Raw genomic sequence first — 83,393 nt, 5'->3', positions numbered from 1 at the left:
CTCCCGGCGGCCGCCGGCATCCGCGTCTTACCCGTGTGCCTGGGGTTCGGCCGTGTGCTCTCCCGCTCTCCCCCCGCGCTAGCGCTGGCGGAGCCGCCGCGCTTGCCCGCTGGCGCAGAGCCAGCGCCACCGCGGGAGCCGCCGCGTGCATCGCCGCGCCCTCCAGCGCTTGCTGCGCCGCGCGAACCGCTGCGCCCGCCGCCAGCTTTCGCGCCGCCGCGCCCACGGCCGGCGTTGCGCTCCTGCTCTGCCTTCGCGCCTTGGCGGTCCGGCTTGACACGTACCGGCACAGCGCCGCGCGCTACGTCGGAATCTTGGCGCAGCTCGATTTTGACGCCAAGCGTCTTCTGGATATTAGCGACTGCGCCAATATCATGCGAGGAAACGAGCGTCACCGCCATGCCCTCATTGCCTGCACGGCCTGTCCGGCCGATCCGGTGGACATACGTTTCAGGATCTTGCGGCACATCGTAGTTGAAGACATGGGAAACGCCCTCGACATCGAGCCCACGCGCGGCTACGTCTGTGGCGATTAGCACTTGCAGGCGGGCTTGGCGGAACCGCTTCATGACTTGCTCGCGCTTCGCCTGCGAGAGGTCGCCATGCAGCTCATCACTGGAGATGCCGCGCTCTTGCAGCGCTTCGTTAAGTTTCTTCGCCCGAACTTTCGTCCGGCAGAAGACGACCGCCAGGTAAGGCTGGTACTTCCCGATCAGCTCAACGAGCGTATCTTCCTTGCGGCGGTCGGTCGTTTCAATCGCTACCTGGCGAATCGTATCAACGGTTACCTTTTCAGGCGTAATGTTTACATCTGTTGGCCCATTCATATATTCCGCACCAAGCTTGCGTATCTGGGCAGGCATCGTAGCGGAGAATAGCATCGTTTGGCGATGCTGGCGCGGCATGGATGACACGATTGTTTCTACATCCGGCAAGAAGCCCATGTGCAGCATTTGATCCGCTTCATCTAATACGAGCATGCGGATTTTGCCAAGGCGAATCGTTTCACGGCGCAAATGGTCGAGCAGCCGTCCAGGCGTAGCAATAACGATATGCGGCCAGCTATTGCGCAGCTTGCGAATTTGCGATTCTACATCTTGTCCGCCGTAAGCGGCAAGAATATTAGCGCCAACTGTTTTGGCGAGCTTATTTAGCTCTGTCGTGATTTGGATCGCGAGCTCGCGCGTAGGTGTTAGAATAAGCGCTTGCGTATGGTTTTTCGCCGTATCAATGCGCTCTAGAATAGGCAGGGCAAACGCAAGCGTTTTGCCCGTACCGGTCTGTGCCTGTACGATAACGTCCGCACCATTCAGTACGAGCGGGATTGCTTTCTGCTGTACTGGCGTAGGCACGGAAATGCCGTATGATGTAAGAGCGCTTGCCAGTTCTTGCGATACGCCAAGCGCCGAAAATGTAGTTGCCATTTCAAAACTCCTCTTTGTTGTGACCCGTTCCGGTCGAATAATCCCATTAAGTATACCAGTTGCGGCGAAATAGCGCATCTTTCTGCTTTTTCCGCCTCTTTTTTCATCGTGGATGCCATATGCTATACTAGACTGCAAATGTTTGAACTTGAACAGGCAAGCTTGAATCAAATTGCGCATGAAGGAGAGGGCAGCATGGCATTCGGCGTTAAGAGGCATGAACTCCAGGAATGGAAAGAGCGCGTCGAGCGAGGCGAAATCGCGCTGCTGACTCATTATTGGCACGAAGAACGTTTTCCGGGCAACCGCACGATTACGAAAGTAGGCTGCAACGATCTTGATCGTTTGGCGGCTTGGTGCATCCAATTCGGTCTTGATCCGCAATACATTCATCATCGCGATCGTTTTCCCCATTTTGACCTTATTGGCCCTAAGCAGCGTTCCGTATTGGAGCAGATGGGGCGGCAAGACCTTATCGAACGGTTTCGCCTGTGAGAATGTGACAAAGGTTTATTCCATGAAATAGGAGGCTTCCATAGCGGAGGCCTATTTTTTTTGAACAAATTGATTCTCTTGATTGTGGTGGAAAAGCACGGAAAATGTGGTAACTTAATAGATATAGTATGCCCAGCGGTCCACCATTTATAGCTGCATAGTAAAGAGAATCTTGATTTGGAGAGGGAATGTGGACCATATGATCGACGAGCGTTATTTAACACCAGCACAAGTGATGGCTTATCGATTTAAGCAAGATCCGAAGCCGAATTGGAAGATTGCTATACTATGCTTCCGAGAATATATTGGCTGCGAGATGATAACGGATTTTTTCCAAGCAACGCCTATTTCAGGGTACAAAATGTTTTATGGCATTGATGCACATGAAACGCAGAGGCAAGTGTTCGAGGCGGAAGTAGATGGCCAGAAGATTGGCATCATTACAAGGCTGAGCTGGGGAGGGCCTCAAGCGGCAATCTTAGTTGAGGAATTAGCCTTCCTTGGGGTCGAAACGATCATCGGTTATGGGGCAGCGGGCTCCATCGATGCAACGATTCGGCAAGGCGATCTTGTAATTGGCATTGAATCGCTGAACAGTGATGGCACAAGCCGCTCATATTTGCCGGAGAAACGTATATTTACATGCGATCAGGAGTTGCTTCGAATTGTAAGGGAAGAAACTGAACTTTTGAAGCAACCGATGAAAGAAGTTATCGCAGCTAACGTCGACGGGCTGTATCGTGAAACGAAGGCGCTAGTGAAGCAATTTCAAGCCGAAGGGGGGCAGATGGTCAACATGGAAACATCAGCCCTCTATGCGTCTGCTGAAATTTGCCAAGTGAATAGCATCTGGCTCGGATATATAAGCGACTGTCTCGTTCAAGAAGAGTGGGCGAGTTGGGATATTGATTCGAGGGTTTTATCGGTCCAAATCTCGCAAGTATGCATGAACGTCGTGAAGCATTTGGTACGAACAACTGCTGGCAATACCACGCCCCTGAAGGGCTAGGAGGTTGGTCTCATGGCTAGGGATGCCGTAATCGAGCAATTAGTAGAGCGGTTGAGAGAGCCAGCGGCTTTCGTCGCCATGATGTGCGGCGTCGCGGGATCTGGCAAAACGACCTTCGCGCAGCAAATCGAGAAAGCGGGATACATCCGGCTTTCGATCGATGAAGAAATTTGGTCGGCTAATGGGCGGTATGGCATCGATTATTCCCCGGATGATTATGAGCAGTTGAAGTCAGCTGCGGAGGCGAAGCTGCGCAAAGAACTGATCACGCATGTTCGCAACCAGCGGTGCGTCGTCGTCGATTTTAGCTTCTGGGCACGCAAGCGAAGAGATGAATATAAGCGGATCATCGAAGAGGCTGGCGGACGATGGGCGCTCATCTATTTGAAGGTTCGGCCGGAGGAATTGCGGGAGCGGCTTCGTATTCGGAGCGAGCGATTCGATGCGAATGCTGCATTTCCGATTACAGAGGAAATTTTGTCGTCGTATCTAAGCGGATTCGAACAGCCAATAGGAGAAGGGGAGATTGTGATCGATGAGCCATAGCATTCGATTCCCAATCGGGTCTTTCACGCCGCTGCTGGAAGTCACAGACGAAGCAAGGGCGGGGTATATCCGGCAATTAAGCGAGGTTCATGTGTCACTGCAGAAGCTGGTCTCCCAGTTGCGAGAGGATCAGCTATCTGTGCCGTATCGCCCAGGCGGGTGGAACATCAAACAAATTATTCACCATATGGCGGACAACGATATGAATGCGTATCTGCGGTTCAAGCGAGGGCTTACCGAGGAAACGCCAATGGGCAGCTCCTACGAGCAAGACCGATTCGCTGAAATGGCTGATTACCGGGACATTCCCATCGCACATTCGATTCAATTGCTGGAGCTTCTGCATGCACGATTAGTTATTTTGCTGCAGAAGCTTGAACCTGAAACATTCGCTCGGAAAATAACGACCGCAGCACTGGGCGAAATTACGCTGGACATTGCGCTGCAACGATTCGTGTGGCATAACCAGCATCATATCGGGCATATAGCGTCACTTGTTAAGGATAAGGGGTGGTAATATGCAACAGCCTAATGTTCGAATGGCCCGAAAGGATGAGCTGCCAAAGCTGCTGCGTCTCTACAAACATTTGCATGAGGATGACATTGCGTTGCCTATCGACGATTCACTAGAAAAGTTGTGGGCTGAAATGATAAGCGATCCGAACATGCGAATCATCGTGGTTGAGCATGATGGCGAGCTGATCGCTTCTTGTGTTCTGAATTTATTGAAAAATTTGACCCGTGGCGCAAGGCCCTACGGCCTTATAGAAAATGTCGTAACGCATGCGGATTACAGAAGGCAAGGGCTTGGCAAAGCGGTGCTGCAGCATGCGATAACGGTCAGCCAGCAACATCATTGTTATAAAGTGATGCTGATGACAGGATCCAAGCGTGAAGAAGTGCTTCATTTTTATGAGAGTGTGGGCTTCAAGAAGGGATTAAAGACTGGGTTTATGATCAAGTTGGATGAATAGCAGCGTCCGCTCGATGAGGAGGATACATCCGTGCAGGTAACTTATAAAGACTACATCATTACAGATGATAAAAGAAAGCTGGACATCCAGGCCGTAACGGACTGCCTGTCCAGAACCTATTGGGCGCACAATCGGTCCCATGACCGCATTGTAAAGTCGATTGAAGGTTCGGTATGCTACAGTGTCCTTCATGAAAGCAAGCAGATCGGGTTCGCTAGAGTCGTGACGGACGGTGCAACGATGTATTATCTAGCCGATGTGTTCATTGTGGAGGAGTGCCGGGGCGAGGGGATCGGGAAGAAACTGGTAGAGGTTATCGTTAACCAACCGGAATACGAGGGGCTTACAGGCATTCTCGGGACGTTGGATGCTCACGCCTTATATGAGCAGTATGGGTTCGAGCGTGAGCCTGAACGGCTTATGCGCAGGGCTGCTCAGCCAATAATTAGCCAATGAGTCCCCGGTTGTTTACATGGATGGCTTCTATCGTTATGAGGCTGATCTTTTATTATCGTGCGGACCCGCCGTTCTCTGAGGAAGAGGCGTTGGAATTTGAACGGCTATATACAGCTGCGCTTTTTAACGGGAAAGCTGCAGAAGCAGTCTTTGCTTCTGCAGACGGCATATGGTCGATTTTTTATGCGGTGTTTGACCGCCGTAAAGTAGGAATGCATGCTTCAAATCAAAGAATCGCAACCGCTATTATTTTTTTTCATTAACGAAAGATACGATGGGCCAGGCTCCGTGGACGGCAGGCACCGTTTATTTTATCCCGTCGGATGGATTCGAGCAGGCCCATACGAACCAGATTTATTTTGACGAATGGATATGTAAGGAGCCCGTAAGCCCGAAGCTAATGCTGGCCGTGGATCGGCGTGACTTTGCGTATGTAAGGCAGGTATCCGTCCATAGTCCGAATGAGCCTAAGTTCAAGTCGTGGCTGTTATACAAATTTAGAACACGGACTGGGGCTGGACTGGCAAGTGAAAGAAGATTTTAATGAACAATGGGACAGCGAAGAGCTGTTGATGCAAGAAGAGAGAAAGAAAACAATTAAGGTGTTCGTGGTGTATATTTTGATCGTTGTTGTGATCGTGTTAGCTAGTGTCGCCTTACTATTTGATAAATGGATTTCACCGTTGCTGCACATCTGTGGCGCGACAAATTGTTAGAAGAATATACCCGTGCCGTACCTAACAGAAAGGAGCTAGACGTCAATGATTAAAGTAGTGACAGAAATCGAAATTGCTGCACCAATCGACGTCTGCTTTCGATTGGCACGTGACATAACCGTCCATACGGAGACGGTCTGGAAACATACGAAGGAGCGGGCAATCGCTGGCGTAACATCAGGTCCAATCGGCTTTGGAGAGACGGTGACATTTGAAGCGACCCATTTTCTAATCAGGCAGAAATTGACGTCCCGAATTGTGGCCTACGAAGAACCGACGTTATTTATCGACGAGATGCAGCAGGGCGCGTTCAAACAGTTAAAGCACATCCACGCGTTCAGGGCGGCAGGTGAAAAGACGGTAATGACGGACATCTTGCATCTGTCAGCCCCGCTTGGACCCTTCGGATGGATTGCTGAACGACTTGTCTTGCAGCATTATATGAAACGGTTTTTAATCGATCGCAACGAGCGATTGAAGCAGCTTGCAGAGCAGATGAGCGTTAATTAGAGTGAGCTTTAATAACGTTTGAATAGCACCGGCCACGCCGATACTGGGATAGGAAACGAAAGCCAGATACCAGATAGGACGTTGAATACATTCATGGCCATTTTGCTAAAAGGGATTATTATCGGCTTGTCCATCGCAGCCCCGGTTGGGCCGATCGGCATTCTCTGCATGAAGCGAACCTTGAACCAAGGGAGAACATTTGGGCTAATAACAGGGCTTGGGGCAGCGACAGCAGATGTGGCGTATGGGCTCATAGCTGCGGTAGGGTTCGCCTTTATTACAGAACAATTGCTTGCCTGGCAGATATGGATTCGCCTTATCGGCGGCTTGTTTTTATGCTATTTAGGCCTTCAATCACTCCGCTCCAAACCGCTGCAGCATGATGAAGAGGCGCTGCCTCGCGGCCATCTGTTCACAGCCTATCTAACCACTTTTTTCTTAACGGCAACGAATCCCATGACAATCCTCTCCTTCTTAGGCATATTTGCAGGCGTGAATGCAGCCGGTACTTCCCATGCAAGCTCAATTTATTTGGTATTCGGCATCTTTGTCGGTTCCATGCTATGGTGGCTGCTGCTCACGGCAATGGTGGGATGGATCCGGGATACGTTGACTAGTGGAGCGATGATGTGGATAAACCGTGTATCGGGCTGCTTGCTCATCGGTTTCGGATTATTTGCGATAAGCAAAATATTCATGGAACATTAGTGTCCAGAAAGTGACGAGGTGGCCATTCGATGATCGTAATCAAACTGCCCAAAGAAGATAGATCCGAAATTGTTAAGCAGGTACAATCGTTTTTCGAAGAGGAACGGTCGGAGACGATTGGGGAAATTGCGGCTGAGATGCTTATTGATCGCATGATTCAAGAGCTTGGCCCATATATTTATAATCGGGCTGTTGCAGATGCAAGGGCGATGTTCGCAGAGAAATTTAATCAAATCGATGATGAATTATACGCGCTAGAAAAGCCAATGAGCCGGAGATAGTTGGCGACGCCGAGCTTGCTCCATAGTTTTTCTTAGCTTAGAAAGGGGAGATGCAAATTTGTTTAATCTAGCTAGACGGCATCAAGCAATGCTCGGAGATCTCATTGTCATCTATCATGCCCTGTTTCAATGGGGCAAGGCCAAGTCAAGCGGTACTGCATCGGGCCAAACCTTTATGTGCTTCCAAGAAGATACCAATTGCCAGCTCACATTTGCAAACCCGGTGCGCGGGTGGGGGTTCCTCGGGATCGGGCGCATGATTACACACATGAATCTATCCGTGGATGATGTTGAGCAGTTTCAGCGGGCGATTGCACGGTGATCAATAGCTTAATTATCGTATTCGTCCTCACGCTAGTCATTCACACGGCGGAGACCTTGTCCTATGCGGTGCGATTTGCTGGGGTGAAGCTGAATAAAATTGCGGTCGCCTTGTCATTGACTGGCATAATCGTGCTTGTGTCGCGGACGGCGAATTTAATTCAAGCACCATTGACGGCGAAGTTTGTCGATTATGCAAGGCATCATGCTTCGTTCCCGTTAATCGACTATATGCGGTTTATCCTTATCGCTTCTTCGGCTGGGACGATTTTAGCGATTGCGTTGTTTCCGACGTTCGTTAGCTTGTTCGGCCGCGTTATAGCTAAACTGGAGGTAGCGGGGTCGATTCCGAAGCTTATTACGAGCGTCACTGTTGGGCAGTTAATTAACACGAAGCATTATTTGCGCAAGCCGGCCTTTTCTTTTTATTATTTTCGTTATTTAGGAATTCCCAAACGGCTTATTTTTCTAAACGTTGTCGTAACAGCGTTTTATACCGTTGGCGTTCTTGCCTCGTTGTATGCCGCACACTTGCTGCCAGCTTACAGCACGACAGCTTCCCAAGCCTCTGGCATGATTAACGGGATCGCGACGATTTTATTGACTATCTTTATTGACCCTCAGCTTGGAATCATTACAGATAAGGCGCTGCATCATGAAGAATACCGCAATCAGCTGGGCAAGATTTATATCGTTTTAATGACTTCCCGCTGCTTGGGGACGATGCTGGGGCAATTTTTGCTCATTCCGGCAGCTTATTTTATTGGAATGATTGTGAAGCTAATCTAGTGTGTCAATGAACAATGAACAGGGAAAGGAGAGCAAGTGGATTGAATGTAAAATCTATCATGCGAAATGTTAGTTTACGCTACGCACTTATTATTTTAGCCATTATGTTGCTCTTTCTGAATCATCATTTAGGCTATTCGATTGGGGACAGCCTTCTGCGCTCGATTGGCATCTCCCCTTGGACAGAGGGGGAAGGCGAAGGGATGCATTTGCCTGCTATGATTTGCACCTTGGCGCTCGTTATCGTCGTGCCGATGGCTTTGCGCCATTACCGCAAAAGGCATACGCGAGTGCTCCGAACGATGCTGATTTTATTTATCGTATTGCAAGGCGTCTATCCTATAGTTGCTAAAAATACGATGTTCGCCATTCGGCACAACACCTCAGGAGCTGCATCCGTAGACTATGACCGCAATAATATTTCCTGCCAATACCAGTCATCCGGCGTAGGCACCATCCCAACCACATGCACATTTAAAATATTCAATTATGGCAATGCGTCCTCTGTGGCCATTACGCCCAGCATTTTCGCTAGGATCGGTTATCCTCCTAAAAATATTGTGGTGCAACCGGCTATTGTGCCTGTCGTGCCGCATACTACCCGAACGATAACAGCCGTTTTCGAAAGCAGCCCTATTGAAGGTTTCGAACAAGCAACTTTCAATACGAACCGGGTTGCTCTTAAGATCAACATCCCCTAATAATGCCATTCAGACCGTGACCGGCTGCAATGAACATGATAGGATAGACGAGAGAATAGTGCAGTGGAAACAATCAGCATGAATTAGATGGAGGATTAACAATGAAATTCAGGCCTTGTATTGATATGCATGATGGCAAAGTAAAACAAATAGTAGGCGAAACGCTCACGGAGGACAAGCAGGCGGTCGTCGAAAATTTTGTATCCAGCTATAACTCGATCCATTATGCCCATATGTTCCAAAAAGACGAACTGACCGGTGGGCATGTTATTATGCTTGGCGGCGGGAATGAAGAAGAGGCTGTCCGTGCGCTCAACGCTTACCCAGGCGGGCTGCAGATCGGCGGAGGCATTAATGCGGGCAACGCGCGTTACTATCTTGAACAGGGCGCGTCGCATGTCATTGTAACTTCGTACATTTTTAGCGACGGACAGCTTAATATGGACAATCTGCAAGCGATTATTGCAGAGGTTGGCGTAGACAAGCTTGTTATTGACCTAAGCTGCAAGGAGCGGGACGGGCGCTGGTATGTCGTGACGAACCAATGGAAGCAATTTAGTGACTTCGAAGTCAATGAAGCGAACATTCGCTACTTAGAACAATATTGCGACGAGTTTCTCATTCATGCTGTTGATGTGGAAGGCAAGCAAAGCGGCATTCAACAAAGCCTCGTAAACGCACTGGCACAATGGGTAACCATCCCGTGCACGTATGCTGGCGGAGCCCGCTCGATGGAAGATTTGGAATTGTTCCGCCGCCTGACGGGCGGCAAGCTTGATATTACGGTTGGCAGTGCGCTTGATATTTATGGCGGCAAGCTGCCGTATGAGCAAGTTGTAGCTTACTGCCAAGCTTAGGCGGTTGCCTTGTCGGCATGAGCGCTTCGCAGGAGGAATATAAATGAAGGAATAGAGTTGTATTGCCCCATTCCTTCCCATTCCTTAAGCGAGGTGAGCCGAATGATGCTTTGGGGAACGTTGCTGGCAATCGGATTGATTGTCGTATTGTCTATATTGTTCGGGCCCTACGGTGCATTCATCGTCATCGTGCTGCTGTTCGGCTTCGTCTTCAGCAATTATTACAGCAATAAGCGAATTGAACATGATTTGCGGCAAATTAAACAGAAGCTCGGTGTTACGAATGACACAACACAAGAGTAGACAATTACACGGATGCACCCAGCTATTTTAGTTAGGAAGTAGGCAACTCATGCGTACGAGTATGATAGGAATAGGGCTTTTGGCATTAGGCGTTTTGCTCATAGCGTATGGCAAGTCGGCAGAGTTACATCTGTTTAACTCGGTAAACGATCAATGGGGGCCAGAAGCAGCCTTGTTTGCTACGCTAAATCCTCCATTTTTTTGGTGGACGAATTTAACAATCCTCGCGGGCATTATTGATGCATGCGTTGGAGTAGCTATTATACTTCGAAACCCTCTTCAATGGGCCTATAATAGTTGGAACATGAGGTATGAGAAATTTATTCAAGAACGCAGAGCTTAAGCGGCAATCCGCCGCCATGATTCCATTCAAGGACAACTTCCGCGCTTGCCTTCCCTGCATACTATAAATGCAGAAGCCCGCATTATGCGGTGGAAGGAGAGCGGTGTCATGAGCAGGCGCACGTTAATGATCCTATCGCTCGTGTTGTATGTGTTGCTGGCCATCTTTATTTTGATCGTATCGATATTCGATTAATACGAATGCCTTCCGCTTAGATCCGCCCTCGTGGCGGATTTTTTGCGTTTGCTGCCACACTCACGGCATGTAGCATAATGCTGTCGGGTTTTACAAATAATGATACCGACTTTTCGTACAAGGGAGATGACCACGTTGTCAACGAGTAGCGCGGGCGGACGCCCTTATAAAGAAATGAGCATGTCCCCTAAGGAATACCAGGCCTTCGCCAAGCAGCGGGAGCCTTCTCGATCGATTTTCAAAAATTGCATAAAAGCGTTCGTTGTCGGCGGATTAATTTGCGTTCTCGGCGAGTTTATCCAGCAGCTGTATATTCACCTTGCGGGCATGGAACCTAAGGCGGCAAGCAATCCGACCGTCGCAACGTTGATCTTCCTGTCCGTTATCCTCACGAGCCTAGGCGTCTATGACAAAATCGCCCAATGGGCGGGGGCGGGCACAGCAGTGCCTGTAACTGGGTTCGCCAACTCGATGTGCTCGGCAGCGCTGGAGCATCGGGCGGAGGGGCTTGTGCTCGGCGTTGGGGCCAACATGTTCAAGCTTGCCGGTTCCGTTATCGTTTACGGCACGGTTGCAGCTTTTTTCGTCGGGATCGGGCATTTGATCTTCGGTACAGGAGGGGCACACTAACATGCTGCGCGGCAAACAAACCTGGTGGTTCGACAGCAAGCCCGTCATTATAAGCTCCGCTACCGTTGTAGGTCCGGATGAGGGGGAAGGGCCGCTCGCAGCGGACTTTGATCTTGTCCATCCCGAACTTGATATGCAGCAGAAAAGCTGGGAGAAAGCTGAACGGCTATTGCTGGAGCAGGCTTCGGAATTTGCCGTGACAAAGGCAGGATTGAAGAAGGAAGACATTCAGTTCTACATCGGCGGCGACCTCATGAACCAGATTATTAGCAATAGCTTTGCCGCCCGTTCTCTGGGCGCTCCTTATATTGGCATGTTTGGGGCTTGTTCGACCTCCATGGAGACGTTAGCGTTGGCAGCGCAGTTGGTCGATTCCGGCAATGCGCAGCATGCGATGGCAGGAACCTGCAGCCATAACTGCACAGCGGAGAAGCAATTCCGCTATCCGACGGAGTATGGGTCCCAGAAGCCGCCAACCGCACAGTATACGGTGACCGGTGCGGGAGCGGCTATCGTCGCTGCAAGTGGCGAAGGGCCTGTCGTCGAATGCGCGACCATTGGCAAAATTATGGATTTGGGCATTACCGATCCGTTTAATATGGGCGCTGCAATGGCGCCTGCCGCCGTTGATACGCTGCAAGCGCATTTTAACGATACGGGGAGGAGCCCTTCTGATTACGATCTTATCGTAACAGGCGACCTAGCCTCTGTTGGCCACCCAATCGCTAAGGAGCTGCTGCTGCGCAACGGCGTGCCGATGGACGATACGATTTTTAACGATTGTGGGCTTATGGTTTTTGACATTAATAAGCAGAAGGTACAGGCAGGCGGGAGCGGGTGTGGCTGCTCAGCGGTCGTGACTTATGGGCATTTGCTTAATAAGTTGAAGAAAGGCGAGCTGAAGCGCATTCTCGTAGCGGCCACCGGCGCCCTGCTTTCCCCGCTTTCCTTCCAACAGGGCGAATCGATACCTTGTATTGCACATGCGGTAGCAATTGCAGCGAAAGGGGTGTAAGGGGGATGCAGTTTTTGTGGGCATTCTTAGTGGGTGGAGCGATCTGTGTCATAGGCCAGTTGATGTTTGATGTCGTCAAATTAACGCCAGCGCACACGATGGCAACATTAGTCGTTCTTGGTGCGTTATTTGATGGCATTGGGCTATATGACCCGTTGGTCGACTTTGCCGGCGCAGGAGCGACCGTTCCGATAACAAGCTTCGGCAATGCGCTCGTGCATGGCGCTTTAACCTCCCTTCATGAGGACGGGTGGATCGGCGTTATCACCGGGATATTCAAACTGACGAGCGCGGGCATATCAGCGGCGATCATTTTCTCGTTTCTAGCCGCCGTTGTTGTTCGCCCAAAGGGATAAGAATAGGCAATTTGGAGGGTTGGAGGATTCCGCTGTGGAATCCTCCAATTTTTTTTGGCATATTCACTTCTATACGCTTCACCCTATATTTAGTAAAATAGAAGAAGATTACCGAAATTACTACAAGATTTTCATAGAACCGGAGGGACTCATACATGGAAACTCGTCAGGAAGACCTACAATTGTGCACGGCTATTCGTACTAATCTAGAGAGTTGCATTCTGGGCAAACAAGAGGAAATTGATTTGCTGCTAACAGCTGTTCTGGCCGGTGGCCACGTTTTACTCGAGGATGTTCCGGGCACAGGCAAAACGCAACTTGTGAAAGCGCTTGCCCGTTCGATAGGCGGACAATTCCGCCGGATACAATGCAATCCGGACTTATTGCCGACTGATATAACCGGGGTTTCGATCTACCATCCGAAGCAGGAGGCGTTCTTGTTCCGGGCAGGTCCAATCATGTGCCACCTGTTGCTTGCAGATGAAATCAACCGGGCGACGACGAAGACGCAGTCCGCGCTGCTGGAAGCGATGGAAGAAGGGCATGTGACGGTCGATGGGGAGACGTATGAGCTGCCTCGCCCGTTTTTGCTGATCGCCACACAGAATCCAATCGAATTCGAGGGGACTTACGTGCTGCCTGAAGCACAGCTGGACCGGTTTATGATGAAGCTATCGCTTGGTTATCCAGCTGAAGCAGACGAGCATCGCATGATCATCTCCCGTGATGGCGGCCATCCGTCAGACCGGCTGGGACAGGTGGCGTCCATTGAAGATTTGCTTCGGCTGCAGCAGTGTGTTACTGAAGTGCATGTCGATGACAGCGTTGCTGAATATGCGGTCAAAATCGTGCGGGCCACGCGTGAGCATCAGGCTTCATTGCTTGGCGCAAGCCCACGTGCTGCGGTTGCACTTATGCGGGCAGCCCGTGCATCGGCGTTGCTTCGTGAACGGACATTCGTAACGCCTGATGATGTGAAGCGGTTGGCACGCAAGGTGCTGCCTCACCGGATTATCGTACAAGCTGAAGCACGCATGAATGGGCTTCGGGCCGAAGATGTCGTAGAAGCTGCTGTTCAGCAGACGAAGGTGCCGGTCCGGCTGGAGCGTTAAGGATGCAGCGGGATAACAACCGTTCGTTCATTCGCTGGCGTTGGCATATCGTCGCATCGCTTTATCTGGGAAGCATCTGTTATTTGTTATTTCAAGGCGGCAGGACGGCTGTCATGCTGCTGGTTATTTTAACGGCACTTATTTTATATTTAATTCTTGGCAAATGGTCGGGAATTCGCAGTGTACAAGGGGAGAGAAAACTGGGCCAATTTGGCAACGCGGATGGGCAAGCCATAAGCGGAACGAGCGCTGAGGTTTCGTTATCCGTTCATGTGCCAGGCTATTATCCATTGCCGTATATTCTGGTGCGTGACCGTTTGTTCCGCCATGATGGGCAGTCGATACCGTTCGAAACGTCATTCGTGCCCAACTGGAAACGGTTCGGTGAAGTGCGCTACACGACTCCGCCGCTTAAGCGCGGGTTGTACCGGTTCGGGCCAACGGAATGCTCCACGCGTGATGTGTTTGGCATGTTTGAGCATAGCGGAAGCTTCGAAACCGGAACATCATTTAGCGTCGTGCCCCAGACTGTGCCGTTAAGAGGCTGGCATCAGATCCGGCGCGGCATGCGCGGTCCGCATTCACATGCATCTGCGCCTCGGGCGGCCAAAGAAACGACGCAAATTAATGGCGTTCGTGAGTATTTGTATGGGGATAAGCTGTCTAGGGTGCATTGGAATGCAACGGCGAAAACAGGCGAATGGAAATCCAAAGCGTTCGAGCGTGAATCGCTGCCCCGCACGATTGTCGTTCTTGATCGGAGCACGGAGGCTTATGGGATTCGGCAAGAGCGGTTCGAGCTGGCTGTGTCCGTGGCCGCTTCGCTCATTGAACTTGGGATGCGTCGCGAGACCGCGATGGGGCTTGTATCTGCGGGAGAACACACCGCTGTTCTGGCGCCCCGTTCAGGTGCAGACCATCGTGCTGGCATGATACGGCACCTAACGGTCGTCGAGCCAGACGCTTCCCAGTCTTTATATGCATCCTTGCAAAGGCTGGAATCCGTATGGGAGCCAGGAACGTTGGTCGTATTCGTATCTGGCGCACAAGGTGATTCCGTTATGCGCGCGATGAGCTGGCTCTCGCGCAAAGGCGTCTCGCTATCGTATATCGGCATCGAAGATGCCGATCTCAGGGGCGGACGCATGATTAAGGCAGCATGGCTGCAGGCACTTAGAGCCAAAGGCTGGTCGGCTTATAGCGTACGCCAGCTCCAGGATCTGCCAGCTGTGCTGGAAGGAGGCGCAAGCTAATGGCCGTGCAATCATGGAAGAGAGCGGCAACGGCCAGCTTGCATGAGGGCTGGTATCGGCGGGTCGTTTCTGTCATTACTGCGTTGCTGGCATGGCAGCTGGCAGGCATTTTTGAAGGATACTGGTGGGAAGAGACGTTCCAATGCGTGAGCTGGGTGCTTATCACGTCTGTTGCTTTAGATTGGATTTTGCCATGGAGGGCGGTCTACCGCATTATAGCGCAAGGCGCGGTGCTCGTTTTGCTATCGGCTAGGGTGGCTCATTATTCCTATATCAACATTGACGGGGGTTCGGTCGAAGGGCTGCAAGCTTGGATCACCGATAATGCCACGCAGCTGCATCCTTTTGTTGGGATAGGAGCCCTAGTATGGGGTGTAGCCGTTGTATTCCAGTATTGGGCGACAACTCGCGTCCGGATTATGGCGACGTTGTCGGTTCTGCTGCTGACGCTGATGATAGCGGATTCGTTCACGCCTGTCTTTCTATGGGACCAGACGGCATGGGCTGTATTTGCAGGATTAGTGTGGCTTATTGCAGAGCATTATTACCGCTTCCAACGTGAGCATCCCCGCAGTTGGTCAGAGCTATTGGAATATCCTGTTAGTTTTTTCCTGCCCATCGTATCAATTCTAACGGCCATCATGTTTGTAGGTGTACTAGCTCCCAACATCGTGCCAAGCATTGCGCCGATCCTGAAGGATCCTTATACGATTTGGGTAGAAGCCCATGGCGGCACGGTAAGCGGCTCGTTTACGGATTCGAAGGAAGATCCAGAAGACGTTAGCGAACCAACAGGAGACCATAGCTCAGGTTACAGCCGGAATGATTCGGTGCTGGGGGGCGGATTCCAGTTTGATTATTCGCCTGTTATGTATGTAAGCACGACCCAGCGAAGCTACTGGCGCGGGGAAACGCGAGCCTATTATTCTGGCTCAGGCTGGGTGCATGACGAGAATGACACATCGGCTGAGGTATCCCATATTCAGAGCGGCGAGCAGCTTGCCTTGGAGCAAGACCGGGACCAGTTAAAGACGGTGGAGGTTGAGCAAGCGGTAACGATGATTCGGGAGGATTATTACCCGGTACTGTTTGCAGCATCTCCAGTTAAGTCGGTTTTATGGATCAACGATGAAAATAAAAGCCAAGTGATTCCCTCGAGCTTGCGGTGGGACCCAGTTGACTGGGAGCTTCGCTGGGGTGTGCCAAACAGTGATCAAACGCCAGCCTATCCTAGAACTTATTCCGTCGTGTCAGAGCTGCCCGTATTGAATGAAACGTCGCTTCGCCAAGCAAAAGCCGGTTGGCCCGGCGGGGAGTTTGCCTCCCAGCTTGAGCCATACATTCAACTTCCTGAAACAACGCCGCAGCGCGTCCAGAAATTAGCGGAGGATATTACGGCTGCTGCAGGCAACGATTATGACAAAGCGAAGCTTATCCAAATGTTCTTGCAGAAAAACTACCCTTATACCAACGAGCCGGATACTTCATTGAGGAAAAGCCCGGACTTCGTCGATTCCTTCCTGTTTGAAGTGAAGGAAGGATATTGTGACTATTTCTCGACTGCGATGGCTGTTCTCGGCCGCTCGGTCGGGCTGCCTGTACGTTGGGTCAAAGGATACGCGCCGGGCATCCTTCCTGTTGACCCGTCCCAATATATTAATCGGGGCGAAGGGTTTAACCCAGCAGATATTAATCCTACTGGCGCAGGAACGTATACCGTTCGCAATGCGGATGCCCATTCTTGGGTAGAAATTTATTTTGACGGGTATGGCTGGATTCCGTTCGAGCCGACGCCCGGGTTTGATTTCCCTTATCCGATAGAGGAAGAGCAAGCTGTTGCGCTTCCGGATATCGAACTTGGTGATTTAACGGGAACAGCTGCAACTAGCAAAGGTAACTGGGGCATCTCGGCATCAACGATTATTTGGACATGTGCGGCATTGATTGCCGTTGTTGCATTGTATTATTTGGCGCTACGCCGCCGGCAGCTCGTGCAGCTGTATCAACAGCTGCGGTACCGCTCCATTCTCCCTAATGACCGGATTATAGCAGAGGCGAACCGACTGCTTCGCCATGCGCGCCGTAAAGGATACGCCCGCGAGGAATGGGAGACGTTACGCGAAGCAACGGAGCGTTGGGGTGCCGAGCGAAATTATTTAAGAACGGACCTTAAAGAAGTCGCGAATCAATTCGAACGGGCCAAGTATGGCACAACGGAAAACAATGCTGCAGATGCTGAACGTTTTGCCGAACTGGCGAAATCGATTCGAGATCGGATGTAAAAGAATAAAAATTTAGCCGTACAGCGCGAAAACGGCGCTGTACGGTATTTTTTTGCAACATTTTCGGCTATTATGGTATAGTTTCGTTGTAAAGCAGGTCACGTCAGGGGAGTCGAAGTTATGTTTGAACGGCTATTGCCGAATTTGCGCCTTAATTCCGTATACGATCTCGATATCGAAGCGCTTGCTCGCCAAGGCATCAAGGGCATCATTACCGATCTGGATAATACATTGGTCGGCGCCAAGGAGCCGCTGGCTACGCCAAGGCTGATCGAGTGGCTGAACAAGCTGCAGGAACGCGGCTTTAAGGTCGTCATCGTTTCTAATAATAATGAGACGCGCGTGTCTCGGTTCGCTAATCCGCTTGGCATACCGTATATCCATGCTGCGCGCAAGCCGGCCAATCGCGCTTTCCATCGCGCGTTTGAATTGCTGGGGCTCTCTCCGGGGCAAGTCGTCATTATGGGCGACCAGATGCTTACGGACGTATTGGGCGGCAATCGTTTGGGCGTATATACGATTCTTGTACCGCCGATCTCGCCTCGCGATGAGGGGATCATGACGCGAGTCAATCGCTTCATTGAACGGATTGCACTGACCCGCTTGCGCAAAAATGGTTTATGGCATGAGGAGGAAACGAAGTGACAGTAATTGATCAACCGGGCATCGACGCATCATGTGCGGGCTGCGGCGTAAAGCTGCAGACAGCGGACAAGGAGCTTTCGGGCTATATTCCAGCATCAGCGATCGAGCGCGTGCCAGCGATTTGCCAACGATGCTTCCGCATCAAAAATTATAACGACGCTTCCACAGTCACGATTGACCAGGACGACTTCCTGAAGCTGCTTGGCGGCATCGCCTCGACAGACAGCCTCGTCGTTCACATTGTCGATCTGTTTGATTTTGAGGGCAGCGTTATTTCGGGTTTGCAGCGCTTTGTAGGCAACAACCCGGTTCTGCTCGTTGTGAACAAAATCGATCTGCTGCCCAAAGCGGTTAATTACAACCGCATCCGCAACTGGGTGCAGCAGCAGGCGAAGGAACAGGGCCTTAAGACCGTCGATGTTGTGCTTTGCAGCGCGAAGCGGAATATTGGCTTTGATCGGGTCGTAGAAGCAATTGAACATTTCCGCGGGCGCCGCGACGTCTACGTTGTCGGAGCTACGAATGTCGGCAAGTCGACGCTCATTAACCGAATTATTCAAGATTATAGCGATCTGGACGCCGAGCTTACGACATCGCGTTATCCGGGAACGACGCTGGATGCGGTTCACATTCCGCTTGATGACGGCAAGTCCATCATCGATACGCCGGGCATTGTGTACAGCCATCGGATGACAGAGCTAGTGCCACGCAGCGTGCTTCAGGCGATTTTGCCAGACAAGCCAATTAAGCCGCTCGTCTATCAGCTCAATGAGGGGCAGACGATGTTTGTTGGCGCGTTGGCTCGATTCGATTTTGTATCGGGTGGGCGCCAGTCGTTTACTCTGTATATCTCCAATGGGCTCGAAGTGCATCGGACGAAGCTGGAGCGGGCAGACGAACTGTATGCGAACCATAAGGGCGTATTGCTATCGCCGCCTTCTGTAGAGGAATTGGATGAGCTGCCTGCTTGGACGAGGCACTCGCTGCGCATTCCACGCGGCGGAGATTATGATGTGTTCGTCTCTGGCCTTGGCTGGATGCAAGTGAATGGAACAGGCGGAGCGCTTGTGGACGTTTATGCGCCCAAAGGGGTCAAGGTGCTCGTACGCGAATCGTTAATTTAGCCGGTAACGTTGTACGGATGCGAGCATGAGGGAGTGAATACGATGGCATCTTCTGCAGACAGCAAGTTGGAAATGAACGTTCGCGTGGATAGCAACACCGTGTTGTTCGGCGTAATTGGCGATCCCATTCGGCATTCCAAATCGCCGGTTATGCTCAATCGGGCTTTCCGCGAAGCGGGCGTCAACGGGATTTATACCGCTTTTCATATTACTACGGACAAGCTTGGCGATTTTATCGCTGGCGTTCGGGCCATGGGTATACGTGGCGTGAACGTCACGATTCCGCATAAGCTGGATGTAATGAACCATTTGGATCGAATTGATGAATCTGCACGGGCAATCGGCGCGGTCAATACGATTGTTAACGATAACGGCGTTCTCACCGGATTCAACACAGACGGGATTGGATATGTTCGCTCCCTGAAGGAAGAAGCGGAGACGTCGCTCGCTGGCAAGCACATCGTTGTGCTTGGAGCAGGTGGGGCGGCAAGAGGGATCGTCTATGCGTTAACGAAGGAATCGCCTGCTAGCATTACGATTGCCAATCGAACGGAGCAGCGTGCAATTGAGCTAGCATCCTCGATGCGTGAGTTCACAAATGTAAAGGGCGTATCTAACGATCAGCTCCAGTCTGTTTGTGCTGATGCTGATATTATTATTAATACGACCTCGACAGGCATGTTCCCGAATGTGGATGAGTCGCCTGTTGACGCTGCTTGGCTGCGCCCTGGCGCGGTTGCAAGCGATATTATTTATAACCCAATGAAAACGAAATTTCTCGCTGATGCAGAGCGGCAAGGCTGCCGAATTCATGGCGGATTGGGCATGTTCATTTATCAGGGCGCGTATGCGTTCGAATATTGGACGGGCCAGCCTGCGCCTGCAGCGGCGATGCGCGAAGCGGTACTGGACGCATTCCGGTAACTTAAGAAGCAGATAGCAGAAAGAAGGAACAGACATGTTGACAGGCAAACAAAAAAGGCATTTGCGCTCGCTGGCGCATCACTTGACCCCGATTTTCCAGGTTGGCAAGGGCGGCACGAACGAGCATATTATGAAGCATATCGAAGAGGCGATTGAGACGCGTGAGCTGATCAAGGTTTCGGTGTTGAACAATTGCGGCGATGACCCTAAGGAAATCGGGCAAGAGCTTGCGCAAGGCTCAGGCTGCGAACTCGTTCAAGTCATCGGCAAGACGATCGTTCTATACAAAGAGTCGCGCGACCATAAAACAATCGAGTTGCCGAAGTCCAAATAATGCTGGGCGGACAAGATCATGCCTTGCCGAGCAGCAGCCGAATTCAGCAGGTAGGCATCATGGGTGGGACATTTGATCCGATCCATCTGGGCCACTTGCTTGCTGCTGAGACAGCGCTGGACCAATGCGGGCTTGACCAGGTGTGGTTCATTCCGACGAACGTGCCGCCCCTGAAGGCAGGAGAACAAGGTACGGATGCGGAGACGCGCCTGCGCCTCGTTCGGCTTGCTATTAAGAGCCAGCCAAAGTTTCAAGCGCTGCCAATTGAGCTCGAACGCGGCGGCGTCAGCTACTCGATTGATACGGTTTCGGCGTTGCAGGAGTCGTATCCTGAGTACGCTTTTCATTACATCATCGGCTCGGATCGCATCCATGACCTGCCGCGGTGGCACCGTATTGAAGAACTGGCTGCATTAGTCCGGTTTATCGGCGTTGAACGGCCCGATGAGCTAGTGGATTTGGCGAAATTGCCAGTGCCGATTCGTGAACGGGTCACGATGGCATCCATGCCGCCCATCGGCATCTCTTCGACAGCTATTCGAGCCCGCTTGCTAGCGGGACGGTCTATCCGCTATCTCGTACCCGATGCCGTATATCAAGAGGTTGTAGTGGAGGGGTTGTATGGATCGCGAAGCGATTATTGAATCGGTAAAAGCGCAGATGCCAGAGCGGAGATGGCTGCATGTGCAAGGCGTTATGGAAACCTCGATCATCCTTGCCCAGCGGTTCGGCGCTGACGCTGAGCGGGCGGAGCTTGCAGCGATCTTGCATGATGTGGCCAAGTACTGGCCGACGGAGCGCATGGCGCGCATTATTGCCGACGAACAGCTGCCTCAGGAGCTGCTAGAATACGATAAGGAGCTATGGCATGCGCCGGTAGGCGCATTCGTAGCGGAGCGGGATTACGGCATAACGGATGCCGAAGTGCTGGATGCTATTCGCTACCATACTTCGGGCCGTGTAGGGATGACGTTGCTTGAGAAAATCGTTTGCCTCGCTGATTATATGGAGCCTGGAAGAGACTTTCCGGGCGTGGATAAAATCCGCCAAGAAGCTGAGCATAGCGTGGAGAAGGCGCTTCTGGCAGGATTTGATTCGACGATTTCTTTCTTGCTGGAAAAGGAAAAACGGATATTCCCGCTGACAGTGGCCGCGCGGAATGCAATGATTCAACAATTACGGGAGGCTGAAGAATGACAGTTAATTCAGATCAATTGCTAGAAGCTACAGTAGCAGCAGCAGAGGAAAAGAAAGCAGGGCGTATCGTTGCGCTCAACTTGAAAGAAATTTCGCTTGTCGCCGATTATTTCGTTATTTGCCAAGGCAACTCGGACGTACAGGTACAAGCAATCGCGACTGAAATCCGCAAGCAAGCGGAGCTGCTCGGCGTTCGCGTACGCGGCATCGAAGGCATGGATTCCGCCCGCTGGGTGCTGATCGACCTTGGCGATATCGTCGTACATGTCTTCCATCGTGATGAGCGTGATTATTATAATCTTGAGCGGTTATGGTCAGATGCGAAAGTCGTGGAGTTCGCATGAGCCATATCGCAGGCACAATCGTTAAGCTAAGGGTGGCACGCGAAGTGTCGCCCTATGGTTTTTTTGTGACAGATGGCGAGCAGGACGTGCTGCTGCACTATAGCGAGATCATCGGCAAGAAGCCTAATCCAGGCGATGATGTGGAAGTATTCCTTTATTTCGATACGGATGACCGCCTCTCGGCGACGATGCGCAAGCCTCTTATCACACTGGGGGAAATGGCGCGTTTGCGTGTAGCGGATATTCACTCCAAGCTAGGCTGTTTCTTAGAAATTGGCCTTGGCAGGCAGCTTCTGTTGCCCTTGTCGGAGCTTCCGGAAAATCGTGATTTCCGTCCGCTCATCGGTGACGAGGTGCATGTCGTGCTTCGTAACGATAAGCAAGGCCGGCTCATTGCGAAGCTGGCAGCCGAAGAGGACCTGACTGCACAAGTGTTCCGTGCGCCAGACGATTGGCGTAACCGCTGGATCGAGGGCTGGGTGACGAAGACGCTTCAGATGGGCTCATTTGTTTTGCTTGATGGCGGCGTGCTTGGCTTCGGCGCATTTGGCATGATTCCGGCAGCGGAGCGCATTCGCCCGCTGCGGCTTGGCGAACGTGTCCGTGCCCGTGTAACGTTCGTGCGCGAGGATGGCAGGGTCAACCTGTCTCTCGTTGAACGCAAAGAGGTGGGGCGCATCGAGGATGCGGACCGCATACTTGCGTTTCTGCGTGAACGCCCAGGCGGTGCGATGCCGTATTCGGATGAAACGCCAGCTGATCTGGTGAAACAGAAGTTCGGCATTAGCAAATCGGCTTTCAAGCGTGCGTTAGGTAAGCTGATGCGTGAGGGCGTTGTTATTCAAGAGGGGAACTGGACGAAGCTGAAAGAAGCTTCTAACCCAGCAGAAGAGGGGAAATAAAAGCCTATGGCCGCTTATCGGCAATTTGCGTCTGTCTATGATCGCCTTATGGAGCATATGCCTTATGCGGATTGGCTGCGCTTCGCGAGAACCATATGGGAGCAGCAAGATTTGATGCCCCGTTCCGTCGTCGATTTAGGCTGTGGGACAGGCAATCTGTCGATTCCGCTGGCGAAGTCGGGGTTTGATGTGTTTGCGATTGACCTGTCGGCGGACATGCTGTCGATTGGCCGGGGCAAATGGGATGAGTCGCCGCGCCGCGCAGTGCGTCCGGACAGCGGTTCTATTCGATGGCTGCAACAGGACATGCGGGAATGGGAGCTGCCTGAACCTGTCGATACGATCATTTCGTTCTGTGATTGCTTGAACTACTTAACAGAACCAGCTGATGTGGAAGCAGCGTTCCGCTCTTCCTTCCAGGGGCTTCGTGAGGGCGGGAAGTTTCTATTCGATGTGCTCCCTGGCAACCAATTCCGCCGGTATGCGGCGGAGCAGCCTTTCACGCTGGACGAGCGTGATGTTGCTTACATCTGGACATGCGAGTATGACGAGTCCATACAAGAGATTGAGCATTCGCTGACGATCTTCGCGCGTGACGGAAGCGATAAGGACGGGCGGTTTGTCCGGATCGAAGAAACGCATGTTGAGCGTGCTTACGATGACCAATGGCTCGTGCATGCACTAGGGCGAGCTGGATTTGCCCGAGTAGAGCGATATGCAGATTTCGATGCGCAGCCGTTGGCTGGTGAAGCGCCGAAATCGGCCGAGCGATTGTTCTATGTTGCAACGAAGTAGCCGTTAAGTGCATCGAAAAAAGCCCAGATATCCGGTCGGCACAGCCTTCTAACGAAGGTTGCCGCCCGAATGCCTGGGCTTTTTTTGGGTGACTCACACTGCAACTTACAGAATTTGTTCCAGAAGCTCTGGATAGTTGTCGATTTTCGATTTAAATTGCTCTTCGAGTCTCGGCAAATGGCGTTTCATGCAACTGCAGTAGTAATCTTTGCGACATACGGGGCAAGGAATGTTCAGCAGACGAGCGACGTCGATCAGCTGCCATTCAGGATCCTTCTTCAGGAAGAAGCGAGTAATCGATTTATCATCGAGCGTAACGATCAGCTGATAAATCTTCTCTTTTTTGTTGTAATCCCCGGAGTCCTTGATATCGACAATGACCGGATTAAATGACATTTCACATACCACCTGTCTATATTGTTGTACAAGGTCTACACGATAGAATAGCTTGATATACGCGCCCCTGTCAATGATTCAGGAGCAAATGAAGGATTTTTTTTCGTTTTCGTATTAGTTTGCCGCAAAAAAGGGTTCTTTATTCCTGTGACCGGCAATAAGTTGGCGATGGAGTTCATTCTTGACATCTGGCGGGGCTTCTCCTATAATCGTTCTAGAAAAGGCAAGGAAGAGGAGCAGTAATCACAAATGTACGCTTCAGAGAGCCGGCGGTAGGTGCAAGCCGGTGCGCACACGTGACGAATCTCGCCTCGGAGCCGCATTTATATGCCGTTTCGCCCGCGTTAAGGGCATAGAGTGAGCGAAGACGAAGAACGTCCGCGCTAACTAGGGTGGTACCACGGGAATAACAACCTCTCGTCCCTAGCGATTATACGCTAGGGCGGGAGGTTTTTTGATTTTTTATGGACAGTTATGAGGGGAGCACGTAATTATGAGCCAAGAAAACCAAACGATTCAGCAAGGATATAATCCGCTCGTTATCGAGCCGAAGTGGCAGCGCTATTGGGATGCCAACAAAACATTTGCAACGACAGAGGAAGCAGGGAAACCAAAGTTTTATGCGCTTGATATGTTCCCTTACCCGTCTGGGGCTGGGCTTCATGTTGGCCATCCAGAAGGATATACAGCAACGGATATCGTCTCCCGCTATAAGCGGATGCGCGGCTTTAACGTCCTTCACCCGATGGGCTGGGACGCATTCGGCCTTCCAGCTGAGCAACATGCGCTCGACACAGGCGAGCATCCGCGCGAAATTACGGTGAAGAACATTAACAACTTCCGCCGCCAGATTAAGTCACTTGGCTTCTCGTATGACTGGGATCGCGAGTTCAGCACGACGGACCCGGATTACTACAAGTGGACGCAGTGGATTTTCATCCAGCTGTATAACAAAGGCCTTGCTTATGTTGCAGAAGTGCCTGTTAACTGGTGCGAAGCGCTTGGAACGGTTCTGGCGAATGAAGAGGTTATCGACGGCTTGAGCGAGCGCGGCGGCCATCCGGTCGTTCGCAAGCCGATGCGCCAATGGGTATTGAAAATTACGGAATATGCGGAGCGTTTGCTCGAGGATCTGGAAGAGCTCGATTGGACGGAAAGCATTAAGGAAATGCAACGCAACTGGATTGGCAAATCCAAAGGGGCAGAGGTAACGTTCGCGATCGATGGCCATGAGGACGAGCTTGTCGTATTTACGACGCGTCCGGACACACTGTTCGGCGCAACGTATTGCGTACTGGCACCGGAGCATGAATTCGTAGCGCGCATTACGACGGCCGAGCAGCAAGAGGCTGTTAAGGCTTATCAGGAAGCGGCTGGACGCAAGAGCGATCTGGAACGTACCGATTTGGCCAAAGAAAAAACAGGCGTCTTCACAGGGGCTTATGCAATCAATCCAGTAAGCGGTGCGAAAGTGCCTGTCTGGATTGCCGATTATGTACTGGCAGGCTATGGCACAGGCGCGATTATGGCAGTTCCTGGCCATGACAGCCGTGACTGGGAGTTTGCGAAGCAGTTTGACCTGCCGATTGTGGAAGTGATTAAGGGCGGCGACGTACAAGCGGAAGCTTACACGGGCGATGGCGAGCATGTGAATTCGGGCTTCCTCGATGGATTGGCGAATGAACCGGCTATTGCAGCGATGATCGAGCGCTTGGAGTCGGAAGGCAAAGGGAAAGGCAAAACGACTTACCGCCTGCGCGATTGGCTGTTCAGCCGCCAGCGCTACTGGGGAGAGCCGATTCCGATTCTCCATCTCGAAGATGGCACGATGAAGCCGGTCCCAGAATCCGAGCTGCCGCTGCTGCTTCCTGACGTTGATGCGATCAAGCCGTCTGGCACAGGCGAGTCACCGCTGGCGAATGTGACGGAGTGGGTCAACACGATCGATCCGGAAACGGGCATGAAGGCGCGCCGCGAGACGAACACGATGCCACAGTGGGCGGGAAGCTGCTGGTATTACTTGCGGTTCATCGATCCGCACAATGACCAAGAGATCTGCTCCAAAGAGAAGCAAAAGGAATGGCTGCCGGTTGACCTGTACATTGGCGGAGCGGAGCATGCAGTGCTTCACTTGCTGTACGCGCGCTTCTGGCACAAAGTGCTTTATGATATCGGCGTAGTCGATACGAAAGAACCGTTCCACAAGCTCGTTAACCAAGGCATGATTCTCGGCACGAACAATGAGAAGATGTCCAAATCACGCGGCAACGTTATTAACCCGGATGAGATCGTAAACGAGTTCGGCGGTGACACGCTGCGGATGTACGAAATGTTCATGGGGCCGCTTGAGGCGACGAAACCTTGGAATGCGAATGGGGTTGAAGGCACTTACCGGTTCTTGAACCGTGTATGGCGTTTGTTCGTCGGGGATGACGGTGCGCTTAATGCGAAGGTGACGGACGGGGACGGCAGCGAAGCGTTCAAACGGACGTGGCATCGTACGGTTAAGAAAGTAACGGATGATTTCGAAAACCTGCGTTTCAATACGGCGATTAGCCAATTGATGATCTTCGTCAATGACGCTTATAAAGCTGAAGAGCTGCCGCGTAAGGCGATGGAAAACTTCGTTCAGATGCTGTCGCCGCTCGCGCCACATATCGCGGAAGAGCTGTGGGAGAAGCTGGGGCATAACACTTCGGTTACGTATGTTGAGTGGCCAACCTTCGAGGAGGCTTGGACGGTCGATCAAGAGGTTGAGATCGTTGTACAAGTAAACGGCAAAATTGCTGATCGCGTATCCATTGCAGCGGACATGGACGTTGCAGAGATGGAAGCTCTCGCGAAAGAGCTCGACAAAGTGAAACAAGCGATCGAAGGAAAAACAGTTCGCAAAGTTATCGCTGTTAAAGGCAAGCTCGTAAATATCGTTGCGAACTAATCCGACCGCTCGTCGGCGGATCGTACGAATAATGGAATAAGCCAGCTCAGAAGAGGTGAGTGGCCGGTCACGCTAAAGCATAGCGTGTTACTGGCCGTTCACCTCTTCGCCGTAAAAAGAGGCTTGCACTTTATCTACATCTTCCCGATATTTTTCATGTGTTGTACGGATTAAACGATTGAACATGCCATCACAGTCAAGCTCCAGCAATTCGAGCGCACGGGCGGTAATGCCACCTGGCACCGCAACGCGTGTTTGTATGTGCTCGGGGGTCATTCCACCTTCTGTAAGCAGCTTGCCGGTGCCAAGGATCATGGCGCTGGCAATGGCTATCGCTTCCGCGCGATTAATGCCGGTTTCCTCAACTGCAGCGTCGACGAAACGTTGGACAAAGAAAGCGAAGAAGGCAGGCCCGCAGCTGGAGAGGTCAGAAACGATACGGGTGTAGCGCTCGTCGATCCGAATTGGCTCGCTAATGTGGCTGAGCAGATGCTCCAGCCGCTTACGGTCAGTTGCTGAGGCACGGTCCCCGTACATACATAACGTTGCTCCGCTTCCAACATGATTCGTAATGCTCGGAATGACCTTTGCAGCTTTGCAAGGCAGCCAGTCTTCCAGCTGGCAGAGCATGACGGGGCTAGTAATCGACACCACGAGCTGTTCGGGACGCAGGCTGCCTCGAATGTCGTCGAGTACGGAGCGGAATTCATGCGGCTTAATGCATAGGAAGACAATATCCTTCCCTTTGGCCGCATCGGCGTTATTGGTCTCGGCGCGCAGTCCGGGATATTGTTCCGCCAAGCACTCGACTTTGGCGAAAGTGCGGTTGCTTGCGGCGATCTGAGATGGCTCTAGCGCGCCTGATGCGATGAATGCGCCGATGAGCAGGCTGCCCATGCTGCCAGTACCGATAAACCCGACATTCATCGGAAACCCTCCCCTGTCTAAAGGATTAACATGAAGGTAAATCTGGCCATTGTGACGGGATGGTTAAATCGATCATTGGAATGCTCTTACTACCGTATGCGCAGGAGCGCGGACATCATGCTCATTATTTTTTTGGAGGAGGGAAGGCAATGTTCTTGCGCAGGCGGCAACTTCTCGTGCTAATGATTACTAGCGCCGGCCTTATTCTTGTCGGATTAGGGCTATGGAAGATCGATGCCGGGCGAGCTAATCCATTGGAAACATTAGATGAAGGCATATATGAAGCGATTCAAACAGCAGAAGAAGGTAAATCGGTTGTTGCAAAAGAGCTGCCGTTAGCTCCTAATGCTTCGGCTACGGATAAAGGCAAGCTAGTGCCGGGCTTAACAGGCGGATCTGTCCGCCAAACTAACGATGATCCAAGCGATGGGCCAAACGAAGGTACAACGACAATAAAGGATGCCGAGCAACGCCAATCGAAGGATGGCCTTATCGACATCAACCATGCGACGGCTGAGCAGTTGGATGCCCTTCCGGGCATTGGGCCTGCTAAAGCCGAAGCTATTGTGGCAGATCGGGAGCGCAATGGCGCATTTCGTTCGCTGGATGAGTTGGATCGCGTTAAGGGCATCGGCCAGAAGCTGCTGGAGAAGCTGCGGGAGCATGTTGTCGTCCTTCCCTAAATATGCGACAATATTTTGTAGCTAAGGGGAAGGGGAGAATCGACAATGATGGCAGAAAGCAACGATGTTTCCCGCAAAGATTGGGATACATATTTTATGGATATCGCTTATATGGTAGCAACGCGCTCGCGCTGTAATAGAAGGCATGTTGGGGCAGTGCTCGTGCAAGGGAAGAAATTGCTAGGCACAGCCTACAACGGCGCTCCGATGGGTGTAGAGGACTGCCTCGAAGCGGGCTGCATGATCGTAGAAGAGTATGAACTGTCCACTGCTGAGGGGACGGAACAAATGATCAAGAAAGAACGCTGCATCCGAACGATTCACGCTGAGCAAAATTTACTGCTATTCACGGACCGGACGGATCGCGAAGGGTCTACGGTCTATGTGACCGACCAGCCTTGCTGGACTTGTGCGAACATGCTCGCCAATAGCGGCGTCCGAGAGATCGTATTTCATCGCCCTTATTTGAAGGATAGCGATAAAGTAGCTTTGTTAATGCAGCGAAAAGGCATCGACTTCCGGCGGATTGATCCGTATGAAGCGCCAGCCCAAACATCGCGTGCTGTAATTTCATAACTAGGCTTAATCGATTGGATTGATTCCAGAGGAAGAACCTCTTATGCATGCACTGTTGGAGTGTGTGTAAGAGGTTCTTTTTTTTCGTATGCAAAAGGAGGTTTGCTAGTGCCGCTATTAACGAATCGGCCGATTCTATGGTTCGCGATTTGCTGGACGGCGGGGATTGCATTAATTGCCCGAATGGACGTGTACCTCATTGTCGGGGCGGGGCTTGCCCTGCTGTTTGCGGCAGCACGTTTAGCTCAACGTACGGGCTCAAAGCTCGCGCTCATTTGTTTGGGCGCTTATCTCATTGGTGGCGCTTGGGCGCATTACAGTGATAGCCGAAAAGTGACGGAGCTCCCTGGACTGGTTGCAGCCGCAGAGGGAAGCTATCCGCCAGTCACATATGATGTTAAGGCGGACGGGACAATTATTTCACCAGTAGAGATCGATGGTGACAGCGTTCGATTTCGGATACGTGCAGGGCAGCTGCGAATTTCAGGCGAGAAGACTCCGCGCGAACTCCAAGAACGGCTGCTTGTTCAACTAAAGCTGCTGAAACCGTCCGAGTTACAACAAGCGCGACGATGGCAAAGAGGCGATCATATTGCCATTCATGGCCAATTAGAGCTGCCGCCAGGGCCTGCGAATGAGGGAGGGTTCGATTACCGTAACTATTTGCACAGCATTAGCCATATCGATTGGCTATTACGGACGAAGGGGACCGAGCAAGCGGTTGTCGAACCTAATGGGCATATAACCGTTGACACGCTTTTAGGGCGAATCGATCAAGCTCGAAGGCGGTTAGGCAGCCTCATGGATGCCCTTTATGGAGATAAGCAGACGGGGTATATGAAGGGGTTAGTGCTAGGTATCATTGATGGGTTGGACCCTGATGTGTTTCGGCAGTTTTCGGAGCTGGGATTAACGCATGTGCTAGCGATTTCGGGCATGCATGTCGCAGTATTTCTAGCCATTATCCATATGTTCCTCCGTTTGCTTCGGCTAACGCGAGAGCGCTCGCTTCTCGTCCTTGCCTGGGCGACCCCTGTATATGTCCTGCTATCGGGAGCATCGCCTTCGGTCATTCGTGCGGGCACGATGGCTGTTATTGGGCTGTTGGCTGCGCGAGCGAATCGCTTGAAGGATGGCTTGCATCTGTTGGCGGCATCAGCTGTTATCATGCTGGCTTGGAATCCGGCTTATGTGAGGGATATTGGTTTTCAACTATCGTTTCTCGTGACAGCGGGACTGATTATAGGTGTTGCGCCTGTTCGAGCGTTGCTGCCACAATGGCGCCTTGGCAAAATGTTTCTAGACGCCATTGCAGTTACGTTCGTCGCGCAAATCGTTTCATTTCCTGTTTCAATCTACTATTTTAATCAATGGAACCCGCTGTCGCTTCCAGCTAATCTCGTGCTTGTGCCGTTCATTAGCTTCATCGTTATGCCGCTTGGCGCTGCATCGCTTGTGGCGCAGCCTGTATGGCCTGTAGCCGGGCACTGGCTGGCAACTGTAACAGAGGCGCTAAACACGCTGACCTTTACGCTAGTAGAGCATACAGCTGCCCTGCGTGGCTGGCAGACGATATGGGCGAAGCCGCCAGTATGGTGGGTGGCAGCCTGGTATACGGTGCTAGCAATTGGAATTGCAGCTGCCCGCCTGTTGGCACGAAGCCAAAAATCTGGAGCTAAAGCGGTTGATCTGGCCGTTAGTGATGATGCAACAATGCCGCTTGCTGAAGGATTGGTTAAGGCTGTACGGATTGTTCGCCAGCGATATTGGATGGCGCTGCTTTCCGCAATGGCTGCGATTGCAGTGCTCTTATCATTCGCGTGGCTGCCGGATTTGTTTCAGCGGACGGCTTCATTAAGCGTACTGGACGTTGGGCAAGGCGATGCTATTCTGATACGGACAGGTGAAGGGAAGCACATTCTCATCGACGGGGGCGGCACGGTTGATTTGCGCAAACCAGAAGATCAGTGGCGAGTTCGCAACGATCCGTTCGAGGTGGGACGGAAAGTGCTTGTACCGTTACTTAAACAGCGTGGCATTCATTCACTGGACATCGTTGTCATCACGCATTTGGACAAAGACCATATTGGAGGGCTTCAAGCTGTCCTTGAATCTCTGCCAGTGCAAGCTATCCTGTGGAATGGCACATCCAATTCTTCTCCTGATGCGCAGAAACTGCTGCAGACAGCGTTAAGGCTTCATATCCCGATGTATCCCGCCGCAGCGGGGATGAGCTGGAGGTTAGGAGGCGGGACGCGTATGGACGTCTTATGGCCAGACGCTTCTGGCACCGCCCTAACTGGTGCGGCGGAAGCAAACAGAGCCCCAGGTGAACTAGTGGGACCGGTTCGTTCGCTAGCTGGCTTGCCTAATGTCGAGGACCAGAATGAGCGCAGCGTTGCGTTGCTGTTGACGATGTATGGCAGAACGTTTCTATTGCCTGGCGATGCGGGCAAATCATCCGAGGCAGCGATATTGGAGCGGTTGCGCATCCCCTGCAATGCTGTCCTTGCTGGCTTGAGAGCTGGTCCACAACAAAGCAATAACCATTGCTTGGATGTGTTGAAGGCTGGCCATCACGGCAGCAAAAACTCTTCGTTGCCTGCTTGGCTTGCTTATTGGCGGCCAGCGTTCGCCGTGGTTTCGGCGGGCAAGGATAATTTGTATCATCACCCTCATCCCGAAACGCTTGCACGGCTTGCGGCTGCGCACACTGGCGTGTGGCGAACAGATCGGGATGGCGAGACACGTTTTGCCGTTGCGCCTAATGGAACGATGTTTATAAGCTGGAGCCGCGACAAGTGGATGGACAATTTGTAAGATGCTGTAAGGGGCGCCTATGTACGGCGTCTTTCTTTTCTGCTATCCTATAGGTTGGGTTAGTAGAGAGAAATCGATGGTGTCCATCGATGGCATACATTTCCGCAAAATAAATTCGAACAACTGCAACCTTTGCACTGGCAAGCACGTCAGGAAGGTTGCATGAGAGGGGGAAGCTCCATTGGTGGAGCCAAGTCTCATACGAGCGGCTCAATCGGGCGATCGCGATGCGCTCATCACGCTGCTGCGCGAGATTGAAACTCATGTGTACCGGACAGCCTATTATATATTGAATAATGAGCAGGATGCGATGGACGCAGCACAGGAGGCGCTCATCCGTATTTATACAAAGATTCAATCATATGAAGAGAAGGCGCAATTCAAAACGTGGATACAACGGATCGTAACAAACATATGCATAGACAAGTTCAGGCGTAACAAGCCAACGGTATCGATTGAGGAACATGATCTCGTGTTCCGGGAGAAGGGGAACGTGGAGGACGATGTTTTGTCCACATACGTTGCGCAGGATATACGCGAGGCAATCGATAAGCTGCCTGAGCATCATCGAGCCGTCGTCGTACTGCGTTACTTACAAGATTTTTCTTATAATGAAATTGCGGACTCTCTCGATTTGCCGTTGAATACGGTCAAATCTTATCTATTCCGGGCAAGGCAGCAGCTTCAATCGCTACTTCATGATTACCAGAAAGGAGGTGTCCGAGGATGACATGTCAAGAGGTGATGGATTTCATGCAACGGCAGCTAGATGGTGACTTGAGTGAGAATGAAGCAGAAATGCTCACTGCCCATACACGGCATTGCTCGGATTGCGCCGATATGTTTGATCGTTTGAAGCGATTGTCTACCGAGCTGGAAAGCTTGCCTAAGGTAGTGCCTGCTTTTAGTATCGTGGATTCGATTATGCCGCAGCTTGACCAGATTGAGCTGGCGGCAGTTAACCATAATGATTCGGAAGTAAAGGCAGAGGTTGCCGAGCCTGCTGCCCGTAGAGCGCCTCGACGCCGCGAGGGCAGCTGGTTTAAGCGTGTTTCTTGGCCGGCAGTTAGCGGTGTAGTTGCCGCAGGCATCGTCGCGGGTTTGTTCCTTGTGATGTATAATCCGATTCAGCCTAGCATGGATGAGAAGAGCGATACGGCGACAACGGAATCGCCTTCGGCTACCTCTGCTTCGGAGCCTGTATCTAAGGCCTCTATTAAAGACAATAATGGTGACTTTATTAGTCAAGAGAGCATGCAAAAGAAGGACGGTACTGAAGTTCGGACCGAATCCCCAAGCAGTGCAGGAGGCAGCGATGAAGGAACGGGGTATCGCCCTCTTTCCGGTAATCAGCAAGATTATGGATCAGGCCAAGCTGTCGGCAAAACTGATGTTAGTGAAACGGATAAGATCGAGAGAGTGACGCCATATTTGGAAAACTCACTCCCCCAAGAGAAGGGATTAGCCGGCTACGAAGATGCGCCGTTAGCGCCATCGGCTGATGAGACTACAAGCGAACAGAAGAGTGTTGCAACGATCGCCAAAGACCAATACGGCCAAGCGATGAGCATTATGGACAACGGCACTGCTTCGACCGCCCCTGTGTCTAATGTGACGAACTCGCCGGATGGCGTGTACGCTTCTGCAATCATGGAAGGTGCTGTATATATTTATACCGTCCAAGAAGGTACGGTCATGTATGAAGGCACCAAACAATCGGGTGAAACGAGCAACCTTTCTTGGTCAGATGACAGCAAGGCACTTTTCTTCGAGGTGAAGGATGCCGCGGGCCAAACGACACACTATAAGGTGGATGTAGCAACCTGGTCGGTAACAAAAGTATAATCAATCGGCACACTTGCTGATGGTCTTGCGTATAGTATATGGAAGGCGTCAGCGACGAGACCTTGACGTCGTATGACCATCTCCGCGGCTGGTACCATGGACCCGCACGGAGGATGTTTATATAGATGTTCAGGGACAGAGGGATGGAGGCTCGTACTCCATCCCTTTGTTGATGAACGAATGCAGGGGGAGTCGGCAGATGGAAGCTAAGGAAGCGATTAAGCAGATCAATAGTGGCAGCGTGCGTCCAGTCTATGTCGCTTATGGCAGTGATCGGTATAGAATCGAGCAATTCGCGAATTTGCTGGCGGACAAGCTGTTTCAGCCAGATGAGCGAGAGCTGGGGATCGTAAAGTTTGATACATCGGAAATTGCAATTGAAGAAGCTGCTGCTGAGGCGGAGACGATGCCGTTCTTCGTAGCGCGCAAGCTCATTATTATTCGAGATGCGTCGGTGCTTGCGGCAGCAGGTGCGAACGCTAAGGAAGGCAAGATCGAGCATCGCGTCGAGCGGATGCTGGACTATATTGAACAGCCATCTGAAACGACGGTCATTTTATTTCTTGTATATGCGGAGAAGCTTGATGAGCGGCGGAAGCTTGTGAAGAAGCTCAAGGACCAGAATGCTTTGATCGCGTTTAATGAGCTGGATGGGCCGGAGCTTCGCCGATGGGTCATTCGAAGAGCGACAGAGCAGAAGCGGGTAATGACGGAGGAGGCAGCTGATTTGTTAATTGCCCGTACCGGCAATCGGCTGCAGCAGCTATCCCAAGAGACGGACAAGTTGTGCCTGCATGCAGGGGTGGATGGAACGATAGACGCTCAGAGCGTGGAACTGCTGACCGCTTCGACGGTCGAGGAGGATGTATTTGCCCTAATTGATGCCATAGCAAGCATGCAGACCAGCAAGGCGCTCAAGCTGTATCGCGACCTGCTGCAGCGCCGTGAGGAGCCGATTAAGATTGCAGCGCTTCTAGCGGTCCAACTGAGGCTTATGCTGCAAGTAAAGGAGCTGTCGGGCCAACAGTATTCTCCCCAGCAGATGGCCTCGCAGCTTGGTGTCCATCCATTTCGGGTTAAGCTGGCATCGGAAAAAGCGGCGAAGTTTTCCATTGCGGGGCTGAGTAAGCAGTTAGGGGAGTTAGCAGAGCTAGATTATCGGATGAAAACGGGGCAAATTGATAAGACGCTCGGTTTGGAGCTATTCCTGCTATCTTTCGGAAATGTTCAACAGCAGCGGCAGGCGAGAAGCTAAGGATTGATGGATATTTCATGCAAAATGCAAGCCGCTAGCGCCTGCCTTCGGGAAGGTGCAGCGGTTTTTTTCTGTTATTGCCCATGAAAAAACGGCTCCCTGTTCCGAAGAACGTAGGAGCCGTCATTCATTAAGCTTGTGCCGAAAGGGCATTCAGCTTCTTAGCAAGACGAGATTTTTTGCGGGCAGCCGCATTTTTATGGATCAGGCCTTTCGTAGCCGCTTTGTCAAGCTTCTTCGAAGCAGCGACGAGTGCTGCTTTAGCAACTTCTACGTCCGTGCCGGCGATCGCTTGGTCTGCGGATTTAACGGCCGTGCGAAGAGCGGATTTTTGCGAAGCGTTCAGAGCGCGACGTTTCTCGCTTGTTTTCACGCGTTTAATAGCAGATTTAATGTTTGGCATCACATTCACCTCCTGTAAAAAGGGAAAAAACCCAATACTGCAACACAACTTAAAATATCTTATCATGGGCAGGTCCAAAAAGCAATAGTACACGGACTTGTTGTCCAGATAACATCTAAAGAATTGTATCACAAGTCGTAACTGTAATCGAGTGAAATTAGCAATTTCGAATAGAAAACATCTGTGTATCGCACACTAAAGGCAAATAAGGAAGGGGCAGGTACGACATATGGATCATCTCGATTTGCGGCAATATGCCGTTCACACCGATCTAGCGTTGGAGGCAAAGGAGCTTGCAGAGACAGCCAATGGCGGGCCGATACCAGGTGTGCTGTCAGAATTGCTGGATGAGGATGGCATCAAAGTTTCCCGTGTGCATGTGCAGACCGAGCAAGGCTCGCGAGCGATAGGCAAAATGCCAGGACGGTATGTCACGTTAGAGGTTCCCGGGCTTCGCAATCAAGATACGGGGCTGCAGGACAAGGTTGCGACGCGTTTCGCACAGGAATTCGAGTCGTTTCTAGAACGGGCAGGTGTCGGCAAATCAGCCCGCATACTAATTGTAGGCTTGGGCAACTGGAACGTGACGCCTGATGCGCTTGGCCCGCTTGTCGTGGAGAACGTAATGGTTACCCGCCACTTCTTCGAGCTGATGCCCGACCAAGTAGCGCCTGGGTATCGAGCAGTAAGCGCAGTGGCGCCTGGCGTGCTTGGCATTACGGGCATTGAATCGAGCGAAATTGTGCAGGGCATTGTAGAGAAAACGCGCCCTGATGCGGTAATTGCGATTGATGCGCTGGCCTCGAAGGCGCTGGAGCGGGTCAATACGACAATTCAGATTGCCGACACAGGCATTCATCCGGGTTCAGGCATCGGAAATAAGCGCAAGGGGCTGACCAAAGAGATTCTTGGCGTTCCCTGCATCGCGATAGGCGTACCGACGGTCGTGTTTGCCTCTAACATTGTGAACGATTGCATGCGATTGCTAGAGGACCATCTAGCTGCTCATGCTGCGAATAGCGGTTCTCAAATTATGGGCTTGATGCACAAAATGGAAGAGAACGAGCGCCTGCAGCTTGTCCGTGAAGTGCTTCAGCCGCTCGGCCATGATCTTATCGTAACGCCGAAGGAAATCGACCAATTCATTGAAGACATTGCGAACATTATTGCCAGCGGCTTGAATGCTTCGCTGCATGACGCAGTGGATACGTCGAATGTAGCGGCATATACACATTGATTGGATGGGTTAGTTTTTACTAGAGGTGCGATGCGATCGCGCCTCTTCTTTTTTGTCCATGCCTCCTATTCCTAGTTCTAGCCTCTCTCTTATTCTCATAAGTTAGTAACAGACTAAGAGCGGTTGATAGGGAGGCTGGGCAACGATGAAACGAATGATCGTAACGTTCAATTGGAGTAGCGGAAGCCGAAAATGGAGGCAACTGCTCGTGACGGGCCGCACATTCGCGCTGCTGTCGATCTGTTCGATGGCGTTTTTTTTGGCGATCGGGCTTGGAGATATGCTGCATCAACGGACAGCTGCTTCACCTGTCTCAACGATGAAAGGCTTTGCTGCTAATGTTTCGGGAACGTTTTTCTCGGACATGCTGGAGATGGAAGTGCCTGCTTTCACGTCTGAACATCAGGGTGACACCGCGTTGTCGGGCAAGCAGGTCAGTGCGTTTTTGATGCGGTTAGTAACGGATGTTAATCCGAATGATCCTAAAAGTTTGCTTGCTCGCGAATTTCCGGGCATGGCGACGGACGAGCCTTATTTGATTCGCAAAGGGTCTGGAAGCGACACAGTAGTCCAGCCAGATGACCAAGCTCCTCTTCCTAACGATACTGCTTCGCAAGGCAGCGGTCATGCGGGTGAAGGCGATACTGGAAACAACGGCTCATCGGTGGGCAGCGGAGAGCTGGGCACGCCACCGGATAACGGAACGGAACATGGCGCTGGCAGTGAGCCTGGCGGCGATGAAGGCGTGAAAGAGGAGCCGGCAACGCCATCACCTTCAACGAAAGATGATCCAGCCGTATTTATTTATCATTCCCATAGCCGGGAGTCGTGGTTCCCGGTAGTAGGCGGAACTGGCAATGATCCCACCTCGACGAAGCAGAACGTCTCCTTGCTTGGAAAACGGTTAGCGGAGAAGCTTGACGGCCTTGGCATAGGCACCGAAACTTCGAAGGTCGATTATCCGACAGCCATTAAAAATTATAAATGGGTGCTCTCCTACAAATATTCGCGCAAAACAGTGCAAGATGCGCTCGCTTCCAATGGTCATTTGAAGTTTATATTTGATATCCATCGCGATTCGCAGAAACGAAAATATACGACAACTACGATCAAAGGGAAAGACTATGCCCAGGTGTTCTTCATCATCGGGCAGGAAAATCCGAATTGGCGCAAAAATGAAAAGCTTGCCTCTGAAATCCATGAAGCGCTAGAAAAACAATATCCGGGCATTTCGCGAGGCGTATGGGGCAAGACATCCAAGGATGGCAACGGGGAGTACAACCAATCATTGTCGCCTGGTAGCGTGTTAATTGAGATCGGCGGCGTGGACAATACGCTAGAAGAGTCGTACCGAACGGCAGATGCACTGGCCAAAGTTATTGCGCAAATTTATTGGGGCGATGCCAAAAAAGCAGTAGCGCCAAAAGAAAGCTAAATGAAAGTAAGTTAGTGTGCAGGCGGCACAGCATAATAAACGTGAAATGGCGGCAAAAGCCGCAGAGAGGCAGGGAACGGGCATGAAACGGGATGGCTGGAAATGGGCGCTGGCAGGAGGGGCGATCGCGTTGTTAATCGTATATGGGCTCGATACGGCTGACCGCGGCATTAACAATGTATACGGTCCGGTGGGCGAGAACGTGGAAACGCCTGCCGTAAATAGCACTGTGCAGCGTTATGCACCGGTGAACAATAGCGAAGGCAATCTTGCCTCTGGCACCGAATCCAGCCCAAACCATGCAACCGGCAATGGTTCCCAGCAACAAGCGCAAATGCAGCAGCCAACAGGACAGAGCGAATGGGATGGCCGGAGCGCCAATGGATCCGAGCGTTTGCCTAGCGTGCCTTATGATTCAGAAGAGCCAGCTGTTAACCGATTGGCAGATGGAGCGGCAGGCGTGCTGCAATCGGTATCGAGCGGGGGAATACGGCTGTTCGTATCTGTTTTCGACGGCATTATGGACTAGCGCACAATAGAAAAAGCAAATTGATGAAGCGGCTTCGGAGCACATCCGTTGCCGCTTCGTCCCATTACTGCTATAATCGAAAGGATAGTTAGCACTTAGACAGTGTGGGGGTTACGCATGGCGGACGTTCGCGAAAGACAGAAGAAAATTAGGAATTTTTCCATTATCGCACATATCGACCACGGGAAATCGACGTTGGCGGATCGTATATTGGAATTTACGGGAGCGCTCTCCTCGCGTGAAATGCAGGAGCAGGTGCTCGACCAGATGGATTTGGAAAGAGAACGCGGCATTACGATAAAGCTGCAGGCTGTTCGTTTGGGCTACAAAGCCGATGATGGCGAAGAGTACATTTTGAACCTGATCGATACGCCAGGGCATGTCGACTTCACGTACGAAGTGTCGCGAAGCATGGCAGCCTGCGAGGGTGCATTGCTTGTAGTCGATGCCGCACAGGGCATTGAAGCGCAAACGCTTGCCAACGTTTATCTGGCGCTCGACAGCAACCTGGAAATTTTGCCGGTCATCAATAAGATCGATTTGCCTAGCGCAGAGCCTGAGCGGGTGAAGCAAGAGATCGAGGACGTTATCGGCCTCGATGCCAGCGATGCGGTATTGGCTTCGGCCAAAGCGGGCATCGGCATCAAGGAGATTTTGGAGCAGGTGGTACAGAAGGTGCCAGCGCCTACGGGCAATCCAGATGATCCGCTGAAAGCGCTAATCTTTGACTCCCACTATGACCCGTACAAAGGCGTTATCGTCTATGTCCGCGTCATTGACGGCAGCATCAAAGCAGGCAAGAAAATCCGCTTCATGGCGACCGGAGCCGAATTCGAAGTTATCGAAGTTGGCGCGTTTAAGCCGCGCATGTCCATCGTGGACGAGCTGGCTGTAGGGGACGTAGGCTTCGTCGTAGCGGGCATCAAGAACGTAAAAGATACGCGTGTCGGCGACACGGTCACAGAAGCGAAGCGTCCAGCCCCTGAGGCACTGCCAGGTTACCGGAAAATTAACCCGATGGTATTCTGCGGTCTGTATCCGATCGAAACGCAGGATTATAACGATTTGCGTGAAGCGCTCGAGAAGCTGGAGCTTAACGATGCTTCCTTGCGTTATGAGCCAGAGACGTCGACAGCGCTTGGCTTCGGCTTCCGTTGTGGCTTCCTCGGACTGCTGCACATGGAGATTATTCAAGAACGGATTGAGCGCGAATTCAACATTCCGCTCATTACGACGGCGCCGAGCGTTGTTTATCATGTCACGCAAACGAATGGCGATGTGCTCCAAATCGACAACCCGTCGAATTACCCGGAAGTCGGGAAGATCGATTTTGTTGAGGAGCCGTATGTAAAAGCATCCGTCATCGTTCCGAACGATTACGTAGGTGCCATTATGGAGCTTTGCCAAGGCAAGCGCGGCGAGTACGTGAACATGGAATATTTGGACACGAACCGCGTAACACTGACGTACGAAATTCCGCTGTCAGAGATTGTCTACGACTTCTTCGACCAGTTGAAATCGCGTACGAAGGGCTATGCTTCCTTCGATTACGAGCTGGCAGGCTATCGCCAGTCGAACCTTGTGAAGATGGATATTATGTTAAACAACGAGCAAGTTGACGCCTTGTCAATCATCGTTCACCGCGATCGCGCGTACCACCGCGGCCGGGCGATTTGCGAGAAGATGAAAGAGCTTATCCCTCGCCAAATGTTCGAGGTGCCGATTCAGGCATCGATCGGAACAAAGGTCATTGCCCGTGAGACGGTTAAAGCGATGCGCAAAAACGTATTGGCCAAATGCTACGGCGGCGACATTAGCCGGAAACGCAAATTGCTGGAGAAGCAAAAAGAAGGCAAAAAGCGGATGAAGCAGGTCGGCAGCGTCGAGGTGCCGCAGGAAGCGTTCATGGCGGTCCTGAAAATCGACGAGGATTGATCCTCCGTCATTCGAGCTGACAGGGAGAGCGTAGCTCTTCCTGTTTTTCATATCTTATCGATTGAAACGACTGCGAACAGTCGTAACAGTCAAGCAAGGAGGGCATAGCGCCCATGCTTACACATGCACCAAGAGCGCTTTACATCCATATCCCGTTCTGTACGAATAAGTGCCACTACTGTGACTTTAATTCTTTTGTATTAAAAGGGCAGCCGGTAGACGCTTACCTTGATTCACTTGAGAATGAAATGCGCCTTACCGTAGAAGCGCTGTCGCCTGAAGGGATCGACACCGTATTCGTTGGCGGCGGTACGCCGACTGTGCTGACCCCTCCTCAGATGGAGCGGTTTCTTGCGTCGGTCCATCGCCATTTTCCGCTTGCGGCAGATGTAGAATTTACGATGGAAGCTAATCCTGGCACGACTGATCCGGAGAAATTGGCTGCGATGTACGCTGGCGGCGTAAACCGTATCAGCTTCGGCGTGCAGTCGTTCGATAATGACTTGCTCGCTGGCATTGGCCGGATTCACAATATCGATGATGTTTACCGGAGCATCGACAACGCGAAGAAGGCTGGTTTTACGAATTTGTCGATCGACCTCATGTTCGGGTTGCCGAAGCAGACGGTCGAACTGTTGACAGAGAGCGTGGACAAAGCACTGCAGCTAGGCTTGACCCATTATTCGTTGTACAGCTTGAAGGTGGAGGAGAACACGCTGTTCCACAAGCTGTATGAACGGAACGAGCTGCCGCTTCCAACCGAAGATGAAGAGCTTGCGATGTTTATGGTCGTCATGAACAAGCTGAAGGAAGCGGGCTACCGCCATTATGAAATTAGCAATTTTGCGATTCCAGGCCTTGAGAGCCGCCATAACTCGACGTACTGGCGCAATGAGCCTTATTACGGCTTAGGTGCAGGTGCCCACGGTTATGCGCGTGGAGAGCGGCATTTGAACATTAAAGGCGTTCAGCCTTTCATCGATGCGGCGCTTGCGAGGCTTCCACGATTGGAGACGACTCCGATCTCAGAGCCCGAGGCGATGGAAGACTTTATGATGGTCGGCTTGCGGCTGCTTGAAGGTGTTCGCAGTGCGGCATTCGAAGCACAGTTCCCTGGCCGTACGATGGAGGGCGTATTCGGAAGCATACTTGAACGGCTTGTCCGGGAAGGCTTGCTGGAAGCGACGCCGGACCGCGGCTATCGGCTGACTGAGCAAGGCATTCCGCTTGGCAACGAGGTGTTCGGAGCCTTTGTTGGTGTGCTGCCCGCGACGGTGGAATAGCGGATGGCCACCACATTTTCATAAGCTTGCAAGGATTAGATGCACCCGTTTCGCACAATGTGGAGCGGGTGTTTTACTTATAGAACTAATCAATTGAAGCTTTTAAAATTGGCTATTGAGCATTCATTCGTTTTGATGTATATTTATACATATTCTTTTTTAAAAATCGGCGTTGTGAGAGGATTGCACCTTGGCGACGAGTGGAGGGGACGAGCGTAATGATGCAAGCGGTATGTACCTGCAGACCAGCAACAGAAGACGATGTCGAAGTCTTGTTTCATCTAATAAGCGGCTACGCAGAGAAAGGAATTATGCTCCCTCGAAGCAGAGAAGCGCTAAAGCGGCTAATCGGAACCTTCGTCGTAGCTGAGGTTGAAGGCGTCATCGTCGGATGTGGCTCATTGTGCCAGCTTGGCAAGGATCTCGTTGAAATCCGCTCCCTGGGCATCACAGATGGCTACAAGGGATTTGGCATAGGCAGCAAACTCGTCGATAAGCTGATTGAACAAGCGCGCGAGCAGAATTTAACTAAAGTAATGGCACTGACCTATGAGGATCGTTTCTTCGTTAAGAACGGTTTTAATGTAGTTGATAAAGAGATTTTTCCCGAAAAAGTATGGACAGACTGCGTAAATTGCCCGAAGCAAAAAAATTGCGACGAAATAGCTGTGCTTAAAGTACTGAACTGACTTGACAATCGTCAAGTTGGTTTGGTATTTTTGTATTGACGATTAGCACTCAACGACAATGAGTGCTAACGATCGAAGGGGCAGCCGATTAGTCAGCATGAGCAGGAGATCAAGAGGAGGGGTTCGGATGTTAACGGATCGACAACGCATGATATTAAACGCCATAATAGACGATTATATTCGTTCGGCCGAGCCCGTCGGTTCTCGCAGCATTTCTAAGCGGGGAGACGTCGGTTTTAGCCCGGCAACGATTCGTAATGAGATGTCTGACCTTGAGGAACTTGGTTTTCTGGAGCAGCCGCACACGTCGGCGGGGCGTATCCCTTCGATCAAAGGATACCGATATTATGTGGATCATCTCGTCAGGCTTGGCGAGTCGAACGAGAAGGAAGTTACGAATTTCCGTTCGTTTTTCGCCGAACGCATGACAGAGATGGAGCAGGTCACGCAGCAAGCGGCGACCATTCTTGCAAATATGACGAATTATACGTCTATTGCGCTTGGCCCTGAATCGATTAACCATTCACTGAAGCATTTTCAACTCGTTCCACTTAACGCTGAAAGTGCTGTCGCGATTGTCGTGACGAATACGGGCCATGTGGAGAATAGGATGGTCTCTCTTCCGAAAGGCATGAGTATGTCGGATGTAGAGAAGACCGTGCATATCTTGAACGCAAAGCTCGCAGGCGTGCCAATGGTGCGGTTGACTTCCAAGTTGTATACGGAGGTTGGCCAGGAACTGAGCCGTTACGTCGATCATTACGAGAGCGTACTGAACATGCTGGAGCGGGCATTGCCAGCTGGCGAAGAAACCGAACAGCGTGTCTACTTGGGTGGAACGACGAATATGCTCACGCAGCCGGAGTTCAAGGACGTCGATAAAGTGAAGACGTTGCTTGATTTGCTTGATGAGACACCGACATTATCGCGTATGCTTTCTTCAGCGCCCACAGGCATTCAAGTGCGAATTGGCACGGAGAATGAGCATGAAGCGATAAATGAATGCAGTGTAATCACAGCAACCTATGCGATTGATGGGCAATCGCTTGGCACGATTGGCATACTGGGCCCAACTAGGATGGATTATGGCAAAGTGATCGGATTGCTCGAGATTGTTTCCAAGGACATGGCGATGCTGTTGTCCCGATGGTACCGATAACGAAGCAGGTTCGAGCGCGCCACGATCGTGCATATCGCCCAGCTTACAGCGGGCACGTTAAGGAGGTGAGCAAGATGAGTGCGAATGACAATATAACGGAGGATCAATCAACCGTGACGAATGTAGAAGAACAAGAGCAGCAAGCACATAACGAAGAACAGAATGTAGCTGGGAAATCGCAAGAGGAAACGGCGGCACAATCGGCAAGCGAAGCGCGCATCGCCGAGCTCGAGCAGCAGATTGAAGAGCATCAACAACGATACTTACGCGCGCAGGCGGACTTTGATAATTTCCGTCGCCGTACCATAAAGGAAAGAGAAGAGCTCGCTCGGTATGCAACGTCGAAGCTGTTGACGGAGCTGCTGCCGGTCGTAGACAATTTTGAACGTGCCATTAATGCCGCTAAGCAAAATAGCGATTTTGATGCATTGTCCAAAGGCGTTGACATGGTTTCCAGACAGTTCAATCAGGTGCTTGAGCAAGAGGGCCTGTCTCCGATGAACGTCGTAGGCGAGCCGTTTAATCCTGAGTTCCACCAAGCGGTGATGCAGGAGCCTTCTGCAGAGCACGAAGAGGGCACCGTACTGGAAGAACTGCAAAAAGGCTATATGCTGAAAGATAAAGTGCTGCGTCCAGCAATGGTTAAAGTTAGCAGCTAATCTGCTTGCCTATACAGATTAAACAAATAAATTAAGCTTTATATATTGAGGAGGCTATTACGATGAGTAAAGTAATCGGTATTGACCTTGGCACAACAAACTCTTGCGTGGCAGTAATGGAAGGCGGCGAAGCCGTCGTTATCCCGAATCCGGAAGGCAACCGCACGACTCCATCGGTCGTTGGCTTCAAGAAGGACGGAGAGCGTATCGTCGGCGAAACAGCTAAGCGCCAAGCGATCACGAACCCTGACCGTACGATCATGTCGATCAAACGCCACATGGGAACAAGCCACAAAGAAGTAATCGAAGGCAAAGAATACACGGCACAAGAAATTTCGGCGATTATCCTGCAAAAGCTGAAATCCGACGCAGAAGCTTACCTGGGCCAACCGGTAACTCAAGCGGTTATTACGGTTCCAGCTTACTTCAACGACAGCCAGCGCCAAGCAACGAAGGATGCAGGCAAAATCGCAGGCCTTGAAGTGCTGCGTATCGTGAACGAGCCGACAGCAGCAGCGCTTGCATACGGCCTTGAAAAAGTAGAAGACCAAACGATTCTTGTTTATGACCTTGGCGGCGGCACGTTCGACGTATCGATCCTCGAGCTCGGCGACGGCTTCTTCGAAGTAAAAGCAACGAGCGGCGACAACCGTCTCGGCGGCGATGACTTCGACCAAGTTATCATCGATTACCTCGTGAGCGAGTTCCGTAAAGAGCATGGCACGGACCTGTCGAAAGATAAAGCGGCGATCCAACGTTTGAAGGATGCGGCTGAAAAAGCGAAAAAAGAGCTGTCGGGCGTTCTGACGTCCACAATCTCCCTGCCATTCATTACAATGGTTGACGGCGTTCCTCAGCACTTGGAGCTCAGCCTGACGCGCGCGAAATTCGAAGAGCTGTCCGCACAGCTGGTTGAGCGTACACTCGCACCTACGCGCCAAGCGCTTAGCGACTCCGGCTTGTCTGCTTCGGAGATCGATAAAGTGGTACTCGTGGGCGGTTCCACACGTATTCCAGCTGTTCAAGAAGCTGTTAAGAAGCTGATCGGCAAAGAGCCACACAAAGGCGTTAACCCAGACGAAGTAGTTGCACTTGGTGCTGCTGTTCAAGCGGGCGTATTGACTGGCGACGTAAAAGACGTTGTATTGCTCGACGTAACGCCATTGTCGCTCGGTATCGAGACAGCAGGCGGCGTATTCACGAAGATGATCGACCGCAATACGACGATTCCGACGAGCAAATCGCAAGTATACTCGACGTATGCAGACAACCAGCCTAGCGTTGAAATTCACGTCCTGCAAGGCGAGCGCCAAATGGCTGCTGGCAACAAAACGCTTGGCCGCTTCAACCTTAACGACATTCCGCTTGCGCCACGTGGCGTGCCGCAAATCGAAGTTACGTTCGACATCGATGCCAATGGTATCGTAAACGTATCGGCACTGGATAAAGGCACAGGCAAGAGCCAGAAAATTACGATCACTTCGTCGAGCGGCTTGAGCGATGACGAAGTTGAACGCATGATGAAAGACGCTGAGCTTCATGCGGAGGAAGACCAAAAACGCCGCGATCTCGTAGAAGCGAAAAACAACGCTGACCAACTCGTATATCAAGTTGACAAAACGCTCAAAGAACTTGGCGACAAAGTTGACGCAGGCGAAATTGCAAAAGCGGAAGAAGCGAAAGAGAAAGTAACAGCGGCGCTCGCAGGCGAAAACCTCGAAGAAATTACGGCTGCTACAGAAGCGTTGACGGAGATCGTACAACAGCTGTCGGTTAAACTGTATGAGCAAGCTGCTGCAGAAGGCCAAGGCGCACCGCAAGAAGAAGCGGGCGACGCAGGTTCGGCGAGAAAAGATAACGTCGTTGATGCAGATTATGAAGTTGTAGACGACAAAAAATAAGCTTCGACCAGTGATAGGCGGTGATAGGTCAAAGCCAGGCATGACCTGGCTTTGGCCTATCCTTATGTTCATGCGCGCATTCCGCGTGCTGGGCACAACATGGGGGTGAGAGAAATTGGCTGATAAGCGCGATTATTATGAGGTGCTGGGCGTGGACAAAAGCGCATCCGGCGAAGACATTAAGAAGGCGTACCGCAAGATGGCTCGCCAATACCATCCGGACGTCAATAAGGCGGCAGATGCCGAAACGAAGTTCAAGGAAGTCAAGGAAGCATATGACGTTTTGAGCGATGACGGCAAGCGTGATACGTATGACCGGCATGGCCACGTTGACCCTAACCAATTCGGTGGCATGGGCGGCGGTGATTTCGGCGGCGGCTTCGGCGATATTTTCGATATGTTCTTCGGCGGCGGTGGCGGCCGGCGCGATCCGAATGCGCCACAGCGCGGTAACGATTTGCAATATTCGATGACAATCGAATTTAAGGAAGCGGTATTCGGCAAAGAAACCGAAATTACGATTCCTCGCACGGAATCTTGCGATACTTGCCATGGCTCGGGCGCGAAAGCCGGCACGAAGCCTGAGAACTGTACCGTATGCCGCGGCACTGGCCAGCAAGAGGTTGTGCAAAATACGCCGTTTGGCCGGATGGTTAACCGCCGTGCTTGCTCCAATTGCAGCGGTTCGGGCAAAGTGATCAAAGAAAAATGTACGACCTGCCACGGCGCAGGCAAAGTGAAAAAACAACGCCGCATCAACGTGCGCATTCCAGCCGGCGTGGACGACGGCGCTCAAATCCGGTTGACGGGTGAGGGCGAGGGCGGATTGCGCGGCGGTCCATCGGGCGATCTATACATTGTCATTCGCGTGAAGCGCCATGAGTTCTTCGACCGCGAGAACGATGATATTTACTGCGAGGTGCCATTGTCATTCGCGCAAGCGGCGCTTGGCGATGAGATCGAGGTGCCGACGTTATCCGAGAAAGTGAAGCTGAAGATTCCAGCTGGCACGCAGACGGGCACTTATTTCCGTTTGAAAGGCAAAGGGGTGCCGAAGCTTCGCGGACATGGCACAGGCGACCAGCATGTTAAAGTGACGGTTGTAACGCCGACTAAGCTTAGCGACGAGCAGAAGGAATTGCTGCGCCAGCTTGGCGGATTAGCAGGCGGCGCTGCTGCACCAGAACAGGAGCATCACGAATCCATCTTTGAGCGGATGAAGAAAGCGTTCCGGGGCGAATAGCCTGCGGTTTAAAGAGATGTGGGAGAGACGCGTCACAGGCTAATTGCCTGCTGAGGCGTCTTTTTGCTATGAATGATGGATTGGCACATTGGAAATGGTTGGTTGTCACTCTAGCGTATAGTTCAATGACAGGCAGCTTATCCTATAAGCGTTCGCAACGAACCGAACCAACCAATAGGAGGCAACAACACAATGGCTAATCTCAATAAGAACCAACAAAATCAGCAAAACGCTCAGAACGAGTTTGAAAAAGTAAACTTCGGCAATTTGCCGATTGGTGAAAATGAAGATGTGGAGTTTTCGGAGGAGTTCGCTGACGAAGCGGATCATGTAGCGCAGCAGCGTGCAGCAGCAGCGGACCAGAGAGCAAAGCAACAGTGACCAAAGGGCAAGATTCTGCAGCAGCAGGCATTCGCATTCGTGCGGCCTACGCAAAAGAGGCTGGCGCACGGGAAGCTGCTATGAAGCTGCACCTATTGCGGGCACAAGGCATTAGCGAAGGCCACAACGGAACGTTGACGGCTACGGTCGACGCAGATGTCGTAGAGCGTGCATTCTACCTTATTCAGCAAACGGGCGGCGTGCTGGAGCAGGACACCATGCATTAGCATCACGGCTGTGAGTTTCTGAATGAGCAAACAGGCATAAGGCCTATGTTTCCGAAGGCGGTACCCAATCATAGGGGCCGCCTTTTTGCGTCTTGTGGAGCAGAGCGCTTCGGGTATAATAAGAACCACAGTTTGAGCTGGCCATTATGATGAATGGGGAAATTAACAATGAACAACAATGTGTTATGCAAAATCATTATCGTGGATGATGAGATTCTAATAAGGCAAGGAATAAAACATTATCTGAATTGGGAGCAGGAAGGGTTCCAAATCGTCGGTGAAGCGTCGAACGGCAAAGAGGCGCTGGAGCTGGTCGAACAGATGCAGCCGCATATCGTCATTACAGATATTGTGATGCCGGTTATGGATGGGGAAGCGCTGACCCGCACGATTAAGCAGAAGTATCCCGAAATTGAGGTTATCGTGTTAAGCAGCTTCGGCGAATTTCATTATGTTCGCTCTACCTTCCAGAGCGGGGTGGCGGATTATATACTGAAGCCGAAGCTGGATGCGCAGGAGCTGCTTCAGGTACTAAAGCGAACGGCTGCCCAAATCCCTTCGTTGCAGTTGAAGCCGCAGGGCGAGGCAGTAGAGCTTTCTGTTACGTTGTTAATGGAGCGGTTGATTGCAGGGTATGATATCGATTTCGAGCCATCGGCCATTAACAACCTTTTTCCTTACTCGGCATTCGTCTTGCTAGGTGCTGACAGCAAGCATCGGCCCAATGGATCAGATGAGCTTAAGGGGGAGCAATTAGCGGGCATTGTTGATGCTTGGTGGCAGTCTGCGCGGCTGCATTTGCCGTATCATCGAATCGTCACGAACCAGCAGCAGCTCGTTTATGTGCTGAATGGCGAACCTGAGGAGCTAGAGGAAACGAAGCAACTAGCAAGCAAAATGGCGGAGGAGCTAGCACTTGCCCATGCCGTACCGGGATGGGTGTGGAGTGATACGTTTACTTCATTCGCCCAGCTCGGCCAAATATTTCGAGGAAGCTTCACGAAGCTGCTGAACTATCGTTTTTATTTTCCGAACCATCGATTGCTTACGATAGACAAGCTGCCGGAGCCGACAGCCGAAGGGAATAAGTTTGACTTAAGCCAGTTCACGGAGCAGCTGAAGCGCAAGCAGTTTGATCTGGCTTTTCAATATCTTGAAGAACATGTACATAGCATGGCGCTCGATTATACGATGGACGTTTTCGCGTTCAAGTCATTCCTGAGCAATATTATTTTTAATGTGACCGTCTTGCTCGGCAATATGGGGTATGAGGTGAAGGAGCTGGAGGAGCGCAAATATGCTTATTTTAAATCCATCGACGTTGCGCGCCAGGCCGATCATGCAGCGAATCAGCTGTATGCGTTCATGACAGAGGCAGACCAATGCATCGCGGCGCGCCAGCAACCGAGCAATGTCAATATGGGGCTCATATTGGCTTATATTGATGGCCATTATGCAGACCCGATCACATTGACGGAGGTAGCTAAACATTTTCATTTTAACCCATCCTATCTATCGAGCTACTTCGCATCCCATAATGCATATGGTTTCAGCGAATACCTCAATAAGGTACGCGTCGAGAAAGCGGCGGAGCTGTTAAGTGGGGATACGGCATCAATCTCGGAAATAAGCGGAATGGTCGGCTACTCTGACCATAGCTATTTCACGAAAGTGTTTAAAAAATGGACGGGCTTATCGCCGAGCCAATATCGCAGGCAGCAGCCGAACCAGAAGAGGGAATGATCATGAGGCGATTATGGGACCGCATGCAGTACAATGGCTTGTTCGTCAAAATGTTCATCGTCATGGTAGTCAGCTTAATTACGGTCACGCTTCTGACGTCTTGGATTACGATCCGCATGTCGGAGCGGCTGTTCATGGATACGTTCAGCATTACGAATTCGAAGGTTATTAACCAGATCAAAACGAATTTTGAGTCGTTTAACTACGGCATTATTACAGTATCCAACAATGTGCTTCAGAGCGGCTCCGTTAGAGGCTTCCTTACGAAAGAAGATAAGGACACGATTACGACAACGAGAACCTATTACAGCGCAACGCAAAAAATGAAGCAAATTTCGTCCAATTTAGATCCCTACGAAGTCGGAATAACGATTCTGGGCGTCAACGGCAACATGTACACGACCGACAATGCCAAATGGCCGATGAGCGTGAAGCAGCTGAGGGCCCATCCGATTACCGTTAATATGAATGCCGATCCTAAGCGGCTCATGTATCAGTTTAGCAGCGGCACAACGGGCTCCCCGCATCCTGTTATCGTGGCGTCCAAGGCATTGTATGACCGGGTAAATGGCACGCTTTATGGGAATCTATATATCGCAATACGGGAAGCGGCATTTAAGCAGTTTTACTCCAACTTTACAAGCGAAGGCAACGACGTCGTCATTATGAACCAATCCGGCGTTATCGTATCAAGCAATCTGGAGCAGCTAATCGGCGATCAAAATACGGAACTTCTGCATGACGCAACTGAAATTGTCCAGCAACGCCTCTCCTACAAAGATACGAAAGCAATGGGGAAGGATTATGTGCTCCTGTCCGAATATTTGCCGACCTATGATTTTTACATTGTGAATCTGATTGATAAAAATACAGCATTAAGCCATCTCGTCAATACGCGCGCGATCACCCTGATCTGTGCGGCTATTGTGCTGTCGGCGCTTCTTGTCGTCTTCATCATTACGCGAAGGATTACGCGATCGCTGTCGCTCCTCGTCCGCCAGATGTCCAAAGTAACGAAAAAGAACTTTCACAATTACATTACGGTCAATGGCAGTTATGAGGTGAAAGAGCTAGGCCAAGCGTATAACTACATGCTCGACGAGTTGAATGATTACGTAAAACAGCTCATTGAGACGCAGAAGGAGCAGCACAATGCGGAGCTTGCCGCGCTGCAGATGCAAATTAATCCGCATTTTTTGTATAACACGTTAGCGTCGATCAAAATGCTCGTCCAACAAGGCGACAAGGAGAAGGTGTCCGATACGATTAATGCGCTTATTTCGCTGCTGCAAAATACGCTGGGCAACGTCAGCCAGACGATTACCGTTGAGCAGGAGCTCGATAATTTGCGCAATTATGTGCTTATTAATCATATGCGCTACGGCGAAGGCGTGAAGGTGAACTATTTTATCGCCCCGGATTGTTTGAATTACCGGATACCGAAGCTCATTATCCAGCCGTTTATTGAAAATGCTTTTTTCCATGCCTTCCATGAACGGAATGAAGGGTATATTTACGTGCTTGTTTCTGTAGATGCAGGAGTGCTCGTCTGTGAGGTCGTCGATAACGGTGCGGGCATTAGCGGCTTAGCCGGCACAGGGATGCTGCCGAACCCGACCAAAACGAGGCAGCTGTTTTCAGGCATTGGCGTCCGTAACGTGCATGACCGTATCGTGCTGTTGTATGGCGAGCAATATGGCGTAACCATTACAAGCCAGCCAGGCGAAGGGACTCGCGTACGCATCAAGCTGCCGATTTTGAACGATTAATAGCGCAGCCAACAAAAAAAATACTATTTTCTAAAGCGTTTACAATTCGAGTGGACCATCCAACTTAAGGGACAATAATAAGACCAATCAGCGCAAAGATAGTCATAACGGCCAGATTTAGAGCAGTGCTATGATGATCTTGTTAGCCGGCAAACGCTTACATCATCAAGGAACGGCACTCGCACACAGTATCGGATGATAAGAAAAGGGGTTGGACGCGAATGAAAAAAGTACTGGCTATTTTGTTGGCAAGCTCTCTCGTGTTGGCAGCATGCTCCAGCAAATCGGACAACGGTACAGAGGACAGCAACAGCAACGACGGCGGCACGGCATCTAAAGAGACCAAAGAAGTGACAGTATGGGCATGGGATCCTAACTTCAACATCGCGGCACTTAATCTGGCGAAGGAAGCTTACGCAACCAAAAATCCAGATGCGAAAATCAACATCGAAGAAAACGCGCAAGCCGATATCGTACAAAAGCTGAACACGGGGCTTAACTCCGGTACGACAAAAGGATTGCCGAACATCGTTCTAATCGAAGATTATCGCGCACAAAGCTTCTTGCAAGCGTATCCAGACGCGTTCTACGATCTATCGAGCATCATTAATGCATCGGACTTCGCAGATTACAAAATCGGGCCGACGAGCTTCGACGGCAAACAATATGGCGTACCATTCGACTCAGGTGTAACTGGCTTGTATGTCCGTACGGATTACTTGGAGCAAGCAGGCTATAAAGCAGCTGACCTGCAAAATATCGACTGGAACAAGCTGATCGAAATCGGCAAAGCGATCAAAGAAAAAACGGGCAAGGACCTGTTGACGCAAGACCCTAACGACTTGGGCCTCATCCGCATGATGATTCAATCGGCTGGCTCATGGTACACGAAGGAAGACGGAACGACACCTAACCTGGTAGATAATGCAGAGCTGAAAGCAGCAGCAGAAACGTACAAAACGCTGATGGAAGCGAACATTGTTAAAGTAACATCCGACTGGAGCCAATTCGTTGGCGGCTTCAACAGCGGTGACGTTGCAGCGGTTCCAACGGGCAACTGGATTACGGCTTCGGTTAAAGCTGAAGCGGCGCAATCGGGCAAATGGGCGATCGTGCCGTTCCCATCGCTTCCGGGCGCTGCCAAAGCAACGCATGCATCGAATCTTGGCGGCAGCTCGTGGTATGTGCTGAACACGGATGGCAAAGAAGCAGCGGCAGATTTCCTGAAGCAAACCTTTGCTTCCGACGTTGACCTTTACCAGAAGCTGAACCAGCAAATCGGTGCAATCGGCACGCTCAAAGCAGCAGCGACGGGCGAAGCTTGCCAAGCAGCGGACGACTACTTCAATGGGCAAAAAATTGCGACGGACTTCGCGGCTTGGACAGAGCAAATTCCGCGTGTGAACTATGGCATGCACACTTATGCCATTGAGGATCTTCTTGCAGTTGAGATGCAAAGTTACCTGGGCGGCAAAGCGCTGGACAAAGCGTTGGCTGACGCCCAGTCGCAAGCTGAAACGCAAATCAAGTAACAGCACCATACGAAACCGGAACTATAATAAAACCTTGGCCGTTCGGGTAGGATGACCAAGGTTTTATTTTCTCCGCAGAGAAAGGGGTTTGGCTGACGTGAAAGTGGCGAAGCCTGGCATAAGCCTTTACAAAAGTGGCTCGAAAATAAAACTGACCGGCTGGTGGTTCGTAATCATCGCCGTTGTCATGATTGCAGCTTTCTATTTCTATCCGATGATTCAAGCTTTGCTGCTGTCGTTCAAAACAGGCAAAGGCGCGAATTTGCATTATACGGGTCTAGATAATTACCAGCGTTTATTCAGTGACAAAACGTTTTTAACGGCAGTGAAGAATACGTTCATCTACTTAATTATTCAAGTGCCAATTATGATCATTCTGGGCATGTTCATCTCGGTTTTGCTCAATGACCGCAATCTGAAGTTCAAAGGTTTTTTCCGTACAGCCATCTTTCTTCCATGCGTCACTTCGCTAGTAGCTTACTCAATTATTTTCAAATACTTATTCGGCACGGACGGCCTTGTCAATCTCGGATTAACGAAGCTGCATATCATCGCTGAACCGATCAATTGGATTACGGACCCGTTCTGGGCGAAAGTAACGATCATTATCGCAATTACGTGGCGTTGGACGGGGTATAACATGATTTTTTATCTGTCCTCCCTTCAAAATATCGATAACTCTATCTATGAGGCAGCGCGTATCGACGGGGCTTCGGCTTTCCGGCAGTTTTTCACCATTACGATTCCATTGCTGAAGCCAATTATTCTGTTTACATCGATCACATCGACGATCGGCACGCTCCAGTTGTTTGATGAAATCGTAAACATTACAAAAGGCGGCCCTGGCCAATCGACAATGTCGATTTCGCAGTATATCTATAACCTGTCATTCAAGTATTCACCGGACTTCGGCTATGCGGCGACGGTATCGTATTCCATCGTCATCATGATCATCATTTTGTCGTTCGTCCAGTTCAAAGTAGCAGGTGATAAATAATGGCTAATAAACTAAAACGCACCTTTACGTATGGGTTTCTAAGTGTCGCTTCTATTGTCTCAATTTTTCCGTTCTTATGGATGATCGTGAGCGCAACAAACAAGTCGGTTGATGTGACCAAAGGCAAGCTGCTTCCGGGCAGTTTTCTAGGCGAAAACTTTAAGAAGCTGCTCGATAGCATCGATCTATGGCAAGCCATGTGGAATTCGGCCAAAATCTCAATCATTACGACCTTGCTTGCCTTGCTGGTAGGATCGCTGGCTGGCTATGGCTTCGAGATCTATCGCACCAAGGCGAAGGATGCCGTATTTACGGTGCTGCTTATGTCGATGATGATTCCGTTCGCTGCTTTGATGGTTCCGTTGTATCAAATGTTTGCGACGATTTCGCGCAATTTCTCGGCCATTGGCGTCAACACGCTGCCAGCTGTTATTTTGCCTACGTTCACGACGGCTTTCCTAATCTTCTTCTTCCGGCAGAGTGCGAAGATGTTTCCGAAGGACCTGCTTGAAGCTGGCCGAATCGATGGCTTGAGCGAAATTGGCTTGTTCTTCCGCGTCTTTATGCCAACGATGAAAACGACGTACTCCGCAGCTGGCATCATTACATTCATGTCGAGCTGGAACAGCTACCTGTGGCCGCTCATCGTATTGCAGTCACCGGAGAAGAAAACGATTCCGCTGTTGATCTCGAACTTGGGCTCTAGTTACTCGCCAGATTATGGGGTCATCATGATGGCTGTCGTTATATCCACGATTCCGACGGCGCTTGTGTTCTTCTTCATGCAGAAGCATTTTGTTGCTGGGATGACGGGCTCGGTCAAATAATTGTTTATAGGAGAGTATCGATATGAAAGCAAATGAACCAAGCTTGAGCTGGCTTGCTGATCCTAGCGTGTTTGCCGTGAACCGGCTGCCTGCCCATTCCGATCATCGTTACTACACAACGATGCAGGAGGCTGAGTCGTTCGCGCCGATGGCGATGCGGCACTCGTTGAACGGCAGCTGGAAATTCAGCTATGCCGTCCATCCTGCAGGCAGGGCGGAGCGGTTTTACCGATTAGATTATAGCTGCGCAGGCTGGAACACGATTGAAGTGCCAGGCCATATCCAATTGCAAGGTTATGGGAAACCGCAGTATGTGAATACGATGTATCCGTGGGACGGCCATCACGATATCCGTCCTCCTGCGGTTCCAGAAGACGATAACCCTGTGGGCAGCTATGTGAAGACGTTTATGTTGCCGGAAGGGATGCAAGGCAAGCCTGTATATATCTCATTCCAAGGCGTGGAGTCGGCATTTTATGTATGGCTTAACGGTGAGTTTGTTGGTTATAGTGAGGATAGCTTTACGCCTTCGGAGTTTGACCTGAGCCCTTACATTGCAGACGGCGAGAACAAGCTGGCGGTCGAGGTGTATCAACGCAGCACTGGCGCTTGGCTAGAAGACCAGGATTTCTGGCGGTTTTCGGGCATTTTCCGCGACGTTTATTTGTACACGGTTCCCCAAGCACATGTCCGCGACCTGTTCGTGCATGCAGAGCTTGACGATACGTTCGAGCTTGGTTCGCTCCGCGTGGAGCTCAAGCTGGAGGGTGAGGCCGCGGGACGAGTGGCGTTTGAACTGCGAGATGCTGCGGGTTTGACGGTGGCAACTGCGGAAGCGAAGGAGCCGGGCGCAACAGTGGAATTGACGGCTTCGGCTGGCAAAGTCTTGCCTTGGAGTGCAGAGCGGCCGTATCTCTACACGCTCTTCGTTCAAGTTTATAATGAAGCGGGGCAATTGGTGGCCGCCGTACCCCAGAAGGTCGGCTTCCGACGGTTCGAGATGGTTGACAACATCATGTGCTTGAACGGGAAACGAATCGTATTCAAGGGCGTGAATCGCCACGAATTTAATTGCCGTAGAGGGCGGGCGATCACGAAGGAAGACATGCTGTGGGATATCCGTACGATTAAACAGAACAATATGAACGCGGTACGTACTTCGCATTATCCGAACCAAACGCTTTGGTATGAGCTGTGCGATGAGTATGGCATTTATGTGATCGATGAGATGAACCTCGAAACGCATGGCTCTTGGATGAAAATGGGCGTAGTAGAGCCGTCGTGGAGCATCCCAAGCAACAAGCCCGAATGGCAGGACATCGTTATGGACCGCGCGATTTCGATGGTGGAGCGGGACAAAAACCATCCTTCGATCCTGATCTGGTCATGCGGCAATGAATCGTATGCAGGCGAAGTGATTTTGAACGTATCGAATTACTTCCGTGAGACCGATCGGAGCCGCCTCGTTCATTATGAGGGCGTGTTCCATAATCGCGATTATGATGCGACAAGCGATATGGAAAGCCGAATGTATGCGAAGCCAGCCGATATTATTGCTTATTTGGAGCAAAATCCGCAAAAGCCATATATCAGCTGCGAATATATGCATGCAATGGGCAACTCCGTCGGGGGCATGCACAAATATACGGATTTGGAACGGCAATATCCGCTGTACCAAGGCGGCTTTATTTGGGATTATATCGACCAAGTGATCGTGAAGAAAAACCGTTATGGCGTCGAGTTTCTTGCCTATGGCGGCGATTTTGATGACCGTCCGACGGACTACAATTTCTGCACGGATGGCATCGTGTATGCGGACCGCCGCGTTTCGCCGAAAATGCAGGAAGTGAAGTTCCTGTACCAGAACGTAAAGCTCGTGCCGGATGCGAATGGCGTTACGATTACGAATGAGAACCTGTTCATTGGAACGGAAGGCTACGAGCTTGTTTACGCGCTGCATCGGGATGGGGAAGTTGTGTATCGCGGAACGAAGAGTGTCTATGTGCCTGCTGGCTGCGAAGCCTACGTAACCCTTGAGGGTTTCGAAATGGCACAAGAAGCTGGGGAATACGTTTTGCATGTGTCCTTCGTGCTCAATCACGATGAGCAATGGGCGGAGAAAGGGTACGAAATTGCTTTCGGGCAGTATGTCTACTGCATTGAACCTCAACAGGAGCCAGCTTTGGCTGCTGGGACTCTACGCGTCGTGAACGGGGATGTCAACGTTGGCGTGCACGGGACAGACTTCAGCATGATGTTCTCGAAGCAAGCAGGTACACTCATTTCGATTCGTTACGCGGAGCGTGAAATGATCGCTTATCCGCCAGCGCCGCTTTTCTGGCGGGCAATGACGGATAACGATAAAGGCTTCTCGCTTGGATTCGACGCTGCGGAGTGGTTCGCTGCCAGCTTGGCCCGCAAGTGCGTTGGCATGGATGTATCTGAGCAAGCGGGCCAAGTTACGGTCACGTATCGCTATGCGCTAGCGATTAGCAAGGATGTAGCCGTGACGATTCGTTACACCGTGTTGGCTGATGGCAGCATCAAGGTGAATGCACAGTATGATGGGGCGGATGGGTTGCCTGATTTGCCGGCCTTCGCTGTGTCGTTCAAAGTGCCTGCTGACTATCACCATCTTGAATGGTATGCAATGGGTCCGGAAGAAAACTACGTGGACCGCCAGCACGGCGCAAGGCTTGGGGTGTTCCGCAATGACGTGGCAGATAATGTCGCTGCGTACGTTGTTCCGCAAGAGTCAGGCAACCGTACGGGCGTCCGGCGAATCGACCTAACGGACGATGATGCTCGGGGCATTCGGATTACGGCACCAACTGGCAAGCCGGTCGAATGCAACATCTCGCCATACACAGCATTCGAGCTGGAGAGCGCGAACCACCACTACGAGCTGCCAAATGTGCATTACACGGTCGTCACGGTCGCGGGACGCCAAATGGGCGTCGGCGGCGACGACAGCTGGGGCGCTCCCGTGCATGAGGAATATCGGATCAAGGCGAATCAAACGCTGCAGTTCGAGTTTACGATTCATCGCGTGTAAGCAATTGAAAATAAAGTTTGGGCCGCCCAACCAGTCATTTTGGCTGTTGGGCGGCTTTTTCCGTTGTCCGCAGCAGCGCTGCAGAGGCGGGATGATTGTTGCCAAAATTGATGCTTCATGTGCATTCGCACGGTGATCGAGCGATGCCTCGGTTCAACATTTGGATCGTCTCATTGCAGTTTGTACAATGGGAAAAGTGCATTAACATGCAGCAACAGGCTGTCGTTGCAATTTGTGCAATGGCATAACATCAAAAGCGCCGTTTTGAGCCTGATTACATATAAAGTAACCCCACGCATTGTATGAACTACAATGATAACGCACATTTTCGGCCGTGGTGCTCGTGCTGTTGTACAAAATGCAATGACAATATGTTTTCGCTCAAAATGCTTCAAGTTGCACCTGCACCTGCACAAAAGGGAAATTAGCCTATACAGTCGCGCGGCGAATGAACCCATATGCTAACGCAGCTAATAGCACTGTAATCGGCAGTGTATAAAGCGCTAATTCAATCATCGTCATATCGCTGAACCAGTCGAATAAATTCGCCCAATATCCATAGGTGCTGAGAATGAATGAGGCTACTGTGCCGAGTACAATAACCACAATTGCAATGACAAGCATTCCAATCTTGCCAAATCGGCGATAGAAGCCGCCAATGGCAAAACCGAATACGAACTGATTCAATAGGAGCAGCAACGGGATCAAGAAACGATTGATGATATTGCCGTCGCTCCAATAAGGCAGATCAAAGAAATGCAGGTTAACGCCCCAATTATTCGTCCACTGGCTCTCTGCGATTGAAAATAGGAACAACAGCAGCGCAGTGAAAGCAAACGCGATGACGGCAGAGGTGAGGGTTCCCCAGTAATAGTCCCTACGCCGTACGCTGAGGCCAAGCGCGAAGGGGAAGGTTTGAACGAATGCAAGAATGCCGATGACGAATGTGTAGATGAAGATAGATGCAATTCCGCCCGTGTACGTTCCTTCGACTGCGGGATTAAACGCGCCAACGATCAGATTAACGCCGAAGCTCGACATGAGAATAATCCACGGAATGTAAAACCATTGCTGTTTGTTACGGCTGTGCATGCGAATAATCGCTTCTGTCCGATTCATGAGCGGTTCGCCCCCTTCAGGTTGTTCGCTTGTTGGCGAGTGCAATATACGATCAGTTGTTGAAGCGAGATTGGCGCAACAGCGAGGCCGAGCGATTCCGCCTCATCCTGTCCGGTATGACCATAGTGTTCATCGTCTAGAATTGACAGCTGCACTAAGCCGCCAAGCGCCTGCCGATCAATGACCGTACGGCCGGATGCGAACACGTCAACGACTGCAGATGGTCCAGAAACGCTGTAGGCGCGGCCGCGAAGGGAATCGGCATCTTCATTTAACAGCAGCTTGCCGCCATCGATCAGCAGCACATGCTCAAGCAGCATGCTGACTTCGTCGATTAAGTGCGTCGAGAGCACGACCGTGCGCGGATGCTCGGCGTAATCTGCAAGCAGTTGATCATAGAACAGCTGGCGAGCTACGGCGTCCAGTCCCAAATAAGGCTCGTCGAATATCGTGAGCGGCGCCCGGCTAGCTAATCCGATAATAATGCCGACAGCAGACAGCATGCCGCGCGACAGCTTTTTCATGTTCCGTTTGTAAGGCAGGTTGAATGCTTCAACGAGCGATGCTGCGAATGCTTCATCCCAATTGGGATAAATCGAAGCTGCGGTCCGCAGAACATCCCTAACGTTGAAAAGATCCGGATATTTCTGGCTCTCTTTAATGAAGCAAACGCGGCTTAGCACGTTGTGATTTTCAAATGGATGCTCCCCGAACAGGCGAAGTTCGCCAGCTGTTGCGAATTGCTGGGCAGTGAGAATATGCATAATGGTCGTCTTGCCTGCACCGTTTCGTCCTAGCAAGCCGTATATTTTGTTCGCTTCCAAGTCGAAGCTAACGTTATCGAGCGCTGTTACCTCGCCGTAGCTTTTGCGTAACCCCTTCACGTGAACAACGTTATTCATCGATTATCCGCCCCTTTTCGAATGAGCTCTTCCAGTTGCTCTGCCGTAATGCCCAGCCGCTGCGCCTCGCGCAGCATCGTGACGACATACTGCTCATAGAACTGCGTTTTCCGTTTGTTGACTGCGATGTTTCTCGCACCGGTCGCGACGAACATGCCGATTCCCCTTTTCTTATACAAAATGCCTTCATCAACGAGCAAATTTACGCCTTTGGCCGCCGTGGCGGGGTTAATGCGGTAGAACGCCGCGATTTGCGTTGTCGAAGGGGCTTGCGACTCCTCGACAATTGTGCCTTCAATAATGTCATCTTCAATTCGTTCAGCGATCTGCATAAAAATTGGACGGCTGTCATCCATATTCGGACCCATCGACATGTGCTCACCACCGTGTTGGTTAATTACTCATGTAACTAACTATATAGCCGACGGACTTAATCGTCAATAGGCTCCTGCTGAATTGGCCATATCGGGTGGAACGCTTCGTTAGACGCGGCAGGAAGATTTTATGCCTCTGATTGTGCTACAATAAACGTTATGAGCTTGGTTAAAGGCAATGAGGGGGATATTACAATGAAATATCATGAACTGACGATCGCAACACGCGAAGAAGTGGTCGAGGCGATTTCGGATTATTTACATGAGGCAGGGGCAGGTGGAGTCGCGATTGAGGAATCTGGCTCATTGAACCGGAAGCGGGACACCTCGTTCGGGCAATGGTACGAGCACGCCCTGAATGATATCGCTGAAGGCGATTGCATCATTCAAGGCTATTTTGCGGAAGAGACGGACATGGAGCCGCTGGTGGAAGCGATCAAGCCGTTTATCGAGCAACTGCGCGAGTATGATCTGGATCCCGGCGACTTCACCGTTTCCCATCAGCTCGTGGATGAAGACTCTTGGGCAGAAGCGTGGAAGCAGTATTTTAAACCGATTCGCGTTTCTGAGCGGTTAACGATTAAGCCGACATGGGAAGAATATGAAGCAAGCGAAGGCGAAAATATTATTGAGCTGGATCCTGGCATGGCGTTCGGTACAGGCACGCACCCAACGACTGCGCTGTGCTTGCGTACGCTAGAGTCAGTCATCGATGGCGGGGAAGAGGTAATCGATGTCGGTACGGGCTCAGGCATTCTAGCAATTGGCGCAATTAAACTAGGTGCCCGTGCAGTGCTAGCGGTAGATTTGGATCCAGTTGCAGTGTCCAGTGCGAAAGAAAACGCGCACCTGAACGGCTTGTCGGAGCAAATCGACGTTCGTTTGAGCGACCTGCTTGGCGTATTGAAAGGCGAGACCAAGGATGAAAGCGGTGCAGAAGCAGGTCCGCTGAATGTGACGGTTCCAGTGGATGTAGTTGTAGCTAACATTCTCGCGGAGATTATTCTCATGTTCTTGGATGATGTGTATCAAGCGCTGAAGCCGGGCGGTTATTATATTGCATCAGGCATTTGGAAAAACAAAGAAGAGGTTGTAGAACAGGGCTTGCTGCAAGCAGGCTTCGAAATTGTGGATCGCCGGCGGGAGGAAGATTGGATCGCCTTCGTCGCAGCCAAACCGAAAGCAGGTGAATAAGCAGAGATGCAAAATTTCGTGTGGTTTCCGCTCGAAGATTTTCCGTTTATCATTTTGACGCTTATCATTGCATTCACGGTACACGAATTTGCACATGCTTATACAGCATATAAATTCGGGGATATGACCGCATATAACGAAGGGCGCGTAACGCTTAATCCGCGCGTCCACCTTGATTTTCTTGGCACGCTGCTGATCATTATCGCTGGCTTCGGATGGGCGAAGCCGGTACCGGTGAATCCGAACCGGTTTAAGCATCCGAAAGTGATGAGCATTATCGTGACGGCCGCAGGGCCGGTGAGCAATTTAGTGATCGCTGCAGTTGGCATTGTATTCGTCTATGGATTGAATGAAACGGGATTATTGCATGCAGGCTCCGAGGGCGTATATTCGGCACTTGTCCATTTCTTCTTTTATTTAATTACCATGAATCTCCTGCTGTTTATTTTCAATCTGATCCCGCTGCCCCCGTTGGATGGCTACCGCATTATTACGAACCTGGTACCTTATCAGCTGCGCTATAAGATGGAACAGAATGTGCAATGGGGAATGTTCATTTTCCTGCTGCTCGTATTTATTCCGCCGCTGCGTGCTGTTACGCTCGATCCGATCTTGAGTTTCCAAGGGGATATCTTTTGGTATATTGTTTCCGTATGCGATCGCGTATTCACGAAGGAATTGGACTGGAACCAGATCATCATAGATTTTAGGCGATAAATCATGATAAGATGAGGGTTGAATTTTCGTAAAGAGTAGGTATGAGCGATGCAGAGATATTTTGTGCCGGCTAGCCAATTCGATGAGACGACCGTTACGCTGCTGGGCGACGATGCCCATCATGCGGCGCGCGTCATGCGAATGCGCAGCGGCGATTCATTCATAGTAAGCGATGGCGCCGGACGCGAGGCAATCGCGAAGGCGACATCCATCGCTACCGATTGCATTGAAGCGGATATTGTTGAGAAGCTGGCAGGAGATCGAGAGCCTGCTTGGCAGATCACAATTGCGCAAAGCTTGCCTAAAGGCGACAAGATGGAATTGATTATTCAAAAGGGAACAGAAATTGGTGCGTATTCATTCGTGCCGTTCGAATCCGAGCGAATGATCGTCCAGTATGACGCAAAGAAGGAAGCTAAGCGATTGGAGCGCTGGCAAAAAATTGCTAAAGAAGCGGCAGAACAAGCGCATCGCAGTCGAATCCCTGCCATCGCGAAGCCCGCAAGCTGGAAGCAGCTTGTTGGCAGCATTGGGGAGTACGACTTGGTGCTCTTTTGCTATGAGGAAGAAGGGCGCTCCGGCTCGGGCCCTGGCCTGCGTGATGCGGTTCGTCCTATCGCAGCCCGGCCTGATGCTCACGTGCTTGTTATTGTGGGGCCAGAGGGCGGTTTCACAGACAGCGAAGCGGCAGATGCTAGAAGTGCAGGCGCTGTAGTTGTCGGGCTTGGCAAACGCATATTGCGTACGGAAACAGCTGGCTTGGTCGCTTTGGCTGCGCTGCTGTACGAATCCGGAGAAATGGGAGGAAATTAAACGATGCCATCAGTCGCATTTTACACCTTGGGCTGCAAAGTTAATTTTTACGATACGGAAGCGATGTGGCAGCTGTTCAAGAACGACGGCTACGAGCAAGTCGATTTTGAAGAACGGACGGCTGACGTATATATCATAAACACGTGTACGGTAACGAATACTGGCGATAAGAAGAGCCGCCAAATCATCCGCCGTGCAATACGCCGGAATCCAGATGCCGTAGTCGCGGTAACGGGCTGCTACGCGCAAACCTCGCCTGCTGAAATTATGGAGATTCCAGGAGTCGATCTCGTTATTGGCACACAGGACCGTGACAAGCTTCTCGGTTACGTCAGCCAGATTCAACAGGATCGCCAGCCAGTGAATGCCGTACGAAACATAATGAAAACACGTGAGTTCGAGGAACTAGATGTGCCTGACTTTGCGGAACGGACGCGTGCTTTCCTCAAAATACAAGAAGGCTGCAACAACTTCTGCACCTTCTGCATTATCCCTTGGTCACGCGGGCTGTCGCGCAGCCGCGATCCGAAGAGCGTTATTGCGCAAGCTGAGCAGTTAGTTGAAGCGGGCTACAAAGAAATCGTCCTGACAGGTATTCATACCGGCGGATACGGCGATGATTTGGAGAACTACCGTTTGTCTGACCTGCTGTGGGATTTGGATAAAGTCGAAGGCTTGGAGCGCATTCGGATCAGTTCGATCGAAGCAAGCCAAATTGACGAGAAAATGATCGATGTTCTTAATCGCTCGACCAAAATGTGCCGCCATCTGCACATTCCGCTTCAAGCGGGCGAGGATGCCGTGCTCAAACGGATGCGCCGCAAGTACACGACAGCTGAGTTTGCTGAGAAAGTGAAGATGCTGCACCGCGCAATGCCTGGCGTAGCCATTACGACAGACGTGATCGTCGGCTTCCCTGGCGAAACGGATGAGATGTTCGAAGAAGGGTATCGGTTCATGCAGGAAATCGGCTTCTCGGAAATGCATGTGTTCCCTTATTCCAAGCGAACAGGTACTCCTGCCGCGCGGATGGAGGACCAAGTGGACGAGGAAGTGAAAAATGAGCGCGTGCACAAGCTGATCGATCTCTCTGAGAAAATGCAGCTTGATTACGCGAAGCCATGGGTAGGCGAAGTGGTTGACGTCATCCCTGAACGCGATTATAAAGGGGCGCCAGGCACAGGGCTTGTCATGGGATATTCCGGCAACTATTTGCAGGTTGTATTTGATGGTTCCGAAGCGCTCATTGGCCAGCTATGCCGGGTCAAAATTACGGAAGCAGGCGTGAACGAATGCCGCGGGCAGCTTGTACGTGTTCTTGAATCGGATACAGCTGCGGCACGCCATGGGCTCGCGGGCAATGCTGCGCCAGCCGAAGCTGTAGCTAAGGCACAATAATACAATTGCACGTAGCCCATCGGGCTTGTTGCGACATGAATATCACTCGATAAACCTGAGAGGAGTGCCGAGCATGAAAGAAATATCGGCCGGAGGCGTCGTCTATCGCCGCACCGAGGAGAATGTGCTTCAAATACAACTTATTCAGGATCGCTATGGCAAAGTGTCGCTGCCTAAAGGGAAGATGGAGCCAGGCGAAACCGTGGAGCAAACCGCATTAAGAGAGATCGTCGAGGAGACAGGGATGATCGGCACGATCATCTCGCCAATCGATCAGATCAAATATCAATACCGGCATGAAGCCAAAGGATTGGTGGATAAAGAGGTTCATTATTATTTGGTCGAGGCAGTCGGCGGATCCCTGCAGCCTCAAGTCGAAGAGATTCGAGGCGTGGATTGGTTTTCGCCAGAGGAAGCTTGGCGGAAACAACGGGCTTCAGGCTATGATAACAATGATCGAATTGTCGCAGGTGCATTAAAGCTGCTGGGCATAGAGGCTGAAGGACATGCCTGAGTTATGGACGCCCGATAAAAATATCGCACAGTTTATCGACCATACGCTCCTTAAGCCTGGTGCGGTTAGCGCGGACCTTGAGAAGCTATGCCAAGAAGCTGTGTTGCACCAATTTTACAGCGTTTGCGTAAACGGTTCGTGGGTGTCCTTTTGCAAGGAGCAGCTCACCGGTTCGAATGTAGCTGTTAGTGCGGTTGTCGGATTTCCGCTCGGCGCGATGTCAACGAAGATCAAAGCAGCAGAAGCAGATGCCGCAGTAGAGGACGGTGCAGCTGAGATCGATATGGTACTGCCGATTGGTGCATTAATTGAGGGGCGTTATGGCGTGGTCGCATACGATATTGGAGCTGTTGTCCGCGCTGTAGACGGCAAAGCAATCGTTAAAGTTATTATCGAGTCCGGCATGCTCACCGATGAGCAAAAATCTGAAGCATGCCGCGTCGCGGAAGCGGCTGGCGCCCATTACGTGAAAACGTCAACCGGCTTCGGAATCGGTGGAGCAACGGAGCGAGACATCAAGCTGATGCGAGCTGCTGTAACGCCTGGCATAGGGGTTAAAGCATCTGGGGGCATTCGGGACCGGGAAACCGCTGTTCAGATGCTCAATGCTGGAGCTAACCGCTTAGGCACGAGTGCTGGCATTGCGATCGTTACAGCTGCTGGAGCGTTGGCTTCCGGGCAATCGGGAGATAACACAGCGGCAGGGCAAGCAACGAACACACTATATTAAAGATCGTTTGGGCATGCGCGATTTGAGCGGAAGGCTCAGAGGACATGCTGGCCGTTAGGGTGGAGAGCAGTGGAATTAGCGGCAAGAACAATAGCGCACCTGCAACGTTTAAAACGATGTGCGAGAGAGCTACATATCTGCCCGCCTGCGTGGCGCTGATTGCAGCGAGTATAGCGGTGAAGCAGGTACCGACGTTTGCGCCCAGCACGATGGCAATGCTTATCTCGATCGGCATGGCGCCGATGGAAGCGAGCCCCATGATAATGCCAATGACTGCTGCACTGCTATGGATAGCGGCTGTCAATAACGTTCCTGCAACGATGCCCCAGAGCACGCTCGAGTGCGCGCGATTGAGAAACCATTCGAACATGCCGCTTGCTTGCAAGGAAGGGCCAATCGATTGCATCGTCGTTATGCCGATTAGAATTAGTGCGAAGCCGATGGCGACGACTGACAAGAGCCTTAGTGGCATTAAGAGCGGTTCAACACGCCGCCATGCGAGTACGCGCATTTCGCCCAGCATGGCTGTCAACAGCCATGCAGCAGCTGCGCCAAGCAGCAGAGGCATGCCCAATCTTCCGAGCTGCAAGCCGATAAGCTCGGTGGTGAGGCAAGTGCCGATATTCGTGCCCAGCACGATGCCGAGTGTGCGAGGAAACGTTAGGAGGCCTGCATTCACAAGGCCGATGGATAGAACGGTAACGGCGGTGCTGCTCTGCAGCACCGCCGTTGTTGCGGTACCCGTTAGCAGCCCGTGTAGCGGTGTTGCAGTGAATCGGCGGAGAATGGCAGCGAGATAAGGCCCCGCCCAACGGCTAAGCGCGAGCTCCATTAGCTTCATGCCTGCCATGAAGATTGCAAATCCAAGAAGGACAGGGCCAATAATGGAATGGAACATAAGATAGCTCCTTTCAGGAGATGGTCGTTGTCGTTATAAACGTATAGATTCGAGCAATCGCATCTGAACGGTAATGTCACCCTCACTCCACGGCATTTGAGAAAACCAACGTGTGTTTTCCCTCCCAATGGATGCTGCCCATGCGGTGTGAGCAATGGATGCTGAGTGACTTCCGGGGCCACTGGAGTGACCGCGTCCGCGTTCGTGCTCTAACGGACTGAGGAGACGTTATATGGCCGAAAACAGCCATTTTTCTGCTGTAACGGACCCAGGAGGCGTTATATAAGCAAAATCGCCGCATTGTGCCTGCAAATGTGCTGAATAAGGGCCGTGGAGTCCGTTACAGTTACAAACAGCGCCTTTAGAGGGAAATAACGGCGCTGGAGTCCGTTAGAATTACAAACGGCAGCGATTCCCCGTAGTGGCTATAAGGTCCGTTAGTGGTTGATGTTGATTGATGCAGGCGCGATGCACGATGCGCTGTCACGCGCCAGGAGTCATGCGTCTTACGCTATGCGTCAAGCGCCACGCGCTGAAAGAACATCGCGGACGAACTGGATGAGCTGGAGCGCATGCAGACGATTGTATCCGGCATCTTCATCCATATGCGGCTGAGCGGACAAGAATGACGGGCATACGATGCCCCTAGCGAAACAATCATGACTTATTAAATACAATTCGAAGTGGAAAGGGACGGATGGAATGAAGCGGCCAACGATTATTTTGCAGCGGAACCGGAAGAAACGGCTGGAGGATGGGCACCCGTGGGTGTATGCCAGCGAGATTGACCGGATGGATGGAGAGGCACAGCCGGGGGATATGGTGGATGTGGCCAATCACCAAGGCAAATATTTAGCGAGCGGATTTTGGAATCCGGCATCGCAAATTACAGTTCGTATCGTCGGATATGAGCCGAGCGTTACGATGGACGAGGCATTCTTCGTCGAACGGTTCCGCCATTGCCAGTCGCATCGCAACCGATTCGTTGCTGACCGTGACTGCCGCCTGGTGTATGGAGAAGCAGACTTTCTATCCGGCTTAGTCGTTGACCGGTTCGGTGATGTGCTCGTTATCCAGATTTTGTCGCTCGGAATGGATGTAAGGCGCGATCTCATCGTTCGTGCGCTTGTAGAGGTGTTCCAGCCAATCGGCATCTACGAGCGGAGCGATGTCGGCGTTCGCTCGCTTGAAGGGCTTGATCAGAAGACTGGCGTCTTGTATGGCGATTGCCCTCGTATTGTGGAAATCAGTGAAAATGGGCTAAAAATGGAAGTGGACATCGTAGAAGGCCAGAAAACAGGCTATTTCTTCGATCAGCGCGAGAATCGTGCTTCCATCGAGCCGCTCATGAAAGGCTGGGGAGGACGCAGCGGCATCCGCCTCGAAGAGCGTCCGGCAGAGGACACGGAAATTATGGAGATCGTCCCTGTAAATGCGAATGGCAAGGAAGTGACCTTCCCTTACTGGGATGGGGCAACGGTGTTGGAATGCTTCGCGCACACGGGCAGCTTCACGCTTCATGCTTGCAAATACGGCGCGAAAAAAGTAACATGCCTCGATATTTCGGAGCATGCGATCGATACAGCTCGCCGAAACGTTGCACGCAACGGATTCGACGATCGGGTAGAGTTTGTCGTGGCGGATGCATTCGACTACTTGCGCCAACAGGCGAAGGGCGTAGACGACCGCCTCGCCCGCGCAGCGGTTAACCAAGAGGAAGGGCGCAAGGTCGACACGTCCAAAAAGCTGCAAGCAGGCGGCGGCCGGACATGGGATGTTGTCGTCCTCGATCCTCCGGCGTTTACGAAGACGCGCGGCGCTGTGAGCGGTGCGGTGCGCGGCTATAAAGATATTAACCTGCACGGCATGAAACTGGTAAATGATGGCGGCTATCTGGTGACAGCGAGCTGCTCTTACCATATGAAACCGGAGCTGTTCTTGGAGACGATTCAGGAGGCGGCGCGCGATGCGGGCAAGCTGCTGCGGCTCGTGGAATGGCGCGCGGCTGGCAAGGATCACCCGCAGCTGCTCGGCGTCAGCGAAGGGCATTATTTGAAGTTTGCAATCTTCGAAGTGCAAAGCCGGCGATAAGCGAAAAACAGCCTTCAGGCCGGCGTCGTGACGACGGCTTGGAGGCTGTTTTTGTGGTTTTATGTTAGAATGGAGTCACTTAAGAAATGATCGAATCGTAATGAAATGGAGGTGCGATCCATGGCGCTAAAGTTTGTTCTTGGCCGCTCCGGGGCGGGGAAAACACGGCATAGCCTCGACGAAATTCGCGCCAAGCTGCAGTCGAATCCGGATGGACCGCCGCTTATTATGCTCGTTCCCGAGCAGGCGACGTTCCAGACCGAGTATGAGCTGCTGCGGGAAGAAGGGAGCCGGCGGGGCACGATACGCGCACAGGCGCTAAGCTTCCGGCGTTTGGCGTTTCGCGTCATGCAGGAAACAGGCGGGACGGCACTGGTGCCAATCGATGAGAACGGCAAAAATATGCTGTTATACAAGCTCATGCATCGGCTTGAGCCTGAGCTGCGCCTTTTTCAAGGTGCCGGTGGCCAGCCTGGCTTTATCGAGCGGTTAGGCGAGCTGCTGACCGAGTGGAAACGGTATGGCGTTGAGAATGGCCGCTTAGCTGAGCTGTTCGGAAACGACGGCCCTGATAAAGGCGGAGCGGCGTCGCCGCTGCTTGCCCGTAAGCTTCATGATTTGCGGCTGCTTTATGAGGCAATGGAACTGGAGACGGCACATCTCTATGCGGATGCAGAAGATTATTTAACCTATCTGGCGCGGGGCTACGCATTAAGCCCGTCTTTGCATAAAGCTGAAATATGGATCGATGGGTTTCACGGTTTTACGCCGAAGGAATATGAGGCGTTAGCTGCCATTATTGGTTCAGCAGCGAATGTAACCGTAAACCTGACGCTGGATCGCCCTTACGAGGGCGGAGACCGCCCCCATGAGCTGGAGCTGTTCCATCCGTCAGCCCAAACCTATATTCGGTTAAGGGAGCTGGCTGAGGCAGGGGGCGTGGACATTGCATCGGTCCAATCGTTGGACGAGGCTATGCCGCGCTTGCCGAGATTCGCCCAAAGCGCAGCATTGGCGCATGTTGAGCGATATTATGCTGTCCGCCGCCCGATGGCAGATGCTTCGCCTTCCATGTTCGATCCGCTTCATCCGGAAGGGCAAATTTCGCTGCATGCAGCGCCTAACCGCCGGGCAGAAGCCGAAGCGGCCGTTCGCGATATGGTTCGCCGTGCGCGGGAGGAAGGCTGCCGATGGCGTGACATGGCGATTATGGTGCGGAATGCAACCGATTATACCGATTATTTGACCGACCTTATGCATGATTATCACATTCCTTATTTCTTGGACCAAAAGCGTACCGCTTCCCATCATCCTTTGGTTGAGTTTATCCGTTCTTCGTTAGAAACGGTGCTGCACGGCTGGAAGTATGACGCCGTATTCCGCTGTATGAAAACAGAGCTTCTTTTCCCTAGTGAACATGCTGGTTCGAGGCTAAAGCGCGAGTCGTTTGACTTGCTTGAAAATTATGCTTTAGCAGCCGGCATAGACGGCTGGCGTTGGCTAGATATCAAAAGCTGGAGGCCGCTCGTTCGCGAGTCGCTTGAGCAAGCGGAAGCGGCAGAAGCGACCCGCACGGAGCTGGAACGGTTCCAAGTTGTGCTGGAAGCGAGGGAAGCGCTCGTGGCGCCACTGCGCCAATTCAGCGATTCCCTTCAAGGCGCACAGGATGTAAGGGCGATGTGCGAAGCACTGTTTGTGCTGCTGGACCAAGCTGGGGCGGCGGACCGGTTAGAGCGCTGGAGCCATGTTGATGCAGAGGCTGGCCGCGTGCGCCAGTCAAGGTCGCACCGCCAGCTGTGGGATAGCGTCATGGCGCTGCTCGACCAATTGGTCGAGATGACAGGAGATGAACCGCTAAGCCCGGAGCTTTTTGCAGGGATGATAACGACTGGCCTAGACAGCTTGAAGCTAGCTTCGGTCCCGCCTTCCTTGGATCAAGTGTTGATCGGCAGTGTTGACCGGACCCGTTCTGGCGATGTGAAAATCTGTTATGTGCTGGGAGCTAACGACGGCGTGCTCCCGATGCGCATGCAAGAGGATGGCGTGCTGACGGAGCAAGAGCGCGACATGCTTGCAGATGCTGGACTCCAGCTTGCCCCGAGCGTGAGGCGGCGATTGTTGGATGAAAGGTTCATGATCTACAACGCGCTGTCAGCCCCGAGCCGCCACCTATGGGTCAGCTATGCGATTGCCGATGAGGAAGGGAAAAGCTTGCATCCATCCGAGCTTATTCGCCATTTGCGTACGATGTTTCCTGCATTAATAGAGCAGGGCATTCAAAGCGATCCGCTTGCCGCGATGAGCCAGATGGAGCAGCTCTCGTACGTTACACGCCCAACTGCTGCCTTGCCGCATTTGATTGCAAAGCTGCGGGAATGGCGGCAAGGAACGGCAATCGATCCGCTTTGGTGGGATGTATTCAGCTGGTACGCCATTAGGCCAGAGTGGCAGGAAGCGTTGCGGCGTCGCACGGCGTCGCTCGATTACCGTAACGAGGAGCCTCCATTGCCACCTGAGACGGCTACCAAGCTGTACGGGGAACGGCTGCGTGCCAGTGTCTCGCGAATGGAACGGTTTGTGTCCTGTCCGTTCCAACATTTTGCGTCCTATGGATTAAAGCTGCAAGAACGTGCCGTTTATCGGATTGCGGCGCCAGACATCGGCCAGCTGTTCCATGCTGCGCTTAGCCGCGTAGCAGATAAATTCGGCCGCCGATGGGGTGCCGTGACGGATGAACAAGCGGCAACTGTTGCATCCGAAATTGTGGACGAGCTTGCGCCAAGGCTGCAATCGGAGATATTGCTCAGCAGCGGCCGCCATCGGTTTATGCTCGGCCGGTTGAAAGCGATCATATCGCAGGCGGCTAGCATGCTTGGCGACCATGCGCGCCGTGCAGCGTTCCATCCCGTTGGGCTTGAGGTCGATTTTGGCCCTGAGGGCACGCTGCCTTCGCTCATTGTGCCGCTGCCGGAAGGCGGAGAGGTGGAACTGGTCGGCCGGATCGACCGCGTGGATGCCGCAGAGACCGAGGATGGCTTGCTGCTGCGCGTTCTTGACTATAAGTCGAGCGCTACAAGCTTGCGTTTAGAAGAGGTTGCGTTCGGGCTGTCGCTCCAAATGCTCACGTATCTGGATGTCATCCTGACACACGGATCGAGCTGGCTTGGCCGGGATGTGAAGCCGGCAGGCGTGCTGTATTTCCATGTGCATAATCCGCTGCTTCAAGCATCGGGGGGCATTCCGCCTGCCGAAGCGCGCAAGCTCCGGTTGAAGAAATTCAAGACGAAAGGCTTGCTTGTCGCGGATGAGCAGATTGTTCGCTTAATGGATGGCGAGCTGGAATCCGGCCACTCCGAGGTGCTGCCGTTGGCGCTCAAGAAAGATGGCTCCTTTTACAGCTCCTCATCGGTTGTGCCCGAAGACGGATGGGATACGCTTCGCAAAACGGTACGGCGTACGATCGGGCAGATCGGCGGCGCGATTGGCTGCGGAACAGTTGCCATATCGCCATATCGGCTAGGAGGCAAATCGCCATGCACGTTCTGCTCGTACAAGCCCGTCTGCCAATTTGATCCGCTGTTTGATGGGAATGACTATGTAAAGCTGCCTAAACCGGCGAAGGATGATATTTGGCGCATGCTGGATGCAGGCGAGGGAGAGGCTGCAGAGGATCATATGGGCAGCGCGATGGCAGCTACAGCAGAAGCATTCATGACGAGGAGGGACGGACGCCCATGACAGGAGTAACGTTTAGCCCGAAGCCGGAAGGCGCGTCCTGGACTGATGACCAATGGCGTGCTGTATCGGCTGAAGGCGGCGATGTATTAGTGGCTGCCGCTGCGGGCTCAGGCAAGACGGCGGTGTTGGTCGAACGCATTATTCGCAAAATTTCGGCGGACACCGATGTGGACCGTCTGCTAGTTGCGACATTTACGAAGGCTGCGGCGTCCGAGATGAAGGAGCGGGTGCGGATCGCGCTGGAAGGCGCGCTAGCCCGGGATTCGGAATCGGAGCATTTGCGCAGGCAGCTGGCTTTAATTAACCGTTCCTCCATTACGACGCTACACTCGTTCTGCCTGGAAGTAATTCGAAGCTACTATCCGTTAATCGGGCTTGATCCAGGCTTTCGGATGGCAGGAGAGACGGAGAGTGAACTGCTTCGCATGGATGCGCTAGATGAATTGTTTGAGCGCAAATATGCAGGCGAAGATACGGACAGCGGCGAGTTTTTCAAGCTTGCAGAGCGGTACGGCGGAGAACGCGGCGACGAGCCGCTGTATCGGCTTGTCCAGAAGCTGTATGATTTCTCGAGAAGCAATCCGTGGCCGGAACATTGGCTGCGTGCGACAGCGGCTAAATTTCATTTGCCGGCTAATGTCCCGCTAAGCGATACCGATTGGGTGGAAGCCGCTCGGTCGGATGTCCATCTGGCGCTCCAGGGCGCAGCAGGCCTGTTAGAGCAAGCACTTGCGTTAACCCGGCTTCCAGCGGGGCCAGCGCCATATGGGGTTACGTTCGATGAAGATAGGAAAGTTGTAGCGCAATTGATGGCCGTTGTTGCTGCCGAGCCGTGGGAGCTGTGGCCGGAGGCGTTCGCAGGCGTTTCATTTGGCCGCCTGAAGGCAATGCGCGGTGATGAATACGACAAGCAATTGCAAGAACGAGCGAAGGATTTGCGCGACAAAGCGAAGGCACTTATCGCTGGATTGGCCGACAAGTGGTTCCGCCGAACGCAGGAGCAGCTTCGCGAAGATCTGGACGAGCTTGCGCCGTTGATGGATGCCCTGTCTGAGCTCGTTATTGCATTCGGCAATCGATATGATGAGCTGAAGCGGGAGAAAGGCCTGCTCGATTTCAGTGACCTTGAGCATAGCTGCCTGCGCATCCTAAGGGCTGCCGATTCGTCGCCAGAGCAAGAGAGGCCATCCGCAGCAGCGTTGGAATACCAACAACGATTCGTCGAAATCCTGTTGGATGAGTACCAAGATACGAATACGGTGCAAGAAGCGATTGTTACGCTTATTGCACGGCCTGATAACCGATTTATGGTTGGCGATGTGAAGCAGAGCATTTACCGGTTTCGATTAGCCGAGCCGAACTTATTCCTCACCAAATATAAGACCTATGTTCCTGCGGACCAGATCGTTGTAGGCTCAGGCGAAGGTGCAGGTGCAGGCAGTTCGCCTGTATCCAGCTTGGCGCAATCTGGCGTCCGCATTGACTTAGCGCGCAATTTCCGCAGCCGGCAGGAAGTTGTCGACGGCGTTAATGGCATATTCCGGGCGGTTATGCGGGAGTCGGTTGGCGAGCTCGAGTATGACGAGCGTGCCGAGCTTGTATGCGGCGCATCCTACCCTTCGCCCGATAAGCTGAATCGATTCGCTGCGGAGCTGGTGCTTGTGGACCGCAAGGGCACAAGCGAAGCCAATGCAGCAGACGCCAGTGAGATGCCAACTGACGAGGAAGCTGGAGGTGAAGGGGACGGCGCCGCTCCTGCGATGGAAGCAGCCGAGCTCCAGACGGCACAGCTTGAAGCACGCGTGATCGCTAGGCGCATTCGTGAGCTAATGGATGAGGGGTATCCGGTATGGGATGGCAGGCGGAAAGAAACACGGCCGCTCCAGTTCCGCGATATCGTCATCCTGCTTCGCGCTACGCAGCAATGGGCCCCGATTATGATCGAGGAGCTGCAAGGGTTCAATATTCCGGCCTATGCGGAGCTAGGCACTGGATATTTTGATGCGACTGAGGTGGAAGTCATGATGTCGCTGCTGCGTATCATCGACAACCCTTACCAGGATATCCCGCTTGCTGGCGCCTTGCGGTCACCAGTTTTTGGGTTAACGGCCGAAGAGCTGGCGAAAGTGCGCATTGCTTTGCGAAGCGGCAGCTTCTATGAAGCGATTCGACATGCCGCTACAACGGCCGCAGGAATGCCAGAAGGCATTCAAATGAAGCTGGAGCGCTTCCTGGACCAGTTGGATGGATGGCGGGAGCTTGCCCGCCGTGGCTCGCTTATTGAGCTGCTGGCGCTGCTCTACCGCGATACGGGCTACTATGACTTCGTTGGGGGGCTGCCAGGAGGCGCACAACGGCAGGCGAACCTGCGGGCGCTGATGGACCGCGCCAGGCAGTACGAGGCGACCTCCTTCCGGGGGCTGTTCCGCTTCTTGCGGTTCATTGAGCGCATGCGCGACACAGGCGGCGATCTGGGCTCAGCTAGAGCGTTAGGCGAGCAAGAGGATGTCGTTCGGATTATGTCAATTCATAAGAGCAAGGGGCTGGAGTTTCCGGTCGTGTTTGTAGCCGGTCTTGGCAAAATGTTCAACATGCAAGATTTGAACGCACCTTTCTTGCTTCATAAAGAGCTGGGCTATGGTCCAAAATTCATCGATGCAGAGCTTCGCGTAAGCTATCCTACGTTGCCTTATTTGGCCATTGGCCGCCGCATGCGGATGGAATTGCTTGCGGAGGAGATGCGGGTGTTATACGTAGCGGTAACGAGACCGAAGGAGAAAATGATCCTAATCGGCTCGGTTGCGGATGCAGAAGCCAAGCTAGCGAGCTGGGACGGAGCTGCCGACTTGGAAGGGCGGCTATCGGATGACCGCCTTGCTGCCGCGCGTGCATATTTGGACTGGGTTGGCCCGCTTGCTGTTGGCAGCGGGATGCTGACAGCCATACATGCTGAGGGCGCTGAGGCGCTGGATAGCGCGCATCAGCCCGCTGCCGATGGTTTCCCAGCGGACGGGCTATCAGGAGGCATAGGCGAGCTGGCAAAGCCTGAAAGCCCAGCAACAGCAACAGCAACAGCAACAGCAACAGCAACAGCAACAGCAACAGCATCAGCCGCTGCCGTTTTGCCGCTGCAAGGCTGGCAATTCGGGGTCTTGCCTGCCGCATTATTTGTTGATGAAGCAGCAGTAAGCGCTGAGGCAACTGAGGGTGAGCGGGAACAGGAAGTGAAGGAGCGGCTTGCCGCTATCGCGGAAGTGGCCGTCATGGAGCCTTCTGATGCAGTGGGCGAAGTGAGCCGGTTGCTGTCGTGGGAGTATGCGCATTCGGCGTCTACGGCCATTCCTGCCAAAACTTCCGTAACCGAAATGAAACGGCTGCATACAGAACGCGAGGAGCGCATGTATGCCGATGCGGATACGACAGCGTTCGCGCCAATGCTGGACGATCAACCATACGGCACTCGGGGGCTTAACGAGGCTGCATCAGCGCCTGCCGACGCTACTGCCGCGTATACATTCAGGCTTCGCCGACCCCGGTTTATGGAGGAACGCGCGTTGACAGCTGCGGAACGAGGGACGGCCAACCATTTGTTCATGCAGCATATTCCGTTGAACGTTCCAATCGATATTGATGTGCTGCAGGAGACACGGGATGGCCTTATCGCAAGGCACATTATGACTGCGAAGCAAGCCGCAGCCATTGATCTGCCGGCGGTATGCAGCTTCTTCGAGAGCGCGGTCGGGCGCCGCTTGCTGGCTGCGCAATGGGTGATGCGCGAGCTGCCGTTCAGTTGCGCGCTGCCAGCTTCCCGCATTTATGGGCAGAAGCCCGCCGCTGGGGAGGACGAACCCATTCTCATCCAAGGTGTCGTCGACTGCTTGTTTGAGGATGAGGGGGGCATTGTGCTGCTCGATTATAAGACAGACCAAGTCTATGGCGGCAAGTGGGATGAAGCGGCTGAGCGCCATCGCTTCCAGCTCGACGTCTACGCAGAAGCGCTGGAACTGTCGATCGGCAAACCGATACAGGAATGCCATGTCCATTTTCTAAGTGGAGGCGTATCCGTTCGGCTGCGATGAAATACCAAGGATAGCTAGACTTGATCGGAGGACATTGAACGTGCAGAAGGAAACGACGAAGAAAAGATCTTTTACAGTGCCAATTTTGCTGGTGCTCCTTACATTCTGCCTGATTGGCAACGTGCTTTTATATTCGCTTAAGCTTCAGAATGGGCAAGATGGGAAGCGGGCGCAAGGCGAAGAAATCATCACAGCTGGGCTTGAAGCCAAGCAGCATGTCCAGCTGGTGGCGGCTTCGTTAGAGCAACTCGCAGCTTCGGCAGATGCGGCGGACCGGACAACGGTGATGTTTGCACTGGGGCAAGCATTCCAATTTGCATCACAGCTTCCAGCATTTATCGAAGCAGCAGAGTCGCGTACACTGCCGCCGCATAAGCCTGCCATTCAAGCGCCGGAAGCATTTGTAGCTGATGCAGAGCGTTCGCTTGCTGCTGTGGGATCGCATGCAGGAGCATTGACCGAGAAGGAAAAGCAATATGTAGCGGCAATGTCGGAACAGTATAAGCAGTTAAGTGCGATACTGGAGCCATTTGGCTTGGATCCCAAGGATAAAATGGTGGCGATGTCCACCCAAAGTGGAGGAAGCTGGGTAGAGATCGGCCAGAAGCTGCAGCAAATTATCGACCTGTCGAGTGCGAAGCTGTAAATTTGTGTAGTAGTGGGACTACAGCATGAACTGCGACGGAATGTTTCGGATAAAAGCCTATCCCAGCAGTAGCCGATTGCCCAATTCTGCATACAGTGTAGGAGACAGGAGGGTGATTCTGTATGGAGCTAGGCAAAACGATTCAGAAACTATCGCCGCTCAAAACGGACGCGGCAGCGAAGCCAGGCGCATCGGTGAAGCCTGCTGCAACTGGAAAGCAAAGCACGGCCGGCAAAACGCCGACGGCAGTAATGCCGATGCCTTTGCCAATGCCTGTAAAGCCTGAGGTTACAGCACCGGCAGCAGCGGACAAAACGGAGATGAAGCATTGGTGCAAGCACCATATGCATCGTTATGTATTAGCGCGGACGTATAATGGCTGGTGTACGGATGGGATCGTCGAGCATATCGATGACGAATTTGTATGTTTAGCGGTGCCATGTGGCGTTGTGATGGTTGATTCGCGCGGATTTGGCCCATTTAGCCCGTTTGGCGGTCCATTTGGGGGGCCGGTCGGTGCGCCATTTTATCCATACCCATACTATCCAAGGCGCCGTTTCATTCGCCAGACGCTGCCTCTTGCTGCACTTGTCGGCTTGTCGCTGCTTCCGTTTTATTAAACCTCTGCATAGAGGTTCCTGATAGCGCTTCGCAACCTCCGTTCTAGAGCGGCAGGAAGCTTGGCGCTTTTTTGGCGTCTCGGATTGGACGGGCGTTCCTCATTTGGATTATGATAGAGGCAACCAATTGCCGAATAGGCGAGGGAAAGGGTGTTTGAGTGATGTGTATTTTCTGTAAAATAATCCAAGGTGAGCTGCCATCGCGCAAAGCGTATGAAAGCGAAACGGTTGTCGCGTTCCACGACATCGCGCCACAAGCGCCTGTCCATGTTGTTATCGTTCCTAAGAAGCATATCGATACAATGAATGAGGTGGAGGCAGGAACTGACGATGCAGCCATTGCTGAGCTGTTCGTTGCTGCCCGCCAAATCGCCAAAGAGCTTGGCATTGCTGAATCTGGCTACCGTCTTGTGAACAACTGCAATGAGGATAGCGGCATGGAGGTTAGCCACCTTCACTTCCACTTGCTGGGCGGTAAGAAACTGGGATCAATTGTTTCGCACACTGCAAGTTGACACTGCCTTTCCTTATCATCTATAATGAAATTTGATTACGGTGAAATTCTCTGGACGGTCTGTTTCGGAGGGAGGGAAAACTGGTGTCTGAAACGAAAGTTCGCAAAAATGAGACAATCGATGCTGCACTCCGCCGCTTCAAGCGCTCCATCGCGAAGGACGGCGTTCTTGCTGAGGTTAAGAAACGCAAGCATTACGAGAAGCCTAGCGTGAAACGCAAGAAGAAGTCCGAGGCTGCGCGTAAAAGAAAGTTTTAGGAGGATCATTCCACAATGAACCTTAGCGATCGATTGAACGACGATATGAAGCAAGCGATGAAGAATCAGGACAAGTTCAAGCTTACAACGATTCGCATGATTCGTGCTTCCGTCAAGAACGTGGAGATTGATTTGAAGCGTCCTTTGGAGGATAGCGAAGTGCTTGATATACTGAGTCGGGAGATCAAACAACGTAAAGATTCCCTCCAAGAATTTGAGAAAGCGGGCCGCGACGATCTTGCAACAACTGTTGCCGCAGAAATCGATATTATTGGTGTATACCTTCCCGAGCAGCTGACAGAAGTAGAAATCAAGTCAATTGTACTGCAGGCCATCCAGGAAACCGGTGCTTCTTCAAAAGCCGAGATGGGAAAAGTCATGAGCGCTCTCTTGCCGAAGGTAAAAGGGCGAGCGGACGGTAAACTAGTAAACACGATTGTGCAACAATCATTGCAATAGCATTCGTACGGACAACTAACACTCCCTAGTTTAGGGAGTGTTTTTTCTTTGCCTTCACTTCCATGAGGCAGAAAGCGCAACGTAATGGTAAAATATGCGTATGGATGGATACAATGCCACGAAGGGGGATACATTTTGATCCAACTAGGCAAGAGGTTATTCATGGTGCCGTTTAGCCGGTTATTGGCGGCCGTGCTGCTGCCTTTAATGCTATTTCCATTGTTGTTGGTAACGGTTGTGCATGCAGAGACGAAGCCAGCTCCCGCTGCAGGGGGCGCTGTATATGTCATTCATGCGAAGCAAACGGTGCAAGCGGGGCTTCAGTCTTTCTTGGAACGTGCGTACAAGGAAGCAGAGGAGGCGCATGCGGAACGTGTTGTTCTAGTCTTGAATACGTATGGCGGCCGCGTGGATAGCGCGGAGGAGATCGGTGGCCTAATTAAAACAAGCAAGGTGCCGACTACGGTGTTCGTTGAAGGGAAAGCGGTATCAGCCGGTACATATATCGCACTGAATGCTGAACAAATCGTCATGCAACCGGGCAGTACAATTGGGGCGGCAGCTGTAGTGAATGGTTCAGGCGAGCTGATCGATAATCCGAAGACTGTGTCCTTCTGGACGGGCGAGATGATGGAAGCGGCTCGTCTTCATGGCCGTGATCCAAATTATGCAGCTGCGATGACGGATGTGAATGCTAGAATCGAATTGGCTGCAATTGGGCGGACGAAGGAGAAAGGCGATATCGTTACGTTGACCGCGTCAGAAGCGCTGAAAGCCGGCTACACAGAGCATCTTGCCCTGAATGTTGATGAGACGCTGAAGTGGCTCGGCCTTAATGAACGTTCGGTCATTGAGGTCTCGCCATCTACAGCGGAACGGATCTCAGGCTGGCTAACTTCGCCAGTCGCCATCACGGTGCTGCTGGTGCTAGGCATCGCAGGCATCGCGCTGGAGATGCTGCTTCCGGGCTTCGGGATTCCGGGCATCATCGGCATTATCTCATTTGTGCTGTTTTTTACGGGGCATTACATCGCAGGCTTTGCTGGCAGGGAATCGGTGCTGCTCTTTATTGTGGGTGTCGTGCTGCTCGTGCTTGAGTTATTTATTCCAAGCTTCGGCATACTTGGCGCGCTCGGAGCCATCGGGTTAATCGCAGGTGTCGTTACTGCAGCGCAAAGTGCGATTGTTGCCTTGTATGCGCTACTTATCGCATTCGTGTTGGCTGCAATCATCGTGTATGTGATTGCGAAGAAATACAGCCATCGCGGGATTTGGAACAAATTTATTTTGCGCGATAAGCTGTCAACTGAAGAAGGGTATGTATCTAGCCCCTCGCGCGTATCGTTAATCGGGCAGCGAGGAGTGACGCTAACGCCGCTTCGGCCAGCTGGGGCAGTTGAGTTGAATGGCGAGCGTGTCGATGTCGTTACGGATGGGCAGTTTATCGCTGCTGGCGTAGCCGTAGAAGTTGTACTTACTGAAGGGACCCGGATTGTTGTAAAACCGGTATCCCACACATCTAATCCAAACGGAGGGGTTTAAAATCATGGAGCCGCAAGTCGTCACCTTTTTAGTTATTGCTGTTGTCGCTGTCATTCTGCTGTCCATCTTTCTCAGTTTTTTCCCTATCATGCTATGGGTTTCAGCGCTCGCGTCAGGCGTCCGCATAAGCATTATTACGCTAGTAGCGATGCGGCTTCGCCGCGTCGTACCGAGCCGAATTGTCAATCCGCTTATTAAGGCGACGAAGGCAGGACTGGGGTTAACGATTAATCAGTTGGAAAGCCATTTTCTTGCCGGTGGCAACGTAGACCGTGTAGTTAATGCGCTCATTGCAGCGCAGCGGGCAAATATCCCGCTCGTATTCGAGCGGGCGGCTGCGATCGATTTGGCGGGCCGAGATGTTTTGCAAGCGGTACAGATGAGCGTAAACCCTCGTGTCATCGAGACGCCGATCGTTGCAGCTGTAGCGAAGGATGGCATTGAAGTAAAGGTTAAAGCGCGCGTAACGGTTCGTGCGAACATAGAACGGCTTGTCGGCGGCGCCGGCGAAGAGACGATTATCGCTCGCGTAGGCGAGGGTATCGTTACGACGGTGGGCTCATCTAATTCCCATAAGGATGTATTGGAAAATCCGGATTTGATCTCGCGCACTGTTCTTGGCAAAGGGCTGGATGCGGGCACTGCATTCGAAATTTTGTCGATTGATATTGCGGATGTCGATGTTGGCAAAAACATCGGTGCGCATCTGCAGACGGAGCAAGCCGAAGCGGATAAACGAATTGCACAGGCAAAAGCGGAAGAGCGCCGTGCGATGGCTGTAGCACAAGAGCAAGAGATGAAAGCGAAGGTCGTAGAGATGCGTGCACGCGTAGTGGAATCGGAATCCCAGGTCCCGCTTGCGATGGCAGAAGCACTTAAGAACGGCAAGTTAGGCGTAATGGACTATATGAACATGAAAAATATTGAGGCGGATACGCATATGCGCAGTTCTATCGGCAAACCGGATTCACAACCAGGCGATAAGGCGTAACGCATGATGGAAGATTTAATTTCGTTTCTCCTGCATAACATTTACATCGTCGTGGTCGTCCTAGGCTTTTTGTTCTCGATCTTTAACAAGAGCGGCAAGAACAAAGGGAAAAACTGGAGGATGCCGGAATTTGGCAATGGCAATCAGCATCCAGCAAGAAGCGAGCGGCCTGAACGGCCGGTTCAGGTTGACCGCCGTCCGACTGAAGCCCAACCGCTCGCTGAGGCTCAGCCGCAAATGCGGCAGCAGACGATTGTTGAAGTGCCGGCAGTGCCAGCAACAGTTGCTGTTGGCGTTGCTGCGGCACTGCCTGTTCAGCGAACTAGCGCCCCTACAGGGCGCCCGTCGCACTTGTCGCCTGCTGCTGAGCCTGCCGAGCTTGCCAATTCGTTAGGGGAAAGCCAAGATGAGCTGAAGCCGACTCTCGAGAATGTAAGGCAGGCAATCCTTTGGTCCGAGATACTAGGGCCGCCTAGAGCGAAACGCCCGTTTCGCCGATAAACGGATAACGGATAATTGTACCGCTTAAGCCCGTGTTGATGTTGGATCTTGCGATCCTCATCCGCACGGGCTTTTTAATTCGCTTCATAATCCGAGGGGCTGCTGCATAATTTGGTAAAGTACGGGAAGGGGGAACGGGAATCAGATGCGCCGCATGAACCGTAAATTACAAAAGTTAACGGCCGATTTGTTAGAGCTGCCACAGGATGTCGTTTACGACCTTCCCCGTCTGACGATGATCGGTGACCGGCAGTTATACATCGAGAACCATCGCGGAGTGCTTCATTTCTCAAGCGATCGGCTGCGATTGGCGCTTAGCAAGGGCGAGCTGGAAGTGACGGGAGCGAATCTTATCATCCGGACGATCTGGACGGAGGAAGTGTTCGTGGAAGGCGTCATTAAACATATCGAAGTGCACGGCATGTAAGGCGGCTAGCTGGACCGGCGAACCTGCCGGTTCGCTATCGGGGGTTAAGAGAGGAGAGGGCGGCGTGAAAGGAACTTGGATGCATTGGATGAGAGGGATCGTGACGGTGCAGGTGCGCGGCGACCAGCCAGAATCGTTTGTGAACCGCGCGCTTGCGGGTGGATTGGAGCTTTGGTCCATTCGCCGGACAAGCGGGGGCGAACTGGAGTTTGAGACGACGGTAAACCATTTTTTCCGGATGCGCCCATATTTGAAGCGGACGAGCTGCCGTGTCCATGTCGTGGGGCGCGAGGGGCTGCCCTTCTGGGGCGTTAAGCTTCGCCGCCGCGTGTTTTTTGGCGTTGGGCTGCTTATTTTCCTCGTTGGCATGTACGTGCTCTCCTCGCTTGTCTGGAGCGTTCAAGTAAAGGGGAATATTCATATTTCGGATGAAGAGATATTGCATGCGGCTGAAGCAGAAGGCATCCATCAGCTCCAATGGTCGTTCAAGCTGGAGGACCCTGCCGTGCTCGCCAAGCGGCTGTCGGCGCGGTTGCCGGATGCAGCGTGGGTAGGTGTCCAGAAGCGAGGCACTTCAATCGTCATCAGTGTAGTGGAGTCCACGAAACCAGAAGCAAAGCTGCTGCTGAATCCGCGCCACCTTATCGCATCAGCCGATGCGGTTATAACGGAGATTCAAGCGGATACAGGAAGGCCCGTTGTAAAGCGCAATATGCGCGTTCAGAAAGGCGACATTCTTATTTCAGGCACGATTGGCGGCGAAACGGATACGCAGACCGTGGTCGCCAAAGGCAAGGTGCGGGGTTTGGTTTGGCATGAATATACGATCGTTTCTCCTTTGACAGAAAAGGTTAAAGTATATACAGGGGACTCCAAAATCAAA

At 52.0% G+C, this 83,393-nt stretch carries 83 protein-coding genes and 1 other annotated feature (1 of these 84 cut by a window edge); of the genes, 75 read left to right on the top strand and 8 right to left on the bottom strand.

From position 1 onward, the window contains the following. A partial coding sequence (locus GON22_RS05690) for a DEAD/DEAH box helicase (RefSeq protein WP_237179031.1) occupies positions 1-1,424 on the bottom strand: 1,424 nt, incomplete at its 3' end. Positions 1,425-1,619: 195 nt separating this feature from the next. Between GON22_RS05690 and GON22_RS05685 the strand changes: the two genes are divergently transcribed. From GON22_RS05685 to GON22_RS05535, 31 genes are all read left to right on the top strand, one after another. After that, the gene (locus GON22_RS05685; protein WP_160395129.1) at positions 1,620-1,919 is read left to right on the top strand and encodes a hypothetical protein; all 300 of its coding nucleotides are present in this window, start codon (positions 1,620-1,622) and stop codon (positions 1,917-1,919) included. 199 nt (positions 1,920-2,118) lie between these two features. Then, positions 2,119-2,928: a phosphorylase family protein gene (locus tag GON22_RS05680; protein WP_237179037.1), complete on the top strand. Its 810-nt coding sequence runs from the start codon at positions 2,119-2,121 to the stop codon at positions 2,926-2,928. Positions 2,929-2,940: 12 nt separating this feature from the next. Continuing rightward, entirely contained in the window at positions 2,941-3,474 is a 534-nt protein-coding gene (locus tag GON22_RS05675; RefSeq protein WP_160395127.1) for an AAA family ATPase, read from the top strand. Further along, on the top strand, positions 3,464-3,991 hold the full coding sequence (locus GON22_RS05670) for a YfiT family bacillithiol transferase (RefSeq protein ID WP_160395126.1): 528 nt from the start codon (positions 3,464-3,466) through the stop codon (positions 3,989-3,991). The genes GON22_RS05675 and GON22_RS05670 overlap by 11 nt, the downstream gene beginning before the upstream one ends. A 1-nt stretch (position 3,992) precedes the next feature. Continuing rightward, complete coding sequence (locus tag GON22_RS05665; protein ID WP_160395125.1) at positions 3,993-4,448, top strand: GNAT family N-acetyltransferase; 456 nt, start codon at positions 3,993-3,995, stop codon at positions 4,446-4,448. A 30-nt stretch (positions 4,449-4,478) separates the two neighbouring features. Continuing rightward, entirely contained in the window at positions 4,479-4,904 is a 426-nt protein-coding gene (locus tag GON22_RS05660) for a GNAT family N-acetyltransferase (protein WP_160395124.1), read from the top strand. A gap of 8 nt (positions 4,905-4,912) precedes the next feature. Further along, the gene (locus tag GON22_RS05655; protein ID WP_160395123.1) at positions 4,913-5,167 is read left to right on the top strand and encodes a hypothetical protein; all 255 of its coding nucleotides are present in this window, start codon (positions 4,913-4,915) and stop codon (positions 5,165-5,167) included. Positions 5,168-5,431: 264 nt separating this feature from the next. After that, complete coding sequence (locus GON22_RS05650; protein ID WP_160395122.1) at positions 5,432-5,620, top strand: hypothetical protein; 189 nt, start codon at positions 5,432-5,434, stop codon at positions 5,618-5,620. Between the two features lie 45 nt (positions 5,621-5,665). Beyond that, on the top strand, positions 5,666-6,130 hold the full coding sequence (locus GON22_RS05645; protein ID WP_160395121.1) for an SRPBCC family protein: 465 nt from the start codon (positions 5,666-5,668) through the stop codon (positions 6,128-6,130). A gap of 93 nt (positions 6,131-6,223) precedes the next feature. Next, positions 6,224-6,838: a LysE family translocator gene (locus GON22_RS05640; RefSeq protein ID WP_160395120.1), complete on the top strand. Its 615-nt coding sequence runs from the start codon at positions 6,224-6,226 to the stop codon at positions 6,836-6,838. Positions 6,839-6,867: 29 nt separating this feature from the next. Further along, positions 6,868-7,119: a DUF2164 domain-containing protein gene (locus GON22_RS05635; protein ID WP_160395119.1), complete on the top strand. Its 252-nt coding sequence runs from the start codon at positions 6,868-6,870 to the stop codon at positions 7,117-7,119. Positions 7,120-7,177: 58 nt separating this feature from the next. Then, positions 7,178-7,441: a hypothetical protein gene (locus GON22_RS05630; RefSeq protein WP_160395118.1), complete on the top strand. Its 264-nt coding sequence runs from the start codon at positions 7,178-7,180 to the stop codon at positions 7,439-7,441. Further along, on the top strand, positions 7,438-8,229 hold the full coding sequence (locus tag GON22_RS05625) for a lipid II flippase family protein (RefSeq protein WP_160395117.1): 792 nt from the start codon (positions 7,438-7,440) through the stop codon (positions 8,227-8,229). The genes GON22_RS05630 and GON22_RS05625 overlap by 4 nt, the downstream gene beginning before the upstream one ends. A 41-nt stretch (positions 8,230-8,270) precedes the next feature. Beyond that, complete coding sequence (locus GON22_RS05620) at positions 8,271-8,930, top strand: hypothetical protein (RefSeq protein ID WP_160395116.1); 660 nt, start codon at positions 8,271-8,273, stop codon at positions 8,928-8,930. 101 nt (positions 8,931-9,031) lie between these two features. After that, the gene (gene hisA / locus GON22_RS05615; protein WP_160395115.1) at positions 9,032-9,787 is read left to right on the top strand and encodes a phosphoribosylformimino-5-aminoimidazole carboxamide ribotide isomerase; all 756 of its coding nucleotides are present in this window, start codon (positions 9,032-9,034) and stop codon (positions 9,785-9,787) included. 102 nt (positions 9,788-9,889) lie between these two features. Continuing rightward, the gene (locus GON22_RS05610) at positions 9,890-10,090 is read left to right on the top strand and encodes a hypothetical protein (protein ID WP_160395114.1); all 201 of its coding nucleotides are present in this window, start codon (positions 9,890-9,892) and stop codon (positions 10,088-10,090) included. Between the two features lie 664 nt (positions 10,091-10,754). Beyond that, entirely contained in the window at positions 10,755-11,258 is a 504-nt protein-coding gene (gene spoVAC, locus GON22_RS05605) for a stage V sporulation protein AC (protein ID WP_202113097.1), read from the top strand. A gap of 1 nt (position 11,259) precedes the next feature. After that, positions 11,260-12,273: a stage V sporulation protein AD gene (gene spoVAD / locus GON22_RS05600; protein WP_160395113.1), complete on the top strand. Its 1,014-nt coding sequence runs from the start codon at positions 11,260-11,262 to the stop codon at positions 12,271-12,273. Between the two features lie 5 nt (positions 12,274-12,278). Next, positions 12,279-12,629, top strand: a complete 351-nt coding sequence (gene spoVAE, locus GON22_RS05595; RefSeq protein WP_160395112.1) for a stage V sporulation protein AE — start codon at positions 12,279-12,281, stop codon at positions 12,627-12,629. A gap of 155 nt (positions 12,630-12,784) precedes the next feature. Next, positions 12,785-13,741 carry an AAA family ATPase gene (locus GON22_RS05590; RefSeq protein ID WP_160395111.1) on the top strand — a complete coding sequence of 319 codons (957 nt, stop codon included), beginning with the start codon at positions 12,785-12,787 and terminating at the stop codon, positions 13,739-13,741. Positions 13,742-13,743: 2 nt separating this feature from the next. After that, complete coding sequence (locus GON22_RS05585; protein WP_160395110.1) at positions 13,744-14,994, top strand: DUF58 domain-containing protein; 1,251 nt, start codon at positions 13,744-13,746, stop codon at positions 14,992-14,994. Then, positions 14,994-17,276, top strand: coding sequence for a transglutaminase TgpA family protein (locus tag GON22_RS05580; RefSeq protein WP_160395109.1), 2,283 nt, complete (start codon positions 14,994-14,996; stop codon positions 17,274-17,276). Before GON22_RS05585 ends, GON22_RS05580 begins: the two co-directional genes overlap by 1 nt. 120 nt (positions 17,277-17,396) lie before the next feature. After that, positions 17,397-17,921 carry a YqeG family HAD IIIA-type phosphatase gene (locus GON22_RS05575; RefSeq protein ID WP_160395108.1) on the top strand — a complete coding sequence of 175 codons (525 nt, stop codon included), beginning with the start codon at positions 17,397-17,399 and terminating at the stop codon, positions 17,919-17,921. After that, positions 17,918-19,045, top strand: coding sequence for a ribosome biogenesis GTPase YqeH (yqeH, locus tag GON22_RS05570; RefSeq protein ID WP_336604267.1), 1,128 nt, complete (start codon positions 17,918-17,920; stop codon positions 19,043-19,045). The genes GON22_RS05575 and yqeH overlap by 4 nt, the downstream gene beginning before the upstream one ends. A 42-nt stretch (positions 19,046-19,087) precedes the next feature. After that, a complete protein-coding gene (gene aroE / locus GON22_RS05565) occupies positions 19,088-19,969 on the top strand; it encodes a shikimate dehydrogenase (protein WP_160395107.1) in 882 nt (293 codons plus the stop codon). A 34-nt stretch (positions 19,970-20,003) separates the two neighbouring features. Then, a complete protein-coding gene (gene yhbY / locus GON22_RS05560; RefSeq protein ID WP_006036236.1) occupies positions 20,004-20,303 on the top strand; it encodes a ribosome assembly RNA-binding protein YhbY in 300 nt (99 codons plus the stop codon). After that, positions 20,303-20,947, top strand: a complete 645-nt coding sequence (nadD, locus tag GON22_RS05555) for a nicotinate-nucleotide adenylyltransferase (protein ID WP_160395106.1) — start codon at positions 20,303-20,305, stop codon at positions 20,945-20,947. The genes yhbY and nadD overlap by 1 nt, the downstream gene beginning before the upstream one ends. Then, positions 20,925-21,500 (top strand): bis(5'-nucleosyl)-tetraphosphatase (symmetrical) YqeK, encoded by a 576-nt coding sequence (yqeK, locus tag GON22_RS05550; protein WP_160395105.1) that lies wholly within the window; start codon positions 20,925-20,927, stop codon positions 21,498-21,500. Before nadD ends, yqeK begins: the two co-directional genes overlap by 23 nt. After that, entirely contained in the window at positions 21,497-21,844 is a 348-nt protein-coding gene (gene rsfS, locus GON22_RS05545; RefSeq protein ID WP_160395104.1) for a ribosome silencing factor, read from the top strand. Before yqeK ends, rsfS begins: the two co-directional genes overlap by 4 nt. Continuing rightward, positions 21,841-22,746, top strand: a complete 906-nt coding sequence (locus GON22_RS05540; protein ID WP_160395103.1) for a CvfB family protein — start codon at positions 21,841-21,843, stop codon at positions 22,744-22,746. The genes rsfS and GON22_RS05540 overlap by 4 nt, the downstream gene beginning before the upstream one ends. A gap of 6 nt (positions 22,747-22,752) precedes the next feature. Further along, positions 22,753-23,541, top strand: a complete 789-nt coding sequence (locus tag GON22_RS05535) for a class I SAM-dependent DNA methyltransferase (protein ID WP_160395102.1) — start codon at positions 22,753-22,755, stop codon at positions 23,539-23,541. Between the two features lie 105 nt (positions 23,542-23,646). Here the strand turns inward: GON22_RS05535 and GON22_RS05530 are convergent, their stop codons facing one another. Next, the gene (locus GON22_RS05530) at positions 23,647-23,937 is read right to left on the bottom strand and encodes a hypothetical protein (RefSeq protein WP_006036242.1); all 291 of its coding nucleotides are present in this window, start codon (positions 23,935-23,937) and stop codon (positions 23,647-23,649) included. A gap of 217 nt (positions 23,938-24,154) precedes the next feature. Further along, positions 24,155-24,365, top strand: a binding site (T-box leader). Positions 24,366-24,430: 65 nt separating this feature from the next. Here GON22_RS05530 and leuS point away from each other — a divergent pair. Further along, entirely contained in the window at positions 24,431-26,875 is a 2,445-nt protein-coding gene (leuS, locus tag GON22_RS05525; protein WP_160395101.1) for a leucine--tRNA ligase, read from the top strand. A gap of 87 nt (positions 26,876-26,962) precedes the next feature. Here leuS and comER read toward each other — a convergent pair whose 3' ends face one another. Then, entirely contained in the window at positions 26,963-27,802 is an 840-nt protein-coding gene (comER, locus tag GON22_RS05520) for a late competence protein ComER (RefSeq protein ID WP_160395100.1), read from the bottom strand. Positions 27,803-27,951: 149 nt separating this feature from the next. On the opposite strand from comER, the gene GON22_RS05515 reads away from it, so the two are divergent. The 6 genes from GON22_RS05515 to holA all read left to right on the top strand — a co-directional run bounded on the left by GON22_RS05515 (position 27,952) and on the right by holA (position 34,981). Beyond that, positions 27,952-28,485, top strand: a complete 534-nt coding sequence (locus GON22_RS05515; protein ID WP_202113096.1) for a ComEA family DNA-binding protein — start codon at positions 27,952-27,954, stop codon at positions 28,483-28,485. Between the two features lie 45 nt (positions 28,486-28,530). Further along, positions 28,531-29,061, top strand: a complete 531-nt coding sequence (locus tag GON22_RS05510) for a deoxycytidylate deaminase (RefSeq protein WP_160395098.1) — start codon at positions 28,531-28,533, stop codon at positions 29,059-29,061. Positions 29,062-29,169: 108 nt separating this feature from the next. Beyond that, on the top strand, positions 29,170-31,881 hold the full coding sequence (locus GON22_RS05505; protein WP_160395097.1) for a ComEC/Rec2 family competence protein: 2,712 nt from the start codon (positions 29,170-29,172) through the stop codon (positions 31,879-31,881). Positions 31,882-32,062: 181 nt separating this feature from the next. Continuing rightward, positions 32,063-32,611 carry an RNA polymerase sigma factor gene (locus tag GON22_RS05500; protein ID WP_160395096.1) on the top strand — a complete coding sequence of 183 codons (549 nt, stop codon included), beginning with the start codon at positions 32,063-32,065 and terminating at the stop codon, positions 32,609-32,611. After that, positions 32,608-33,726, top strand: coding sequence for an anti-sigma factor family protein (locus GON22_RS05495; RefSeq protein ID WP_160395095.1), 1,119 nt, complete (start codon positions 32,608-32,610; stop codon positions 33,724-33,726). Before GON22_RS05500 ends, GON22_RS05495 begins: the two co-directional genes overlap by 4 nt. Before the next feature lie 199 nt (positions 33,727-33,925). Next, positions 33,926-34,981: a DNA polymerase III subunit delta gene (holA, locus tag GON22_RS05490; protein WP_160395094.1), complete on the top strand. Its 1,056-nt coding sequence runs from the start codon at positions 33,926-33,928 to the stop codon at positions 34,979-34,981. A gap of 130 nt (positions 34,982-35,111) precedes the next feature. Here the strand turns inward: holA and rpsT are convergent, their stop codons facing one another. Next, positions 35,112-35,384, bottom strand: a complete 273-nt coding sequence (gene rpsT, locus GON22_RS05485; RefSeq protein WP_160395093.1) for a 30S ribosomal protein S20 — start codon at positions 35,382-35,384, stop codon at positions 35,112-35,114. A gap of 229 nt (positions 35,385-35,613) precedes the next feature. Here rpsT and gpr point away from each other — a divergent pair, with 229 nt between their 5' ends. From gpr to GON22_RS05395, 18 genes are all read left to right on the top strand, one after another. After that, positions 35,614-36,621 carry a GPR endopeptidase gene (gpr, locus tag GON22_RS05480; RefSeq protein WP_160395092.1) on the top strand — a complete coding sequence of 336 codons (1,008 nt, stop codon included), beginning with the start codon at positions 35,614-35,616 and terminating at the stop codon, positions 36,619-36,621. 145 nt (positions 36,622-36,766) lie between these two features. After that, positions 36,767-38,056: a stage II sporulation protein P gene (locus tag GON22_RS05475; protein WP_160395091.1), complete on the top strand. Its 1,290-nt coding sequence runs from the start codon at positions 36,767-36,769 to the stop codon at positions 38,054-38,056. Positions 38,057-38,138: 82 nt separating this feature from the next. Beyond that, on the top strand, positions 38,139-38,585 hold the full coding sequence (locus tag GON22_RS05470) for a hypothetical protein (RefSeq protein ID WP_160395090.1): 447 nt from the start codon (positions 38,139-38,141) through the stop codon (positions 38,583-38,585). A gap of 117 nt (positions 38,586-38,702) precedes the next feature. Further along, positions 38,703-40,520 (top strand): translation elongation factor 4, encoded by a 1,818-nt coding sequence (lepA, locus tag GON22_RS05465; protein WP_160395089.1) that lies wholly within the window; start codon positions 38,703-38,705, stop codon positions 40,518-40,520. 113 nt (positions 40,521-40,633) lie between these two features. Then, positions 40,634-41,803 (top strand): radical SAM family heme chaperone HemW, encoded by a 1,170-nt coding sequence (gene hemW, locus GON22_RS05460; RefSeq protein ID WP_160395088.1) that lies wholly within the window; start codon positions 40,634-40,636, stop codon positions 41,801-41,803. Between the two features lie 221 nt (positions 41,804-42,024). Beyond that, the gene (locus GON22_RS05455) at positions 42,025-42,492 is read left to right on the top strand and encodes an N-acetyltransferase (protein ID WP_160395144.1); all 468 of its coding nucleotides are present in this window, start codon (positions 42,025-42,027) and stop codon (positions 42,490-42,492) included. 127 nt (positions 42,493-42,619) lie between these two features. Then, positions 42,620-43,651 carry a heat-inducible transcriptional repressor HrcA gene (gene hrcA / locus GON22_RS05450; RefSeq protein ID WP_160395087.1) on the top strand — a complete coding sequence of 344 codons (1,032 nt, stop codon included), beginning with the start codon at positions 42,620-42,622 and terminating at the stop codon, positions 43,649-43,651. Positions 43,652-43,725: 74 nt separating this feature from the next. Next, positions 43,726-44,310 (top strand): nucleotide exchange factor GrpE, encoded by a 585-nt coding sequence (grpE, locus tag GON22_RS05445; protein ID WP_160395086.1) that lies wholly within the window; start codon positions 43,726-43,728, stop codon positions 44,308-44,310. A 62-nt stretch (positions 44,311-44,372) separates the two neighbouring features. Then, positions 44,373-46,211, top strand: coding sequence for a molecular chaperone DnaK (gene dnaK, locus GON22_RS05440; protein ID WP_160395085.1), 1,839 nt, complete (start codon positions 44,373-44,375; stop codon positions 46,209-46,211). A 115-nt stretch (positions 46,212-46,326) separates the two neighbouring features. Continuing rightward, entirely contained in the window at positions 46,327-47,454 is a 1,128-nt protein-coding gene (gene dnaJ, locus GON22_RS05435) for a molecular chaperone DnaJ (protein ID WP_160395084.1), read from the top strand. A gap of 192 nt (positions 47,455-47,646) precedes the next feature. Continuing rightward, positions 47,647-47,835, top strand: a complete 189-nt coding sequence (locus tag GON22_RS05430; protein ID WP_160395083.1) for a YfhD family protein — start codon at positions 47,647-47,649, stop codon at positions 47,833-47,835. Further along, positions 47,832-48,062 carry a hypothetical protein gene (locus GON22_RS05425; protein WP_160395082.1) on the top strand — a complete coding sequence of 77 codons (231 nt, stop codon included), beginning with the start codon at positions 47,832-47,834 and terminating at the stop codon, positions 48,060-48,062. The genes GON22_RS05430 and GON22_RS05425 overlap by 4 nt, the downstream gene beginning before the upstream one ends. Before the next feature lie 168 nt (positions 48,063-48,230). After that, a complete protein-coding gene (locus GON22_RS05420) occupies positions 48,231-49,805 on the top strand; it encodes a response regulator transcription factor (RefSeq protein ID WP_237179030.1) in 1,575 nt (524 codons plus the stop codon). A gap of 2 nt (positions 49,806-49,807) precedes the next feature. Then, positions 49,808-51,574: a cache domain-containing sensor histidine kinase gene (locus GON22_RS05415; protein ID WP_160395080.1), complete on the top strand. Its 1,767-nt coding sequence runs from the start codon at positions 49,808-49,810 to the stop codon at positions 51,572-51,574. Positions 51,575-51,795: 221 nt separating this feature from the next. Beyond that, entirely contained in the window at positions 51,796-53,106 is a 1,311-nt protein-coding gene (locus tag GON22_RS05410) for an ABC transporter substrate-binding protein (protein ID WP_160395079.1), read from the top strand. A 97-nt stretch (positions 53,107-53,203) separates the two neighbouring features. Beyond that, positions 53,204-54,103, top strand: a complete 900-nt coding sequence (locus GON22_RS05405) for a carbohydrate ABC transporter permease (protein ID WP_336604266.1) — start codon at positions 53,204-53,206, stop codon at positions 54,101-54,103. Beyond that, positions 54,103-54,930, top strand: a complete 828-nt coding sequence (locus tag GON22_RS05400) for a carbohydrate ABC transporter permease (protein ID WP_160395078.1) — start codon at positions 54,103-54,105, stop codon at positions 54,928-54,930. The genes GON22_RS05405 and GON22_RS05400 overlap by 1 nt, the downstream gene beginning before the upstream one ends. Before the next feature lie 22 nt (positions 54,931-54,952). Beyond that, the gene (locus GON22_RS05395; protein ID WP_160395077.1) at positions 54,953-57,985 is read left to right on the top strand and encodes a glycoside hydrolase family 2 TIM barrel-domain containing protein; all 3,033 of its coding nucleotides are present in this window, start codon (positions 54,953-54,955) and stop codon (positions 57,983-57,985) included. Between the two features lie 429 nt (positions 57,986-58,414). On the opposite strand, the gene GON22_RS05390 is transcribed toward GON22_RS05395, so the two are convergent. The 3 genes from GON22_RS05390 to GON22_RS05380 are packed head-to-tail and all read right to left on the bottom strand — an operon-like array spanning position 58,415 to position 60,374. After that, complete coding sequence (locus GON22_RS05390) at positions 58,415-59,104, bottom strand: hypothetical protein (protein WP_160395076.1); 690 nt, start codon at positions 59,102-59,104, stop codon at positions 58,415-58,417. Beyond that, a complete protein-coding gene (locus GON22_RS05385; protein WP_160395075.1) occupies positions 59,101-60,006 on the bottom strand; it encodes an ABC transporter ATP-binding protein in 906 nt (301 codons plus the stop codon). Before GON22_RS05385 ends, GON22_RS05390 begins: the two co-directional genes overlap by 4 nt. Continuing rightward, entirely contained in the window at positions 60,003-60,374 is a 372-nt protein-coding gene (locus GON22_RS05380) for a GntR family transcriptional regulator (protein WP_160395142.1), read from the bottom strand. Before GON22_RS05380 ends, GON22_RS05385 begins: the two co-directional genes overlap by 4 nt. 201 nt (positions 60,375-60,575) lie before the next feature. On the opposite strand from GON22_RS05380, the gene prmA reads away from it, so the two are divergent. The 6 genes from prmA to deoC all read left to right on the top strand — a co-directional run bounded on the left by prmA (position 60,576) and on the right by deoC (position 65,746). Continuing rightward, the gene (gene prmA, locus GON22_RS05375; RefSeq protein ID WP_160395074.1) at positions 60,576-61,574 is read left to right on the top strand and encodes a 50S ribosomal protein L11 methyltransferase; all 999 of its coding nucleotides are present in this window, start codon (positions 60,576-60,578) and stop codon (positions 61,572-61,574) included. A gap of 6 nt (positions 61,575-61,580) precedes the next feature. After that, positions 61,581-62,291, top strand: a complete 711-nt coding sequence (locus GON22_RS05370; protein ID WP_160395073.1) for a site-2 protease family protein — start codon at positions 61,581-61,583, stop codon at positions 62,289-62,291. A gap of 48 nt (positions 62,292-62,339) precedes the next feature. Then, on the top strand, positions 62,340-63,104 hold the full coding sequence (locus tag GON22_RS05365) for a 16S rRNA (uracil(1498)-N(3))-methyltransferase (protein WP_160395072.1): 765 nt from the start codon (positions 62,340-62,342) through the stop codon (positions 63,102-63,104). A 3-nt stretch (positions 63,105-63,107) separates the two neighbouring features. Further along, positions 63,108-64,502, top strand: a complete 1,395-nt coding sequence (mtaB, locus tag GON22_RS05360) for a tRNA (N(6)-L-threonylcarbamoyladenosine(37)-C(2))-methylthiotransferase MtaB (protein WP_160395071.1) — start codon at positions 63,108-63,110, stop codon at positions 64,500-64,502. Positions 64,503-64,575: 73 nt separating this feature from the next. Continuing rightward, a complete protein-coding gene (locus GON22_RS05355) occupies positions 64,576-65,016 on the top strand; it encodes an NUDIX hydrolase (protein ID WP_160395070.1) in 441 nt (146 codons plus the stop codon). Next, a complete protein-coding gene (gene deoC / locus GON22_RS05350; RefSeq protein WP_160395069.1) occupies positions 65,009-65,746 on the top strand; it encodes a deoxyribose-phosphate aldolase in 738 nt (245 codons plus the stop codon). Before GON22_RS05355 ends, deoC begins: the two co-directional genes overlap by 8 nt. Here deoC and GON22_RS05345 read toward each other — a convergent pair. Further along, a complete protein-coding gene (locus GON22_RS05345) occupies positions 65,667-66,644 on the bottom strand; it encodes a Na/Pi cotransporter family protein (protein ID WP_160395068.1) in 978 nt (325 codons plus the stop codon). The genes deoC and GON22_RS05345 overlap by 80 nt on opposite strands. 702 nt (positions 66,645-67,346) lie before the next feature. Here GON22_RS05345 and GON22_RS05340 point away from each other — a divergent pair. The 13 genes from GON22_RS05340 to yqfD all read left to right on the top strand — a co-directional run. Then, entirely contained in the window at positions 67,347-68,735 is a 1,389-nt protein-coding gene (locus GON22_RS05340; protein ID WP_160395067.1) for a class I SAM-dependent rRNA methyltransferase, read from the top strand. Between the two features lie 120 nt (positions 68,736-68,855). Next, positions 68,856-72,473, top strand: a complete 3,618-nt coding sequence (gene addB, locus GON22_RS05335; RefSeq protein WP_160395066.1) for a helicase-exonuclease AddAB subunit AddB — start codon at positions 68,856-68,858, stop codon at positions 72,471-72,473. Then, positions 72,470-76,552: a helicase-exonuclease AddAB subunit AddA gene (addA, locus tag GON22_RS05330; RefSeq protein WP_160395065.1), complete on the top strand. Its 4,083-nt coding sequence runs from the start codon at positions 72,470-72,472 to the stop codon at positions 76,550-76,552. Before addB ends, addA begins: the two co-directional genes overlap by 4 nt. Before the next feature lie 40 nt (positions 76,553-76,592). Beyond that, entirely contained in the window at positions 76,593-77,198 is a 606-nt protein-coding gene (locus GON22_RS05325) for a hypothetical protein (RefSeq protein ID WP_160395064.1), read from the top strand. Positions 77,199-77,320: 122 nt separating this feature from the next. Beyond that, complete coding sequence (locus GON22_RS25950; RefSeq protein WP_237179029.1) at positions 77,321-77,818, top strand: hypothetical protein; 498 nt, start codon at positions 77,321-77,323, stop codon at positions 77,816-77,818. Between the two features lie 161 nt (positions 77,819-77,979). Next, a complete protein-coding gene (locus tag GON22_RS05315) occupies positions 77,980-78,333 on the top strand; it encodes a histidine triad nucleotide-binding protein (RefSeq protein WP_160395063.1) in 354 nt (117 codons plus the stop codon). A gap of 83 nt (positions 78,334-78,416) precedes the next feature. Next, the gene (gene rpsU, locus GON22_RS05310; protein ID WP_005547957.1) at positions 78,417-78,590 is read left to right on the top strand and encodes a 30S ribosomal protein S21; all 174 of its coding nucleotides are present in this window, start codon (positions 78,417-78,419) and stop codon (positions 78,588-78,590) included. Between the two features lie 15 nt (positions 78,591-78,605). After that, positions 78,606-79,049, top strand: a complete 444-nt coding sequence (locus GON22_RS05305) for a GatB/YqeY domain-containing protein (RefSeq protein ID WP_160395062.1) — start codon at positions 78,606-78,608, stop codon at positions 79,047-79,049. Positions 79,050-79,184: 135 nt separating this feature from the next. After that, the gene (locus GON22_RS05300; RefSeq protein ID WP_237179028.1) at positions 79,185-80,591 is read left to right on the top strand and encodes an NfeD family protein; all 1,407 of its coding nucleotides are present in this window, start codon (positions 79,185-79,187) and stop codon (positions 80,589-80,591) included. Positions 80,592-80,595: 4 nt separating this feature from the next. Continuing rightward, a complete protein-coding gene (floA, locus tag GON22_RS05295; RefSeq protein WP_160395061.1) occupies positions 80,596-81,582 on the top strand; it encodes a flotillin-like protein FloA in 987 nt (328 codons plus the stop codon). 6 nt (positions 81,583-81,588) lie between these two features. After that, positions 81,589-82,083: a hypothetical protein gene (locus GON22_RS05290; protein WP_160395060.1), complete on the top strand. Its 495-nt coding sequence runs from the start codon at positions 81,589-81,591 to the stop codon at positions 82,081-82,083. A 145-nt stretch (positions 82,084-82,228) separates the two neighbouring features. Then, positions 82,229-82,510, top strand: coding sequence for a sporulation protein YqfC (gene yqfC / locus GON22_RS05285; protein ID WP_006036292.1), 282 nt, complete (start codon positions 82,229-82,231; stop codon positions 82,508-82,510). A gap of 64 nt (positions 82,511-82,574) precedes the next feature. After that, positions 82,575-83,393 carry the 5' portion of a sporulation protein YqfD gene (yqfD, locus tag GON22_RS05280; RefSeq protein ID WP_160395059.1) on the top strand. Its footprint extends 375 nt past the window's final position, so the window shows 819 of its 1,194 coding nt (coding positions 1-819); it begins with the start codon at positions 82,575-82,577; its stop codon lies beyond the right edge, outside the window.

This window comes from Paenibacillus sp. MMS18-CY102, from assembly GCF_009789195.1.
Taxonomy (GTDB): domain Bacteria; phylum Bacillota; class Bacilli; order Paenibacillales; family Paenibacillaceae; genus Paenibacillus_T.
This window is presented reverse-complemented; position numbering and strand designations above follow the sequence as displayed.

Coding starts and splice junctions, on each gene's coding strand:
- yqeK (WP_160395105.1), top strand. CDS start 20,925: ATGGATCGCGAAGCGATTATTGAATCGGTAAAAGCGCAGATGCCAGAG.
- GON22_RS05675 (WP_160395127.1), top strand. CDS start 2,941: ATGGCTAGGGATGCCGTAATCGAGCAATTAGTAGAGCGGTTGAGAGAG.
- spoVAC (WP_202113097.1), top strand. CDS start 10,755: ATGACCACGTTGTCAACGAGTAGCGCGGGCGGACGCCCTTATAAAGAA.
- GON22_RS05580 (WP_160395109.1), top strand. CDS start 14,994: ATGGCCGTGCAATCATGGAAGAGAGCGGCAACGGCCAGCTTGCATGAG.
- GON22_RS05515 (WP_202113096.1), top strand. CDS start 27,952: ATGTTCTTGCGCAGGCGGCAACTTCTCGTGCTAATGATTACTAGCGCC.
- GON22_RS05345 (WP_160395068.1), bottom strand. CDS start 66,644: ATGTTCCATTCCATTATTGGCCCTGTCCTTCTTGGATTTGCAATCTTC.
- gpr (WP_160395092.1), top strand. CDS start 35,614: ATGGATCATCTCGATTTGCGGCAATATGCCGTTCACACCGATCTAGCG.
- GON22_RS05380 (WP_160395142.1), bottom strand. CDS start 60,374: ATGGGTCCGAATATGGATGACAGCCGTCCAATTTTTATGCAGATCGCT.
- GON22_RS05290 (WP_160395060.1), top strand. CDS start 81,589: ATGGAAGATTTAATTTCGTTTCTCCTGCATAACATTTACATCGTCGTG.
- nadD (WP_160395106.1), top strand. CDS start 20,303: ATGCTGGGCGGACAAGATCATGCCTTGCCGAGCAGCAGCCGAATTCAG.
- GON22_RS05665 (WP_160395125.1), top strand. CDS start 3,993: ATGCAACAGCCTAATGTTCGAATGGCCCGAAAGGATGAGCTGCCAAAG.
- hrcA (WP_160395087.1), top strand. CDS start 42,620: ATGTTAACGGATCGACAACGCATGATATTAAACGCCATAATAGACGAT.
- GON22_RS05475 (WP_160395091.1), top strand. CDS start 36,767: ATGAAACGAATGATCGTAACGTTCAATTGGAGTAGCGGAAGCCGAAAA.
- GON22_RS05640 (WP_160395120.1), top strand. CDS start 6,224: ATGGCCATTTTGCTAAAAGGGATTATTATCGGCTTGTCCATCGCAGCC.
- GON22_RS05340 (WP_160395067.1), top strand. CDS start 67,347: ATGAAGCGGCCAACGATTATTTTGCAGCGGAACCGGAAGAAACGGCTG.
- GON22_RS05645 (WP_160395121.1), top strand. CDS start 5,666: ATGATTAAAGTAGTGACAGAAATCGAAATTGCTGCACCAATCGACGTC.
- GON22_RS05575 (WP_160395108.1), top strand. CDS start 17,397: ATGTTTGAACGGCTATTGCCGAATTTGCGCCTTAATTCCGTATACGAT.
- leuS (WP_160395101.1), top strand. CDS start 24,431: ATGAGCCAAGAAAACCAAACGATTCAGCAAGGATATAATCCGCTCGTT.
- deoC (WP_160395069.1), top strand. CDS start 65,009: ATGCCTGAGTTATGGACGCCCGATAAAAATATCGCACAGTTTATCGAC.
- GON22_RS05420 (WP_237179030.1), top strand. CDS start 48,231: ATGAACAACAATGTGTTATGCAAAATCATTATCGTGGATGATGAGATT.
- GON22_RS05470 (WP_160395090.1), top strand. CDS start 38,139: ATGAAACGGGATGGCTGGAAATGGGCGCTGGCAGGAGGGGCGATCGCG.
- GON22_RS05410 (WP_160395079.1), top strand. CDS start 51,796: ATGAAAAAAGTACTGGCTATTTTGTTGGCAAGCTCTCTCGTGTTGGCA.
- GON22_RS05455 (WP_160395144.1), top strand. CDS start 42,025: ATGCAAGCGGTATGTACCTGCAGACCAGCAACAGAAGACGATGTCGAA.
- GON22_RS05540 (WP_160395103.1), top strand. CDS start 21,841: ATGAGCCATATCGCAGGCACAATCGTTAAGCTAAGGGTGGCACGCGAA.
- GON22_RS05685 (WP_160395129.1), top strand. CDS start 1,620: ATGGCATTCGGCGTTAAGAGGCATGAACTCCAGGAATGGAAAGAGCGC.
- grpE (WP_160395086.1), top strand. CDS start 43,726: ATGAGTGCGAATGACAATATAACGGAGGATCAATCAACCGTGACGAAT.
- GON22_RS05680 (WP_237179037.1), top strand. CDS start 2,119: ATGATCGACGAGCGTTATTTAACACCAGCACAAGTGATGGCTTATCGA.
- holA (WP_160395094.1), top strand. CDS start 33,926: ATGGAAGCTAAGGAAGCGATTAAGCAGATCAATAGTGGCAGCGTGCGT.
- rsfS (WP_160395104.1), top strand. CDS start 21,497: ATGACAGTTAATTCAGATCAATTGCTAGAAGCTACAGTAGCAGCAGCA.
- floA (WP_160395061.1), top strand. CDS start 80,596: ATGGAGCCGCAAGTCGTCACCTTTTTAGTTATTGCTGTTGTCGCTGTC.
- GON22_RS05415 (WP_160395080.1), top strand. CDS start 49,808: ATGAGGCGATTATGGGACCGCATGCAGTACAATGGCTTGTTCGTCAAA.
- yhbY (WP_006036236.1), top strand. CDS start 20,004: ATGTTGACAGGCAAACAAAAAAGGCATTTGCGCTCGCTGGCGCATCAC.
- hemW (WP_160395088.1), top strand. CDS start 40,634: ATGCTTACACATGCACCAAGAGCGCTTTACATCCATATCCCGTTCTGT.
- GON22_RS05395 (WP_160395077.1), top strand. CDS start 54,953: ATGAAAGCAAATGAACCAAGCTTGAGCTGGCTTGCTGATCCTAGCGTG.
- GON22_RS05400 (WP_160395078.1), top strand. CDS start 54,103: ATGGCTAATAAACTAAAACGCACCTTTACGTATGGGTTTCTAAGTGTC.
- GON22_RS05635 (WP_160395119.1), top strand. CDS start 6,868: ATGATCGTAATCAAACTGCCCAAAGAAGATAGATCCGAAATTGTTAAG.
- GON22_RS05365 (WP_160395072.1), top strand. CDS start 62,340: ATGCAGAGATATTTTGTGCCGGCTAGCCAATTCGATGAGACGACCGTT.
- rpsT (WP_160395093.1), bottom strand. CDS start 35,384: ATGCCAAACATTAAATCTGCTATTAAACGCGTGAAAACAAGCGAGAAA.
- GON22_RS05355 (WP_160395070.1), top strand. CDS start 64,576: ATGAAAGAAATATCGGCCGGAGGCGTCGTCTATCGCCGCACCGAGGAG.
- GON22_RS05315 (WP_160395063.1), top strand. CDS start 77,980: ATGTGTATTTTCTGTAAAATAATCCAAGGTGAGCTGCCATCGCGCAAA.
- GON22_RS05390 (WP_160395076.1), bottom strand. CDS start 59,104: ATGAATCGGACAGAAGCGATTATTCGCATGCACAGCCGTAACAAACAG.
- GON22_RS05590 (WP_160395111.1), top strand. CDS start 12,785: ATGGAAACTCGTCAGGAAGACCTACAATTGTGCACGGCTATTCGTACT.
- GON22_RS05585 (WP_160395110.1), top strand. CDS start 13,744: ATGCAGCGGGATAACAACCGTTCGTTCATTCGCTGGCGTTGGCATATC.
- dnaK (WP_160395085.1), top strand. CDS start 44,373: ATGAGTAAAGTAATCGGTATTGACCTTGGCACAACAAACTCTTGCGTG.
- GON22_RS05530 (WP_006036242.1), bottom strand. CDS start 23,937: ATGTCATTTAATCCGGTCATTGTCGATATCAAGGACTCCGGGGATTAC.
- GON22_RS05305 (WP_160395062.1), top strand. CDS start 78,606: ATGAACCTTAGCGATCGATTGAACGACGATATGAAGCAAGCGATGAAG.
- GON22_RS05535 (WP_160395102.1), top strand. CDS start 22,753: ATGGCCGCTTATCGGCAATTTGCGTCTGTCTATGATCGCCTTATGGAG.
- hisA (WP_160395115.1), top strand. CDS start 9,032: ATGAAATTCAGGCCTTGTATTGATATGCATGATGGCAAAGTAAAACAA.
- aroE (WP_160395107.1), top strand. CDS start 19,088: ATGGCATCTTCTGCAGACAGCAAGTTGGAAATGAACGTTCGCGTGGAT.
- GON22_RS25950 (WP_237179029.1), top strand. CDS start 77,321: ATGGAGCTAGGCAAAACGATTCAGAAACTATCGCCGCTCAAAACGGAC.
- comER (WP_160395100.1), bottom strand. CDS start 27,802: ATGAATGTCGGGTTTATCGGTACTGGCAGCATGGGCAGCCTGCTCATC.
- lepA (WP_160395089.1), top strand. CDS start 38,703: ATGGCGGACGTTCGCGAAAGACAGAAGAAAATTAGGAATTTTTCCATT.
- GON22_RS05610 (WP_160395114.1), top strand. CDS start 9,890: ATGATGCTTTGGGGAACGTTGCTGGCAATCGGATTGATTGTCGTATTG.
- GON22_RS05385 (WP_160395075.1), bottom strand. CDS start 60,006: ATGAATAACGTTGTTCACGTGAAGGGGTTACGCAAAAGCTACGGCGAG.
- GON22_RS05370 (WP_160395073.1), top strand. CDS start 61,581: ATGCAAAATTTCGTGTGGTTTCCGCTCGAAGATTTTCCGTTTATCATT.
- spoVAD (WP_160395113.1), top strand. CDS start 11,260: ATGCTGCGCGGCAAACAAACCTGGTGGTTCGACAGCAAGCCCGTCATT.
- prmA (WP_160395074.1), top strand. CDS start 60,576: ATGAAATATCATGAACTGACGATCGCAACACGCGAAGAAGTGGTCGAG.
- addB (WP_160395066.1), top strand. CDS start 68,856: ATGGCGCTAAAGTTTGTTCTTGGCCGCTCCGGGGCGGGGAAAACACGG.
- spoVAE (WP_160395112.1), top strand. CDS start 12,279: ATGCAGTTTTTGTGGGCATTCTTAGTGGGTGGAGCGATCTGTGTCATA.
- GON22_RS05510 (WP_160395098.1), top strand. CDS start 28,531: ATGATGGCAGAAAGCAACGATGTTTCCCGCAAAGATTGGGATACATAT.
- GON22_RS05670 (WP_160395126.1), top strand. CDS start 3,464: ATGAGCCATAGCATTCGATTCCCAATCGGGTCTTTCACGCCGCTGCTG.
- yqfC (WP_006036292.1), top strand. CDS start 82,229: ATGCGCCGCATGAACCGTAAATTACAAAAGTTAACGGCCGATTTGTTA.
- GON22_RS05430 (WP_160395083.1), top strand. CDS start 47,647: ATGGCTAATCTCAATAAGAACCAACAAAATCAGCAAAACGCTCAGAAC.
- mtaB (WP_160395071.1), top strand. CDS start 63,108: ATGCCATCAGTCGCATTTTACACCTTGGGCTGCAAAGTTAATTTTTAC.
- addA (WP_160395065.1), top strand. CDS start 72,470: ATGACAGGAGTAACGTTTAGCCCGAAGCCGGAAGGCGCGTCCTGGACT.
- GON22_RS05495 (WP_160395095.1), top strand. CDS start 32,608: ATGACATGTCAAGAGGTGATGGATTTCATGCAACGGCAGCTAGATGGT.